Genomic DNA, 115,343 nt, shown 5'->3' with positions numbered 1-115,343 from the left:
CGGAGACCGGTGAAACACCATCGAGACCGACGTTGATGGACATCGGGGCGTTGAGGTCGACACCAGGAAACACCTGGTACCAGGTAGGGGTGAAGTTGACCGCGATGCCCCAGTTGTCCCGGGTCGGCTGGTCGATGCCGCGATAGGTATCCTTGCCCTTGTAGAGCGCCTCGTTGTTGCTATCGAGCTTGAGCAGGTTGCTGTAATACAGCTCGCCCAGCAGAGTGGCCGAATCGAACACAGGCGTTTTAGCAATGGTCATCAGGCCGTTGAGCGTCCAGTGCAAGGTGTCGCCGGTGGCGGCCATGCTGTCGCCCTTCTGCGGGGTGTCATAAACCACGCCGGTGGCAGCCGTGCGCGCAGGCAACAGGCCAAGACCTGCGCCCAGGCCCAGCGGACTGTTAGTGCTGACAACCGCCGGAATACTGGCCAACGGCATATTGTGACGAATGTTCAGGTCCGAACCGACGCTAATCCCGCCCACGTCCTTGGACAGGCTCAGGCCAACGATCTTGATGTTGTCGGCATAGGCCATTTGATAGGTGGCGGTGCTCAGCGAGTTGAGGGTGTTGACCACCGCAGGCACTTGCCCTGCCGGCCGGGTGCCGTTGGGATTGGCCGAACTCAGGCCTCTGGCATCCAGCCAGGCTTGCGGCAGGATTTCCGAGGTTTCGCGGTAGTAAACGCCGAGGGTCCCGTCCAGCCAGGCTGGCGACCACTTGGCCATAATCCCCCAGTCTCCGCGCTTGTCCGGCGTCAGGTCGTGACCGCGACGCACATTGGTCAAACCGTTGCAGGGTGCCAGACCACACCCCAGCGGACTGCCCGGCACCACGCCATTGGTGTTGCCCAGCAGGAAGGATTGCGCACCGAAACCGACCAGATCGGAACCGCCGTAATAAGTACCGGCTTCCGGCAGGCGCGCGGCGTCCCAATCCAGGAAATACTGAGCGCCTACGGTCAACTCGGGATTGACGGTGAACGACATCGACAACTGGTTACGCGGAACGAACAGTTCCTTGGCTTCGGTACCGGGCGAGGCAGCCAGTTTGGCCAGGTCCAGGCCCGATTGGCCGTAACTGTTCGAGTGCACCGGGTTGAGAATAGTCTCGCCCCAGAACACGTTATGCTGACCGGCCTTGACGCTTAACAGCGACTCCTCGCCCACTTCGGTGCTGTAGAACACGAAGGCGTCGAGGATTTCGCCGGAAGGACCGGTGTAGTAACGCTGGGCGTAGTTGCTCAGGTGCGGGCTGCCATTGCCGACGTTGTCACGGGTGACCGCGGCCAGACGTGGGTCGTTGGCGACCAGCCCCGACCTTGCGTCGTTGCCGTTGACGAACGGATTGGAATTGGAACCGGTGTTCTCGTAGGCCTTGTCGTACCAACTGGCAGCGCTCACACGGAAACCCATGTGGTTCTGGTAGACCACATCCATCTCGGTCAACAGGTCGACACGGTGGGTGATGTTGGTCCCGGCCTTGCGGAAGTTGTAGTCGCCGTCGTTGTTGTTCGGCGTTGCCAGCATGCGCTTGTCGGCGCTTTCGGTGCGTACGCCGTAGTTGTACTTCACAGTGTTATCAAAACGCACGGTCCAGTCCGGGTTCCCGGTGTCGAGCTCGATCGCCTGCGCGACCGGCACGCCTGCGGCCAGAATGGCCGAGGCCAACAAGGTGTAACGCGAGGGTGCGAACCCGTGACTCTTATTGTTGTGCATTGCGTTGTCTCCGCCTTTTTGTATTTGTTTTAAGCGCAGCCGCCCTCGCGCAACCCCTTGTTCCAGGGGTTTACGTTTTCAGGAGTGAGGGCAAATGCCGGATGGCGCGGGCCAACCGGCGCCTGAATCAGCGGTCCAGTTCGAGGATGAGTGCTTCGGCTTGTGGCCAGCGCCCATACCCGGCAGCAGGATTGAGATGACCGACTTCGCCGAGATTGAGCAGCTCGCTGCCCCAGCCTTCGGCCATGCGCGTGGCGGCGTCCAGACTGGCGAGGTGGTCGTTGGTACTGGCGGCCAGCAGACTGCGGAACGGCAACCGGCCTTTGGGTAGAGGGTCCCAACCCTGGGTACGCAGGGTTTCAGCGCAGGGGTAGCCCTGCGGCCATTGGGCATCAAGGTCCGGCGGAGCGGCCAGCAGCGCGCCCTTGATCGGACGACGGTGACGCGCAGCCCAGTGCGCAACCATCAGCACGCCGGCGCTGTGAGCGACCAGAATCACCGGCCCGTCGATCTGCGCAAGTGTGTGCTGAATGGCTTCGACCCGCTTGCTGCAATCAAGCTTGTCGGTTTCAAGCGGCGGCACACTGCGCACCTTGCACAGCCTGGATTCAAGCAACGTTTGCCAATGCTCGGCAACGTGCTCGCGCAGACCCGGTACGATCACAACGGTTGCGGCAGTTTGCAGTTTGTCCACGTCAACACCTTCGCTTTCTCGATGACTCGACTGGCTCTATTGGCCAGGGGCTTTTTGTAGGAGTGACATTAAAGAGCGCCCGACCGAGGCGCTTTTCATTGGACGTCAGGCACTTTTCTTTTCATGACAAAATTCCGCGTGTTGTCGCGCAGCGACCATTGGTCGAATATCCCCGCAGCTTCTCTCCAGCTCACTGTAATCAATGGGTGCGTGTCGATTTTTACACTGCAACGATGTGATTCCGGCCAGCACCGGGCGAGCGCCCTCGACGTTGTCACAACTGTTCAATTGCTGAAGTGCTGGATATAGTCGCCACGCTCATTTGAATCGCAACCGGCCCAGGAAAGACCTTCGCATGCCCAAGCTTGTTCGCGCCGCCGTCTTGACCAACTACCTGGAGGTCACCCAGTACCTGGGGTTCAACCCCCGAGACGTACTGGCCGGCGTCGGTTTGAGTAAAGCCATATTGCAAGCTCCTGAACATCGCATCCCCATCGACGCCGCCGTGCGGTTGCTGGAGGATTCAGCCGCCGCCAGCGGCTGCCAGAGCTTCGGCTTGAGCATGGCCGAGTCGCGCCAGCTCTCGGACTTCGGCGTGGTCAGCCTGTTGCTCTCTCATCAGCGAACGCTGCGTGATGCGTTGCAAGTGTTGGTGCACTACCGTCATCTGATGAACGATTCGCTGGCCCTCTTCATCGAGGAGGCAGGCAAGATGGTGATCATTCGCGAAGAGGTGGTCACCGAATCGCCGATGCCCTGCCGACAAGCCAATGAACTGGCCATCGGGGTGATGTTTCGCCTGTGCGCCGCCCTGCTCGGCGCACATTGGCATCCCTACAGCGTCAACTTCACGCACCAGCCTCCCGACAACCTGCAACTGCATCGCCGCCTGTTCGGCTGCAAACTGGAGTTCGGCAGCGAGTTCAATGGCATCGTCTGCCCCAATGCCAGCCTCGACATGACCAACCCCCATGCCGACCCGGCCATGGCGCGCTACGCCCAGAGCTACCTTGACTCGCTGCTCAGCCACGAAGGCCCTTCGATGCTGTTCGAGGTGCGCAAAGCCATCTACCTGTTGTTGCCGATGGGGCGCGCCACCATCGAGCAGATCGCCCAGACCCAGGGCATGAACGTTCGGACCCTGCAGCGCCGCCTCAAAGACGACGGCTGCGCCTTCAACGACCTGATCAACGACGTGCGCCGCGACCTGGTGTTGCGCTACCTGGAAAACCCGAATTACTCGTTGGGGCGCATTGCCGACATGCTCGGCTATTCGATGGCGAGTTCCTTCACCCGTTGGTTCATCACCCAGTTCGGCATGCCGCCCGCGGCATGGCGCAGTGCGCAAAAGCACACCGTCAAAGCACCGCCGGAGCTGACCACCCCGCCCGGCTCCAGCGAACCCTGAACCGAACGCAACAGACCCGGCGTTTTGCAAAAAAAGCGGCGACTGCTGGTACAGTCGCCGCAAAAGAACCGGTGTCTGTGACACCGGCCGAGGAGTCCTGTGGCGAGGGAGCTTGCTCCCGCTGGGGTGCGCAGCGGCCCCAAAAAAGACGCCGAGTAGTTTCTGAAAAAGCGCGGTGGTCTTTGTGGGGCGCTTCGCTCCCCAGCGGGAGCAAGCTCCCTCGCCACAAGTTTGTGTACCTACATTCCCCAGCGCAGCAACAACAGCACCAGCACGACGAGGAACACCGTCTCCCCCACCATCAACAAAATCGGCTTGATGCCCACCGCCGCCAGCTCCTTGAGTTGGGTTTTCATACCCAGGGCGCTGATGGAAACCACCAGGCACCAGCGCGACAACTCGTTGACCGACCCTTGCACCACCGGGGCCACCCAGCCGGTGCTGTTGATACAGGCCAACATCAGAAACCCGACGGCGAACCAAGGTAGCAGCGGAGGTCGTTTGCCGGTCGGGTCGGCGCCCTGCATGCGGGTGATCATGGCGGCACACACGATCACCGGCAGCAACATGGCAACCCGCATCAACTTGACCACCGTGGCCGTATCGCCGGTCTCGGTCGACATGCTGTAACCGGCACCGACGACCTGGGCGACATCGTGAATGGTCGCCCCCAGAAACACGCCCGCCACTTGTGGCGACAACGACAGCCAGTTGGCAATCATCGGATACACGATCATCGCCAGGGTCGACAGCGCCGACACCCCGATCACCGTGAATAACGTCACGCGTTCTTTCTGCGGATGATTGGGCAATGCCGCCGCCAGCGCCAACGCGGCCGATGCCCCACAAATTGCAGTGGCGCCGCCGGTGAGCATGCCAAACAAACGCTGAAAGCCCAGCGCCTTGGCTGCGATCACTGAAACGCCGATGGTCACTACCACCAGAATCACCACCAGCGCCACAGGCTTCCAGCCCAGCGCTGCCATCTGTTCGAGGGTGATGCGCATGCCCAGCAGCGCCACACCAATGCGCAACACGGTGCGTGCGGTGAACTCGATGCCCGGCTTGCAAACACCGTCACCGGCCAGGAAGTTCAGCGCCATGCCCAGCAACAAAGCGAACAGCATCACCGGCGCGCCGTAGTGCTCGGACAAAAAGGACGCAGCCGCTGCAACGATCAGACTGACGATAAAGCCCGGCGCCAGTTCGCGCGTTCGGCTGTGGATACGGGTGAGAGCAATGGCGCTCATGGCGCGGCCTCCTCGGGAACGATAACGATGAAAGCCTGGCCGTCGATGATCTCAACCGGGTAGTTGGCGACTTTGACTGCGGTGGAATTAAGCAAGTAACCGCTGCGCAAATCGAAGCGCAGGCCATGGGCGCAGCACTGAATCACCCACCCCTCAAGGCGCCCGCCACACAGCGAGGCGCCTTGATGGGGGCAACTGTCGTCGACGGCGAACACGTCACCTTCGACGTTGAATAACGCCAGGCTTTTGTCATCGAATTCGAACAGTGCACGACCGCCCGCCTGCGGGAGCTTTCCGGCAGGCACGGGGATACGTCGGTTCATGCAGGTTGCCGCTCGTGATCACTTTCTTTCAGTGCCTGGTTCATGGCCCCGAGCAGCGCCTGAGCAGGTTGTGCACCGACCATCGTCATGCGACGGTCGAACTGAAAGCCCGGCACCCCACTGGTCGCGCCGGGAAAGCCGTCAAATGGCGTGGCGTCGCCCTTCAGGCAATCGAGCACCACCTGCGCATCAGCGCCGCAGGAGCGGGCAATGGCGAGCAAGGTCTCGCGGCACCCCAGGTTTTCGCGTTTGCGGAAATAAGCGGCGAACAGCCGTTCGAGCAACATTTCACGCTGAGTAGCATTGCCCAGTACGCTGACGCGTTCGAACAAACGGTGCGCGTCTGCGGTGTTGGGCATTGTCTCGATGCGGCTGAAGTCGATGGTCAGTCCAACCGCCGCCGCAGCCTGCTGTACCTGGGCCTGGCGCATGGTCATAGCCTCGGCATTGCCCAGGCGTTTGCGGTAGAAATCGGCGAAGGGCTCCCCTTGTACCGGCAACTGAGGCAGCAACTGCACGCCATGCCACACCGTGGTGACCTGCACATCCGGGTGACGACTGCGAAACTGTACTTGCGCATGCTCCAATTGGCGTTTGCCGATCAGGCACCAGGGGCAGATGAAATCGAAGAACACATCAATACGTAAACGACGACTACTCACAACTTCACCTCTAACACTGCTTTGCTAACCGAATCGTGGACTTGCTCGCCCTTAAGCCGGGCAATGTCCTTGTGGTAATGACACTTGGCATAAAAGAACACGGCCGCAGCCGCGATGCTGACCAGCGGCACCCATTGAAAAGCAGCCTGCAAGCCAATGAGGTCGGAGACCCTGCCGGTAATGAACGGCCCAGGCGCCAGCCCCAGCATGTTGTTGGCCAGGGTCAGCGTGGCGAAGGCCGTGCCGTGGACCGAGTAATGGGTCAGGTTGGCAACCATCGCTCCGCAAGGGCCAGTCGTGCCGGCGGCAATCAACATGCCCAGGCAGATCAGCGCCAGTTGCACAGGCCCTGCCGGCAGGGCAAATGCCGCCGACAACAGCAGGCAACTGCCCAGGCAATAGGCGATGGCCAAAGTGACTTTGCGTTCCGGCGAATGGCGCGACAGTCGATCGCTGAGCATGCCGCACAGGATCATCCCGGCCCCGCTGCACAGCACGATAATGGCCGCGACGCCGCCCGCCTTGTCCGTGGCCATGTCGTAATAGCGATTGAGGTAACTGGGCATCCACACAATCACTGTGCCGCCGACGAACAGTTGCAAGCCACTGCCGATGTAAGCAGCGATCACCGAACGGCTGGAAAACAGCGTACGCAACGGACGCTTGACGGCTGCCGCCGCCTTGTTTGCCGCCTGGGCGGCACGTTGCGGCGCAATGCGCGCCTCCTTGACGATGACCGGGTAAAGCACGGCCAGCAGCAGGCCGAACAACGCCATGCCGGCAAACGACCAGCGCCAGCCAAGTTTGGCGGCGATTGCACCGCCCAGCGCCATCCCTAATACCGAACCGAACATGCCGCCCGCCATGAACGCACTGGCCAGCGTTGCACGCAGGTGCTTGGGAAACACCGAAATGACGACTGCGATGCCGACGCTGCCGTACGCCGCTTCGCCAACGCCGACCATGAATCGTGCAATGAACATCTGCTGATAGTCCTGCGCCACGGCGCAACCCAGCGTCGCCAGACTCCACAGCAAGGCCATCAGCGCCAGGCTCTTGACCCGGCCAAAGCGATCCGCCAGCAATGACAGGGGAAATGTCAGCAGCCCCACCATCAACGCGACAATGCCACTGAGCAAGCCAAGCTGGCTGTCGCTCAGTGCCCATTCGCCCTTGAGCATCGGGAACACCGCGTTCAAGACCTGGCGCGACATGTAATCGGATATCAACAGCCCGAACGTCAGTGCGAAGACGATCCAGGCATACGGTCGCGCAACACCGACAGCACTGTCGTCATCGTCTGCGGCGATTGGGTGAAAGGCCATGCAGCCTCCTCAAAGCTTTGTTTTATTGTTGTTATCAAGCGTGTTGCAGTGCAGCGAGCGGGAGGCCTGACCGCCCGCTGCGTCTGCCGATCAGCCGCGTTGCGGCACACCTTTCTGCCCAGCCTTGCGGTTGGGGGCCATGCCGTTGGCCAACAGCGTTTCTTCGATGCTCTGGTACTGCACACCGATGCGGTAGATCTCACGGGCTTCTTTGCCGGTGGCGATTTCGCGTCCCAGTTCATGGGCGATACGCACGGTCTGCCTGATCTGCGCAACTGAGCCGAAACGATCGCCCTTGTGATCAATGATAGTGTCTTCATTGCCCACTCGCGGGTGCAGCCCCATGGCCATCGACATGGTGTTGAACGGCATGACGTTCTTGAGCAGCGACTCAGAAGTCAGGGTGCAACCGTCCGGCGCGCGGTGGATGAAGTTGAAGAAGTTGAACGGATTGGGACCGTCGAAACCGCCGCCAATGCCGATCCAGGTCAGGTTCAACGGGCCCTTGTAGACGCCCCTGCGCACCAGACGCTCGAGGGTTTCCATCGCGTGCATGCCGGTCAGCTGGAAGTGCGGCTGGATGCCGTTGTCCATCAGACGCTTGAGGTGTTCGGCGACCCAGGCCGGACCTGCCGGAACGGTCATTTCGCTGTAGGCGGCCTGAAACAGGGGATTGGCCAGGGACGTGCCTTCCAGGTATTGCGGATACAGCAACTCCATGATGTTCATCTGGGTGGTGTTGATAGCCACCGTGACCTGATCCGGTTTTGGCGTCAGCTCGGCCAGCATGTGTCGCGTATCGTCAGACAGCCACTTGGCGGCTTCGCCATCGCTTTCCGGCGCGAAGGAAATCGAACCACCGACCTGGATGATCATGTCCGGCACGGCTTCACGCACACCGGCGATCAATTCGTTGAATTTGGACAGGCGCTTGGAACCCTTGCCGTCCAGCTCGCGCACGTGCAAGTGCAAGACGGTGGCCCCGGCCTCATAACATTCGACCGCTTTTTGCACCTGTTCATCCATGGTCAGCGGGATGTCTTCGGGGAAGTCTTCCGGCATCCATTCCGGGCCGTACGGGGCCACGGTGATGACCACCTTTTCCATGTTTTCCGGGTGCAGGGAATCGTCAAAAAATTGCATGAGTTACTCCTGTTCTTATGATTGTCGCGCCCACCCGGGATCGTGCCGGGCAGACGCGTTTACGAGTGCGAATGCAGAAGGGGTTGATCAGTAGGTCTTGTCGCCGATGATTCCGGCACGCTCCATCTTGCGATGGCACGGCGGATAATCCATGACGGCGTAGTGCTGGGTGCTCCGGTTGTCCCAGATGGCGATGCTGTTGGGCTTCCAGCGCCAGCGCACCTGATACTCGGGGATGTAGGCCTGGCTGATCAGGTAGCGCAGCAACTCGCTCGCGCCAGGGTTGGCGTCCTGGCCGAAGCGCACCCGCTCGGGGGTGTGGTAGTTGCTCAAGTGCGTCGTGAAGGCGTTGACGAACAGCACCTTTTCCCCGGTTTCCGGGTGGGTGCGAACCACCGGGTGTTCGGCATCGGGATACATCGCCTTGAGCGCCAGACGCTTTTCGATTGGCATGGCAGCACCGAAACTCGCTTCGATGCTGTGGCGGGCGCGCAGGTCGGCAATTTTCACCTTCACGTCCTCCGGCAAACGCGCGTAAGCCTCGACCATGTTGGCCCACATGGTGTCGCCGCCCACCGGCGGGCACTCTACGCAGCGCAACACGCAGCCCATCGGCGGCGCCTCGCGCCAGGTCGCGTCGGTGTGCCAGGCGTTTTCGTAGCGGTCCATCGGCTGGTCCGGATTCTTGTAGATGCGCACCAGCCCGGGATGATCCGGATCGCTGCCGGCCACCGGATGGTCCTCCAACTCACCGAAGCGGCGGGCGAAGGCCACGTGCTCGGCGCGAGTGATGTCCTGATCGCGCAGGAACACCACCCGATGCTTAAGCAACTGAGCACGAATCTCGCAAAAAAGACCGTCGTCATGGACCGCGTCGGCAAGATTTACGCCGATCAGTTCGGCGCCAATGCTGCAGGTCAATTGTTCGACTTTCATGGCAGATCGCTCCTTAGATGACGAAAATCGACGAGCCCGTCGTTTTGCGTGACTCAAGGTCGCGATGGGCCTGTACGGCGTCCTCCAACGCATAATGCTGGTTGATCTCGATCTTGATCCGACCACTGCCGACGTGGTCGAACAGCTCGCCAGCCAGGGCAGCTTTCTCTGCCGGATCGGCGATGTAGTCGGCCAGCGCCGGACGGGTCAGGAACAGTGAGCCCTTCATCGCCAGCATCACCGGGTCGAAAGCCGGAATCGGACCGGATGCGGTGCCAACGCAGACCATCAGGCCCCGACGCTTGAGCGAATCCAGTGATCCCATGAAGGTGTTTTTGCCAACGCTGTCGAACACCACGTTGACTCCCACGCCGGCAGTCAGCTCGCGCACGCGCTGGGCGACATTTTCGTGGCTGTAATTGATGACATGGTCGCAACCATGGGCCAGGGCAATTTCCCCCTTGACCTCGGTGGACACAGTGCCGATGACGGTCAGGCCGAGCAGCTTGGCCCACTGTGAAACGATCAGCCCCACGCCACCGGCAGCGGCGTGCAGCAGAATGCTGTCGCCGGCCTTGAAATCATAAATGCGCCGCATCAGGTACGACGACGTCAGGCCACGCATGGTCATGGCGGCGGCCGTCTCGAAACTGATGGTTTCCGGCAGCTTGATCAGCGGCGCGGCCGCAATCAGTCGCTCGGTACTGTAGGCGCCCAAGGTATTGAGAAATCCGGTGTAGGTGACGCGATCCCCCACCTGAACGTTAGTCACACCCTCGCCGATGGCCTGGACCACACCGGACGCTTCAACCCCCATGCCGTTGGGCATCGGGATCGGGTAAGTGCCATTACGAAAATAGGTGTCGGCATAGTTCAGGCCGACCGCCACATGACGAAGACGGACCTGGCCCGGACCGGGTTCGCCGACATCGACCTCTTCATAACAAAGAACGTCGGGACCACCGGTTTCGTAGAAGCGTACGGCTTTGGCCATTTTTTCTTATTCTCCAGTCTGTGCAGCGTCGATTTACGCTGATTGGACTGTAGGACGCCGCCTGGCCAGCTGCTTTTCATCAGACGACAATGGCTTTTCATTTCATGACAATTGGCCACTGGCGCCCCCTTCTTCGCAAACCCGGTCAGCGCCATAGCGCAATTCAATTGACGCGTCACGGCCGGCTGTATGGGCTCTCACACTCAAAACCCGGACACAAAAAACCCCGCACATTGGCGGGGTTCTCAAACAGCAGGTGACTTACCAGGTACCCGTGCCACAAGGATTTTCTTTTGAAGCATAAGGCTTGGTCAATTTGCTGAATCCCAACTTTCAATCGACTTAAGGCTTGGGATGCTCGCTCGATACTGAATTATTGGCATCCACATCGGCCATTTCTTCATCGACAGGCGCCTCGTCGCCCCCTGGCAGCGGAACCTCAGGTTCATTCTCCTTTGAACCATGGCCTGTTTCGTTATCAGTCCCGCCCGTGACACCCTGTTGGGATTTGTTTCCTGGGGCATTTTCATCAATGTCCATGCTGGCTCTCCGTTCTGATGCACGGGATGTCGGTGCATGAACATCAGAGAGAAGCCAGGCCTTGCTAGTGCCGGGCACTGGACGAACGGCAGTGTGAACTCGGATAAAAAAGCAGACCGCCGGCATAACAAGCCCGAAAAGTCATAACCCGACCTTTTCACCTGCGTCTCACGCTATAGAGGCAGAGGTCGACCTTGCACAACGGAGGCTATGCGCAGCGATTCCGGTTGATCGTGATAGCCACCCTGGAGGCGCCCCTGAATCGGTCTTTCAGCACCACATCCTTGAAAAATTTTTCTGCGTGCAACTGATCGAAGTCAAACCCGGTCAACGCACAGCGGATACCATAAAACCTGACCTTAACGCTAAGGATTGAGGGCTCTCCATGGACCTCGTACTTAAGCTATTCAATGGCGGAGCCGGCAGTCTGGCTTCCTACTTGGCAGCCCACGTCCTTCTTTGCCTGTTGCCGGCGTTTTTTATCGCCGGGGCCATGACAGCACTTATTCCTAAAGCCAGCATCACTCACTGGCTAGGTCGACATGCACCTGTTTACGTTTCCTACCCTGCGGCGGCATTAGCCGGGTCACTGATTGCCGTCTGCTCATGCACAATTGTTCCTTTGTTCGCGGGCGTTTACCGCAAAGGAGCAGGTATCGGCCCGGCGATCACCTTCCTGTTTTTTGCTCCCGCAGGAAACATCATGGCCTTGGCCTATACCGGCAATATTCTGGGAGCGGAGTTTGCAATCGCCCGTCTGATCCTCTGCCTGATCTTCGGCATCGGTATTGGCTTGCTGATGGCTACCCTATTCTGGAAAGACGACCTGACCCACGACGCACAGGCGGATGCCCTGTTCGCAGAGAAGGCCAGCGTTTCCGGGCCTGCACTGGGCGTACTGCTATCTTTGGTGGCCTTGCTGATTGCGGGCACCTTGAAACTGTGGCCCCTGACCGCAGATCTGATCAGTTTCAAAGTCCCGCTTTTCTGGCCCCAGGCGTGGCAGGACACCTTGTTTGACTGGGTTCCATACGACGCCAGTAAAGGAGAAGAAGGCGTGAGCTTCCAAGGGTCTGTTCTCATCGCCCTACTCCTGATGATTGCCGCCACGGCCAAACGTGGTCTGGATAACATCACTGAAGGTGCCAACAACTGGACATGGGTTGCGCTGGGTCTGACCGCTAGTACCTTGCTGATCGCGTCAATGCGACTGACGCCAGAACCTGGCACATTAGCCTTTACCTTCACGGGTCGTGTATTCGGTGTCGCATTGACCATGCTGTCTGTTGGGTACTTTGCCCGAAAACTGCCAGCCGAAGACTGGCAAGGCTGGCTGTGGGAAGCCTGGCGCTTCGTCAAGCAGATATTTGTTGTGCTGGTGGTGGGTGTATTCATTGTCGGCATGGTTCGCCAGGTGATTCAACCCGAGTGGATTGAAAGCCTTGCAGGCAGCAACACAGTGATCGCCAATGCCATAGCGGTAGGGTTCGGCGTGTTCATGTACTTCCCAACCCTGGTAGAAGTGCCCGTCGCCCGCATGTTCCTTGATCTCGGCATGCATCCTGGTCCGCTCTTGGCCTACTTGATGGCGGATCCTGAACTTAGCTTGCAGAGCATGCTCATGGTGGCGGCGGTGATTGGTCGCAAGAAGACCGCAGCCTATGTTGGGTTAGTCGCTTCGTTCAGCATCGTGGCAGGCCTGCTATTTGGTGCCTGGGTCGACGGCACCGGCTGGCTTACCCTTGGTGCAGGAATGGCGGCCTCACTGGCCATAACCGCTGCAATTTACCAGTTGATACGTTATCAGCGTAAACAAACAGCAAGCTGACTTACACACTAAGGAGCTTCCAATGCTGAACATCAAAATCCTCGGTTCAGGGTGCGCCAACTGCAAGAAGCTTGAGGCTGTAGCCCGTCAAGCCACGCAGAATCTAAATATCCAGGCCGAATTCGAAAAGATCACCGACATGGGCAAGATGATGACTTATGACATCCTCGCCACGCCGGCTCTGGTGATCAACGAGAAGGTTGTAAGCAGCGGGAAGATTCCGACTGTTGCGGATATCCAGGGCTGGATTTCGACTGCGCAATGATGCGCTGAAGGAGGATATCCCTCATCCCCCTGGTTATTGCGCCACTCACCTGTAAATCATGTCCCTTCAATCGTCTTGTCCATACCGGACGGACGCTTGGAGGGTGTCTCGCCTTTATCACAAGCGCTCAATGCGAACGCTGCAATCACCACGAAAGACAGTGCGGGGATGTGGATAAATTGCCCATGGCGTACCTCCGACAGCTGCTGATTCAGGCTCTACCCGCCCCCCAAACGCACATAGCGCGAAGAGGCTCATCGGCCTGACAGTTTCATATCGCCTCGGCATGCCTCGGCAGCCCGATAGAAATCAGTGCTGCGAGCAGAACGAATGCGCTCGATATCCACAAGCACGCTTGCAGCCCATACACCTGATAAACCCACCCGGACAGTACTGTACCTATCAGCCTTCCCATCGCATTCGACATGTAATAAAACCCCACATCCAGCGACACGCCATCTTCCTTGGCATAGGACACGATCAAGTAGCTGTGCAGCGACGAATTCACCGCGAACAGCGCACCAAAGACCATCAATCCGCCGAGTAGCATCATCTGCTGCGACAAGGCAGTGTTAAGCCCGAGAGCAATTGCCGCAGGCAAGCCTGCCAGTGCAAGGGCCCACAGAAATGCCGCACGACCATCCGGTACGTGGCCGCGTTTCTTGCCAGTGATGTTGGGCGCAAACGACTGCACGATGCCGTAGCCGATCACCCACGCCGCAAGGAAGCCACCCACCTTCCAGAAGTCCCAGCCGAACACGCTGCTCAGGTACACCGGCAAGGCCACCACAAACCAGACGTCACGGGCTCCGAACAAGAACATCCGCGCCGCCGAGAGGATATTGATCGCCCGACTCTTGGACAGGATGTCGCGAAACTTGGGTTTGGCTTTCGCTTTGCCCAAGTCCTTCTTCAGCAGTATCAAGCTGCTGATCCAGATCAGCGCCAGAACACCCGCCATGGCCAGCAATGCACCTTTGAAGCCGATCAATGCCAGCAAGGCTCCGCCGAGAAAGAAGCCGACCCCCTTGAGTGCGTTCTTCGAGCCGGTGAGGATTGCCACCCACTGGTAGAGCCTGCCCTGCTGCCCGTCAGGAACCAGAAGCTTGATGGAGCTTTTGGCACTCATCTTGTTCAGGTCTTTGGCGATCCCCGACAGCGCCTGTGCGCCCATCACCCACGGGATGGTTAGCCAAGCGACAGGAACCGTCAGCATCAACAGCGCCACGACTTGGATGCCCAGCCCGATGTTCATGGTTCGGTTCAGTCCCAGCCGGGCGCCGAGGTAGCCACCCACCAGGTTGGTGATCACGCCAAAGATTTCGTAGAACAGAAACAACGCCGCGATTTGCAGTGGGCTGTAGCCCAACGCGTGAAAGTGCAACACCACCAACATGCGCAAGGCACCGTCGGTGAGGGTGAAGGCCCAATAGTTGCCCGTGACGAGCAAGTACTGCCGCACTTCCGGAGCGAGGGCTGACAACGCTTTCATGACCGCTCCTTAGTCCGCCAGACTGACCAGTCTGGCCAGTTCGACGGCGCGATTGGCATAGCCCCATTCGTTGTCGTACCAGGCATAGATCTTCACTTGAGTACCATTGATCACCATCGTCGACAGGGCATCGATGATCGATGAACGCGGGTCGGTGCGGTAGTCGATGGACACCAACGGACGCTCCTCAAAACCGAGGATGTCTTTCAGCTCGTTCTCGGAGGCGTCCTTGAGGAGTTGATTCACCTCCTCAACAGTGGTGGCACGCTCGACTTCAAAGACGCAGTCGGTCAGCGACGCGTTGGCCAGCGGCACACGAACGGCATGACCATTCAGGCGTCCGCGCAGTTCCGGGAAGATTTCGGCAATCGCGGTGGCCGAGCCGGTGCTGGTTGGAATCAGGCTCATACCCGAAGCACGCGCACGACGCAGATCCTTGTGCGGTTGATCGAGGATGCTTTGGGTGTTGGTCAGGTCGTGGATGGTGGTGATCGAACCGTGGCGAATGCCCAGTTTCTCGTGGATGACTTTCACCACGGGCGCTAGACAGTTAGTGGTGCACGAAGCGGCGGTAACGATGCGATGTTCAGCCGGTTTGAACAACTGATGGTTGACGCCCATGACGACGTTCAACGCACCTTTTTCCTTCACGGGAGCGCTGACCACCACGCGCTTGACGCCCTGATCCAGGTAGGCTTGCAACACCGCCACGGTTTTCATCTTGCCGCTGGCCTCGATCACCAGATCGCAACCCGACCAGTCGGTGTCGGCAATCGCTTTGTTAGCTGTCACCTTGATGCGCTTGCCGCCAATCACCACCTGATCGCCTTCCGCGCTGGCTTCGTGGTGCCAACGACCATGCACCGAGTCGAAGTTCAGCAAGTGTGCATGCGTCGCCGCGTCACCCGCTGGATCGTTGATCTGCACGAATTCGAATTCTGGCCAGCCCCAGGCTGCTCGCAGCGCGAGGCGACCGATCCGACCGAAACCATTGATGCCAACTTTGATAGTCATGTTGTTGTGCTCTGTATCTGTTGTCAGTGGGAGTTCGACTGAGTGTCGAACTGGCCGATGTATTCGATATGGGCAGGATGTTGAATGGCGCGTGGACGCAACGACTGAACATCGCGGATGGCATCGCTGAATGGCACATCGCTCTCGATCAACCGTTGAGCGGCGACCAAACCGGTACGACCCGATCCGCCCTTGCAATGGATGGCGATGGTGTCCCCTTCGGTCAGCCGCTGCGGGGTGAAGATCAATTGGCCATTGAACTGTGCCAAGGGAAGTACCGAATAAGGGTGGTGTTGCACGGTGAAAAATCCTCAGATGGAGCGCTGATTGACACGTTTCATGAGTTCTTCCGCCGACTCTTTGCGCTCGGAATAACGATCAACCAGATAGTCCTGACGGTCGCGAAGCAGCAGCGTGAATTTCACCAACTCTTCCATCACATCCACGATGCGGTCGTAGAGCGGAGAAGGTTTCATCCGGCCGTTATCGTCGAACTCCATATAGGCCTTTGGCACGGAGGATTGGTTGGGGATGGTGAACATGCGCATCCAACGTCCCAGCACTCGCAGCTGATTGACCACGTTGAACGACTGCGAGCCACCACACAACTGCATGACGGCGAGGGTTTTGCCCTGGGTCGGGCGTACCGCACCCATTGCGAGTGGCACCCAGTCGATCTGCGCCTTGAAGACCGCGCTCATGGAACCGTGACGCTCCGGGGAACACCAGACCTGCCCTTCCGACCACAACATCAGCTCGCGTAACTCCTTCACGCGCGGATGGTTGTCGGGGGCGTCATCTGGCAGCGGCAAACCGGACGGATTGAAAATCCGCGCCTCGGCGCCGAAGTGCTCCAGCAGTCGAGCAGCCTCCTCTACCATCAGGCGACTGAAGGAGCGCTCACGGGTCGATCCGTACAGCAGCAAAATGCGCGGCTTGTGGATGGAGGTCTTCTCGATGCCCAGCTTGTCAGCCGATGGAAGATCAACCAGGTCGGTATCGAGTTGGGGGATGTCGTCTTCAAACATAGTCTTTGTCCTGCGCAACAGCGCTCTTGGAGTCATCGAACCAACGGCCCTTCAACCAGATATCGGCCCAGGAAGGAAAGGCGATTTTTACTCATGGTCATTGTTCCTGTGGTTACAGCATGCCAATCAGGGCCAGTTCTGCCTTGAGCTGTTCGGCACTCAGTCGGGCAAGCGGTAAAGCCAAGAAAGCTTCAATACGGGTTTTGATCTGCTCCAAGGTGGCTTCAAAAGCCGCATCGATCTCTTCTTGCGTCCCGTGGTATTCCGAAGGGTCAGCCAGCCCCCAGTGGGCTTTGGTGGCGGGTCCAAAAAATACCGGGCAAGCTTCACCAGCTGCCTTGTCGCACACCGTGATGACGAAATCAGGTGCCAAATTCACATGGACATCGCTGGACTTACTGAACAGCCCGAGCGTCGACATACCAGCGTTTTCCAAAGTTTTGAGACTCAGCGGATGCACGTCGCCTTTGGGTTGACTGCCCGCGCTGTAGGCTTTCATGCCTTGCGGTGCCAAGTGATTGAAAACCGCCTCACAAAGGATGCTGCGACAGCTATTGGCCGTGCAGAGGAACAGGATTTTCATCGAGTGATCTCATAGTCAAAGGCGGAATCAGGCGATTTTGCTTTCACAGCACACGGCTGCCCGTTCAGGACGGTCACCCATTTCATCAAGGCGTTTGGCATCAGGGCTCAACCAGTGCTTGTTGCTTTCCAGCACGGTGGTCAGCACTTGATGAACCCAATCAGGAAGATTCGGGTGAAGTCGGTAATACACCCATTGGCCTTGCCGACGGTCCGACAACAGGCCGCAAGTACGCAGTTGCGCCAGGTGCCTGGAGATTTTTGGCTGACTCTCGTTCAACGCGCAGGTCAGCTCGCAAACACAAAGCTCTCCTTCACGGGTGATGAGCATCATCGTGCGGACCCGAGTGTCGTCAGCAAGGCATTTGAAAACAGTGGTCGGTGTCAGATGGTCAGCCATATCGTTTTCTCAGTGCTTGTTTTTGACCAAGACGAACATCTTGATGCGCTCATGAATTTCGTGAAGGGTGTGACGGAAGGCATCGGGTTTGGTGCTGGTGACCGGGTCTTCAAAACTCCAGGCCAATGCCTCACCCGCTCCAGGTAAAGACCGGCATTGCGCAGCGGATTTATCACACAAGGTGATGACGTAATCGAAACGCTCACCACGGAACTCGTCTATCGACTTGCTACGTAATCCTTCGGTGCTCACACCGATGTGTGAAAGCACCTCGAAGGTGCGCGGATCTACCTGAGTTGGAGTTGTGCCGGCGCTGAACGCCTCGAAATGCTCCGAATCGGTATGCCTCAGCAACGCCTGGGCCAACTGGGAGCGTGCAGCGTTGGCAGTACAGACAAACAGAACACGGGCTTTGCTGGTCATTGTGAAGCCTCAGCTCATATGCGGTTTGACGAATATATGTTTTCCCGTATGTAAGGTAAAGAGCCAACGAACATTAATCCATCAAAACGATTGGACGCCGCCGAGCACCTTCAATGAAAGCTTTGTATCAACGCGCTAGCCAGCCTTCCGTGCCTCTTAAAATATCTGCGACGATGTATATATGGTTTCTGTAATAAACCTGTCACTCACGCAGAAATAGGTCGCCCTTGGTTCAAGGACTACCTGGATGTGCAAAAGAAAAAAAAGGTCGCCCCTATACCGCCCCGGTCATCGAGGGCGGGTCAGGTTGCTGCGCACTGGGCTTTGCAACAACCCGGCGAGGTACGCTTTGAGTTGCGGGATCAAGTGCGATACGCAACTCGGCGAGCAGGCTCCTGTCAGGTCGGAATCCAGTCGCCACAATGATTGGGTCCACAGGTGGAAGTATCTGGCCTCCCGCCTTCACAACCAACCCTTGGCCATTGCCTACAACCTGATCGATAGCGATGTTTTTAAACAGCTCGATCACGCCGCCATTCAGCAATTGGCGAGTCTTCAGGCCGAGCTTTCCGCGCTCTTCCAATTGATCATTCGCACCACCACCCAGAATGCGCTCAAGAGAATGTGAGTTAGCAGCGGATTTGGCACCGACCAGGACCTTGCAAGAGATTCCGAACTGACCGCTAGAAGCCGCGGCCGACGGATCTTTCGAGGGTTCAGCGGCACTCAATCGGTGCCAACTACCTGCAAAATGGTTTGTCACCAAACCAGCAAGAAATCGGGTCAATTTGAGGTCTGTTTGGCACTGCGGTTTGGGCCCAAAAACGTCGAATTTGGAGGTATGAGTCAGGCTCTCGGAAGCGATGGTTTGATTCCAAATCGGCCCCTGGGCCTTGTGATCAAAGGGCTCGGCCGGCGACTAGAGACCTTCCCACAGACCTGGCGATTGCCCAACCACCCTCCCCGCCCCCCCCGCGCTCTGTTCCGTTTCCCTAGCGCACAATCGAAAGTCCGGCTTTCGCTGCTTCCGCTTGTCTTCAAAGGCACGGCCCGCGTGACGTACGGCCGGTTTCGATGATTTGGGATGGTGACCTTTAAGAACGAAGAATCGGAACTGAGCTTCCAGGGTTTAGCGTCGCGGAGCGGGTGAGGGAAAACGCCCTAATTGCCCGGAAACAAGGCGTTAGGCAAGACCATCTGGCATGCGAAAAAGCTGAGAAAGGAAGAGAAATATCAAACAGTATTGGTGCCAAAGGCAGCGCGAAAAAGGGCCAAAAACGGCGTGAACTCACAGTATCCTGCTTCGAAATCCTCAGTGGGGCAAAAAGTGGGGCAAAAATCAGCTCCGTGAAAAAACGATGAAGCATAAAAAAATCCAGTCACCGCTAAGTGACTGGATTTCTTAAAAATAAATGGTCGGGACGGAGTGATTCGAACACTCTACCCCTAGCACCCCATAAAGGTGAAGCACGATCCAAGTCAGTCTAAATAAATCCAAGAACAAGACCTAAAGCACTGTATTCATTGGTAGTTGCAGTTTACACAGTCCAACCGCTTCCGATAGCATTCTACCAAAGCCAGCGAGAAACGGTGACCCAACGGTGACCATCTGGAGCCTGGCATTTCCGGGGAAGCGAAAGTGGCGACGATCACCGACAAACAGATGAACGCAAAACCAGCCAAACCTACCTGGCTGATCGAGGATGCTCCTCGCGGCTGCGGCCGATTCATGGCACGTCTTCGCCCAGATGGCGAGCGCCTGTTTTACTTCAGGTATACCGACACCAGCGGTGGAAGGGTGTTTCTGCCCATAGGTGCATATGACGCCACTGGCACTGATGGACTTACCCTTAAGGAAGCAAGAACTAAAGCAGGAGAGTGGTCACGCCTCTACCAAAGTGGAACTCGAAACTTACGAGAACATCTGGATGCCGAGGAAGCTGCCCGTATCGCAGCCCGAGATGGTGAATTGGCACGACTCACTGCCGAGAAAGCAGAAGCCGAAGCCGAGCAAGCTCGCCAAGCGGCACGCAAGACTGTTACCGACCTATTCGAGCACTGGGCTAGGGTTGATCTCATCAATCGCAAGGACAAGGGTGCAGAGGCTCGTCGGATGTTTGAAAAGGACGTTCTGCCCTTCTTGGGCGACTTGGCTGTCGCTAATGTGAAAAAGGGTCATATCACCGAGGTGACAGATGCCCTCCTCGCTCGCGGTGTAAACCGTATGGCCAAGATGGTTTTTTCGCTTATGCGTCAAATGTTCCGCTTTGCCGTAGACCGCGACCTTATTGAGCACGATCCAAGTGCCAGTATCCGCAAAGCTAAGATAGGCGGCAAAGACACCGAACGCGACCGAGTACTGAGTGATGACGAAATCAAGCTGCTTGCTAAGAAAGCCCCTGATGCAGGACTGCTAGTCACCACCGAAGCTGCAATCTGGATTGCCCTATCGACCTGCTGTCGAATTGGTGAGCTCCTGAGCGCCCGATGGGAGCATATCGATCTAGAGCAAAGCACTTGGCTGATTCCGTCCGAGAATAGTAAAAACGGCAAACCGCACAGCATCATTCTTTCAGATTTTGCCATTAGCCACTTCAAGCGCGTAAAGCAGATTAATGGCCTGTCACCTTGGTGTTACCCGAACACTTACATAACTGATCATGTATGTCCTAAAACGGTAACCAAGCAACTGGGAGATCGCCAGCGCCTCCCGGAACAAGGCTCCATGAGCCGACGTAGCGCCAAAGCCCAAGCACTGTTGCTACCAGGCGGCAAGTGGACGCCACACGACCTGCGACGCACAGGCGCGACGATTATGACTGCTATAGGCGTGCTTCCTGAGGTGGCTGAACGCTGCCTCAACCACACTGAGGAAAATAAGGTAAAACGCACTTATCAGCGTCACAGCTATGTTAAAGAAATGACTGCGGCGTGGCAATTACTCGGCGAATATCTAGAAAGTCTAACAAGCATAGATGCCAGCAAAAAAGCTACTACTATTTGCAACTAATCAAGTCAGAGTGCTGAGGTCAGATTAGATCAACTTCTCTCTTGGCTCTAGACGTAAATATCTTACGGCATCCAACGCAAACAACAATCAAGCAGCATGAGTCGACACTTCACATGAGAGCCATTGACGACAGCAACCGCATGATTCACCTCGCTACCCAAGTCATCAGCGAGCTTGGCATAACTGCTGATTCCCTTACTGATCTCGCATCGAAACTCAAATCTACCTTTCTGATTGAAGTCCCCGACAACACTGAGGTTTATCTGAAAGGCACCACCTTAAAACGCATCCAGACCACATTCGCAGAGGCCGCGAGAAGCTCTTCAGATTTTGATTATGATGCACCTATAAAAGTTGACCCCACAATAGGATTTTTGTGCCTCGACGCATCTGACTGCGAAGCAATTGTTCAGAGAGGAGCGCTTCGAAAAAAGCAATTCGAGTCTGTTGCGCTATTCAATAGTGAAACTGGCACAACCTGCTTATACCCCACAGATTATGCAAAACAATTTCTACCAAACCAAGAAAGAGTCATATACATAACTGGATCTTTTCAAACCTTCCAAAGGGGTGATGCGAGCATAGAAAAATCAATCATCATCCGATTTGAAAACATACTCATCAGCACCCAAGCTCTTCGAGCTATCAGGCAAGAACTGAAAAACAAAGAACCCGACTACGGGAAGTTTCAGAAAGGGGGCTGGACCTCACCGAAACTTGCACAACTGAACGAAGCGTCAACTTTATTTTTTTCACAAGATCATAATAGCCGTTCAGAATTATCCATTGAAAAAAAAGAGGAAATCAAGGTTTGGTTTCGCGCTCACTGGGGCGCAGAAACTGGGGTAGACCTGATAGAGCAAGCCATCAACGCAATACTGCCTGACCGTTTTTACCCCAAAGCACCTCCAAAGGAAACTATCAGCACACCATTAAGAAGCGAGTACAATGACTACGCATCTACGACACTAATTCTTATCAACGAAGCCGCGAAACACTTCTGGCAGGCGGCTCAAGAAAAAAAATCATAAAACTCAAGATAAAAGAATAGAAATAATACGAGTTCTTCAAAGTTCAGAGTGGGGGTTCACGGCAAGGCTGGCTACCGCAGCAGCTACCATCATCAGCCTAAAAACCAGATCCCAATAAGCCATGAACGTGTCTAGACGGCGGTGCAGGCTCGTGTACCCTGGGGCGCCCTCTCTTCACAGATTTCAGCTTAGGCATATTTCCCCTGAAAAATGATCTACCACTTTCAGGGGATAGCCGTATCCAATAGTCCACCTTGGTCAGGTAGGACGCCACCCTATTCTTCAAAGCACTTACCCTGTCCAACTGATTAAAACTGATCATACCTATTCCAAGATATCTATATTTATCCTTGACTGCATTACAATTGAAATAGCGTCCTGCTCCTGCCGTAATTGAGTCTCGCCAATACTCACCAACCATTCTAGCCAGAACCCCATCCTGACGATGATTCGATCCATTATAGAAAAGTAACAAATGAAAGTGAAACCCCTTTAGCTGACCATACTCCAGCTTACAAGCAAAGCCTAACAACCCATCAACCGGAATGCCCTTGTGTAGATCTTTCTGCATTTTTGCCCAATGTACCTTTACTTTTTTAACATCGTCATAAAAATCCTTACGACCACTTACAAAGCCTGACTGATAAGACAAATCAACACGCACAACAAGCATCCTAGAGTGCTTGGCAAAAAGAGCGTCTATATAACCTTCCAAGCTGTTAACTCGCTTAAAGGACGCTTTACGGAATCGTTTCAAAACGGCTTTAAAAGCATCACTAGTCAGCTCCAGCCGCACAAACTCTACGAGGTCATTCATTCTAACTAAAAAAGCCTCAGCGGCTCCATTGCGTAACTCAAGCCAGACTTTTAGCGAATAAAGATCATCGACTCGATCAATACATTTGAAAAATACCTCCACATAAGGATTAACTTCATGAGAGGGGAAGTACTGCTCAAGCATTCCCTTCCCCCTCTTTAGCTTGTCAACAAAATAGCGTCCAAGCCTCTCAGCTTTAACCTTTACCCCGTCGCGCTTACAAGCAAACGAAGAGAACAAAAAACCCTTACTACCAGTAAGCTCACACATTAACTTTTCAATAGAACGCAACTCCAACACCAAGCTTTCCTCTACCCTTAAAACAGGAAGCCCTCCGACCTCCTCAACCATTAGATCTAACGGCCCTCCATTATCGATCCAATCAACTTCATCTATCACTCACTGGCTCCTCAAGAAGCCAGCAACATGGCTTTGGGGAGCCATGCTGCTGACAAATGATCAGCTGACATCACAACCGTCAACTATTGCATCATCAACTTACCCATTTAATTAACTAGACACCAAACAACTGACTCAATAAAACTTAACAACCAAACCACAAACCTAACAACCTAATTAAATAGTAATACATAATCAAGCAACAACCAACTTGAACATGCCTCTTATAAAACCTAGACAAACAAACCAACACAACTCGCAAACACCTAACGCTAAATATCAAAAGCAACCCAAAAAGTTAGTACCCCCGAAAAGAGACTGGCATCACTTACAAACCACCCTGCCAAGGACAGAGATCAACATAAATAGTTTTGCCCCCAGGATAATTCAAAATCCGGATAGCACTGTTATTTACCAGCCGCAAAAGAACATGCTCAAGAGCCGCTTTCTTTCTAAACTTCCCAGGCCCGCATTGCAAAATATAATTTTTTTTAACAAAACGCTTACCCACCTTACGAAAACTATCCAGCCAGCAATTTAATTCCTGCTCTTCATCGTTCTCTTTAGAGCTCTCCCCAAACAACTTTATAAAATCATTGGAGTACCATTTAGCAAGATCCGTTGCCGCCTGTAAGGTTGACATCGAAATATCACCCTCAAACCCTTCAAAACAATGAAGCAATGCAGCCAACCTAGAAATAACCTCAACTAACTTTGAACCATGATCACCTAGCCCATACAGTATTCCACCTGCACACATCCTTGACTCAATATCATTCGCAATCTCCACCCAAAGCCGAGCCGCTTCGGAGTCGAATCCGATCACTTCTTTTTCTTTTTTATTTCCTCTGAAACAAATAAGACCCATCTCAAGAAAGTGCTCCAACCGCGAAGCAAATTGTGTTTGATGATACCAGGACGGTACCTGAGTGCTTACATATCTAGTCCCCTGTGTTGAAGCCGGGCGACAGATTAGAAAGCGCGCCCACAAACCAGATCCCCTAGACACCCCGCCTTTATGAGCCATATACTTCGAAAATACGCTCTCCTGGACCATAAGAGAGACTGTCAGCCGTGCGCCAACAAGTTTAAAGCTTTCCGCCGTCTTACGATCAATTGTGATTGAGTCACCACTCCAAATCGCATTTTGCTTTGAAAGGTCATTAAAGGCGCGCCCTTCTAAAACACCTCCACCTTCACTTGAAATCAAACCAGCCGCAGGTAAATTTTCGTACATCCCATGAAACAAAGCCTCAGAGGTTGAGTCCTCATACAAGATCTTAAATTCTTTTGGCTTAGCCGGAGCTTCTTTCTCTAAAGCCAATAGAACCTTCTCCTCTTCGTCAGCAGAAAGCCCTTTTGATGCTTTTTTCGTAATCGCTTTTAATACTCCGTTACGTCGAACCATCCAGGTATCGTACTTAACTTTCCACACCGACTGACTCTCCTTCACCTCCTCGCCCTGTTTAGCCTGAAAGGCCCTAATCGGCTTCAAAAAAACATTCTCAACCGTTGACTTCCTTTCACCCGAGTCAGCAATAGCCAGAAGCATCAGCGAGGTCGGAGCGACCTGGCCATTGGGTTTACGAACATCTACAAGGCCCTGCAAGACAACAGAGATTGCAGTTAGGGCCGCATTTTGAATTAATCCCCGCGGAGCCTGAATATTAGCTTGAGCCTCATTTATTGCTGCATCCAACAAGGGAAATTGCGACAAGCACGGATATGAACCATCTCCGAAATTAGACTTTTTTGCGTTTTGTTGTCTAAAAAAATCAAAATACATATACCACCTCAAATTTACAAAAAATCAATATTAAACAGCCATTGCAGATATAATGGCCGCCATTGAGCCATGACTCTGCCTAGACAGCTTCACACACTCTTCCACCCACGAATTTATTTCGCTCTCAATCCAACGCACAGATGTTTTCCCAACACGTACCTGCTTTGGGAATTTCGCATCATAATGACAAGAAGTCACGTTTAGTTTGTTATAAATAGTTGACCTAGAAAGACCCGTACGTTTTAAAACATCTCTCAAGCGAAGCATAACCAACGCTTCTGATTTTTCATTAAACATCATTGCACCCTTTAGGACTTGACGAGGCAATCCTATAAGCAGCAACTAAAATCTCAAAGAACGTGAGCGTAACGCGTGCTAACGTTACGCCTTAGAACATGCCACCTTGACAGCAATTCTGTCCCGCCCCTCAAAATAGAATGTCTCCCCCCTTAGCCAGTACTATTCCAGCTATTAATAGCAAAAATAGCTGCCCCTAACGCCAAACCTCACATTCAGATTCCGCCCACAACGCCCCTCCCGGGGACGTTGTTTTGGCAAGCCTCATTCAAAAAAATCTCAGACCTATATCACCCAGATGAGCGCTCAACGATGAGCGCGTCATTCAGCATTTCTGCGTGATACATGGACTCAGCAAACAGAGAGGAATCCCTTATGTACACCCCATGCCCTAGCTGCAATTCAGGACGAGTGGTTACTAAAAATGTGGGTAAGCAAGCAGGTGGTTTGATTGGTGCAGCGGGCGGTGCGGCCAGTGGGGCCGCTGGAGCACTAACGGGAGCAGAGGCCGGTGCCGTACTGGGCGTGATCGGTGGGCCGGTCGGGATCGCCATTGGCAGCATTGCCGGGGCGCTACTGGGCGGTCTGTTTGGCGGAGTGGCTGGCGGGATCGCGGGGGCCACGCTGGGCGAGCAGATCGATGAGAAAGTCCTTCACAACTATCAATGCCTGGCGTGCGGTTACAGCTTCAGCGTCAACCGTTAAGTCGTTGTGAACAGGCGTCGCTTGTCACTGACAACGACGCTCTTCTGCATTCATTCGCAAGGAATCATTCCCATGGCTCATCTCGTTGAACAAATGGCTTACGTCGGTGCTACGCCCTGGCATGGTCTGGGCAGTCGCCTTTCCCCGAAACAACCGCTCGAAGTCTGGCAGCGTGAAGCGGGTATGGACTGGAAGATCCAAGACAGCCCCGTTCATTTCAAATCCGAGAGCATCGGTGCACTGGGTTCAATTCACACCTTCCCAGAACAGAAGGTGCTGTACCGCTCCGACACCAAGGCCCCGTTGTCGGTGGTCTCCAACCGCTACCAGGTTGTGCAACCCCGTGAGGTACTGGAGTTCTACAGGGATCTCACTGAAGTTTCCGGCTACGAGCTGGAAACCGCTGGAGTGCTTAAAGGCGGTCGCAAGTTCTGGGCTCTGGCCCGCACAGGACAAGGCATGGCGCTGAAGGGCAGCGACCAGGTGAATGGCTACCTGCTGCTTGCCACCTCCTGTGATGGCACCTTGGCCACCACCGCCACTCCGACCACCGTGCGGGTAGTCTGCAACAACACATTGACCATTGCCCTGGACGGTACGACCAAGGCGATCAAGGTGCCACATAACACCCGCTTCGATCCGCAGGCAGTGAAAAAACAGTTGGGCATCGCCGTCTCGCAATGGGACGAGTTCATGTACCGCATGCGAGCACTGGCTGAACGCAAGGTGCAGTGGCATGAAGCGATGGGCTTCTTCATGAACGTTTTGTGTGACGTAACCCCCAATAGCAAACTGCCGGAAGTCCTGCCGAACGAACGCGCACTGCGCAAGGTTCAAAGCCTGTACGAAGGCGGAGGTCGCGGCGCCACGCTGGAATCGGCCCAAGGAACTGCGTGGGGCTTGCTCAATGCTGTGACCGAGTATGTCGATCACGAACGCAGAGCTCGTAGTAACGAATACCGCATGGACTCTGCCTGGTTCGGTCAAGGTGCACAGATCAAGCAAAGGGCGCTGGAGGCTGCGCTACAACTTGCAGCTTAGCCCCTGTTTTCGCTGTCTTCATCAACCTCACCCCCTTCTCATTCTTCTCACTCCTTAAAACGCCTGGTCAGCCTCGTGCTAGCCGGGCGTTTTTTATGCCTCAGGAAATGATCATGAGCACTCAATCGCTGCAAAAATTCAGTACTAAACCCCGTCCGGCGTTGCGCCTGGTGGGTACCAAACAACTGCCGCGTGAGGACTGGCTGGCCGTGCGCAAGCTAGGTATCGGCAGCTCGGATGCGGCCGCTGCCGTCGGGCTTAACCCGTACAAGTCCCAGTTGGAGCTGTGGATGGAGAAAACCGGGCGTGATGAATCACTGCCCAAGCTCGATCCACAAGACGAGGAAAGCCCGGCTTACTGGGGCAACATTTTGGAGCCTATCGTGGCTGCGCATTACACCAAGCGTAGCGGTCACCGGGTGCGACGGATCAATGCCGTGCTGCAACACCCGGCTCCGCAGTTGAACTGGATGCTGGCCAATATCGACCGTGAGGTGATCGGCGCATCAGAAGTGCAGATTCTCGAATGCAAAACCGCCGGCATAAACGGCGCACGCCTCTGGAAAGAGGGTGTGCCCGAGTATGTGCAGTTGCAAGTCATGCACCAGCTCGCCGTCACCGGCAAGCAGGCCGCTGATGTGGCGGTACTGCTCGGTGGTCAGCACCTGGAAATCCATCGCATTGAACGCGATGAACCACTGATTGCTCGGCTGATCGACCTGGAGCGGTTGTTCTGGGATTACGTCGTCAGTGATACCCCGCCGCCGGCAGACGGATCTGCCTCGGCGGAGCAGGCGTTGCGCTGCCTTTACCCGCAGGACAGTGGGCAAAGCCTGGACTTCAGCCATGACACGCCGCTCTGTACGACCTTTACCGAACTGCAGAGCCTGCGCGAGTCGATTGCTCTGCAGGAGAAGCAGGAAGCTCAGCTCAAGCAAACCTTGCAACAGGCCATGGGCGACGCCAGTCGGGCGACCTTCGCATCCGGCAGCATCACGTGGAAGAAAGCCAAAGACAGCGTGGCCCTGGATATCCCCCGTATGCTGAAAGAAAAGCCCTATCTGCAAGTGCGCTACTCGACCACCAAAACCGGCAGTCGGCGATTTCTGCTGGCCTGAACGTTCGTTCGCTCTTCCCTTATTCCCATGCCCTTTCTCTCCAGCGCCACCCTGGCCGTTTGCGCGGTTTCGGTGGCGTTTTATGTCAGATACAGGAGAACTCCCATGCTCAAAGGTTTAGCCATCACTCCCCCGATACTCGGGCGTATTTCCATCGGCAAGGTCGTCGAGAAAAACGGCAAACGTCTACCGGAGAAAGATGATCAGTTCACCATAACTTCGCAGGTCCAGAGCCGCGACGGCTGGCTGCTGCATCCACTCAATGAGGAGCTGCGCAACGGCCAGGACGGCAAGCTGCGCAGCATTCCGATCCGGCTGCTGTTCAACGAGCCTGACCTCAACTTTCGGGCTGACTACAGCCTGTTCGACCGCACTACAGGACGACCACTGTGCGTCGGCAATGGCGAGACCTGCAAGCGTTTGACCAAGGACGGCATCCAGTCGTTGCCCTGCCCGTCACCGGATGGCTGTTCACTGGCTCAAGGCAATGCCTGCAAGCCTTACGGCCGGCTGAACGTGGTGATTGGCGATGACGATCCGCTGGGCAGTTTTGTCTTTCGCACCACGGGCTACAACAGCATCCGCACCCTGGCAGCGCGTTTGCACTACCTGCAAGCCATATCAGGCAATCGCCTAGCCTGTTTGCCGCTGGAGTTGCGTCTGCGCGGTAAGTCCACCCGCCAGAGCCATGGCACGCCAATCTTCTACGTCGACATCACGGTACGCAGTGGGCTGAGCCTAGAAGACGCCTTACTAGCAGCCAAGCAGCTTGAGGAAACCCGGCAAGCCGCGGGCTTTGACCAGAGCGCCTTGGATCATGCGGCCCGCCAGGGCTTTAACAATGGGGCCTTTGAAGAGAGCGAGGAGGACACCGGTGCCATCGTCGAGGAGTTCTTCCCCGCCATAGAAGATCAACCCAGCCCTATAGAGCCCCAAGCCCAACTGGCAATACCTGCCAAACCCTCACTCGCCCAAAAGCTGGAGTCGCAAGCCACGCGGCACAACGGTAAGCCCACCGTCCAATAACCGGGTTGCTCAATCCCTTCCGTTCTCACGCATTCGTACAGGAATACCCGCATGAAATATCACAAACTCATCGCCGGTAAAGCGACCGGTACCTACATCATGGAATCCCCGGTCACCGAGGCCGACATCCTGCAGATGGCTCAACAATTGGCAATGAGTCGCCTGTCTAAAGGCCGGACACTGACTGAGCCGAAGCAGGTCTTCAGCCACCTGCAAACACTGCTGCAGTACCACGAGCACGAAGTCTTTGCGCTGCTGCTGCTCGATACCAAACACCGGGTAATAGGCTTCAGGGAGCTGTTTAGAGGCACGCTGGATGGAGCCAGTGTGTACCCGCGGGAAGTGGTCAAGATCGCCCTGGAGCACGACGCCGCGGCCGTAATTATGGTTCACAATCATCCTTCCGGTGACCCAGAACCCAGCCAAGCCGATCGCACGCTCACCGCAACCCTCAAGAACGCTTTGAACATGGTCGGTACCCGGATATTGGATCATGTCGTGGTGGGCCATGAAGGCTGCGTGTCGTTGGCTGAACGAGGTTACCTGTAACTCTTAGGCTCGCACTGTCCGATAGACTGCCCTTGGCTGATGCCAGGGCGGTCATCGGCACGGTCCCCAATCACTTATTTTTGTCGTGATCCAGCGGTTGTACTCGGCTCCTACTGCAGCCGAAACTATGACTTCCCCACGCCTAAGGGCGTCCACAGTTGGCCTAACTTCTTTTTTTAGCCGTACCGCGAACACCAATCAGAGTGCCTCTGCCTAATAGCCGTAAATCTACGAGCAAGCTGCCGGGTCAACCCGCACAAAGGTCACACTGAATTCTTTGCACTGCCGATGCTGCTGGAGCCGATTCGCAAAGCTGAAGGCATCATTCAGCTCAAAGCGCTGAAAAACATCCAAGCCACGTCCAAGCACTATCTTCCAACCCGTGTCGGTTGTGATGTCTCGATCATGCTTGGTGCCGCTGGTGTCGTAGGCCCAACTGAACTGGATGCCAACACCGGTACAAGCATCAGAGATCTTCTGCAGGCTTTCGGTCTGGCGATCACCATTTGTATCATCTTCAACGGTCACCACATGAACAACCACCTCATCTTCCGGACCTTGCAGCTTGCTAATGGTCTCCATCAGTTCCATCAAATTGCGCAACTGGTGGAACATACGAAGATAGGGGTCTGTGATGATGATGCGCTTGGCACCTACCAGATAAGGACTGAACAAATTGTCAAAACTCAGTCCTCGCTGATTTTCGTGGAAGACCAAATGCTGCTCTTTCAGCACAGGCTCCACAGGCACTGGATTGCTAGGGCGTGAAGTTGGCCTTTGCGTGGATGGCGCTGCCTCGATAAGCGCCAAATGGACAGTGCCGACGTGGGGTAAGTCTATAGCAGAAACTTCAGTCGCTCCCCGACGATGGTACTGGTTAGGATACTCATCCTCTTCCAGAGTGCGCACCAATCGCTCCTGAGCATCCGCACCCTGGTAGGCAAAGCGAACTGCCGGATAGGTCGCGTCAATGCGTAGCAACTGATCCTTCACCCGCTTCCGCCCTTCAATTGCAGTGCGCAATACGTCTTCCACTTCGGCGTCTGTCGCCTCGCCATGCGGGTACAGGATCTTCATCAAACCAGAAAAGGTCTTGTTGATGCCGTCGCGATCGCGCGTCGAAATATCGTCGGATAGCGTGAACTGTCCCTTGTAGCGATCTGAGTAATCATGGCTACGAAGCGAGCGCAGGATCTCGGCCAGGTAGTCCACCACGAAGCCGTAACCACTGGAGAACATCTCGCCACGGATGACATCCACTTCCCATCCGGGGATGTAGCTGTGAATGCGGTCGAGAAAGGCTGAATCGTGGAACTTTTCCGGCAGCGGGTCGAACAGGTCCGTGTGCTTAAGCATGTATGGCACGGTGTGATCGGTATTCCCCACAAACACCATGCTGGCCTCTGCTCCCAAGGTTTCCACTCCCCGTGAGAACGACTTGTTGGCCATGTAGTTCTTCATGATGTCCACCAGAGCTTTGTCCACTCGCTTTTGCTTGCCGGCGAATTCATCGAAAGCCACTACATCCCAGTAACCCACCAGGCCGAGCTTACCTGTGCCGTTATGGACGAACAGCTTGGGCACCGTCACTTCACCACCGGAGATCAGAATGCCGTGGGGCGAGAACTCTGAATAAACGTGCGACTTGCCGGTACCTTTCGGCCCCAGTTCGATCAGGTTGTAATTGCGCTCGCAGAACGGGATCAGGCGAATAAGCTGCGCGAGCTTATTACGCTTACCGAACATCTGCGGATTGAACCCGACGCTCTGGATCAGCAAGTCGATCCACTCATCTGTAGTGAACTGCTTGCGTGCTTCCAGGTAGCCATCGAAATCAAAGCGGGAGATTTGAATCGGCTTAAGCGAAGCCAAGATCCACGGCGAAGCTGACTTGTCCTCGGTGTACTCATACTCCACGTCCGCGATACACCAAACCCCCCCTACCAGCAGTTTCTGGTGAGCCTTGACGGTGCTGGAGTCGATCAGCACCTTCTTGATGCCCAGGTTGGCGAACTCGGCCTCGTACACGTCATCCTTGTCATTCAATGAGACACTAATGCGGTCGATGACCTTGTGCCTGCCCTTTTCCTTGATGGTCGAACGCACCAGCCCCGCCTCGTTGCGGTGGACATAGTGCTTGCGCAGGATCTCCTTGACCGTCTCGATACCGGTCTGGATCGTCGCCTCGTCATTGGTCGCGCAGTACTGGCCGAGCAAGTACTCCAGCACATACGACGGCACAATAGCGTTGCCCTTCACCGCCTTGACCAGGTCTTTGCGCACCACCAGGCCGGCAAAGTGCTGGTTGATCTTGTCGTCGAGCTGACTCATTGGAGCTCCTGCTTAAAAATCGAATTCACTGCTAAACGAGCGGCGGATGGTGTATCGCGCAGTCTTATACCGAGTGAAGTGTGAGGTACCCTCCACTGCCTCCTCAAGGAGCAGCTCCACCTGCTGATTGTTTGCCTCATCAGCCTTGCGGCTGAGGATAAAGCGCACCGGCAACTCCCTTTCACGCGGATTACTGGAGCTGAAATCGAACAACAACTCATGCTGATCGGACACTAACTCGCCATCCAGCGTGAACAGGCCTGCACGTAGCCGGCGCGACTGCAGTTTCTCGGTTACCGCTTCGATTTGATAGAGCACCACCGCCAACTGCCCAGTAGTGATGGTCTTGCCGCCGCCACCAATGAACTCGACCTCCACCCGGCCTACATCACTTTGGCGCTTCTTGTTAATGCGGATGACCGGAATCACCACCTCTTGCAAGGTAGCGCCACCGTGCACGAAGCGGCTGCCGGACCCCTTAAGCCGCAGACGGTTAATGGACTTGGGAATCTGCACCGTCAACGTACCCGCCAGCCCAAGCTGCACAGGGCTAAAGCTTTTAAAGCTGGCCCCCTCGCGCAAACCACGGCCCAGCACAAAACGCCGGTCGCGATAGAGAACCTCGTCGCCCTCCGGTTCACGGCTGAGGAAATCGCTCTCCTGCAGCGGATGGTTTTGGTAGATAAAACCATGATCGGCGGTGATCAGCAGGTTACTGGCATTGGCGTTGGTTAGCTTCTTCACCAGACGGATCAGCTCACTGAGGGTTTCCTCAGCCGCCGCAAATACTCGCTCCTCGGTGTCACGGGTGTCACCGGTTTTATCGATTAGGTTGTGATAGACGTAAACCACCTCATTGTCGCGCAGCAACGCACGAGAATCGGCCTGATTCATCGCCAGCAGATCCTTGGCCAATACCACCTGGGATGCCGGCACCGTGGCCGCCAGAATCTTGCCCCGATTGATCGAGCCTTGAGCGCTCTGGCCATCCACCAGGGCATCGCCACTGTCGTTGTCGGCCAGTTGCAAGCTGCTATTCGGCAGCAACGCTGCCATACCCAGCTGGGTGTAGCTCGGCAGCATCGACAGCATCGGCTCCAGCTCAGCCTCGAAGCGATCCTCCTGGCGAATTAGGCTTTGCAGCTCCTCACCTACTTCATAACGGAATGCATCGGAAATCAGCACGCACACCTTGGTTTTACGGTCTAGAAAAGGCTTCACATAGCGGCCGAAGAAATTGCGCTGCAGCACTACTGGCGCGGCTTCCCACTGCTGCGCTGCATCCACGTGCTGCTGCCAGCGGTCGTTAAGTCGGCTCAGGTAGTTATTGCCGTACAGATTCTCGACCTGCATGGCCAACTCACCCAACAGCGAAGCCTGGCCGGACTCGCGCAGGTGATAGACGAATTTGCGGTAGCGCTGATCCAGCCGGAACCAATGGCTGGCGTACTTTTGCACGCCATCGGTGAGCGACTCTATTTGCAGCTGGGTGATATCCAGTGTCTGGATGAACTGCGCCGCATGCTCCAGCGCCAGATACACATCCTTGAAGCGCTCAAACCAGTGGCTCTGACGGCGTTGACGGACCCACTGTTCCACTTCCTGCGCGGTCACGGTACAAGCCACCACGGCACGTACCAGCTCACTGAGAACCTTGCGGTCAATCAGCTCGAAATAATCCAGCTCCAGCAGGCTGCGCCAGTCCAGAGTTTGCAGCTTGTCGTCGATCTGCAACACCGCCGCGCACTGTTCAGACAATATCTCGAAGCTCTGCTCATGGGAGCGGCTGTCCTTCCAGCGTTTCAGAAACACCAATGCTTCGGCGGACAATTTCGCCTTGTACGCTGGATCGATGCCCAGCATGAAGCACGCCTTAAACAGCTCGATAACGAAATCGTGTAGCCCTGGCTGTTCGGAGCTATAACCATAGGCGCGCTTCACTTGCTCCCACAGATAGGGATTCAAGCCGCTGCTCTCGATCACTTTGAGCCGCACATCTTTACCCGCAGCCAGATCACTCAACAGGTTTTCCAGAATCACATCCAGGCGTGGCTCGTTACCGGCACACACGGCGAGCATCTTGCGTTGCAGCAGGTTCTGCGAATCTCCCGGCTCCAGCAATTTACTGAGCGCCTCGCGGCGTTTGGCAGATTCGAAAAACGCCACATGCGTTTCCAGCAGCGGATAGCAATCCGGCCCCAGTTCCAGTTCTGCCAGCCACAAGGCAACCTGATCGGTACGGAAGCAATTACCACTGGCCAGTTGCACATCCAGCAGCCAGTTATCCAGATGCGCGGGCTCCGTTCCTTCGCGGTAGAGCAGAAACTTCTGCTCTGGCTGCTCGCGCAACAGACGGTGCTTCACGCCAAATTCATTATTAGCTAGCTCGACCTTCTCGACGCCCGACAGCTCCAGCGTCTCGAAATCGGCGCGAAACTCCAACCGCGTGTCATACCAGAAGACGATGCGCTGCTTGTCGAATAGATTCGTTAGGGCCTGGGTGATCTTGGTATTGCTCATGAACGGATCAATCCTCACCCTTGGCGTCTAAACCGACGATCTTCTTTAGGGCTGCACCCAGCTTGAGATAGTTGACCTTCACGCCATCGTCCAGATCCAGTTCGACCTGTTTGGTCGCCAGCGGATAGAGCGTCTCGCGCTCGTAATCGTCCAGCTCCAGCAGTTGCTTCTTGATGGTCTCAGCTTCCTTGTCGGCCTTGGTCTTGTCGCCCTGGCTAGCGGAGGGGCTGATAGCCACCTGCTGCAGATAATCAAGACGCGAGGCGAGCTTTTTGCGGAAATCGCGCAGGTAGTTGAGCACCACGCTGACGGTATCTGGGCGGTAGCGGTGCAAGTAAACCAGTGCATTGAACGTGCCCTTCGGGCTGCTGAACAGCCAATAGATAGGGCGCTTCTTGTAGCGTTTCACATGGTCTGTATAGAACTCGCCTAGGAAGTAGTCGCGCAGGCCATAGTTACGCTTGCCTTTGACGTTGAGCGCCTGCTCGATAAAGGCCAGGTTGTCCTCGTAATGCGCATCGCCAAAGGCCACGCGCAGAAACTGACGGAAACGTAGAGTGATGTCGTCTGGGAACCAGTCACCACCGAGCAGTGGGATCACGTTGTCGTCATCGGCCGGGAAATTAGGCTGCGGCACCTGGACCAGATAATCCGCCAGAGTTTCGCCCTGATTGGCCAGAATTAGGCCCGGTTTGTCCAGGCTGTAGCGGCCGAACATACAGCCCACGGCATAGGACACCAGTTCCCGCATAGTGTCGGCCTGAAGCAAGGCTTCACGCTCCTCCTCGCTCCTCTCGCAGCCGTAGCGGTAGTGTGGGTTACAAGTGAGGGTGATCTCGTTCGGCGGCACTTCGGGTCTCAGTTCGTCCTGCAGGCCGTAGGCGTCGATGAAGAGAAGGTTGTTCTCCTGCTCTAAGCGCTGCATCTCCAACGTCATCCCTCGCCAGTGAGCACGCAGCTTCTGGTAACTAGCCTTGAGTGTCAGCTGACGGAAGTCGGGTTCAAGAAGCGGCAGCTTGGTGAAGTCTCTTGAATTTTCATACCCATCCCAATCCGCTTTTCCGATAGTAAATATATCTACCACCCCTTTTTTTGTTAGGGCTTTGAGCTTCTGAATATCTAAGAGTGGTATTGCGCCAATATCTTCAAGCTGGAAGTTTATCGTGGGGCTCAGAAACTGCAAAAAGTGAGATGAAATTTTAGAATTCAATAAGCCAAGTAAGAAACGAGCATCGTCCTCGTTTTTTTGTAGAACAGCGGTTTCTTGATACATCTCATCAGTTGATAAGAAACGGAAACTTGCTATGACGGAGCCAATTTTCCCCCAAGTAACACCTGGCAGCCCCCAAAACTCTTGACGAATTATCCTTCCTGCAGGGGTTTTCCTGTAGAAGTCACGCGCCTGCTCGGACCAATTAATTGTATGAATGATATTTCCATACCACTTTCTAAAATCCCCACCCATTGCACAAGGCAACCATTTTTTGTCGAAAGCGCCTATATTAAGATGACTAACCTCCCAAAAAAACCGAATAAACCTTGCGTTATCGGTCGTTACATTTTTCCCTTCAGACTTTGCAATATCTGAAACAAGTGACTCCCTATTATCGAATGTCCTTACAACATTCTTGCTAACCCAATAAGCAATGGGATTTCCTGGAATTTTCTTGAAGTCCTCCGCCGGAGCCCGGAAAAAGTACTTCTCCGAGGCCTGCTCTCGGTTGATATTCTGGCTCTCACTCATTCTTTATCTCCCGCCGGCAATACCTTGCGGCCAAAATCAATTTCAAATCCATCCGGCACCGGTTTGAACGGCATGGCCGGGGAGCGGTGGCTGGTCTGGAACTGGCGCAGCGCCTGCGCATCGATCTCACCGATTACGCAATAATCGGTCACACCGCCCTTGACCCGCAGTACATCACGCTCCCAACTGTCTTTTGCTGAAGCGCGGATGCGGCTGTCGCCGTATGGGCGATCATTGCACTGGATGATGTAGGCATGCATATCCAACGCTGCAGATTCCACCAGGGCGCTGAAGGAATCGGTGTCCTGGTTCCAATCGGGCACAAACAGCGCGTCCACCTTGGCTTTGCGGGAGGCCAGACCGAGGGCTTGGAGGGTGGTCACTGAACAGCCTCCTCAGCGGCAATGAGGGGAACGGGAGCTTCCCGGCGCAATGGCCACTCAGGAAACTTCTCATTCCATGAGTCAACCGAGAGCACAACACAGTCTGCAATGTGTTTGCGCTTCCAGGCCTCGAACGACTCCTCCCGGATATTTGCCAGTAGACGGTCCTTAAAACCGAACATGAGCGCCTTCTGGCGATCTGGGTCAAATGCATCTAGGCCGAGCAGCACAACGTATTTGAAGGGTTTGCTGTCCCGTTTCATCAAGTGAAGGTAGAGGTAGGAATCACGCGCCTTCGGCGTCAGCTCTTGCGTAAGCAATGAGTTATCCGCCAGCCGCTTAATATAGTCCTTGCGCTGCTTAGCTTGACTCCGTGAGTGCGATGGGTCCTTGATCTCTACCAGGAGGATGTCTTTTTCACGCTCGATAACTAAGTCCACAAACTTCATATTTACTGGCAGCTTCTTGCCCTGCTGATCCAATTCACTCCATTGCAAATGATCTGGAAAGTTGAATTCCAGCTCAGCAGTTTTTTCCGCGCGATATGCAGGCATCACTCGCCTCCCAATGCGCGCTTGACGTCTTCGTCGTAGAGCTCAGCGAAGGTATTGCTGATAGCGCTACGACCGACAATGCTGTAGTCCGCTTGGCTTTCCCGCTGAATGTCGTCACTGCCAGCTTCGCGATATAGCCGATGGAAGACAACGTGATCCCCATTGCCCTTGTCCATCAGCAGGTCAAACCACTTAAGCAGCACGTAATCGTGCGTGGCAAGGATGACTTGCTGACCGTTGCGGGCGAGTTCCAGCAGGGCCATCACAAGATCCTTCATCAGCTTGGGGTTGAGGTTGGACTCAGGCTCATCCCACAACAGCGGGCCGCTAGTGCCGGGGTTGAGACTGCCGTTGCTAAGTAGGCGCTGAAGCACGCCAATTTTGCGAAAGCCCTCGGCCGTCATACCGCTCGATAACAGCGGCGACTTCGTTGATTTGAAGCTGAGTTTCGAATCTTTGAAGCTTTGAGGTGCGAACTCCTCATCAGCAGTACTCTCGCCCTGCTGCTCGACGTAGATGCCCGCCTGGAAGCAGAATCCACCCTCTTTAAGTAAGTAGCGCCCACCTATCAGATTGGTCAATCTCGGAACAATACTAGAGAACCGGGGGTTGTTCTGAGTCTTCTTTTGCAGATTTCCGTCATCTTCCTTCTGCAGCGTGTTTGCCAAATCCAGATAGCCATCATCAAAGATGCGTTCAATAGTAGGCAGGTGGGGCTCCTCAGCTGTCAGGCCGCGTACCAGCGATAGCACCTCCTTGGTGGGGATGAAAATAGCTGGTGCAAGCTTAGCTCCCATGCCACCAGTGACCTTGGCTTCGGTGGCGGATCCGTTAAACTTGGCGGTGATGTGCTGTCCGGACGCATAAGTAGCGCTGAGCAAGGCTCCTGCGCGGTTGCCTGCACGGCGTAATTCGCCAAGTTGATTGCTGAGCGGGTGATAGAGCCGACACAGCTTACGCGCTAGTTGCTCACCAGCCAGCTCCCCATGAGCGGCATCCCCGCTAAGGGCCAGAATGGCCTTGAGCAGCTGAGTTTTACCCGTGCCATTCTCACCGAGCACGATGTTGATGCCTGGCGAGAAGTCGATGGTCAATTCGGTGAAGGCCGTAAAATTCTTTAGCTGCAGGTTGGTGATCATGCTGCGCAGCCTTGTGCAATGGCCTTGGCCATCATCTCCATCTTTTCCGCCTCCGAATTGCCATCTACCAAGCGCATATAAGTGCCCCGATAATCGGGTTTCAGAGCGTTTTCCAGCACAAAAGCCGTGGTCGAGACAACCTCACCACCAATACTGTCAAAGGCCCGCGCACCTAAGTGCGCCATAGAAAGAATCGTGTGCTGATTAAGGATTCGGCTGCGCAAAGACTCGAATGAGGAAAGGAACATCCAGCTCTGCATGGTGATCATGGCGACAGCTCCTCCCTTAAGCGCGAGATCCAGGTTGCGCTCGATGAACATCGCAAACAGGTCGGATTTACTGCTGGGGAAATTTTCCTTGGCCCAAGTGCTCAAGCGCGGATTCATGCCCTTACCGCCCATGTAAGGCGGATTTGCCACGACCACGGCGTAGCGAGGGCTCAAGGCTTCAGCCATGCGCAGGACTCTCAGTACTTTTTTATGCGTCTCGGCAAGGAACAGGTTACTGCTCAGGTCCTTGCTCTCCAGCGTAGCTAGCACATCGGCAACGTTGACTACCTTAGGCACGATTAGCGAGCCAAAGTTATCGGCCTCGCTGAACTGCTGCAGCGTTTCATGAAGCCCGTGGGTAAAGAGGTCACGGCCCACTGCGGCCATGTATTCGTCCAGTTCTTCAGGACTCAGACTCACCTTGTCTAGTACGCAGATGTTGGGTTTGACGCGCTTATTAAAGAAACGACGCTGGCGAGAGCGGGCCTTCATGGTGAGGGCAAAGGCAGTAAGCTCTCCTGCACGCTCATCCAATTCGATGCCAAAAAGATTGTGGGTGAGGATCTTTTCCGGAATTTCAGCCGGGTCATAACCCTCTTCTTCGTACATGGCAAAGAGCAGATCGAAGGCGTAGGTAAGCATGTGGCCGGAGCCGCACGCTGGGTCACACACTTTGATCTCCTCGGGGCTGTTAATCTTGAGGAAATCAGTATCTGGTTTCTCAGGCGGTATGTAGTACTCCATCTGCTCCGCCAACCGAGAGCCGGGACGGTTGAGTAGCCAGAGGCGGCCCAGAGAGTTATCTACTAGGTAGCGCACGATCCAGTGCGGGGTAAACAGCTGAGTCGCAGCCGGAATGTTCTCTGGAGTGATCTTCTGATTCTTCTTCAACCCCTCAAACACCGCGTCTTTCTTCTCGGAGATGTAGAACTGGTAGAGCCAGCCGATCACCTCGACATCCTTGCAGGCGTCTGGAGTCATGGCCTCACGCGTGTAGGCAAGGATGGAGTTACCCGAGAGCAAATCATCCGGCATCAGTAGCTCGGTGTAATCGTCGATGCGCTCAAACAGAAAGGGCATGGACTCGTGCCAAGCATTACACACTGCAACCAGCAGCAGGCGGTAGGCTTCGCCCTGCGAGTCGTTGCTTGGGCTGCGACCAGCGAGTAGATCTAGGACTTTCTGACGAACCTGGGCCGACACCATCTCTTCATCGATATGCCCCATCTTAGATTCGGCCAGGATTTCGGGCTGGAACTGGCCCTCAGCCGGTGACACCACGCCGATGCGGGTGTAGCGGTTGATGTCCATAAAGCGCAGTGCGCAGAAACGGTTAAACCAGATGTAGGCAACACGCTCCTCCACTTGCTCGCGACCAGAACTGTTAATCACCTTATCCAGCTCAGCCACGACCTGAGAACGCTCACGGCGTGCAGCACTCTGCGGAGCCAATACCACATCCAACTTGCTGCTAACCTGGTCCAGCAAAGTGCGACGGGCATATTGGGCAAATTTCTTGAGCTTGCTGGTATCCATCATTTTTCTCTTTCTATGGGCCCGCTCGATCATTTGCGTAACACCACGCGAATGATCGAGACGCTTGTCCGTTTTAGATTTGCACGCGGTTGCCGGCCTGAATTTCTTTCAGCCAGGCTTCACGCTGCTGCTGAAGATAGTCATCCAGCTCGGCCTCACTGGCCAGCCAAGGTTTGCTGTAGCCGACCTTGATAGTGCGTGCTGGCACCAGACGCGGTTCAGCAATTTTTGGCGGATGCTCGACTGGAGCGGGTGGGCTGTCGATACTCGATTTACCCGCTGCTGGTGGTGTCTGCACTGGCGACACGGGAGCCGGCATTGGTTGCGGACGCGCCATTCGCTCCAATTTGAGTAGCAGCTGCGCGTATTGATTTTCCTCAAAAGCACGCAATTGATCTCGGATCATGGCAATGCGTTTCTGCCCATGTATTGATTGCTGAGCTTCAACAAAAGGTGCTGCGAGCTGAACCTGCTGCTCGGGCTTAAGGCCACTGTACTCGTCACTACCCTGCAGCCGCAGTTCCAGCTCGGCAAGCCGACTAACTGCAGAAGCTTTTTCGCTAGCTAGCTGACTAGCGATAGCTTGTTGCAGGCCCTCCAGCTGCGGCTTGGCCTGTTGTAGGCGGTTGCCCTGCCAGGGCTTACTTTCAGTGAGTAACGTCTTGATGACTTCCACCTCACCTATGTCGACATAGGCGAAATTGTCTTCCTGCTCCTGCACCAGCTGACGAGCCTGGTCGTAAATAGCTTTTTGCGGGCTGCCCATAAAGCGGCGCAGTGGTTCAATGATCTGCTCTTTGCTGTCAAGCATGGCATCGGAGGCGCGGGACAGATCGGTGAGAAACCAGCTAGCGTTTTTGCTGGCGACCTCTTTGAGGGTAGCCATCACGCCATCCAGTACACTAAGAAACCCATAAAGGGCTTTTTGTCCGTGCAGGTCAGCCAGCTCGATTTCGAGCTCTTTAATTGCGTCAATAGTTTCACGTGCCAGGGAACGGGCTTCGTTGCTGCTTGCTGGCCGGTCAAAAAAGTCGGCAAAGAACTCTTTAAGATGGCGAACCTGGGAAGCGCTGAACTCGATTTGCGGCTCCAATACCAGACTGGAGTGGGCATTGGTGTTACGCAGGCTTCGCTCCAAGTTGTCGCCTTCTAGCGGGTTACTGTCTTGTCGCACTTCTACCTTCCCACGGGCGCAAAGCAAGGCGAGGTTGCAAAGAATAGCGGCGTAATACCAACCGTAGCTTTTACGTTCGAAGCGTTCCAGCAACGTTTTGACCGTGGTGCGCACGCCGCTGCGGGCGTTGCTCTGGATGTAAGCCAATAGTTCCTGTTCCGGTTCGGTCAGGCTGGTGACGTCGTTACCCAGCAAGCCATCCTGGGCCTGGCGCAGATGTTTCCCGATGTCGTTTTCACTGTACGGGACATCGCGCAGCATGCGCAGGTTCGGGTAGGTCGTTTCGATCAGCAGATAGAAACCCTTGAGAATGCGAGCCTGGCCGTCTGAGCTGGTAGCTTCCACGTCAGCGGCGTTAATTATCAAGTGTGCTTTGCCAAGCAGCTCCTTAGCACGATCCTGCAGATCGGCCAAACGCTCCGTATTCTGGAAGCCCTTGGCATCGATGATGCGTTTAACTGCTTCCTGCTGGGTACTACTGTTCTGGCGGATGTATATCTCGGTGCGTTTGTGCAGGGTGAGATCTTGCATAAAGCGGGCATCGGCCGGCAGCACTACACGCAATTCATCCCGGCCCATGCTCTGCATTCGCTGCAGGGTAAGGTTGTCGAAGTTGTCGCTTAACGGAGTGACAATTTGGATGGCCAACTCAGAATCGCGGCTCAGTGAGCGGTCGTCCATCTTGCGCGTGTAGGCGTAATCCTGGCCGTTTTCGTAACGGATTTTGCGTTGCTTGATCACTCCGTCGAACAGCAGGGTTTCCAGCTCCTTGATGACATCGGCGGATTCGATCTCGGTATTCTTGATCTCTTCCTCGATGTCCTTCTCTTCGTCGGTCAGGTACTCGTAAAGCTCACCATTGCGCTGGATATAGGTTTGCTGTTCTAGCAGGTTGAGTGCCGCTTCCAGTTTCTTGCGTTGGGCTGGAATGTCTTCTCCAAAACGCTCCAGCATCAGCACATTGAGGTTGCGCAGAGTGGCCTTGAACTCCTTGACGTACTTGACCAAGAACAGGGCCTTGAGCACGCGCACCGCGTATGCATCGCCAAGGTGCCGCTCGGCATTGTTGATGGCGCTTTGGATAGCGCTTTTCAGTGCGCCTCGAATGCCTTCAAACATGCGGTCGAAAGTAGCCAGCTGTCCGACTGGCTCGTTGTCTATGGCCATGGCCACCTCGCGGAATACGCCGAGCATCGAGCGCTCCCCCACCGAGTTAGCCTTGCCCTCAAAGCCGTTGTGCATGGAGATGCCACGAATAGCCGACTGAAACAGCGGGAACTGATACGGCACGAAGGGGTAGCAATAGGTGAAGTGCTCCAAATCGCGGAAGTTCTGGTAGTGCTGGCCACCCTCGGTAAAGTCGAACAGGGTTTTGAAGTTGTTGAACTGCTGGTCGTAGACGGTTTTTAGCAGGTCGGCACCGGTATCGTTTTTGGTCAGCAGGCGCTTCTGGATCACCTCCGCCACGTCGGCACTGGTGAGCTTGAGACGGTTGGCAAAGCGCGCCTGGATCTTGGTGAAGTCGTTGCTTTGCTGCTTGCTCATGTCACCCATCACAGAGTCCATGTCCTCCTGCGCGGTGACGATGATCCACGCCCGGCCCTGGCACTTGGTGGCCAAGCTCTCAGCCACGGTCTGCAGGTTGGTCATGAGCTTGGTGTTGTCAGCAATGTACTGACCAACCTCATCGACAAAGAAGTTCAAGCGGAAATTGGACGGCTGTTTATCCAGCCACTCCTTGACCTGGTTGCCGAAATCCTCAATGGAGACGCTGTGCTGGGCGCGGTATTTGTCGAGGATACCCTTGGCCAGCGCCAGGTCTTCACCAGTGATCTGAGCGTAGGTCTTGGCGATGTTGCCGGACTCCAGCAATGCCTGTTCGCGACCGCGCTCCCAGGGCTTGTTGGCGATGCTCTGGTAGGCTTCCTTGAACGGCTGGAACAGTTCACGACTGTCCAGATCGCGCTCAAACTGGGCGATATAGCCCTGTTTGCCGTAGTAACCGCACATCTCGTTAAAGACTTTGACGAACACCGAGAGTAAGGCGTCAATTTGAGTCTTGCTGATGATATCGGCCTTCTGGTCGATGTTAAACAGGATGCTTTTCGAGGGAATGGCTACGGCTTTCTTGAGCTGGGCACGCAGCAGCTCATCATCTTCCTTGATTTTGGGAAGGAAAATATCCAGCGCAGAACTGCCGTCGACCTGGCGATTTTCCAGCAGCAGGGCGAGCATTTTCAGCAGGTGCGACTTACCCGAGCCGAAGAATCCGGACACCCAGACGCCATTGGCGTGGTGGTAATCGGTATAGGCATCAAGGAAGTGTTCCAGACGTTTGGCGACTTCGTCAGTAAGGACGTATTCACTGAGTTCGTTGAGCAAGCTAGCTTCGTCGTCGGCCTTGATGACTCCCTCAATTGGGCGCCTGACTGGGCTCTTGAAAATTCCGTTGAGATTCATCGACTGCTTCCTTACACATGAGACTCGAAAATATTGAATGCGCGGTAGTACTTGTCATCGTGCAGCAAGCCAAACAGCTCCAGAGATGCGCCTTGCTCCAACGAATGTCGATACTCGCCGGGGAAGAACAGGACTGTGGGATGGTCCTTGGCCGTGCTTTGCAGATTGTTGAGTACGTTGTGCGAGCGGATATAGGGGAACACTTCACCGATGCCGGAAAGAAACAGCACGTCGTAATCAGCTTGAGCAATACGCTCGCCAATGGCCGGAATCAGGTGCTCCTTAATGTCGAGTACTCCCTGCAAAAGCTCCAGCAGAGCTTCTTTTTCATAGCCCTGCTCGTCTCTCTGTACTTGATCCCAAACACTCATGCCAGGCTCACTGCCTTCTCGGGCCTTGAGCAATTCGATGGTCAGGTCATACAGGTTGATCTCCAGCACCTTTACACCGCGCCCCTGTAGGCAATCGACACGTAAACCTGCCAGCGTGTTGATCAGCTGCCGCTGCATGCGTTGTATCTCAAAGGCTTCAGCCGCTTTGAATTCGCAGATGTAGAAGGGCAGATCATTATTCAGCCCCCTCATTTCCAGAAAGCGCTGACCGCTCATGACGCTCACCAGGTGCTCAAAGCGAGCTGCCAGCGGCTGCTGACTAATTTTTTGGCTCATTGCAGCCACCGTTTAATTTCATGGTCGGTTGCCGGGAATATCAGCAATTGCTCGTTACCGTGGTGGACCAGTAAATGGGCCAGCGCTGGAGTTATCAACACAGGCTGAATCTGGCGCTGCGCGCTGATCAAGTCGGCATCTCGCAACATGCGGAACAGATTTTGCCGCAACTTGCTTTGCGTGGACGCAGCCAGTTCATCCAGCTCGACATGCCACAAAGCTTTGGCATTGAAGAAGGCATCGTAATCGCTTGTCGTGAGTTGGCGGCGCATTAGCAGGTAATGCTCGCGCAGAACTTCGCGCGCAAAGTCTCGGATGAAAGCATAGCGCCGGCAAGTTGCAGCCCACAGGAGGTAGCCTTGCTCGCGCAGGCTTCCGTCCACCAAGAACTCCAGCTCCTCAGGATCCAACAGCTCCAGACGCGCGATCAACTCCTTACTGATACGTGTCGCAGCAGCTGATGTACGAACTTGCAACAGGTTCTCAGCACGCACCTGCACCCGTGTTTGCTTCCAATCACGCAGCGTTAGATAGCGCTCCACAACCAGCGGTGCTTCCTGCAAAAACAGGCCACCCGTGGTGAAAGAAAGACGATAAGGCTCAGCCATCTCTTCGCGCCTGCTGCGTTTCGTCACTGGCTCCGCCAGCCTTGACCCAGGTATCCACCTCAACCTTCTGGAACTTCCACAACCGGCCGACCTTGTGTGCTGGCATGTTGCGTTTGGCGATCCATGCATAAACGGTGTCCTTGCTGACGCCGAGGTGTTCGGCAATTTCATCAACACTGTGCCAACGATCAGTCATAGCTAAATCTGCCGATAAAAAAACGTGCTGATATTAGCCGTTTTTATCGGTTTTAATAAGGTTAAAGCTGCTTCTCAGGATTAATACCTGACAAATGCCTGTGCCACTTCAAGATGGCGTCAAAGGGCAGTCTAGCGAGTTTGCTTTGGTAAGCCTACGCAACGAATAGCTCAGTGGCGAAATGAAAATGCGTCGCCATCAGTTCCCTCACCCGCCGGGATACATCTGCTCGATCAGCTGATCGAACTCTCCGCCATACCCACAGTAATCACGCGGAACGCGCTCAATATCCTCGGCAATCTGCGCAATCACTTCGCGCAGTTCCAATTGTCCATACCACCGAGCAGGAATCGCCGCAGCGCCATACTGAACACCAAGTATGTGTCCAGTGATCAGCCCGGAGCCGTCGCTGTTGCCACCGTGATTCACCGCTGTTATGACGCCATCCTCGAACGAGCTCGCCGTCAGGGCACACCAGAGGCCAATTGCCAGCGCTTCTTCAGCGACCCAACCGCCACCGAGTTCGCCGATGCGTTGCGGGGTGGGCTTGTAGCCTTCATAGAAGAAAAACAGTACACGCTCGATAAGGCTGCGGGCTTCTTCTATGCCGGGCTTTTGCCCATATTTGGCCAGGCTTTCGCTAACTGCATGCTCGAGACTGCCCTCCCTGTCGACCATCCGCTGGAGGATGTCAGCGAACAGCCCTGCCGTCAGGTAGCCTGTAGGATGCCCGTGAGTAAGGCGCCCTGACTGGGCAGCGTAGTCAAAGGCGTTAGCAAAGAATGCAAAGGGAGCAACGCGCATCAAGGCGTCGCAGCCCTTGCTGTTGTTCTCGGCGACAGCACCAAGCCGCTGGGTGGCCTTGAGGGCCGTGAGACATGTGGTGCCAGGGGCGCGGCAAGACCAGAGTTCTCGCTGTTCGATCAACCACCCGTCCCTGCTGACAAGTATCGCAGTAGGGTAATCCTGGGTCATCAGCCAGCGCAGCAACGCATGGTGGATAATGCTGGGAACGTGGCAAATCCCTCGCGAACTACTTCGCACATAAGCCCGCAGCAAGCCTTCGGCCGTGAATAGCATCATCTGCGTGTTGTCGGTGATGACACCGGAGATACCGAAAGCAGGGGCAAAATCAACGATACCCTGCGAACCGAACTTAGCTTCGATTGCAGGCCATTCGAGGAACTCCACCGGGGCACCCAACGCATCGCCGACTGCACCGCCCAGTAGGCAACCTTTGATCCGTTCAAGTCTGTTCATATCCTTCGCCCTTATCCCTCTGCTGGAATCAATTCCTGCAAAATCACCAGCTTTCTTTGCAGCTGCTCGATGTGCGCTTTCTCTGCGCGCAGCGCCGAGCGCAGTTCCCGGTTTTCCATTTCCCAGATCCGTGCCCAACGCGCGCTCTTTTGATAGCCAAGAGCAATTTGCCAGAGTTCACGCAACCTCAGGTACTGCAGCAGAAGCACCAGCAGGATTGCCCCCATCATCAGCAAAGCACCTGTCGAAACCGCTTCCGACATACTCATGTCCACTTCCTTCCGTGAGTTCGATAAATCTCGAAGACAGACACAAGATATGTAGTGTTAAACGACAGGTCTAGAATGTAGACTTATACAGGTAAAGTATTCACGCACATGGAGCGGTCATGAAACGCAAGCAAGACATCAAGCAGGTTCGTTGGGATCTGGCACTTCGTTATCGCTTGATCGAGACCGTCGCCTGGTGGGAAGGCCGGCTGACCACGGTGCACCTGATCCAGAGCTTCGGGATCAGTCGTCAGCAGGCGTCCAAGGACATAAACACTTACATCACCGAACATGCGCCTAAAAACCTTACATATGACAAGCAGCTAAAGGGCTACGTCCCCAGCAAACAGTTCAAGCCACTGTTCATCGACGACAGCGCCAGCGCTTATCTGCATCTGCTGAACCAGACCCATTCCCGTGCGCCGCATGTGGAAGGGTTGGCCTTGGCGTATGCCCACACCATGGTGCTAGAGGTGCCGGACCGGACGATTCGACCTGAAGTATTGCGTCCATTGCTTAAGGCATGCCGCGACAGCGAGGTTATTGAAGTCGCATACGTTTCACTCGCTAACCCGGCTCCAGAAACTCGCTTGATTGCACCACACACACTGATTTACACCGGTATGCGTTGGCATGTGCGGGCGTATTGCGAGAAGAATCGTGAATACCGGGATTTTGTGCTGAGTCGTCTGCGCGGCCAACCGGAGTTCGAACGCAAGACCGAGAACCTCATCGACGAGGATGAAGATTGGAACACCAAGGTAGCCGTGATCATCGAACCCGACTCAAGGCTCAAGCCAGAACAGAAGGCAATCATCGAAGCCGATTTCGGCATGGAGGATGGTGTGCTGGTCATTCCGACACGCCGCGCCTTGGTCAAGTATGTGTTGCAGCGTTTTCAAATCGATCCGAAAAAGCTCGACCCCAAAGCGGCGGCGCAGCAGATCGTAGTGAGGAATCTGGATGAGTTGAAGCCTTGGCTTTATGAGTGACTCAACCCTGCATTTTAATTCGTGACGCACTGCATCACGAATTAATTGAACCTCCGAGATGGAAGAATAATAGGCGTGACTCTGGGCTCTCTGGAAGCATTCGCCCCGTCCTATGTCCGGAGCGAATGTTGAGATGAGATGCGTTAATGACCAGATCAGTCTTGCGGGCGCAGTTCAATCAGTGCCTGTTCGAACAGAATTCTATCGTTCTCTGCGGCCTTGTCTTGTTGCACCAGAGCCTGGCTTTGCGCGTCGATCCACTCATCCATAGGTTTGAACACCTGCTCAACCACCAGAGTTATTTGGAACTGGTAGGCCTGACGCAAATCGTGGACAAACGAACTAGCAGAGTCGTCGATGGCTTTGGTACGACGAGCTTGCGCTGCCTTCTCCGCATTCTCTGTACGAATAGCCTGGTAGATGTCGTACAACGCCACGCCGACCTGTACCAAAGGCCCCGCCCAGCGACCCGCTGTACTGGCCCAGCGTCCCATGGTCTTGGGACCAATACCTTTGAACAGTTTGGGCAGAAACTCTTTTCCTAGCTCCAGTGCCGCTTTCACTCCCTGTTCAGTCATGTCCTTGACATTACCCATGGGGACTTTCTTCAAGGCATCCTTGATGGCTGGCGACAGGATGCTTTCACCAGCATCCTGCGGCGCATCCAGATCCGCATTCAGCATGGCGTCAGCGTGTCGGAGAGTGGACTCGGCCAATTTCTCACCGATTTCACCCAGGCTCTGCTGAGTCTTGGGCAGCTCGTACTCCAGCGTGCGCATCAGTTTGTCGCCCAGAGACTGGACAACTTCTGCCGCCCCCTCTTCCATCGCCTGGTTGGTGTCACCCCTGACTTGTCCTTCTGCTACTGAAGTAATCAGATTGACAATTGCCTGCTTTGCGCTACGACAATCGCGATCCAAGTGATCGATCAGGCATGCAGTCAGACGGCTGCGCTCGTTTTCAATCTGCAGTTTGGCTTTCGTCAGCGCTTCAGCCTGACGGTCATTGCCGGCCTGTACCAACCGCAAATTGGCTTGTTCGATCGCAACCACCAGGTCTTTGCGACAAGCCGCGAAGATTGTCCCGGTGTCGCTTTGCTCCAGGAAGTCGCCCAGCGCCTCCTCCAGGTCAATAATGCCGCTGGCGCCTATCAGCGGCGCCTTGTCCTCGAGTCGTCCTTTGAGGGCGCTTCTGGCATTGACCCATTGCACCGGGACCTTGTCCAGAATGTTTTCAATACCGCGCTCACTCGCCGCACGTTGCAGATGAATGCGCAGGCGATCGGTGATGCCGACATAATCGCGATCGCCGACCGTAATGCCTGCCTTGTTGTTGACGATGAGCATTACCCGGCGCTCTGAGGCGACGATATCGACCAACCGCTCCCAGGTTTTCGCTTCGTCGGTGGCACCGCCTGCAGCGACCACGAACAACACCACTTCGCTATTGTGCAGTTGGTTCTCAGCCACCTCTTCATGCTCAATCGGTGCGTCGATGCCAGGTGTGTCGAGCAGCGTGTAATTGCCCCAGCGGTACTCAGTTATCGCGGCCGTTTCCGGTCGATCCGCCATCTTGGCTTCTGCCCGCCCCATCAAGGCATTGAGCAGGGTACTTTTGCCAGCGTTGTAGTTGCCGTAGACCATGATTCGAGGGTGTAACTGCTCAGCCTTGGTCTGCAACCGGGCTCCCAGCTCATCACGTTGTTGTTCGGACAGCCAACGGCCCAGCGGGGTGCTGACCCGTTCATAGGTGTGGATAACCCGTGCGAAGTCAGGCAATGCCATGGGACAGCTCCTTTTCGATTTCCTGAATTTGAGTAAGCGTGTGCTGGCGCATCTCTTTTAATGCGCTGTGGAAGTTTTTCAACCAGTCGGCAATGTCGATAAAGCACAATTGGTCCAGTTGCTCATACAGGACATTCAGCCGGTTCTCGGCAAGCTCAAGCAACTGTTCGCGGGTCCCCAGTGAAACTTCGTCGCGGTTGTCGCCCACAGCCACTTCGATTTCTTCAGTGGTATTGAAGTATTCGCCCGCTGCGCCCCCAGCCTTGTTTCCCGCCCAGGCTCCAAGTGCGCCACCGATCAGGCCACCGATGACCGTCCCCACACCTGGCATAATCAAAGTGCCTAGAGCTGCCCCACCTTCAGCGCCCCCCCAGGCACCGAATCCTGCCCCGCCGGCCCTGCCGAATGACTCATTGCGGCGGGAGTCGAATTTGATCTTTTCAACGCGCTCTGAAAACTGAGGGGCCTCTCGGGCGACAGGTCCAACCGCCTGGTCGTGAATTTCAATGTTTTCGAATTTCTGGCCAATCGAATCACACAGTTCGCTGGCGTAATGCTGGAAAGCATGATCGAGCAATTTACGGCAGGCTTCAGAAAAAGCCTGATCGTTCATCGCATATTGATCGGCATACTTTTCGATCTGACCCGGTAATTCTTTTCTGAGCTGGCTCAGAATATGATCGACGCTCAGTTTCAGGTCCTTACGCGCGGCGCTCAGCCCTGTTCTGATATCAACAAGCTCTTTTTCCAGCTGATCCGTCGATTCGGCCAGCTTGATGCAGAACGCCTGCAGATTCTTCAAGGGTGTCTGGCGCTTGAGGGCGAGCCCACTGGAACGGGCTATGTTGCCAATATCTGCGGCGAAGTCGGCCAGTCCACTGTCCTGCCAGCGTTGCGCCTGCTCCTGGGGGCCACCTTCCTCGGCATAACGCACCGAAATCGAGTGAATATTGATTTGATTCAGGAGCGATTGTGCTGATGGGTCAATCTTGGCCAGCTCCGACCCGACGTAACCAATCTGGTCATCACGATCGGATCGCGCCTTCATTACCCGTTGGTTAACCAAGTTACCCAAGTCATCAACATCCTCCTCAATCACATCGCTGCCAGTGATAAGCACCATGAGGTTTTTCTTTTTCTGGAGCAGCCCGACGACCTCATTCATATCGGAGTGCCGGCCAGGACTGCTGGAGTTGCTCAGGAATACGATCAGGTCGGCACACGCGACATAGTCGTCGGCCAACCGGCCGTTGACGCTGTTGACCGAGTGAACCCCCGGGGAATCGACCCAGGTCATGCCCGGCAACCTGAAACCCTGGATAGAGCTGGTCGCTTCCACCACGTCGACGCCAAAGCATCGCTGCTTGCTCATCAACTCTGCGGACATGGTTTCTGCAGTCCCGGTACTTTCGCGCCAGAAAAACTCGGGGCGAGGGGAAGCGCTGTCGATCAAGGCCGCGTCCGGAGCAGAGTTCCCGTAGGCGAGATAATTCCCCAGGGAGGATTTTCCAGCTTTGACCTTGCCGTAGACAAAGATCAGTAGCGAGTCATCGAAGTCCTTGCGAAACGAAGTATTGCGCTCATAGTTTTCGACATTCCTGATCCAGGCATCAAGCTGACTGTCGAGCCCCTGCTGACAGCGCTCAGCCATATCCTGCAACGGGTGACGCTGCTCAAGCGGGCTTTCACGCCAAGGCGAAGTCTTGCGCGCGTCGTCAAGCTTCTTCAGCTGAGCCTTGAGGACATTTTCCCGGCGATCGATCTGGCGTTTGACCTGATCGAACTCACCGGCAATCCCGGCGAAGACATTTAACAATTCATTTCTGTTGGCGTGGCGGTCTGTCATCGTGACTTATCCCAGCAATTCTTCTTTCAGGCGCTGAAGGCCCGTGATTTCTTTCTGAAGCGCGTGCGCCTGGACAGCTTGCTTGACCCAGATCGGGCTGAAGGTTACACCGGGGGCAATTGCCTCCAGGTGCTTCAACATGGTTTTTGGTTTGCTCGGCACCTTCTTGATTGCAAAGGCACGAAGGCTGTCAACGCTGACGTGCAACGCGCCCTGGTCGGCTCGATAGAGCACGGCGGGGTGCGTCGCAAACAAATCGTTCAGTTGGCCATCAACGTCGGCAACCAGTTGAGCCTTACGTTTTTCCAGGTCTGCCTGTTTGCGACGAGCAATGGCCTGTGCTTCGGCCTCACGGGCCTCACGGGCCTGAATGCGTGCCCGGCGTTCAGCCTCTTCTTTTTCTTCATCGTCGGAGCTAGTGAGGGCCGCAGCCACGGCGCCGATCACGGGTACCACCAAAAACCACCACATAGCAATGCTCTCTCAATCGGATTCAAGGGTTTCGTAGCGACTGATGCGTTCTCGGGTCGTGCTGACCAACTGATTCACACTCTGGCTCAACATTAGAAAAGCTTGTGATTGTTTGGCTTCGACGGCAGCCAGTGCGCGTTCACGCTTGGCGATGGCCTTATCGACAATGGCCTCCAACTTACCCAGACGCTGCTGATCTCGCGTACGGCGGACGGCGTGCAGTTCGCTTTCGGTGCGCTCGACAAATGCCTTCAAGTGCTGGTGCAGCAGGTTGATACCACTATGTTCGATAAGGGCGGGCTTTTGCTCCAACACGCCTTTGCGGTATGTCGTGAACGAGGTTGGGATCAACGTGCGAGGCGCCTTGAACAACGCCGAGAGGATGGCGCTGATTGCGTCCAGGCGATCCTGCCTTTGCTCCGACGCACTTTCGGCATGGGTCAGAACGACCAGTAAGCTGTCTTCGATATCAGGACGCCGCCGTTTCAATTCCTTAAGGAAGTTGATTTCTACGGTTTCCAGAGTGCCCGTGCCCAGGTTGTGGGCGAACAGGATAATGTCGGCAGTCGCCAAGCCACGCCAGGCGTGCTGGTCATCCTCGTTATTGGCGTCAATACCCGGAGTGTCTACGTAAGTAATCCCTCCATGGGTTAAGGTTTGCACCGTCTTAGTCGAGCGCACTGCTTTGGTTTCGAAGAATTCGTTTTCAAGATGGCCGGTCAATGCATTGAGCAGTGCGCTCTTGCCAGCGTTCATCAGACCACAGACCGCTATACGCAAAGTCCGGTCGACGGTCTTTCCCTCTTGACGCTCCTGATACAAACGCGCGAATTCAGCTGACTCGCGATTGAGCTGAATCAGCCAATTTTCAGCTGGCATGAAATGTCCTTATTGCAGTGTCGGAAGCGCTGGCGCATCCGGGATCAAACACAAGTTGCCCCCAAGTCATAACGTTCAGCGCGCACACTAGCGCCTGAACACCTGCAACCCGGATCATCCTTCAAGCGATATCACTTTGCCATGCCTTGGTAACCTGTCAATCAAACGCAGTTCTACAAGCAGCAATAAGGCGATGGGATGGACACTAAACCGGCCCCTGCCCCTTTCGCAAAAACTCGTTTTCCGCCTCCATTGACTTGTAAGACCGATACACCTCGTACCCTTTCTTGGCGATAACGACGAGGCCAACTGCGGCGAGAAAGTTTTTCAACATGATCCATACTCCTGATTATTGGCTGGTTTGAGCATGACCATGCCTCGCGACAAATTGCGTCGCCCCGAGAAAATCCATTTTAAATCGCCGAAACCGCTGTGACGGACAGGCTGATAACTTCATTGAAGGTTCAGTCGTTGGTCGCCTCAGCCTTTTGTTTTGTCGGCCTTCGCCTGGAAATCTTTAAGCGGCAAGCTCACTGGGGATTTACACTCTTCTGAGGACCACGATTCAAAGTGCTTCTCACATCTGTAATGCAAACTCAGTCCCAAGATGAATGATCACCCCCACCAGCCCTCCCACCAATGTTCCGTTGATACGAATAAACTGAAGGTCTTTGCCCACGTGTGACTCCAGTTGCTCCACCAGTTCCTTCTCGTTCCAGGCTTCGATGCGTTCAGCGATGTAGCGGCCGATCTCTGAGCGATAGCGCTCAACCAATGGGCCCGCCATTGCCAGAATCTGGTCGTTTATCCAGCCCTGCATCAAAGCGTCTTCGCTCAATGCTTCACCAAGCTTGCGAGTACCCTCCTCCAAGCGCTGGCGCGTTGTGGAATCGCTTCGAGTAATGTCTTCCTCGAACCAGTTCACTACATCGTCGACCATATCAGTCAGGTAACTGTGCAGTGCCGGGTGCTGAACGAGTTGAGCGCGCAGTTGTGCCGCACGCAAACGAAAAGCTGGCTCCTCCTTGAGCTTATGCACCAAGGCTCCCAACTGCTGGTCGAAATGTTTGCGCAACGGGTGTTCAGTGTCGTGGTTGACCTCGCTGATCACGTCAGAGATTCGCTCGACTAACTTTGCCGATGACCAGTTGCCAGCAACGTTGTGCAGAGGCAGTTCCTTGCCGAAAACGTTGAACCGCAAGAACTCGAACTCCGTGGCCAGAACGTCGGCGATGCGTTTTTTTGTCGCTTCGCCTTGCAGTGAAATATCGACTTGATTCAATACGGCGTCGAGTACCTCCTGTGCCCTCCCATCATCGGTGAGCACCTCCAGCAACTGACCACTCATTTTTGCCAAATCAACTTCTTCCAGGCGCGCCAGAGCAGTGCTGCGTACAAACTGGCGCACACGCTCGTCACGCAGGGCGCCAATACCATGCCCAGCCAGCTTGACGGCTAAACCCGACAAGACTGCGGCGTTTTCTTCCTTCGACAGCCATTGCGCCAACCGCCTGGCAGTATCAAATTCGCTGACCTTCTGAAGTACCTGCTCACGTGAAAGAAAGTGAGTACAAATAAAGTCCCCCAGGTTGGCGCCAATACGCGCTTTGTTGCGCGGGATGATGGCCGTGTGAGGAATAGGCAATCCCAAGGGGCGTCGGAACAGGGCAGTAACGGCAAACCAGTCGGCGATAGCGCCAACCATCGCGGCCTCGGAGAATGCTTTTATGTACCCCCCCAGCACTGGATGGGAGTGAACCAATATTAAGGCTGTGACATAGAGCGCTGCCGCCAACAAGAACAACCCGGAAGCTAATGCCTTCATCCGCGCTAACGGTGAATCGATTTTCAACATCAAAACGCCTTAAATGTAAGTAAGCAATGGAGGTCTTCGACACCCGCTTCCGCGACCATCGGCCTAAATTTTTTGTCTGGGGCCTAGATATGAGCCTGCGCTGGATGGACACGCAATGCGTCATCCAAAACACCTGCCCTATAACGTATCAGTGAATGGATACAGAACTTTATTACGTGATAGCTTATCGCCACATTGCGTCATAATGTGTCGCAGGGGGTCATTGAATGCTCAAACCCGCCCCTCATCCGCCGATAAAACCATGATCCTCAAGGTCCCGCGGATCCACTCAGCCAAAGGAAGCACCTGGAATGGATTACCAGTCACTCAAGACACGCCACCGTAACGAACGCGACGCGCACCACCCCAACCTTGCGCTACGGGTTCACCGAGCCCTGAGCTGGCTCAATCGTGCGGAACAGGCAGAGGACGTGGACGGTCGCTTCATCTTCCTATGGATCGCTTTCAACGCGGCCTATGCCACCGATATTGATGAGCACCATCGTTTGTCCGAGCAGGAGGCGTTCAAGGGCTTCCTGCAAAAACTCTGCATGTTGGACAGCGAGCACCTGATCGAGAAACTGGTGTGGTCAGAGTTCTCTGGGAGCATACGTGCGCTGCTGGATAATCCTTACGTGTTTCAAAGCTTCTGGGACTACCAGAACGGCAAAATCACTGAGGCTATGTGGGAAGAGCGTTTGCGCAGTGGCAAACGCAGCGCGCATGCAGCTCTCGCCGACCGCGATACGGCAAAGGTGCTCGGAGTGATGTTCAACCGCATCTATACCCTGCGCAACCAACTAATCCATGGCGGCGCCACCTGGGACGGCAGCGTCAATCGTACACAATTGCGTGACTGCTCCAACCTGCTGGCAAAGCTTGTGCCCCTAGTGATTCTGCTTATGCTCGACAACCCGAAAACACTTTGGGGCGATGCTTGTTATCCCGTGATCAAGTCATAACTCGCCTCTCGCCTGCACAAGGAAAATCGCGTGCCGTCAGCCAAATCGCACTCCACTATCAGCCGCCAGTGGGAACTGCTCAAACACCTACCCAAACGTGAATCAGGTATTACAGTCACCGAGTTGCTGGCACGACTGGAATCTTCCGGCTTCAAGATTAGCCGGCGCACCATTGAACGTGACTTGATTGATCTGTCGCTGGTTTTCCCGTTGCAGTGCAGCGAAAACATCACGCCACAAGCCTGGTACTGGACTCCTGGCGTAAATGTGGAATTGCAAGGCATAACGCTGACCGAAGCCTTGAGCCTTACACTGGTTGCAGACGCGATCCGCCCGTTGTTGCCCTCTAGCATGCTCAGCGTACTGGAGCCGCGCTTCGTGCATGCACGGCAGAAGCTCAAGGGATTGGAGGACGATAACCCGGCTGCCCGTTGGCTGGAGAAGGTCGCCAGTGTGCGACCGGACCTAAACCTGCAGGCGCCGGATATCGACCCACTGTTGCTGGAAACATTGCAGAAGGCGCTGATTAATGAACGTCAAGTGCAATGCCAGTATTACTCGGCACACACCGATAAACTCAGTGAACTGACACTCAATCCATTAGCCATGGTGCAGCGTGGGTTGGTGACCTATTTGATCGCCACAGCGCATCCATATACCGATGTGCGCCAGTTTGCGGTGCATCGTTTTCGCAATGTAGATCAGCTCGATAAACCCGTAGAGGGATTACAGGCATTTGACTTATGTGCGTACTTGGCCAGTGACGCCTTGCAGTTCGGCACCCCCGAAAAGATTCAGTTTCAAGCTTGGGTTAGTGAGCGTCAGGCGCGGCTGATTCGTGAGACACCATTGAGTGCGGATATGACGCTGGAGCCGTTGGAGGATGGCTTTCGAGTACGCTCGACACTGAGCAACACCTGGCAGTTGCACTGGTGGATTTTGTCCCAGGGCGACTCAATGGTGGTGGAGCAGCCGCCCGAGCTGCGGGCTCAGATTGGCAAAACACTGCATCGTGCGGCGGCAGCCTACCGGCCACTGGATTCAGTGACGGATGCAACAGATACCGTGGTTTCGCTACAAAACCTGGCAGGCGCGACACAAACCGTCGCACCAGGTTCGTAGGGTAGCGTCACGTCGCTGATCAGCAGTCTATTTTTCCCCATTGCAACAACGCGCCAATCACGGTGCGTTGAACCATCAGCGTTCACAAGGAGCGTCAACGTGTCAGAAATGCTTATCACGTTCGGCATGCAACTCGATGGTCAGCGGGCAACCCGAGCCAGTAATCGATTAGGGGTGTTGACCGTCGGGCCGCAGGGACTGCTGGATATTCTGGAGACCCAGCTTGGCCTAGTGGCACGTCAGCCTTGTGCGGCACAACGTACAGCTACGTACCGCGATTGCCTGGCGCACTGCAATAACCCACTGCGCTTCTATCATGCCAGTTTTTCCGCCGATGAATTGGGGGTGGCTGCTGCATTGCTGGCCTGGCGGGATGATTTGTATTTGCACGGTTGGGATGGGCGCGTCGATGCCGACGCCAGCCAACGTCTGAAGGACCTTGCCGAGATCGAGACACAAGCTCGCGCGCAGGTCGCCCCTTCCATGGGACAGCGCTTGGAGAATGTTGCCAAGGCGTTGGACTCTCGTCGCCCCCCGATCAAGACCGTGCTTTTGGCTGACGCTTTCGAGTTTTATCCACTGGCCTGGCAAATGGTGCTGAATCACCTGCCTAACGAGCGCCTGGAGATACCGGAGGGTACGGCGCAAGGTTTTCTGGGGCAGTTGCAAATGCAATTGCGCCAGAGCATTGCCGGTGTAGAGGTCACGCCCATTCAATGGCAAGAAGATGGCACAGTGCAAGTTGTTCAAGCGCAAACTCGAGCATTGGCCGCCAGCTGGCTGAGCCGCTCACTGGGCCAGGACACCCCCACCTTGCTGGTGACGGGTGGCGAGGGTGGTTGTCTTGATGGTCATTTTATCGGTGCCGGCCAGGCTCGCCATGGCCTCAATGGCAGCAGCAATCTGCGCCCTGCCCTGCAGGTATTGCCACTGGCCATGGAGCTGCTTTGGGCACCAGCCAACTACCCGGCACTCCTGCAGTTTTTGACCCACTCGATATGCCCGATTCGTTTGTTTGCACGTCGGCGCTTGGCAACCAAAATAGCAAGCTCACCCGGCCTCGTCGGGAGCAAGTGGGAGGATGCACTGGAGGAAATCGCAGCGCATTACGCTGCAGATGCGCCCGACGTACTTGCCTCGATTGACGTGTGGCTGAATATGCCCACTTTTACGACTGACGACGGTGTGGCGCCCAGTGAGGTGCTGGTACGTGTCGAACGGTTGCTGAAGTTTTTTAAAGCACGCCTGGGGCACCAAGAGCCCGCGCATAGATTCGCGGCTCAGGCAGGTTATGCTCAGTGTGAAGCGGCACTAGACTCCCTCAAGACCTTGCATCTTCAAGGTGTGGAGCGGTTAAAACCGCGGCAGTTGCAGCAGGTCATCGAGCAAGCCACAGCCAGCGGCGTGGATAATCCATTGCTGGCCGCACAAGTCGGCGCCTACTTGAGCGTCTCGCGTCCAGGTGCGGCCATTGAGCAAGCCGACACAGTGATCTGGTGGCACCTGAGCATGCCGGTGTTACCGCCCCTGTCGCCCTGGTCTAAGGCCGAACGCATTCAATTGGCCGATGCCGGGGTGGCGCTACCGGACGGTGCCACACTGCTGACTCAAGCAGCCCGTGACTGGCTGCGACCAGTCCTGGCAGCAAACTGCCGGCTGATACTGGTACTCGCGCCACCACGGGAGGAAAGCCACCCGCTCTGGCAAATGATCGAAGCCGTTGCGCAGCAGCCAAAGGTGCATATTCTAGAGGAGCTTCTGCATACCCCCGGCCCGCTTTGCCAAGCCCAAGTATCGGCGCCACTACCACTGCGCAAACGCTGGTGGCGCCTTCCACCCGACATCCCGATCGAGACGCCTGAGAATGCGTCTTTCTCGAGCCTCAACCTGTTGCTGTTCAACCCTTATCAATGGTTGCTGCAATACGGAGCCAAGATTCAGGCGTCCAAAAGCCAGAGCCTGAGCGACGGTTTTTTGCTCTATGGTTCGTTGACCCATCGCCTGGCTGAGCATTTTTTCACTCGGCCGGACGCGCTGAGCATGAGCACCACAGACTTTAACAGCTGGTTCTCGACCCACTTCCCCCGCGTGGTACGTGAAGAAGGCGCGGTGTTGCTGATGGAAGGACGCGGTGCCGACCTGGCAACACTGCGCCATCGTGCGCTGCGTGCTTTGACTCGACTGCGATCGCACTTACTCAATGCTGGCATCATGGTCATAACGTCTGAACAGGAGCTGGCCGGTTGTTTCGCGGGTGGCACATTGGGCGGCTCAGCTGACCTCGTATTGACCACTGCGTCAGGACATCGTGGCATCGTCGACATGAAGTGGTCGGGGGGCAAGAAGTACCCGGAGCAGCTCAAGGCAAACCGCCACCTGCAATTGGTGATTTATGCCGAGCTGCTTCGTCAGGACAACGGTTCATGGCCATCCGTAGCCTATTTCATCCTTGAGTCCGCGCGCCTGCTGACCCCGGATGACCATATCTTCAGAGATTCAGAGCAAGTGCCGGCCAATCCGCCAAGCACAATGCCTCAGCTGTGGCTCAGCTTTACCGAGGCCTGGAAGTGGCGGAAGGCGCAACAGGCAGAGGGGCGGTTTGAAGTTGCGCTGCAAGGTATTGAAGAGGATGAGGACTCGATCCCTCCCGATCAGGCGATGCTGATGGAATACCTTAACGAAGCCTACAACGACTACCTGGCCTTGGCCGGATGGGAGCAATGACAATGTCGACCACCGCACACATCACATTTATCAGTGCTGGCGCCGGCAGCGGCAAAACCCACCGGCTTACTGAAATACTGCACCAGGAGTTGCTTGATCAGCAGGTCCAGCCTTCGGGTGTGATTGCCACGACCTTTACCCGAAAAGCCGCTGCCGAGCTGCGCGAGCGGGTCCGTAGCCACCTTCTCAAGCAGGGCCAAATCAACCTAGCCACAGCCATGGGCCAAGCCCGTATCGGGACCATCAACAGTATTTGCGGGCAATTGCTTGAGCGTTTTGCATTCGAAGCAGGCATGCCACCCGAGCAACGTGTGTTGGAAGAAAACCAGGCAGCCCTGCTACTGAACAAAGCGGTTGACCGGGTCCTTGATGGTGAACGCCTGGATAATCTACTTGCCGTCGCCCGACGTCTGGGCCTTGAAGACACCAATCAACAAGGCGACTTTGCTAATACCAACTGGCGCGATGAGTTGCGCAAGCTTCTGAGTCAGTTGCGCACCAACGACATTGATCTTGAACTGTCTCGTGGTTTTGCTGCCCGAAATGCCGACGACATGCTGAAGCATTTCCCCAAACCGACCACAGCCGACTTGAACGGCGAGTTGTTGCACAGCATTCCCAAGGTATTGGATCTGTTACAGGCAGCTGGCAGCGATAAAAAGAACACTGAAGCCTACATAACGTTGCTTACCCGCTTCCACTATGAACTGCAGCATGGCAACGCGCGCTGGAGTGATTGGGCGAAACTGGCGAAGGAAGCTCCTGAGGCAAAGCTCAAGCCATTGGTAACAACCCTCTCTGAAACCATAGGCCGCTACGCCGAACACCCGGATCTACATGGCGACATCCGCGCCTACCTCGAACAGGTTTTCGGCCTGGCCATAGATGTATTGAAAGTGTACGAACACAGTAAACGTGAGTTTGGCGTGCTGGACTTTGCCGACCAGGAACACGCCTTGCTCAAGTTGCTGGACAACACAGCCGTGGCGCAAGTGCTTGAGGATGAGCTTGATCTGATCATGGTCGACGAGTTCCAAGACACCAGCCCTATGCAGTTGGCGATTTTTCTCAAGCTTTCACGCTTTGCAAAAAAGGTTTACTGGGTCGGGGATATCAAGCAGGCAATCTATGGTTTTAGGGGCAGCGACTGTGCGCTGATGCAAGCCATCCTCAAGGCTTTGCCCGATATGGGTGGCAAGAAAGAGGTATTGCCTAACTCTTGGCGGTCACGAAGCGAACTGGTCGAACTAACGAACGATGTGTTCAACAAAGCCTTCTCCAATAGCCTGGAAACAAAGGACATTGAGCTGATACCGACCCGTACGGATCTTCTACCTGGCCCAGCCTTCGCCAATTGGGTACTGGATGGCAAAAATGCCGAATTGCAAGTCAACGCATTGGCCGAGGGGATTAGCCAACTGCTGGCCAGCCGTTATCAGGTATTCGATAAAACCCGCCAGGAAGCCCGTGCGGTGCGTTTGGCCGATATTACGGTGCTTTGCTACTCCCACAGTAACGTCGCGAAAGTAACCGCCGCCCTCGCGACTCTGGGCATTCCCTGCTCCACAACCCAACCCGGGTTGCTGGCAACCGCTGAGGCAACTCTGGCACTGGCGTGTTTGCGCCGATTGAACGACCCGACCGACACCCTGGCAACGGCACAGATTATCTCGTTAACCGAAACCGAAGGGCCGGAAAGCTGGGTTGCCGAGCGCCTGCGTTACCTCAATGCCGGACACCCCAAAGCCCAGTGGCGTGAACTGAGCCTCGGCGAGTATTCGCAACACCCGCTTGTGGCGGCCGTTGCACAACTGCGCACAGATCTGCCGGTGCTGTCACCGGTAGAGGCATTGCAACGGCTGATCGCAGAGTGTGATTTACCAACGCGTGTCACCGGCTGGTCAACCTCGACAGCGCTGGCGCAAAAGCGTTTGGCCAACCTGGATGCTTTGATCGATCTGGCGCAGCAATATGAGGATCTCTGCCAAAATGGATTAGGAGCGGCATCCATCTCTGGGTTGTTGTTGTCGCTGGACGACGTCGCCAACGCCAAAAGCGATGCACTGGCCACTCCTGCGCTGGATGCCGTTCAAGTGATGACTCATCACGCCAGTAAAGGTCTGGAATGGCCGGTCGTGATTTTGATGGATCTGGCACGCGATATCAGCGACCGGTTATGGTCAGTCTCGGCTCAGTCCAATAGCGCATTCGATCCACATAAACCGTTGCATGACCGCTTTATCCGCTATTGGCCATGGCCACTGGGCAAACAGAAAGCGGTTCCGTTGAGCGAAACCTTCGAGCAGACTGCCATGGGCCAGGCGTGTCGGGCTGAAGCTGCTGAAGAAGCAAAACGCCTGCTCTACGTGAGCATGACCCGCGCCCGAGACCTGCTGGTCATTGCCCGTTCTAGTAGAAAGATCACAGGAGAGTGGCTCGACACTGTCCAGGCACCCTGGTTGATGACGCCTCCCGGGCTGTCGACTTTGAAGCTGCCGAATGGAAAAGAGTTGCGCGCCGATTGCCAAACGCTCACTGCCAGTGACTCACCTGTGCCCGTGGCGGTGATTGAGCAGCGTCTGCACTGGTTTGCCCCGGCACAAGCGATCCAGCCTCGTTTGCCACTGGGCTTCCAACCGTCCAGCAGTGGCGCTCGCACCAGCACCACAACCCGTAATACATACCGAATCGGCACTCGCATAGCCTTCCAAGGCAGCCCGGAAATGAGTGCATTGGGAACGGCCATTCATGCCAGTTTGTGCCTTTCATTCACTGACCCCAACTGCCCCCTCACCTTAGACGAAGTGCAGGACCTGTTGCAGAGCCACGCAGTGCACGAGCATGTGAATGCGAGTCAGGTCATCGCACAGCAATTGGCCTTGCACGCCTGGATCGAATCCCGCTGGCCAGAGGCCAAAGCCATGGCTGAATATCCGGTGCAACAGTTGCTGCGCTCGGGTCAGGTGCTCAATGGTCGGATCGATCTTCTGCTGGACACAAACGATGGCTGGGTGCTCATTGACCACAAATCCAACCCGGCGCCCGAAGCCCAATGGGAACGATTGGCCGAGGAACATGCGGGTCAGCTCGATGCTTACGCCCAAGCGATTGAGGCGGCATCGGGTCGGACTGTCATCGCCGCATGGCTCTTTCTGCCGGTGGCCGCGGGAGCGATTCAGGTTTTTTAGCCGCCGACGTGATTCCACATTTGCATAAACGACCAATCACGGCGGTCGGGTTGATCTCGGCCGCCGACATCACAAGGAAAAAAGCATGACGCTGTATGAATCAATCCTGCTGGAAGTGCGCAACGGTGCGCTGAGCGAACCCTTTGAAGTGCAGGAACTGACTAGCGAACGTCGTCGGGTCATGTGCTCTATAGAGCAGAAGCTGGTTGAAAAATATCGTATCGGATTCGAGTTCTTTATGGAATCGACGATCGGGACGACCATCGCCAACTACGCGCAGGACGAGCAGACGGGAGCCGGCGGCTACAATGTCGAACAGGGTGCTGAAGCAAAGTACCTGCGAGTCAAGCCTGGCGTATACAAAGTAAAAGAACTGAATGGTCCGCTATAGCCGCCAGGCAAAGTTTCAGGCTCAGGACTAACCAAATAATCGCTTTACTTTCGCCACGGCCACTTCCAGGGCCGTGGCTTGTTCCATATTTACATCCCGACTTTTACAACGCGGGCAAACTTCAGGACAGTCTTCGAATCGCAAGACGTCACTGAGCGGGATAACCGTTTGGCTCCAGCCACAATCTTTGCAACGCATGGTGAAAGGACGCACTGGCCTGACCATAGAAACTCCTCAATCTGTTGGCACTTATTCCAGACTACAGCGTGGTGCGACAAGATGAGTCGTTAGCCGAAATCAGATCCGAGCCTAGCGATGCCGTTCATTGACAGGATGTCTTAAAAACCTCGAGCAATATGGCTTCGCGTCCATAGATGCCGGCAGTCCTTGCACTCGAAATCCTGACTCACCTCATGGTCCGTCACGGTCACCTGCCGCGACTTGCGCTGCCCTGTCAATCTGTCGATGACAAGACGCTCCACGGATCGGACTTGATAAACCGCCTCATGAGAGCGGACCATCTTTATCGCTCTATGGTGACAACTGGGGCACTCTTTGTTTTTCTGGTGTTCGATCCAAAGGATCTGAAGATGGGGAATTAGCCAGCTTGAGGCGCTGAGCACTCCAGCGATGATCAACTGGTCCGCCGACTTGGCCGAGAACATGATGATCTCGAACGCGCCAAGCACGCACAGCCCACCAAAAAAACTGCCCCAGAGTACAGCCCAGCACAGTCGATACCTGCACAATTGCCGATAGTGCGACTCGCGGCTGGCAATCTGTTCAGCGAACGTTGTGTCTTCTGTCCGTAAGGCTACGCCACTGACGGCTGACAAATACTCGTCACCATCGAAAGCGTTGTTATAGAACTGCTGAGCCTGCAACTGAAGCTGGGCACAAAACTCGTCCGGAAGAACCGTGTGCTCATTTTTCTCGTCAGATTGAAGCTTGAGCTTCAGTACTTTGGCATCACACAGGCAGCGAAGAACCTTTTGAGATGGCTCGATGAAAAACATACCGATTTCGAAGAAGCTACTCCCTCGAAATTCGCTGCTTCTGCCTGTCAGGTACTTCAACTCGATCCGTCGACCATCGACCAACAAGGTCAATTGAGAGGGCAGCCAGCCGCCCGAGCGCGAGGTCTTGATCTCAACATCAAGAATCATGCGGTCTGAAGCAGGACGAATATTGCGGCGCCACGAGAAGGTGATTTCATTCTTGCCAGAACGATACCGGCAGTGACGCAGGTGCTGAATCGTGGTGAGACCATCGAACTCATCTCGTTCGACGGACACAAAATCGGACTTGATGTCCATCAAGACACCCCTTGCTGACTGATACACTGTTGATGTTCGTTAAACACCGCATCCGTATTGAATACTGGGCTGCCGGGTGTTTTACGGTCCTGTGTCCGGTTTCTTGGCGCGTGCCTTTGCCAGCATCTCGTCCAGTTGAGCCAGCAAATCATCTGCGCTGATCTCTACAAATTCCCCGCATGATGCGGCCAAGATCTTCTCGGCAAATTCAGCGCTGTACTCCGGGTGAGGGTAGTCCGGGTCAGTTTTATCGATTGCGGTGAAGCACCACTCGCCGCCCACTTCCTGGCCCATAAGGCTATCGGCCTCCTGAAGGCCAAATAGCGTGGATTGATACTTCGCATCACAAAGATTTGGGTATGCCTGCATCACGGCCTTTCTCAAGTCACCAGCACTGATGCCGTCAGCGGCGAGCTGCATAATCAAAGCCTGCAACGGATTCATGTCACGCATCCTGCACCTCACTCATTCAGAATGACCTCCCCGTCAAGCAACTGGAGGAAGTTGTCGATCAGGCCTTAAGCCGCTAAAGCTAGACGCTGATCACCCAGGTCGTAGCCAATCATGAAGAGTGCAGCCTCCAGGGCACGCAGCGGGTCATTCGGAGTGGGCACCAAATGGAAGCGGCTGCCGGCGGCGCTTGGATGCGCCAGGACCGCACTCAGTACCCAACTGGCGCGCATATTCCACATTGCGTGATGATGGCCTGAGCGCAAGACCTTGAACTTGAGCCCGCCGGTACCAGGGTCGCGGCGCTTGGGAGCGAGCGTATTCTCTCCTTCCTTGGCAGCGGCCCAAGGGAAGCACAGCCCTTCAGGAACCTTGGACAATCCGTATGCAAGGCAATACTTTACGACCATCCAGCCCAGACCTGCGGCAACGCGGCTGTCGTAGATGATGAAGTCTTTGCAGAGCAAGGAGTACACCTTGGTCATCCCAGAGTTGAAACGAAGGTTTTTCGAACGCAAGACAGGTGCCTGGCTGTCGCCGGCGACTATCGCAGCTCGTACGTCTTGCAACATGCGGCCAAGCCCGACCTCATTCTTCTTCAGCCAATCCACATTGTGGGCAGTCACACCGCCCCAGCGCATCACGTCGGCGGTTGCATCAAGAGTGCGTGAGTCGCTCCCGCAAGCATTCACCAAGTCCTGACGCAGGGCAGATAAAGCGATACCGTTGCTGCTGGAGCAAACCCCTGGATTGAAGCCTAAGCGGGAATTACCCGGATGGTTCCAATGGTAGTTTTCGAAGGCGTTGTACAGGCTGCTGCACGACCATTTCTCATTAGTCTTGCGATTGACGTATTGATGATTAAAGTGCGCTTGCGAATCGAGATCAGAGGCCAGCCAGCTGATGAACTCAGAAACACCAGGAAGGGCTAGATAGGTTTGGTTGTTCATGAAATGCTCCTGTGGGCTGACACATGTAGTCGCAGGATTGCTTGTCAGCCAGTACATAGTCCCAGCAGATAAACCCACTTTTTGTCCCTGAGCTTCAGCAATGATAAATCATCACCGACGCCGGACCGCTTTGCGCAAAATTCTTCAACGCGAAGGCAAGTCCCTGTCGACGGCGGATATCCACACTGAACTATGTCGGTGGTTCAATGATTTCAGCCTCCATGTAAAAACCACACTGCGCGACCTCGAGGCTCTGACCGAAGCCGAGTTGGTAACTCAGGGTGAAACCGGCTCAGATAAGAAATCAAAATATTGGAAAACCGGTCGGGGCAGCTTCGACTTGACGCTCTCTCCCACAGAGGCAATGACGCTGGCCGCTATTTTCGACCACGCAGAGCGCTTCGGCTTCCCACCACATACGGAACAACTGACCAAGCTACGCGAATACGCAACCACGGAAATAACCAAGCACTCCAAGCGGACTATCGCCTGGACGCAGCGAATCACTTCGGGGACCCGTTTTACGCTGCTCAAACCCGGTAAATATGACCCTGCGCATCTCGACCTTATCCAAGGGGCGATTCTGGACGATGCTTCGCTTGAGGTGACCTACCTTCCAAGAGACGCCGGCGGCGTTGAGTGCATTTACCTACTTAAACCCTTGGCACTTTCCTATCAGGATTCAAACGTCTATCTGTCTGCCTACGTGCTCGAGGAGCAGTGGCCGCAGTCGGATACACCCCCGCCAGACACCTCCCGCGGCAAGTACAGCAGTAACGGCCCCAAGTCGATGTGCGCCCTCATGCTGCATCGAATGGTAGAGGTCAAGACGAGTTGGCAGAAAATACCTGGCCCGGCCTGCTACGACGTCAACTCCTTTGAGGCCCAAAAGCACCTCATGACGATACACGGCGAAAGTCCCATCCAACTCAAACTACGTCTTAGCCCCAACCTGCAAAATCGGCTTACCGAGAACCCGCTGGCTGAAGACCAGGTTGTAGTGCAATACGCCGACGACCGATGGGACTTGAGCTGCACCCTCCACGACACCCAAGGCTTGCGCCTGTTCCTGCTCAGTAATGCTGGCGACATTGAAGTGCTCGCCCCTCCAGTAATACGAGCACACGTGCGCGAAACGCTTCGTCGAGCAGCGAGTGTATACGCAAGCGATTAATTGCTCCGACCGCAGATCCAATGCAATTGCGTAAGTGCATTGGACATGACTACCCCAACGTGCGGCCACTGACCAGACATAGGCATTCGCGATGTCGGGTGGACGCCTGGAAGGCTGAGTTTCATGGATTTTGCCCATCCGCCAGTCAAAATGATGGCAATGAGCCTCATTGGGTGATTGAATCCACGCGAAGCGCCAAACATCCCATGCCTACCCAGCACCCGATTCGAGATCGTAAATCATGGAAGAACTTTGCTTGGACTCACACAGTGTCGATTTGACCGCAGCAACGCTGGCTAGCAAATTCGTAGGCGATATTTCTGGTGTTTTCAGGGTGCCTGGATACCAACGTGGCTACCGTTGGGACACAACGGATGTGGACCGCCTGCTGAACGACATCTGGCAGGCGTTGAAAACCGCAGAACTGGACCAGCCCTATAACCTACAGCCCATTGTGGTCAAACAGCACTCACGAGGCTCTACGGCGCAGACATGTCAATGGGAATTGGTCGATGGGCAGCAGCGCTTGACCACGATCTACCTGATACTGCTCTACATGCATAAAACGGGTTTGAACAAGGCCCCGCTGCCCTATTCACTGCACTACGAAACCCGCCCAGGGAGCGCAACATTTCTAGAAAGGCTCGGCGATGAGGAGCTGGACGACTACGACAGCAACATCGATTACTTCCACTTGCACAGGGCGTACCGCTGTATTGGCAAGTGGTTCGATGCCCACGGCGCTCGTATTCAATTCGCGGCTAACAAATTCTATGAAGCGCTGTTCGAGAAAGTAGCGGTGATCTGGTACCAAGCCCCTCAGGACATGGATGCCACGGCCCTGTTCACTCGATTGAACGTCGGCAGGATACCGCTGACGGACGCGGAGTTGGTCAAAGCGTTGCTACTGTCCAGGATCAAGGTCAAGCATGCCCATCGAGCCGCCGAGGTCGCCAGCCAATGGGACATCATCGAGCGCGATCTCCATGCTCCCGAGCTGTGGGGTTTCATCTGTGGCAATTCGCCGAAGGTTGCCGACCGCTACCCGACCAGGATCAGCCTTTTGCTCGATTCCCTGGTACCCGGCAGCCAGTCACGCAATTCAACGCGCTACCATACCTTCGAGTCTCTGCGGCAGGATATCGAAGCCGACCCTCTAGCATTCTGGCTGCAGGTTCTCAACCTTCATGACCTGATGCTTGGCTGGTTCAACAACCGCAACCTGTTTCATAAGGTGGGTTATCTGGTACTCACAGGGATGGACTTCGGAGAACTGGCTCGCTTGTCCGCAAATCAAAGCAAGCGTCAATTCGAACAGGACCTGGATCACCGCATCAGAAAGTCGTTGGACCTCAAGGCTTCGGACGTGGAAGCGCTCAGCTATGACGACCGAAAGGACTACGACAAGTTGCTGCACCTGCTGTTACTGGTAAATGTCGAAACCATGCGCCGGGTCCCACACGCCAACCAACGCTTCCCCTTCCACATGCACACCGATACTGCATGGTCGCTGGAGCACATCCATGCGCAGGATGCCGAGAACCTGACCAAGGCCGAACAATGGCAAACCTGGTTAAGGCTGCATTTGACCGCGCTCAATGAGCTGGCTCCCAATACCGTCCCGCAACAGTCGCAGCTGCTGGAGGATCTAAAGATAGCGCTTGAGCAGGTCGGCACTGCGCAGAACTTCGGCAATACCTTTCAAGACTTGGCCAGTCGTGTCGTCGCCGCTTTCAATGCGCCCGACGAGCAGACTGCCTCCGCTCATGGCCTGCATTCCATCGCCAACCTAGCCCTGCTGTCGAGGTCGGACAACAGCCTGTTGAGCAACGCGGTGTTCGAGGCCAAGCGGCAAATGCTACTGGATGTAGACCGCAAGGGAGGCTACATACCGGTCTGCACGCGCAATGTCTTCCTCAAGTACTACACCCCGGCGAACGCGCACCAGAACCATTTCTGGGGCCCACAGGATCGCAATCATTATCTCGATACAATCCTCGAGATCGCAAAGCCCTATTTCCTGAACGAAGAGAAAATGGCATGAACCACACGCTCACGTCGTACATTTCACTCTTCGACAATAACTTGCATGCAACTCATGGAATCCGAAGAATCGAAATTCCGCTGATCCAGCGCGATTATGCACAAGGCCGCCATGGTGCATCGGTGGAGCGAATCCGCAAGGACTTCGTCGATGCCTTACATGATGCCGTCATGCATGACGACCGCCCTATTAGCCTGGATTTCATCTATGGCGATGTCGTGGACGGCACCCTCTACCCCTTGGATGGCCAACAGCGCCTGACCACGCTGTTCCTGCTGCACTGGTACCTGAGCTGGCAGGCCGGCGAACCCATCGAAGGGCAAGCATGGCGCAACTTTACCTACGCCACCCGCGCCAGTGCCCGTCAGTTCTGCGAGGCATTGGCCAACTATCGACCACCCGCCAGCGAAACCGACCTGAAGGGTTGGGTTGTCGATCAGCCCTGGTACTTTCACGGCTGGCAACATGACTCCAGTATCCGCGCCATGCTAGTCATGCTGCAGGCGCTGGAACAGCGCTTTGCCGGCGCCAGCAGCGAAGCATTCGCTGCTGCCTGGGAACGTCTTGCCGCGACCGACCATCCGGCAATTAGCTTCCACCTACTGCCGGTGGTGAAGAACAAGCTCAATGACGACCTCTATATCAAGATGAACTCTCGCGGCAAGCCGCTGACACCGTTCGAAAACTTCAAAGCGCATTTCGAGACGCTGCTCAAAAGCGCTTGCCCTGCACAAGCCGACGATTTCGCACACAGGGTTGATACCGTGTGGACGGATGTCATCTGGGATTACAAGGACGCTGATCAGCTTATTGATGATCAATTCATGCGCTACTTCCGTTTTGTGTTTGACCTTTGCGCCTGGCGCGAGGGCAATCGCACCGACAGCAAGGCTAGCCTCGATCAGTTGGCACAAAGCCTGTTTGCCAGCGACCAAGCGAAGGCGGTCGAGCACCTGAACTTCCTGTTCGCAGCCTTCGATGTCTGGGTCAAACTGGACACGAGGAATGCCTTTAACAGCTGGCTGCGTACAGCCGACGCTCGATCCTCATCTGCCCTGCTGCTGTTCAATCCTCTGCGCTCCCAGCCCGACCAGAGCCGCATCGACCTCTTCGGTGGTTGCTGCCGGCATTACGGGGATGCCGAGTGGAGTCAATCTCATAGCCTTCTGCTCTACGCAGTGCTATTGCATCGCATGCACAAAACCGCTGATTTCCCTGAACAGTTACGTGTCGTGCGCAACCTGATCGAAGCGTCCGGTGGCGGTGAAATGCGCGCACAGAACATGCCCGCCTTATTGGAAGATGTGCGCCGTGTCATCGTAGACGGAACCCTGGACGGCGTATCGACCTTCAATCAGAAGCAGATAGCGAACGAAAAGGACAAGATCAGCTTCCTTGCCGCCCACCCGTCGCTGCGCGAAGTGGTCTACCGACTGGAAGACAACATCGTGCTGCACGGCGCACTGGCCGTGTTTGACCTCGACCCAGCCCAGGACCCTGCAATTTTTGCCCAACGTGCCTTAGCGTTTCTCACCTTGTTCGAAGATGTGCACTGTTGGCCACAGTTGACCGGCGCACTTCTCTCGCTGGGCGATTATTCGCGCAAGCAGGATCGTTATGGCGGCTACCGTTTTTTCGATTTCGGCTCGCCGCGCAGCGAAGCAGTCTGGCGAGATCTGCTTGCGAACAGAAAAAGTCCCGAGTTGGTACAACCCCTTACCCAACTACTCGATCAGGTCGCGCAAAGCGGTAACGATCTCGCCGTGCTCAAAGAGATTCAGCAGGCGTTCCTCGCCGCGTGCGAACGCGACCATGTGCTGGACTGGCGTTATTACCTGGTCAAGTACCCGCGCATGCGTGAAGGTAACTCGGGCCGCTATGCCATCAGCCAACGTGGCTACAGCATCTGCATGCTGAACTTGACAGTCATGCGCAGTTACTACCGCGACCCCTATCTCTCGGCGGTGGCGACCACGAGCGGCTTGAAGATTCCAGACAACAACCTCTGGTTTATTGGATACGAAACCCTGCGTCGCTGGCTGGAACGAACGGGTGGTACTGTCGCCATCGAAAGTGTCGACGATGGCTGGAAACTCGAAAACTTACCTGACGACCCTGAACTCGTACGGAATATGGAGGACTTACGTGCAAGCTTCGACATCGGCAGTGACCAGATATATCGAGTGCCACAGGAAAACGGCATAGATGCTACTGACCGGATCATGCTGGGTGCCAAGTTGCTCCTTGCACTGGATGAGCTCGGTCTCTAGCGGCAGGATCGGCTCAAGGGTTAGCCGGTTTCTGATTAGTAAGATTGTTGACGATGGTTGTCCAAATGTCTGCTTTGCCAAAAGCAGACATCTGCCCCCGACTGATCAGGGACAGAGCAAGTGGACTTTCCGCACCGGAGATTCATTGGTCACGTTGGTGCTATAACGCAGCAATGTTACTAGGGGCCTCCCGCCCCATTACTAATGAGGATAGATTGATGACCTGGCCCACGAGGCAACGTCCGCTCCGCGGTAGAGCAGCCCTGACTCAATCAGGGGTTTGAAATGTAGGTAACGTCATTGCACAGCTCGCCGTTGCAGCCCTCAGCCAATGGAATTCCAAACAGTATTCCAGCATATAAAATATTAAATTTCCCTTTTAAATCAACAATATAAAACACAAGATCAAATTACCCCGGCCCATCAATTCAACGGTGGTTTGGCGCCAGCTCAGCCCGAGAAAAACTTAACGTCATGTCCTGAATTAGCTGACCACTACAAACCGGCTTGAGTACCAGTTTTCGAAATACTGGCTTGACCCATTGATTCACCATTACAATTCCACTCTAACCAAGGAGTGAAATCGGATGGCGTTTTACATCGAAGGTATGGGTGAGGCTGTAATAAGCCTTCAAAATGAGGAGTTTCGAGTTGACTCCGACACCTTGAAGCAAGGTGATACTGTTCAGACAAGTCAACAAGCCTATGATGAGGACGACGTCGACTTCGAAACTTCGTTCTTCGCTATATCGCAGGGTGAAAACACCGAAGCAAAGCAGCTCTTCACATGGAGGGTGGAGTACACCCAACACTTCAGCACTGGCAAGCTATTTATTAACGCCACTGAATGTGTAACTCCAGGCGCGCTAATAATAAAAGACCTCGGCTTCAGTGTAGCCGTAGATGAAAATGAGTAATTCAAAGGAAGTTTGCACCGGGCGCTTTACTTTAAGCGCCCATAGCCTCAGCCATTACATGCACTTACGATGGATGGGCGCACAGCTATATCGAGTCTATTCAATGTGACGAGCTTCGAGAAAGCTTACTTTGCCAGTCGCTTCGAGCTTTGCCTGACTACCCAGTTCGGGCCTGCCTCCGAACACCAGAAAAATCGACCTCCCACAACGCTCATCATGCGACGATCTCCGCTCAAGCAATGCAACGTGATGGGTTCGCGCTTGCGCCGCCTCCTGAGATCATCTGACTGGTTCCACCCACCCTCACTGCTGCGACAGGTACGGGAACTCTGCCAGATGCAGGACGAAAACACCCACCGTAAGCAGTTGGTGATCGGCCTCGCCCTAATTTGTCATATCCTTCTGGTGGTGATCAGAAAAAATCTGAAGACAGCTAGTCGTGTCGATGTCAGCTAGCGCCCCCCCAAGAGAAAATTCGCGAAAAGGAAAAGATCGCAGCCAATACAATCAGAACTGATCAGCCTTGACAGGTTTCAACGCGACGAAGCCCCGAATGGCACTTTAAGAGCTTTTTGCTAACGGTGACCCAACGGTGACCAAAATGACCAAAGCCCAGAAACAACAAAACCCGATCGTCTCCGAACCGGGCTAAGTCATTGAAAAATATGGTCGGGACGGAGTGATTCGAACACTCGACCCCTAGCACCCCATGCTAGTGCGCTACCGGACTGCGCTACGCCCCGACTAGGCGTGAAACTCGTTCCTCTTCTCGAAGAACGCTCAAGAATATATCGCAAGCTTTTGAAAACTGGAAGTATTCAAATGCAGGAAATTATTTCTTGAGGACAACCAACACATCTTCCAACTCAGCAATCATCTGCCGAATCATCTGTTTGTATTGGGTGGTGTCGTCTTTGGCTTCATCGCCGGACAAACGCAAGCGCGCGCCGCCGATGGTGAATCCTTGATCATAAAGAAGCGCGCGGATCTGCCGGATCATCAGCACGTCTTGTCGCTGATAATACCGGCGGTTTCCGCGGCGTTTGACGGGGTTGAGTTGAGGAAACTCCTGCTCCCAATAGCGCAGCACGTGCGGTTTTACCGCACACAGCTCGCTGACTTCACCAATGGTGAAGTAGCGTTTGCCTGGGATGACGGGTAGCTCGTCGTTATGACTTGGTTCCAGCATAAGCCTCAACTCGGGCCTTCAACTTCTGCCCTGGACGAAAGGTGACCACACGGCGAGCCGTGATCGGGATTTCTTCACCCGTTTTCGGATTGCGGCCAGGCCGCTGGCGTTTGTCCCGAAGGTCGAAATTGCCGAAACCGGACAATTTGACTTGTTCGTTGTCTTCAAGAGCGTGCCTGATTTCTTCAAAAAACAGTTCGACCAATTCCTTGGCCTCCCGTTTATTCAGGCCCAGCTCTTCATACAGACGTTCCGCCATCTCAGCTTTCGTCAGAGCCCCCATACGTCACTTCCTTAACGTGGCGTTCAACCTTTGTTCGAGCGAGGTGAGGATGTTTTGCGTCGTGGTATTCACCTCATCGTCATTAAGAGTGCGCGATGGATGCTGCCAGGTCAAGCCGACTGCAAGGCTTTTTCTATCAGGATCAATGCCTTTACCCTGATACACGTCAAATAGCCTGAGGTCTGTGAGCCATTCGCCTGCATTTTCACGGATTACATCCAGTACGGCACTGGCCGCAACGTCTGTGGACGCAATCAGTGCCAGGTCACGACGCACTTCAGGAAAGCGTGATAACTCCTGGAATTTTGGCATTTTTCCCAATGCCACTTCGGCCAGAACCAGCTCGAAGACGAAAACCGGACGGTCGAGACCGAGGGTTTTTGACAATTCAGGGTGGATAGCGCCGACGAACCCAACCAGGCGACCTTCTCGTTCGATGCGCGCGGTTTGACCCGGGTGCAACGCAGGGTGTTTGCCCGGCACGAAAGTGAACGAATCCAGCGCACCGGCAAAGCCCAGCACCGCTTCCACGTCGGCTTTGACGTCGAAGAAATCCACGACATCGCGACCCTGAGCCCAGCCTTCCGGCAGACGGCTACCGCAAACAACACCCGCAATCATCGGCTCTTGCTTCAGGCCTTCCAGCTGACCGACAAAACGCAGGCCGCTTTCGAACAGACGGACGCGATCCTGTTGACGGTTCAGGTTGTGCTGAAGCGCCTTGACCAGACCGGGCCACAAGGACGAACGCATGGCAGCCATGTCATTCGAGATCGGGTTGGCCAGCAGCAGCGGCTCGACACCCGGATTAAACAACTCGAATTGTTTCGGATCGATGAAACTGTAGGTGATCGCTTCCTGATAACCACGCGCCACCAGCAGGCGACGCAGCTCAGGCAGGTCGCTACGCGCTTCGGCTTTGGCTTGCGGTGCCAGGCGAGCTTGCGGGTAGCGAACCGGCAGACGGTTGTAGCCGTACAGACGGGCCAGCTCTTCGATCAGATCGACTTCCAGGCTGATGTCGAAGCGGTGGCTTGGCACTTCAACGCGCCACTGCCCTGCTCCATCTGCAGCAATCTTCAGGCCCAGCCCGCTGAGCAGACGCTCGACTTCGGCCGACTCCATTTCCATGCCCAGCATCTGAGTGATGCGCTGCGCACGCAGGGTGACCGGAGCAATCTTCGGCAGGTGCTGTTCGCTGACGGTTTCGATGATCGGGCCAGCTTCGCCGCCAGTGATTTCCAACAGCAGGCCAGTGGCGCGCTCCATGGCTTCACGGGCCAATTGCCAATCCACGCCACGCTCGTAGCGGTGCGAAGCATCAGTGTGCAGGCCGTAAGAACGAGCCTTGCCAGCGACGGCAATCTGATCGAAGAACGCACTTTCCAGGAATACATCACGCGTGGTCGCGGTGTTGACGCCACTGTGCTCGCCCCCCATGACGCCGGCGATGGCCAAGGCGCGTGTATGGTCGGCAATCACCAGCGTATCGCTACGCAGGCTGACTTCCTGGCCGTCGAGCAGTACCAGCTTCTCGCCTTCTTCGGCCATGCGCACGCGGATGCCGCCATTGATTTCAGCGAGATCGAACGCGTGCAGCGGCTGACCCAGTTCAAGCATCACGTAGTTGGTGATGTCCACGGCAGCGTCGATGCTGCGCACGTCGCCACGACGCAAGCGCTCGACCATCCACAGCGGCGTAGGCTTGGACAGATCGACGTTACGGATCACACGACCCAGGTAACGCGGGCAAGCGGCTGGCGCCAGTACTTCGATCGAGCGCACTTCGTCATGCACGGCGGGCACAACAGCCACCACCGGACGGGTGACTTCAGCGTCATACAGCGCGCCGACTTCACGGGCCAGACCGGCCAGGGACAGGCAATCGCCGCGGTTCGGGGTCAGGTCAACCTCGATGCTGGCATCGTCCAGGCTCAGGTACTCGCGAATATCCAGACCGACCGGCGCATCCGCCGGCAATTCCATCAGGCCATCGTTGCCTTCGCCGACTTGCAGCTCGGCTTGCGAGCACAGCATGCCGTTGGACTCAACGCCACGCAGCTTGGCTTTCTTGATTTTGAAGTCGCCTGGCAGTTCGGCACCGATCATGGCGAACGGGATCTTCAGGCCAGGGCGCACGTTTGGCGCTCCGCACACAACCTGGAAGGTTTCCGAGCCATTGCTGACCTGGCAAACGCGCAACTTGTCGGCGTCCGGGTGCTGCTCGGTGCTCAGCACCTCACCCACGACCACGCCACTGAATTCACCGGCGGCCGGCGTAACGCTATCGACCTCAAGACCGGCCATCGACAGACGAGCAACCAGCTCGTCGCGACTTACCTGCGGGCTTACCCAGCCACGCAGCCATTGTTCACTGAATTTCATCCTGCTCTCCTAAGAATTCGTTACGACTAGCGAAATTGCGCGAGGAACCGCAAGTCGTTGTCGAAGAACAGACGCAAGTCATTCACGCCGTAACGCAGCATGGCCAGACGCTCAACGCCCATGCCGAAGGCAAAGCCCGAAAACTCTTCCGGGTCGATTCCGGACATGCGCAGCACGTTCGGGTGAACCATCCCGCAGCCCATGACTTCCAGCCAGCCCGTCTGTTTGCAGACGCGGCAGCCTTTGCCGCTGCACATCACGCATTCCATGTCGACTTCAGCGGACGGCTCGGTGAACGGGAAGTACGAAGGACGGAAACGCACGGCCAGCTCTTTTTCGAAGAACACGCGCAGGAACTCTTCGATGGTCCCTTTGAGGTCGGCGAAGTTGATGTCGCGGTCGACCAGCAGGCCTTCGACCTGGTGGAACATCGGCGAGTGGGTGATATCGGAGTCGCTACGGTACACACGGCCTGGGCAGACGATGCGGATCGGTGGTTGTTTCGATTCCATGGTGCGGACCTGTACCGGCGAGGTATGGGTGCGCAGCAACATGTTGGCATTGAAATAGAAAGTGTCATGCATCGACCGGGCCGGGTGATGGCCTGGGATGTTGAGCGCTTCGAAGTTGTGGTAGTCGTCTTCGACCTCAGGACCTTCGGCGATACCGTAGCCGATGTGGGTGAAGAACTGTTCGATACGTTCCAGAGTACGAGTAACCGGATGCAGACCACCCGAGGTCTGGCCGCGGCCAGGCAGGGTCACGTCAATGGACTCGGCAGACAGTTTGGCGGCCAGATCGGCCTCTTCAAACAGCGCCTTGCGGGCATTGAGAACCTCTGTGACACGCTCCTTGGCAACGTTGATCAGGGCGCCGACTTGCGGACGCTCTTCTGCCGGCAAATTCCCCAGGGTCTTCATCACCTGAGTCAATTCACCCTTCTTGCCAAGGTAGTGAACCCGGATTTGCTCCAGGGCATTGATATCTTCAGCGCTTTGCACAGCCTCTAGTGCTTGAGAGACGAGCGCGTCCAGGTTTTCCATGTACAGACTCCAGATACAAAATAGGGGAAGAGCTTGAAGGCTCTTCCCCTATTTATGACGTTTAACACCTGGTCCCACAGAGGTGAGACCGGGTGACTGTCGGGGGTACTTAAGCCAAGGTGGCTTTAGCTTTCTCGACAATCGCAGCAAACGCCGCTTTTTCGTTCACTGCCAGATCAGCCAGAACCTTACGGTCGATCTCGATGGACGCTTTTTTCAGGCCGGCGATGAAACGGCTGTAGGACAGACCGTTGATACGTGCACCAGCGTTGATACGAGCGATCCACAGAGCGCGGAACTGACGTTTTTTCTGACGACGGTCACGGTAGGCGTATTGGCCTGCCTTGATTACCGCTTGCTTGGCAACACGGAATACGCGCGAGCGAGCGCCGTAGTAGCCTTTAGCAAGTTTCAGAATTTTTTTGTGACGTTTACGGGCAATGACGCCACGCTTTACACGAGCCATGAGTTACTTCCTCTATTCTTGACTAAAATTAACGAAGGCGCAGCATGCGCTCGACTTTTGCCACGTCAGACGGATGCAGCAAGCTGCTACCGCGCAGTTGACGCTTACGCTTGGTCGACATTTTAGTCAGGATGTGGCTCTTGAAAGCGTGCTTGTGCTTGATACCATTAGCAGTTTTCAGAAACCGCTTAGCAGCACCACTTTTCGTTTTCATTTTTGGCATGTTCGGATACTCCGCATTCAGTTGATAAACATAATCAGAAGGCCTGCCGTGCCCTGATGATTACTTCTTCTTTTTCGGGGCGATGACCATGATCAGCTGGCGTCCTTCCATCTTAGGATGCTGTTCGACCGAACCGTACTCGAGCAAGTCACCTTCAACTCGCTTGAGGAGTTCCATCCCCAGCTCCTGGTGGGCCATCTCACGGCCGCGGAATCGCAAGGATACCTTGGCCCTGTCCCCATCACTCAGGAAACGTACCAGGTTGCGCAGTTTTACCTGGTAATCCCCTTCCTCCGTCCCTGGACGAAACTTGATTTCTTTAACCTGAATCTGCTTCTGGTTTTTCTTGGCCGCGGCAATCTGCTTCTTCTTCTCGAAGATCGATTTGCCGTAGTCCATCAGTTTGCAAACAGGGGGTACTGCATCGGCGGAAATTTCCACCAAATCCAGTTTGGCCTCTTCAGCCTTAAGAAGCGCGTCTTCAATTGACACAATCCCAAGCTGTTCACCTTCAGCCCCAATTAACCGAACCTCGCGTGCCGAGATATTCTCGTTGATCGGGGCTTTCGGTGCAGCTCGTTTATCTTGTCTCATTTCACGCTTAATAGTAATTACTCCGAATCTGGGCGACCACGCCGGGAAACCGCTTGCGCGAGAAACTCAGCGAACTGGGCGACGGGCATCGAGCCCAGGTCAGCACCTTCACGAGTACGCACAGCGACAGTCTGCATCTCGACTTCCCGATCTCCGATAACCAAGAGATAAGGAACCTTGAGCAAAGTATGCTCGCGGATTTTAAAGCCGATCTTTTCATTTCTCAAGTCAGACTTGGCACGAAATCCGCTTTCGTTGAGGGTTTTTTCGACCTCGGCGGCAAAATCGGCCTGTTTGTCAGTGATATTCATGATCACTGCCTGGGTCGGAGCCAGCCACGCAGGGAATGCACCCTCGTAGTGCTCGATCAGGATTCCGACGAAACGTTCGAAGGATCCGAGGATCGCCCGGTGCAACATCACCGGGTGCTTTCGACTGTTGTCTTCGGAGACGTATTCGGCTCCCAGACGGACAGGCAGGTTAAAATCGAGCTGAAGGGTACCACACTGCCAGACACGGCCGAGGCAATCTTTCAGCGAGAACTCGATTTTCGGACCGTAGAACGCACCCTCGCCCGGCTGCAGATCGTACGGCAAGCCAGCGCTATCAAGGGCTGCAGCCAATGCGGCTTCGGCGCGATCCCACAGTTCGTCGGAACCAACACGTTTTTCCGGACGAGTGGACAGCTTCATTTCGACGTCTTTAAAGCCGAAGTCGGCATAAACGTCCATGGTCAGCTTGATGAAAGCGGCGGATTCGGCCTGCATCTGCTCTTCAGTGCAGAAGATATGGGCGTCGTCCTGAGTGAACGCACGCACACGCATGATGCCGTGCAGCGCACCCGATGGCTCGTTACGGTGGCAAGCACCGAATTCGGCCAGACGCATCGGCAACTCGCGGTAGCTCTTCAGGCCTTGATTGAACACCTGCACGTGGCACGGGCAGTTCATCGGCTTGATCGCGTAGTCGCGGTTTTCCGACTGCGTGGTGAACATGTTGTCGGCGTAGTTGGCCCAGTGCCCGGATTTCTCCCAGAGACTGCGGTCAACAACCTGCGGAGTCTTGATCTCCAGATAGCCGTTGTCGCGCTGAACCTTGCGCATGTACTGCTCGAGCACTTGATACAAAGTCCAGCCGTTCGGGTGCCAGAACACCATGCCCGGCGACTCTTCCTGGGTATGAAACAGGCCCAGGCGCTTGCCGATCTTGCGGTGATCGCGCTTCTCGGCTTCTTCGATGCGCTGGATGTAAGCCGCCAGCTGCTTCTTGTCCGCCCAAGCGGTGCCGTAAACGCGCTGCAACTGCTCGTTCTTGGCATCGCCACGCCAGTAGGCGCCGGACAACTTGGTCAGCTTGAAGGATTTCAGGAAGCGCGTATTCGGCACGTGCGGGCCGCGGCACATGTCGACGTATTCTTCGTGATAGTACAGGCCCATGGCCTGTTCGTTCGGCATGTCCTCGACCAGGCGCAGCTTGTAGTCTTCGCCACGGGCCTTGAACACTTCGATCACTTCGGCGCGCGGAGTGACTTTCTTGATCACGTCGTAATCTTTCTCGATCAGCTGCTGCATGCGCTGTTCGATGGCTGCCAGGTCGTCCGGAGTGAAAGGACGTTCGAAGGCGATGTCGTAATAGAAGCCTTCGTCGATGACCGGACCGATGACCATCTTGGCGGTCGGGTACAGCTGCTTGACCGCGTGGCCAACCAGGTGGGCGCAAGAGTGGCGAATGATCTCCAGCCCCTCTTCATCCTTTGGCGTAATGATTTGCAGCGTGGAATCGCTGTCGATGATGTCGCTGGCGTCGACCAGCTTGCCATTGACCTTGCCGGCCACGGTGGCCTTGGCCAGACCTGCACCAATGGATGCGGCGACCTCGGCTACGGAAACCGGGTGATCGAATGAACGTTGACTGCCGTCGGGAAGAGTAATAGTTGGCATGGCGCCTCCTCTCCTAGTGGTGACCCCTACCAAAGGTCACGTGGGTTGGGATGAGCCAGTACAAGATCCGATCCAGGCCATTCAATGACGAACGCCTGCCTTACAGCGGCAGGAGCCTTGCGGCCAACCGGAAAACCGAACCAGAGTGACTGGGATTCAAATCAGGGTTATTCGCGCCGTTGCCGCCACCGGGACTGAAGGTCATCCGGAGCCCGCAAAAGCCCGAGCGAGGCATGCTAGCACAGATGAACGGTCATCGATGCAACGAGGCTTATGCCGGGGCAAATCTCGCAATTTATGCCAGAGTGCTGAACTTGAACCCCGCTTTACCCCTCAGATAACAAGACATTGACCCACAAGGAGCATCCCAGCATGCGTCTGAATCGTTTGTTCGCAGTAGTCGCCCCCCTTGTTCTGCTGCTGCCATTGGCCGCCCATGCCGATTGGCCAAAGGGCGAGCGCGAAAAATACATGGCTCAGTGCACAGATGCGGCCACTCCGCAGATTGGTGCGGCAGCAGCGAAGGCCCACTGCGCTTGCGGTGCTGATGCGATCAAATCGTATCCGGCGGCTGACATCCAGTCATTGATGGACAATAAGGCCAGCCCGGAATTGCAGCAGAAAGCTCTGGGTCAGATAGCCAAATGCAAGGCCAATACACCGGCGAAAAAGTGACAAAAAAGTCCTTTTGACTCGGCTTATCGCTGATAAAAACCGCTGCATTTGAGCTTTTTCGTACAATTTATGCAGGTTTTACAGGTTTTTTTATCGTCTTTACTTTCGGCTGAAAGCCTTGTAAAACGGGGCTTTCAGCTACATCAAGCAGCAAACGGAACGCGACTGCACGGCAAACAGCACGTCCGGGGGCTCCCAAAGCGAACATTTCGACTATGATACCCCGGTGTGCCCAGTTGGCCTGAGCAGCACAGCACTACTGAAAATATATGTTTCTTGGAGATACACCATGTCTAATCGCCAAACCGGCACCGTTAAATGGTTCAACGATGAAAAAGGCTTCGGCTTCATCACTCCTCAAGGTGGCGGTGACGACCTGTTCGTACACTTCAAAGCTATCGAAAGCGACGGTTTCAAAAGCCTGAAAGAAGGCCAAACCGTTTCCTTCGTGGCTGAGAAAGGCCAAAAGGGTATGCAAGCTGCACAAGTCCGCGCTGAGTAATATTCAGCCGCACTAAAAAAACCCCGTCCATGTGACGGGGTTTTTTATGGGTGAAGCAAAAGCCTGAAGCGATCAGCCGCAGTTGACGCGGGTGACCACCCGGCTGGCATCGGTGTTGAGGTTCAGACGATCGGAGCGGTATTCCAGCGTCACCATATCGCTAGGCGACAGGAACCGTGCGTTCTGTGCGCCTGCGCGGGTACGTGCCTGCTCCAACAGTGCGGGCGAAGCCGGTTTGCCGATGGCGAATTCGGCTGCCTTTGCCTCACAACGGCTGTGACCTGTGTCAGACGTCGCTACAGGGTCTGCCGCCGACTCGGAGGACGTGCTGCTGCAACCAGCCAGCAAAGTGACGGCGAACAATGTACCCAATGACGCGAGCTTCCAAGGCATGAAGCCTCCTTTTTTCCAATAGTTAAGCTGAGATCTTGCGACCGCCAATCCGGCATTTGGTTTCAAGGTGAGTGCCATCACTCTGCCCTGGAACCGCACGAGCGGCGAGTTTGCCTGAGCATCGCCGCGCCGTTCATCACTCAATCGTGACTGAATATGAACAGCCCTCAATAGACGTCGATGTAATCATACGGCGGGTTCGGCCAGTTCTCTTTCAGCGCATTGAAGATCTGCATGACCCAGACCTCATCGCTTGCTGCGACCAAGCCTACGTAACCGGAGCCCTTGGCCCACGTCTCCAGCCGAAACAATAGTCCGTTGATATCGGTGCCGCCCACAACACCCGATGAAATATAGGCAACGCCAGCCTTGGTCACCCGCAGTTGCGTATGCTCGTCATCACTGGCAGAAGCCAGTAACTGGTGCACCGCCTTGAGGGTCAAGCCGTCGGGCGTGTTCAAATCGATCTGCACAGCACGGTCCTTGAAAATTCGTCAAAGACCAAGTGTCGCATAGCCCTCCTCTCATGCCTAAGTCGGAGTGCCAAACGCCGCGCAAAATGGTTAACTCGACACTCAGACTTTCCCGACTTCACGAGCGCCATCATGTCCACCATAAGCATCGACGCCAACATCACCGTCAAGTGGCCGCAGGGTCACAGCTCTTACAGCCCGGGCAGCCCGGAAGAGTTCGCAATCATTGGCATCGATCTATTGGTCAAGGAACTGGGAACTGAAGCGGCCAGGAAATTCATCGCGCAGATATTCGAAAAATACCCCGCCGGCTATATGGGCTTGACAGAGAACGAGCGGGCGTAAAACCCGCAGGCTGGCACCTGCGGGTGTGAAACTTACTTCAGACGAGCCAGACGCTGGGTCAGCAAGTCGAAGAATCCCTGGGCGTCGCCGCTTTCTACCCAGAATGCATTCTTCGGCGCTTTCAGGCCGTCATACCAGTCGACGATGGTTTGGCCGAAGGTCGGGCCTTCGCGGCTATCAACGACCACATTGACCGAGCGACCGGTGAACAATTCAGGCTTGAGCAGGTAGGCGATGACGGTGGCGTCATGCACCGGGCCACCCGGAATGCCGTAGTGTTCCATGTCGCCTTTGACGTACTCATTGAGAATATCGCCCACCAGCTTGCTGGCGTTGTTGTTGATCGCTGCGATCTGCTTCAGGCGCGCCTCACTGGTGAGGATCTTGTGGGTCACGTCCAGCGGCAGATAGGTCAGCTTCACGCCGCTCTTGAGCACCACTTCCGCAGCCTGCGGGTCGGCGAACAGGTTGAACTCGGCCACCGGGGTGATGTTGCCGCCGTTGAAATGCGCTCCCCCCATGATCACCACTTCCTTGATGCCCTGAACGATTTCAGGTTCCTGGATCAGCGCCAGGGCCAGGTTGGTCTGTGGACCGAGCATGGCGATGGTGATGCTGTGAGGCTTGGCGGCCTTCAAAGTGTCGATCAGGTACTCGACCGCATTGCCTTCGGCCAGGCCTTTCTTCGGCTCGTGCACGGTGACGCCCGACAAGCCTTCCTTGCCATGGATGTTCTCGGCATAAATCGGTGTGCGCATCAACGGTTTCGGTGCGCCTGCGTAGACCGGCACCTCCTCGCGCCCCGCCCACTCACGGGCCAGTCGCGCATTTCGTGAAGTCTTGTCCAGTCGCACGTTGCCCGCGACGGTGGTCAGCGCACGGATATTCAATTCTTCCGGCGACGCCAACGCAAACAGCAAAGCGACGACGTCGTCGGCACCCGGATCGGTGTCGATGATCAAATCGATCTTTTCCGCAGCCTGGGCGCTTGTTGCAGTAATCAGGGACAAAAGCAGCAAACTCCGGAGCAGGTGGTGCAGTTTCTGAGCATAGCGGTGCATATCGCACTCCTTGTGCGTGGGGAAACAGATTGTGTACAGCGGGTCAGAAGGTCACCCCCGAGACCAGCACGATGTTGCAGTACGGCGCACATTCGCCGGTACGAACAATCGCTCGCGCCTGTCGACTGAGGACTTTGAATTGTTCATGGCTGAGCAGCTCACGCTGGCCCAGCGCGCCTTTGGCATTCAGCTCATCCAGAGAGCGCAAGGCGGGTGGTTGTTTGTCCAGAATTTCCTGGGCCAGCACATGGCGCTCAACCTGCATTTCGCTGAGCACGACGTTCAAGGTGCTGACGAAATCCGGAATACCTTGGGTCAGGGCCAGGTCGATCAGTTCGACGCCCGGCGGTACGGGCAGGCCGGCATCGCCGATCACGACCATGTCGCCGTGCCCCAGGGAAGCGATCAGCCGAGACAGCGCGACGTTGAGCAAAGGTGTCTTTTTCATGGTGCTTTGTACGCCTGTACTTCGGACAAGGTGGGAATCGAGGGTTGTGCGCCGGCACGGGTGACTGAAAGCGCCGCGGCTACCTGGCCGAAACGGATCGCTTCAGCTTCGGTTTTGCCGGACGCCAGCGCGGCAGCAAAACCGCCGACGAAGGTATCGCCGGCCGCCGTGGTATCGACAGCCTTCACCGTCGGTGCCGGGAAATGTTCGAAGCCTGTACCGTTGGCGAACATTGACCCTTGAGCACCCAGGGTGATGATGACCTTACCGGCACCCAGTGCGATCAATCGGGTTGCGGCGGTTTCGGCGGACGCAAGGGAGTCAACCGGCAAACCGCTCAGCGCCGAGGCCTCGCTTTCATTGGGAATCAGGTAATCGATGGACGCATACCAATCTGCTGGCAGCGGACGACTGGCCGGCGCCGGGTTGAGGATCACGATTTTGCACAGCTCACGGCCGCGCTTGAGGGCGTGACCCACCGTGGCATCCGGCACTTCCAGCTGACAAATAATCACGTCCGCCGCCTGCAACACGGCATCGAACCGGTCGATCACCTGTGGCGTCAGCGCACCATTGGCACCGGCGACGATCACGATTGCGTTCTGGCTGTTGTCATCGACCACAATCAATGCCACGCCGCTGGAACCCTCGACAGTGCTGACGGCCTGGCAGTCGATCTGCTCGACCATCAGAGCCCCGCGCAGTTCTTCACCGTAAGCATCGCTGCCGACACAACCGACCATCGACACCTGCGCCCCCAGCCGCGCCGCGGCGACCGCCTGGTTCGCGCCCTTGCCGCCGGAAACCGTGGCAAACGACTGCCCGATCAGCGTCTCACCGCCACGGGGCAGCCGTGGAGCCCGGGTCACCAGGTCCATGTTCAGGCTGCCTATCACCACTACTTTTGCTGGCATACATCACTACTCGTCAATTCGGTTTCAGCGGTATTCGTCGAACACACCGGCAAGCGGCGCAGTCGATTCTCGCAGGACAATACTGGGCGTCACGATCCGCTGATCGGTGGCCATGTCGGGTGTTGCGATTCGTCGTAACAGAACCTCGGCCGCCATCTCACCGAGTTGCAGGATCGACTGGCCCACGGTGGTCAGCGCCGGGTAGACATAACGGCTCATCTGGATATCGTCGAAGCCGATCACCGACAGTTCTGTCGGCACACGCACATTGCGCTCGGCAGCCGCTCGCAACACGCCAATGCCAATCATGTCGTTGCCGGCGAAGATCGCGCTGGGCGGGTTCTTTTCCAGCAGAATCGCGGCGGCGTTGTAACCGCCAGTGCTGGTGAAGTCACTTTCCAGCATGCGCTCGCGATGCACTTCCACCCCCGCCTCTTTCAAGGCTCGGCAATAACCGGCCAGACGCATCTGCGCCACGCTGGTACCTGCCGGGCCACCGATGGTGGCGATGTCCCGGTGGCCCAGCTCCAGCAGATGCCGGGTAGCCAGGTAGGCACCGTATTCGTGATCGATACGCACCAGGTCGGCATTTACACCTTCCAGCCCGCGGTCGACGATGACCATCGGTGTGCGCACGCCGGCGAGACCTTCTGCCAGCCCCGCGTCGCCACCGGCCGAGGCCACGATCAACCCGTCGATGCGTTTTTCCAGCAGCACGCGCAGGTAGCTGCGCTGTTTGTCCGGGTTGTCGTCGGAGTTGCAGAGGATCACGCAATAGCCGTTACGCTCGCAGTAATCCTCAATGCCACGGGCCAGTTCAGCGAAGTACGGGTTGAGGCTGTTAGGCACCAGCAAACCGATGGTCGCCGTGGTCTTGGCTTTCAATGAACGGGCCACGGCGCTCGGCACGTAGTCCAGGGTCTTGATCGCCGCCTCGACTTTGATCCGTACCTCTTCGCTGACCGGCCGGGTCTTGTTCACCACATGGGACACCGTGGTGTAGGAAATCCCCGCGAGTGCCGCTACATCCTTGATCGTTGCCATGACTCAGGTCCGCCGGCTTGCGCGCTGACTGCGATAAGTATCAAGCACCACCGCCACCACGATCACTGCGCCGGTGATGATGCGTTTGGTCGGCTCGGTCGCGCCGATCTGCGCCAGGCCCGCCGCCAGTACGGAAATGATCAGAACCCCGAAGAAGGTGCTGATCACCGAACCACGGCCGCCCATCAGACTGGTGCCACCGATCACCACCGCGGCGATCACTTGCAGCTCCAAACCGGAGCCGGCATTCGGGTCCGCCGCTTCCAGACGGGAAATCTGAAACAGCGCGGCTATACCGGCCAACAGCCCCATCAGACTGAATACCAGGATCTTGTAGGGTTTTGGATTGATCCCGGCCAGACGCACCGCTTCTTCGTTGGTGCCGATGCCGATCAGGTAGCGGCCGAACACGGTACGGGTCAGCACGGCCTGGGCGATGATGATGATCAGCAAGGCAATGATGAACGACGGCGAGATGCCAAAGGCAATCGGGTTGGACAGCCAGGCAAAGGCGTCACCGATGTAAGCCGTGCGCGAGCCGGTCATCTGATACGCCACGCCACGGGCCATTTCCAGCACGCCAAGGGACACGATGAACGACGGAATTCGCCACGCCACGGTGATCGATCCGGTGATGGTCCCGGCCAATGCCGCGATCGCCATGCCGAGCAGCGCTGCAGGCAGGACGCTCCAGCCCCAGCCAAGAATCGCCACGCTGACGGCCGACGCTGCGAGCGCCAACACCGAGCCGACCGACAGGTCGATACCGCCGATGATCAGCACGAACGTCATGCCGACCGCCAGCACCATCAGATCGGGAATCTGGTTGGCCAGGGTGCTGAAGGTGTCGTAGGACAGGAAGTGGCTGCTCAATACCGAGAACAGCGCAACCATCGCCAGCAAGGCACCGGCCAGGCCCAGATAGGTGCCCAGGCCGTAGAAATTGCCACTACGTTTGCCGGCAGGAGATGCAGTTTTCATGGAAGATCCCTAGGCGCTGCTTCGTTGAGCAACGCATCACGTTTTTGGTAGCCGGCGAACGCGGCAGCAAGCAAATCATCCTGGGTCCAGCTGTCGCGCTCGAAAGTGTCGATCAGGCGCCCCGCAGACAACACGCCGATCCGGTCGCAGATCAGCATCAGTTCACGCAGGTCGCTGGACACCACCACCAGCGCCTTGCCCTGCCGGGTCAGTTCACCGAGCAGCGCATAGATGTCGAACTTGGCGCCCACATCGATGCCACGGGTCGGTTCATCGAACAGCATTACCGAACAGTCACGCTCCAGCCAACGGCCGATCACGACCTTCTGCTGGTTGCCACCCGACAGCTCGGAAACCAGTTGCGTCGGGCTCGAACTGCGGATGCGCATGGCGTCGATCTGACGTTGGGCCAGTGACATTTCGTCAGCGTTGTTGACGATGCCGCCACTGGAAATCACCGGCATGTTGCCCAGCGCGATGTTGGCGCTGATCGACTGGGTCAGCAGCAGGCCTTCGCCTTTGCGGTCCTCGGTGATCAGGGCGATGCCGTGACCGACCGCATCGGCCGGCGAGCCGATGCTCACTACCTGAGCCGGTGACCCCAGCGCAACGGTGCCACTGTCCGCGGTGTCGGCACCGAAGATCAGACGCAGCAACTCGGTGCGCCCTGCCCCGATCAATCCGGAAATCCCGTAGATCTCACCGGCGCGGACTTCGAAGGACACGTCGCGAACTTTGTCCGAGCGAGTCAGCCCTCTGACCGTCAAGGCGGGAGCGCCAATGTTGCGCGGCCCCAGGTCGATGTGTTCGCCGAGTTCACGGCCGACCATCAACGTGACCAGTTGCTCGCTGTTGTAATTGGCCATCGGCTCGACGCAGACCAGGTTGCCGTCACGCAACACCGCAATGCGCTGGGCGACCCGCGCCAGCTCTTCGAGCCGGTGGGAGATGTAGATGATCGACACGCCCCGAGCTTGCAGGCGGGTGATCTGCTCGAACAGCATCTCGACTTCACGGGCGGTCAGCATCGCCGTCGGTTCGTCGAGAATCAGCACGTGGCAATCGCCGATCAGATTGCGCGCGATCTCGACCATTTGTTGGTGGCCGATGCCGAGTTCGCCGACCAGGGTGTCCGGGTCGATCGCGTCGAGCCCAACCTGGGCCATGGCCTCGATCGCGGCTTTGCGCAGTTGTTTGCGGCTGATCCAGCCCCCATTGCTGGGAAGGTTGTCGAGAAACAGATTTTCCGCCACTGACAGGGTCGGCAACAGATTGAGTTCTTGCATGACCATGCGGATGCCCAGGTCTTCGGCCTGGGTGCGGCTGCCAGGGCGGTATTCCTGCCCCTGGAATTGCATGTGGCCGGTGGTCGGCGTGACCAGCCCGCCAATGATTTTCGACAGCGTGCTTTTGCCGGCACCGTTCTCGCCGGTCAGCGCCAGCACTTCACCGCGCATCAGCGTCAGGTCAATGCCGGTCAGGACGGGTTGGGCGTAGGTCTTGCCGATGCCGCTGACCGAGAGGACAGCGTTCGGGGCGGAAACTGACATAAAACTCTCCATGCGCTCGCCCGATCGGGCGAGCACCGTTGTGCCGCCAGAAGGGTTACTTGGTGACCAGCTCTACCGGCGTTTCGATCACGCCGTTGGCGCCGCTGTCGACCTTTTCGCCCTTGATGATTTTCAGCGCAGTCTCGATACCGAACACGGCTTGCCTGGCGGCAAACTGGTCAGCGGTAGCCAGGACGCGGCCGTCTTTCAACATTGGCTTGATGGCGTTGATGTTGTCGTAACCGACCACTTGCACCTTGCCGGCCTTGCCTGCCGCACGCACAGCGGAAACGGCACCGACGGCCATGCTGTCGTTGCCGGCCAGCAGGGCTTTGACGTCCGGGTATTCGCTGAGGATCGAGGCGGCAACCTTGTTGCCCTTGTCGATCTCCCAGTCACCGGACTGCAACGAGACGACCTTGATCTGCGCCGCTTCCATAGCGTCCTTGAAGCCTGCGGTGCGAGCCTGGGCGTTGGTGGTGGTGGACACACCTTCAATGATGCCGACTTCGTCACCGGCCTTCAGCTGCTTGGCCAGATACTCGCCGACCAGACGAGCGCCTTTGCGGTTATCCGGGCCTACGAACGGGACGGTGATGTTCTTGCTTTTGACCACGGCCGGGTCGAGCTGGTTATCGATGTTGATCACGGTGATACCGGCATCGATGGCTTTCTTGATCACGGGAACCATGGCCTTGGAGTCAGCCGGCGCGATGACCAGCGCATTGACCTTGGCCAGAATCATTTGCTCGACGATGCGCGTCTGGCCCGCAGTATCCGTTTCGTCCTTGATGCCGTTGGAGATCAGCTCGAAATCGCCGGAATGGTCTTTCTGATAAGCCTTGGCACCGTCTTCCATGGTCAGGAAGAACTCGTTGGCCAGGGACTTCATGACCAGTGCGACTTTGGGTTTTTCAGGAGTCTCGGCGAAAGCCGAAGAGACAGGCAGCGCGGCAGATGCGGCGGCCAGCATAGCGACAGCAAGAAGACGTCCAGCGAATGGCAGCTTCATGGGTTCACTCCGATCTTATGATTATTGTGAGCAACGCTTGCGCTGGCGTAAGCTTCATGGCGTCCGACTATGGACCGAGCCATCAAGAACAACGCGCAAACGTTTGCGTAGACCGAACTATGCGAACCCTGCCGGGATTTGTCAACGACCTGTTTGGTGTCTCGGTTGGCAAAAACCAACCCCGGACATCACGCGGTCGTGCTGACCAGCGCCCCAGTGCTGGAGTCTTTGGCCAGTTCTTTCACCAGATTCCCGGTGACTTGCGCCAGCGCACCATTGGTCTCGGCGATCTGCCCCTGGATCGACATGACAGCGGTGACTTTGGCTTCCTCGGTTGGATAAGACGCTGCCTGAGCAGCGGCCAATTGCTGCTGTTGTTCGCGCAACTGCTGTTGCAGTTCCTGCATGCGTTTGAGCAGCACTTGCACCGCAATACTTTGAGTGCTTTTGCTCTCGGATTTGCTCCCTGATTTGCTTTCGCCTTGAACAGCACCACCGGTTCTGACCTGATTTTCTTCTTTTCCAGTCAGTTGAGTCGACGCTTCTTCCGTCGCTTCGCTCAAGGCATTGATCGTCGACGGTGTCTTGCCACCAATGGTGATTGCGCCCGCATTTGGAAAACCGACAGAAAAAGACATGTGCACTCCCGAAAAAAAATCCCTTGAAGGGACATCGACCTGTGCGCGGGTTTCTTTAGCACTGATTTTCTATCTGGCAAGGCGAAGAGTTCACCAGAGGTCGTAGGCCTTTTCGGAGAGCCGAACGCGAAACCTCAACTAATTCGGAAACCCGGACACGAAGCTGTTTAAGGCCGGTAACCCACTGGGTAAATATTGATATAAATCATCCAGTTAAAAGTTTTTCTCATTCAACGTAGGGCTGGTACAGATCCTGCTCTTCACCTAGACCCCAAGCGTTCAGATCTGCCTGGGGCGTATCTAGATGAACTTGCATCAGCACCGTCTCACTACTAGAGAGAAAATAATGAAATCTGCCTTCAACACCTTTATTCCGGGCGCTTTGGCCCTCCTGCTGCTCCTGCCTACCGCTCTTCAGGCAAAAGAAGTCGAAACCCAACAGAAACTGGCCAACGTGGTGATCCTCGCCACCGGCGGCACCATTGCCGGTGCCGGCGCCAGCGCTGCTAACAGCGCCACCTACCAGGCAGCGAAAGTCGGCATCGAGCAACTGATCGCCGGGGTTCCGGAGCTCAGCCAGCTGGCCAACGTTCGCGGCGAGCAGGTCATGCAGATCGCCTCGGAAAGCATCACCAACGACAACCTGCTGCAACTGGGTCGCCGCGTCGCCGAACTGGCCGACAGCAAAGACGTCGACGGGATCGTGATCACCCACGGCACCGACACCCTGGAAGAAACCGCGTACTTCCTGAACCTGGTGGAAAAAACCGACAAGCCAATCATCGTCGTCGGCTCCATGCGCCCAGGCACCGCAATGTCGGCTGACGGCATGCTGAACCTGTACAACGCCGTCGCCGTCGCCAGCAGCAAAGACGCCCGCGGCAAAGGCGTGCTGGTGACCATGAATGATGAGATCCAGTCGGGGCGCGACGTCAGCAAAATGATCAACATCAAAACCGAGGCATTCAAAAGTGCCTGGGGCCCGCTCGGCATGGTAGTTGAGGGCAAATCCTACTGGTTCCGTCTGCCGGCCAAGCGTCACACCATGGATTCGGAATTCGACATCAAAACCATCAAGAGCCTGCCTGACGTCGAAATCGCCTATTCCTACGGCAACGTCAGCGACACGGCCTACAAGGCACTGGCTCAATCCGGTGCCAAAGCGATCATCCATGCCGGCACCGGCAACGGTTCGGTCTCCTCGCGTGTGGTCCCTGCCCTGCAAGCCCTGCGCAAGGACGGCGTGCAAATCATTCGTTCGTCCCACGTCAACGCCGGCGGTTTCGTCCTGCGTAATGCCGAACAGCCTGACGACAAGTACGACTGGGTCGTGGCGCATGACCTGAACCCGCAAAAAGCCCGCATCCTGGCCATGGTCGCGCTGACCAAGACCAACGACAGCAAAGAGCTGCAACGGATGTTCTGGGAATACTGATTCGCCCTCGCCCGACCGACTCCGGTCGGGCACTGCATTCACCACTCGCCAGCCTGGGCGAGTGGTTCATACCCCGCCTGATACTCCTATAAAAATTTTCCCTTCTTCCTACACCAAATGGAAAAAACTGCTGTCAGAGGATTTTCTTGAATTTTAAGCAGTTGCGAAAATGCCTACAGTTAAATACTGTATGCACGTACAGCTTAATAAGGATAATTCCGTGGCCTCCACCTCTGCTTCTCCTGATGCCTATCAACGCATGGGCATACGCGTTCAGAAAATCATCAACTCCCCCACCGCTCAGAAAGCCAAAGCCGCACTGATCTTCCGTTTACCGGACGAGCCTGTGGATGAGTGGGAGCAATTGCTCGAAGAAATTGATGAGAACGACAACGTCACCCTCGCCTATCGCGACGATGGCGGTGTGCAGATTTTCTGGGTTGTGCCGAAGGAAGATTGAGTCAATGAGTGTCCGCTGGTTTGCTTTGCTGTTTCTGTTCATCACCCTTGGCGCCCAGGCTGGCGCCCCCCGCACTTTCAACGAAGCCAAGAAAGTCGCCTGGAAGCTGTACGCGCCGCAATCCACCGAGTTCTATTGCGGCTGTAAATACACCGGCAACAAGGTCAACCTCGCAGCCTGTGGGTATGTGCCGCGCAAGAACGCCAAGCGCGCCGCCCGCATTGAGTGGGAGCACATTGTTCCCGCTTGGCAAATCGGCCATCAGCGTCAGTGCTGGCAAGAGGGCGGACGCAAGAACTGCACGCGGTACGATCCGGTCTATCAAAAGGCCGAGGCTGATCTGCACAACCTGGTGCCGAGCATCGGCGAAGTGAACGGCGATCGCAGTAACTTCAGTTTCGGTTGGCTGCCGGTGCAATCGGGTCAGTACGGTTCGTGCCTGACCCAGGTCGATTTCAAGGCAAAGAAGGTCATGCCCCGCCCCTCCATTCGCGGCATGATCGCCCGGACGTATTTCTACATGAGCAAACAGTACGGTTTGCGCCTGTCGAAACAGGACCGGCAACTGTACGACGCGTGGAACAAGACCTATCCGGTTGAAGCCTGGGAACGTCAGCGCAACCAGAGCGTGGCCTGCGTGATGGGTCGGGGCAACGAGTTTGTCGGGCCCGTGGACATGAAAGCCTGCGGCTGATCGACCGCATAAAACCAAAAAGGCCTCGGGTATTCATGCCCGAGGCCTTTTTACGTTTCTATCCGCCGCTTTTGTTGTAGCGCCAGTAACCCATCAGATTGAGTGACTCCCGAGCGATGCCGCGCTCCTTGATCAAGTACTTGCGCAGGCTCATCACGGCCATCGTTTCCCCGGCGATCCAACCGTAGAAACCCTGACCGGTCGAATCGGAGGTTTCCCAGAGAATCTCTTGGTCGACATCGACCTTGGCCAGCTCCACTGTTGCGTGAGTCTGCGGGGAAGTAACCGGCAGCTCCGCCCAACGGACCGCTTCAACCATCAGCGAACCTGCTGCCCTACCGGCGGAATGATCCCGGACCAGCCACCGCACTGACAACCCAGGCCATTCAGGAACCGGCAATGCGTCTTCTGCGCTGGCCACCTCGAAAAATGCCTGAGTCGTCGGCGGCTCGGCCAAGGCAGCCATCTCGTCCAGAATGCCGAGAGCGGCGGGCAATGCCGTGGCATCAGCCACCAGCAACAGATGCTTGAGCGTGTGAGGCGGCTTCCATTCGAAACCTCCCGCGTCTTGCGCTGAAAACTGACGATCAGGCGCAACAATCTGGATTGGCTCGCCCACTCCCGACCGGATTGCCCAACGGGAGGCCGGACCGGTTTCACCGTGCAATACGAAGTCGATGTCCACTTCGCCTTGCTCGGCCCGCAGATGCCGGATGGTGTAAGTGCGCATTGCCGGACGCTGGTTGGCCGGCATTGAACGGTAGCGCGCATACCAATGCTGGTCATGAGCCAGTCTGGCAGGCGACCCGTCTTCGGCTGGAAAGAATAGTTTGACGCGCTGATCCGGTGCCCAGGTGGCCATTTCGGTGACCATCGGACCGGCCAGGGTCACGCGCATTAAATGTGGGCTGAGGGTCTTTTTGTGCGCCAGGACCGCGTCGAATATTTTGTAAGGGGTGGCGGAGGCCATGGAGAGCTCCTTCTGGGAATCGACAGTGACTACGCTTAGAGACGAGTCAATGTGGATCCCCTTTAAGGGGCTTCGACGGAAGGCCTGCGTGAAAAGGGCTGTTACTGGGCTACGGGACGCTCAAGCACCAGCACTTCGATGTTCTGTTTCTTGGCCCGGGTAAGCGCCGCAGCCACTTCGGCCTGCTTGGCTTCGGCCTCGGCTTTCGAATTGAATGGTCCGAGCAGAATGCGGGTCTTGCCGTTTTCCTTGACGATGCTGGATACAAAGCTGTGCTCGATCAGCCAGCCGCTCAGGTCGCTGACAGCCTGGGGCGTTTCGCCTCGCACTTCGACATCCCATTGCGGCCCGGTGACTGCCGCGGGCGCGGAAACGACTGCCGGCTTCGGCTTTTGAGCGTCAACGCCCTTACCTTGATCGCACCCAACCAGCGCCAGTACTGCGATTACCAAGACCATTTTGCGCACAACGTGTCCCTCTGAATGCTGAAAGCGGCGATTTTAGCATTCATGAATACTTCCCGAGTGCCGCAAAATGGGCGCAAAACAACGAGAATGATGGTTGCGGCCTCTGTATAGTTACGCCTTGGGAATTAATGCAGCATCTGCGCGTCAGAAAGAGGCACCCAAACCGTGAGACTTCGCACTAATCTATACATACCACCGACCTCTGCACTGTTCGAATCAGGTGCCCTACAAAGCAATCAAGGAGAAGACCATGCTGATACTCACCCGCAAAGTCGGTGAAAGCATAAATATCGGTGACGACATTACGATCACCATACTGGGCGTGAGCGGCCAGCAAGTCCGGATCGGGATCAACGCGCCGAAAGACGTCGCAGTGCATCGCGAAGAAATCTATCAACGCATTCAGGCTGGCCTGACCGCTCCAGACAAGCCGCAAACTCCCTGAATCCTGTTGCAGTCAGTAGCCAGCCCGTTCAGTCCCGGACAACGGCTGGCTAAAGATTCAAGCGTAGTATTGCCATCCGTTCGCCCCTGCCCGCCAAAACGTGAAGCCGATATTAACGACACGTCCCCTGCCCTGACTGTCAGACGTTTCTGATTATCCCCCAGGAAGAACGTGATCCGACTCGGCTAACCAAACGTTACGCCGCGCGCCATGCCCGTGGCCGCCACCACCATCAGCAACACCAGCAGCCCTTCGACATGACTGATCCGCGCAAACAGCTTCGCGCGCCCGGTATCGATCGCCGCGCCACGACTCAGTGCTACCCGCCATTTGATCAGCGTGATCATCGGCGCCACTTCAAGCAGCAAGATCAGCACGAACAGCGTCATCTTGAGATGGAACAATGGCTGGTGTAGGTAGTAATCCGTACCTTTTTCGTACCCACCGAAGGCCCGCATCCCACCGGAGATCAAGAGGATGACGGCAGAGATCCCCCACAGATTATCGGCCATCAACACTCGGCGGGCCTCCCCCGACCCGGTCGCCAGACGGCTGAATGCGGTTCCCCGCGTCAGTACAGCCCAGAACCCCAAGGCGAAAGCCAGCAAGTGAATTGCCGCAAGCGACCAATGAACCAGCATCGATTGACTCCTATCAGACTGAGTTTGAGTTTGGCCAGTCAGTAGTAGTCCAAAAAACCGTGATTCGCCCGGGTTTGCACAGGAGGCGTTTCGCGCTTCTCCATAGAAGCGGCACGGCATACAGGCAACTTTTTCAGAGCGAAGCAGGCGGCTGAGGTGTCCTTGCGATGTTCGAGCGAACCAGGACAAACCTCAGGGAAAAAAAATCCCAAGCAGCTGATGGACGCTTGGGACTTAAAAATGCATAAACCGTGGTGGTGAACGCGAAGCAATCTTACCTAAAACCGACACTTGTAACAATATATTTTGAGGACCGTTCGGTTAATTAATTTTATAAGTGCTTAAATATCCACACTATTTTTGTGGAGCTTGAACAATCCTATAACGACCAGTGTCGTAACTGAGCATCTATTAGAGCGCCAAACAGAGAGCCCAGCACGATGGCTGGGCCCTGGTTATTTTCTGTTTTCCATCATCTTATCGGCGAGCGCTTTGGCCCTTTCAATCAACAGATTCTGCCTGTCTTCGTGAGTAGCCCCTCCGACAACGGGTGCCGTCAGATTACTTTCCGCAATCAACGCAGCGCAGAAGTATTGATCCCAAACAGCCTTGCCCTCAGACGCCTGTTTGTTCATTTGGTCGGCGATCATATGCGGCTCCTTTTGGTGGGATAGCACCGCTATCTTACGCCTGAACCGCAAACAACCTCAGCCGCTGAAGACCAACGCAAACGCGCCGCCCCATAAACTTTCCGACACAAGACAGTTTCATTTCCAAGAACTCGTTAACCTTTTGCAAATTCTTGCCGATGTCTCAAGCTTAGGGCATAGGAGCAACACAGATGAGAAACAATCAACCCGTTACACAACGTGAGGTTGCCCTTGGACCTCAACAGAAACTCATCTCGACAACGGACTCACGAGGGGTCATCACTTACTGCAACGACGCCTTCGTAGACATCAGCGGTTTCAACAAGTCAGATCTGATAGGTGCCCCGCAAAACATCGTTCGTCATCCTGACGTGCCATCCGCCATATTCGCCCATATGTGGAGCGCCCTCAAACAAGGCAACCCGTGGATGGGCATCGTCAAGAACCGCTCCAGGAACGGCGACCACTACTGGGTCAATGCCTACGTCACGCCCATATTTGAAGGGAGCCAAGTCGTTGGTTATGAGTCGGTCCGGGTAAAACCGAGCATCGAACAAATCCGCCGGGCCGAAGCTCTCTATAAACGAATCAACCGGGGCAAGTCGGCAGTCCCCGGCAGCGACAAATGGCAACCCGTCTTGATGGACTGGCTGCCGTTCCTGGCCATGGGCTTAGCGGGGACTTTGGGCGGTGTTTTCCTCAGTCCTCCCTTGGCAGCATTGGTAGCCGTAGGTGTATCGGCTCCGATGGGCCTGATTGCTTCGCGCCGGCAGAAGCGCGGTGCGCTGCATCTGCTGGAAATGGCAGAGGCTTCCACTTCCGACCAACTGATCGCGCAAATGTATAGCGACGAGCGAGGTCATCAGGCGCGTCTTGAAACGGCCTTCGTGAGCCAGGCATCACGCCTCAAGACTTGCCTGACACGCTTACAAGACACCGCAGAGCAGCTCACCGGGCTGGCAGGGAGATCTGATGCTCTCGCCTCCGACAGCTCACGTGGACTTGATCGCCAACGAATCGAAACCGAGCAGGTATCGGCCGCCGTCAATCAGATGGCAGCGACCACGCAAGAGGTCGCAAGCCACGTCCAGCGCACTGCCGACGCCACCCAGGCAGCCAACGTGCTGACAGGCCGCGGACGTGACGTAGCCCGGGACACCCGCGACGCCATTCAGCGGCTCTCCAATGTGGTAGGCGAGACAGGCCAGACCGTCGCGCAACTGGCCAAAGACAGTAACGAAATAGGGACGGTCGTCGATGTGATCAAAGGCATTGCCGATCAAACCAACTTATTGGCGCTCAATGCCGCAATCGAAGCTGCACGCGCGGGAGAAATGGGCCGAGGTTTCGCGGTCGTCGCGGACGAAGTGCGCCAATTGGCACAGCGAACAACCGAGTCGACAACCCAGATTCACGGCCTGATTTCCAAGCTACAGGTCTCTTCAAACAACGCCGTGAAGACTATGGAAAGCGGCCAGCGCCAGGCCGAAGAAGGAGTTGCGTGGGTGCTGGAGGCCGATAAAGCCCTGATCGGCATCAGTGAAGCCGTCGCCAACATCACCGATATGACCACCCAGATCGCGGCCGCGACTGAAGAGCAGTCGGCCGTCGCAGAGGAAATCAGCCGCAACATCACCACCATCGCAACCCTCGCCGATCAGACGTCTGAGCAAGCCAGGCATTCCGCCGAGGTAACCAAGGAACTAACACAGACAGCTAAAACTCAGTATTCGCTGGTTGAGCGCTTTAACCGATAGCCCCTGCTCTTACTGATCAGGGATCTAAATAGAAAAAGCAGGATGATCAATCCTGCTGTTTACGTCATTTCTCTGCTCGACGCTCAAGATTAGCTACGGCGTAAGCACATGGGCACACGTTCTACGGCCGAGAAGCTCACTTGTTCCTCTGCATCCAGCCGATCAACATAAAGGCGAGCCCTGGAATGAGCAGCCCGGGCGCCATGCCACTGAACGTTGCTTCGTTCAACAAGCCGGTCAAGCCAAAGCTGGATCCGCAAATGGCCAGCGGGATGCCGGTTAGAAACATGGGATTTCGAAATGCCTTATCCATAGCAAGATCTCCTTAACAATTTAGCTGACTGAACTATACCGTCTGTAGGTGAGCGGCGGGAATTGCTAAACACAGACAACAAAAAAGGGCCCACCTTTCGGTGAGCCCTTCTAGACCGCCCAGCAGAGCGGATTTTTGTCAGACACAGCAACTGCTCGGTCGAAACTTAATTCAGCCCTATGCCAACTGCTTTAGTGAATTAACTCCCGAACATATGCTTGGCACGCGCCAGCGCGATCAGTCCCTGGTCCCCGGCATCGGTGATGGCGACAATTCGTTGAGCATACGCTGGGTCAAGTCGGGCGCGCGCTCCTCCATGAACCACGCCGCTGGCTGAATCCGCAGCGTCGACGAGGACTGACAGCCGCAGATCAGAAGTGGCAAGGCGATCGCGCAGGCGAGCCTGGTTGGTTTGAGCATCGGTCAGTTCCTTGTGGTGAGTTTGGTCGTTGGCCGCCAACCGCTGCTCGAGCGCCAGGCGCTTGTCCTGATCGGTGCGCACCTACGCGGCGGCCGCGTTGCTGATGGCGCTCAGGTCATCCTGGTGAAGGCCGGCCTGCTCGGCGAGCTGCTTGCCTTAGCGCCAGTCTTGAACCTGCCAGGGACTGCTGCGCTGCCGGCCATCAGCATCACGGCCAGCGCCAGCACACCGATCATCTGCTGCGCCAGTGTCATCACGGCACATCCTTGAAGAAGACGTGACCACCAATAACTACGGTCTGCTTGGCCTTAGTCGCCCAGGCCGGCGTCTTCTTCATGGCGGTCGCGTAGTAGTGTGTCGCGCCAACGGTCGGATCCTGCACCTTGCCGTCAATCACCTGGTCAGCGGCGATCCATGCTTGGGCCAGTTCGCGGAACGGGATCTGCTTCGCGCCGCTCAAAATAGGCGAAGTTCGGGTCGTTCTTGTTCCAGCAACTGAACTGATACGGCTTCTGGCACACGCCGGCATAGCCCTCGCCCCACCATGACTTGGCCTTGCCGTCGTTCACACGGTTGCGGATTGTCCAGGCCACTGCGATTTGCCCAGCCAAGGTTTCGCCACGAGCCTCACCCCACAGTGTCGTGCGAGGAGGTCACGGTCTTTTTCGTTTGCAGTCATTCATTTTTCTCCAGGCAAAAAAATACCCGCTCAATGGCGGGCGCCGTCTGACTTTTGGTGTAAAAATGCAAATCCCAGCCACGAATTTAGGAATGCTCACGGATGACCTCGACACGCGCACCATTTCCCTCCGACTCCTTCAGGCTTCTCGCTGCCGAGGAAGCCAAACACTGGTGGTTCCGCGCTAGAAATCGAGTTCTTCTATGGGCTTTAAAAAACAAGATAGGCAACTTCAACAATTTTCTTGAAATAGGCTGTGGTACGGCTTTCGTTCTTGAGGGGGTTAGAAACAGCTATCCAAATGCAGACCTGTATGGATCTGAGTATTTTGAAGAAGGTTTGATCCATGCTAAAGAGCGAATTCCATCGGCGACTTTCGTTAAACTTGATGCAACTGCAATGTCAGATGAAGCTCGCTATGACGTCATTGGGGCATTCGACGTTATCGAGCATATTGAGCAAGACCAATTAGTTTTAGACAACTTGGCACGAGCCTTAAAGCAAGGTGGTTCTCTTATTATTTCAGTGCCTCAACATCGTTGGCTGTGGTCACATGTTGACGAATTCGCTTGTCACGTCCGTCGTTACACGCGAACAGAACTTATACAAAAAGTGAAAGCAGCAGGCCTTGAAGTGAAATACACCACTTCGTTCGTGAGCCTGCTTGTTCCTCTAATGTGGCTCTCTCGGGCGAAACCACAGGACGGCGAATATGATCCCATGACGGAATACAAAATCCCGCGCTGGCTCAATAAAATACTTGAACTGGTTATGAGTCTGGAATTGATCCTATTGAAGACAGGTATAAGGCTTCCTGTTGGCGGCTCTCTTCTCATGGTTGCTACGAAAAGCTAACGCAGCAGCGAAGACTTCCAAGCGGTTTAGTTGTGATTTCCTATTGTTAGTAGGTCCATTCAGATTTAAGCGACTCTTGAAATTTCAAATACCTAGAGTCGCTATCCTCTACCTCACAGTGATTGGCCCATACTGCCTGATCTTGAGGTGATCCAAACACGGCTATCACGTTCACTTTTTCGGCGCTATCGAATTGCGACGCTTTCGCCGCATTCAACGCTGAGAACGATCCACACGGGATAAAGTTTGCGGGCCACATATTTGGATGTGAGGACGACCAGGCTGTCATTCAGGAGGCAGACCTAATCAGCCAAGCAAACTTGATCGCCTGCATCGCAATGCATGGCGGAGCATGGAGACGGTAACCGTGCCCAGCGCCGCAGTGATTTCGGACATCACTTCCACTTACATGCCAGCTGCAAGGGGGCAATGGCTTGCCGCAGGCCAGAAATAGGGAAGGTCACCATTACCGGTGATTCGTTGTAGGGCGTGATACGGACAACTACCTGCTGAGCGTCGAATAGGTGCTTAACAACGGGAATAGCGTATTGACCGCCCCATTGACCAAGAGCCTTGTTGTCCGTGGAGGACGAAAAACTGTACGTCCGGGCTTTTTGATTATCAACTCGGTAGGTCACTTGTCCGTACTCCTCTGAATCAGCTAGAAAATTCCCGGCCAAGACGAAATACAACGACGTTGCCCCTTCGGCACAGCGAATATAAAGGTCAGCTGTATCGCGACCGCCGTACTGCTTCTCCACTACTTCTTTGGAGGTCGCGTGCAATACGATAGTTTTACTATCATCAATTTTTGAGACTGTCTCGCTAACTTCCCAGCTAGAAGCTTGCTCCACAGTGGAGACCGGGCGGTATTTCATGTCGTAGCATGCAAGACGTTTGCTATCTTCATTAATACCGGTGCAATCATCAGCGGCGTAACCGGTCGACCAGATTGAAGCTAGTAAGATTGACGATAGGATTCTCATTGATATCCCTTTCAAAATTTCCGATCTAGCATAGCGCCAAGATCATCCCTTACCCACTAGTGTTGCATACTTTGCGAGCCCTTCCCCGAGAGAAGCATGTGGCCGGAGCTCCCTCCCCAAGTCCTGAGACGTACTTCGCCACTAAAATGCCAACCAGCGGCGAGATGAACTGGGGTTCCGGCGTTCACATTGCCCTGTGTGAACGAACCCGATATTTTGTGAACGTCCTGAAAAAATCCAAGACAACAAAAAAAGGCCCACCTTTCGGTGAGCCCTTCTAGACCGCCCAGCAGAGCGGATTTTGTTTGGTAGGCGCGATTGGACTCGAACCAACGACCCCCACCATGTCAAGGTGGTGCTCTAACCAACTGAGCTACGTGCCTGCTGTGAGGCGGCATTCTACGGAATTTCGGAGGGGTGTCAACACCTTTTTTCGAGCTAACCCTATGAATATGCAAAATATTTAATTTAGCGGCGGTTAAGAAGATTTTCCGGTGGCTGGCGGTCGATTTTTAACTCGGGTAGGATCGAGGCACTCGTAAAATATATTAAACAGAGGCAGCCGGATGGCGAACACCCCCTACCCCGAATCCTATTACGCCGCGTCGGCCAATGCGGTTCCGCCGCGCCCGGCCTTGCAGGATGACGTAGAGACTGATGTCTGTGTGATCGGTGCCGGTTACACCGGTCTGTCCTCAGCCCTGTTTTTGCTGGAGAACGGTTTCAAGGTCACGGTGCTGGAAGCCGCCAAGGTGGGTTTTGGTGCGTCGGGCCGTAACGGTGGGCAGATCGTTAACAGTTATAGCCGTGACATCGATGTGATCGAACGCAGCGTCGGTCCCAAGCAGGCTCAGTTGCTGGGGCAAATGGCGTTTGAAGGCGGGCGGATCATTCGTGAGCGGGTCGCCAAATATAATATCCAGTGCGACTTGAAGGACGGTGGCGTGTTCGCTGCCATCACTGCCAAGCAGATGGGCCATCTGGAATCGCAGAAACGCCTGTGGGAACGTTTTGGTCATACGCAGCTTGAGTTGCTGGATCAAAAGCGCATACGTGAAGTGGTGGCCTGCGAGCAATACGTCGGCGGCATGCTCGACATGAGCGGCGGGCACATTCACCCACTCAACCTGGCGTTGGGCGAAGCGGCGGCGGTCGAGTCGCTGGGCGGTACTATTTATGAGCAGTCGCCAGCGGTCCGCATTGAGCGCGGCGCAAATCCGGTGGTGCATACGCCGCAGGGCAAGGTCAGGGCCAAGTTCATTATCGTGGCCGGCAATGCCTATCTCGGCAATCTGGTGCCGGAACTCGCGGCCAAGTCGATGCCTTGCGGCACTCAGGTCATCACCACCGAGCCTTTGGGCGATGAATTGGCCAAGCGTCTGCTGCCGCAGGATTACTGCGTCGAGGACTGCAATTACCTGCTCGATTACTACCGCCTGACCGGCGACAAGCGCCTGGTCTTCGGGGGTGGTGTTGTCTATGGCGCGCGGGATCCGGCGAACATCGAAGCGATCATCCGGCCGAAGATGCTCAAGGCGTTCCCGCAACTCAAGGACGTGAAGATTGATTACGCCTGGACCGGCAATTTCCTGCTGACCCTCTCGCGCCTTCCCCAGGTCGGGCGGATCGGCGACAACATCTACTATTCCCAGGGCTGCAGCGGCCACGGCGTCACGTACACGCACCTGGCGGGCAAGGTGCTGGCCGAAGCGCTGCGTGGCCAGGCTGAGCGTTTCGACGCGTTTGCCGATCTGCCCCACTACCCGTTCCCCGGCGGGCAATTGCTGCGCACACCGTTTGCCGCGCTGGGTGCTTGGTATTACGGGCTGCGGGACAAGTTCGGGTACTAAGAACGACTGAAATCCTTTGTAGGAGCGAGCCTGCTCGCGAAGGCGGCGAAACAGTCAACATGGATGTTGGATGTGCCGGCCTCTTCGCGAGCAGGCTCGCTCCCACAAGGGGAATGGTGTCTAAAGTCGATCCCGTGCGATGCCGCTGCGGATTCGCAGGATGTCGGCGAGTACGGCGAGGGCAATTTCCGCAGGGGTTTTACTGCCCAGATTCAGGCCGATGGGCGCATGAATCCGCGCCAGCTCTGCGTCTCCCAACCCACCAATCCTGCGCAACCGCTCGAAGCGCTTCTGCGAGGTCTGCAGGGAGCCCATCACACCGATGTAAAACGCCTCGGTGCGCACGGCTTCCATCATCGCCAAATCGTCGATGCGCGGATCGTGAGTCAAGGCCACCACCGCGGTGTCGCTGTGGCAGCCGCCATCAGCAATGAACACGGACGGCAATTGACGACGAATCTCAACGTTTTCCAGCACGACACCTTCCAGCACCTCGTCGCGCGGATCACAGAGAATCACCTCGAACCCGAGGCCAACCGCAAACTCCGCGCACGCCTGGGCGACGCTGGAATACCCCGCCAACAGCAAACGCTGAGCCGCGCCGATCCGCACGCGCACCCGATCAATCTCCCGTTCGATGCGCACGCCCTGCTCACGATCAGTGAATAGGCTGCGTGCACCGCTGGCCAGATCAATCTCGCGGATCAGCCGCCGCTGGCCCAGCAACGCCGACTCCAGCTCCCGCAGATGAGCCTGAACTTCACACCCGGATTCGAGCTTCTCCACCAGTACATCGAGCACACCACCGCAGGGCAGACTCACACGAGAATGCGGATCGTCGCCGTCGCCATAACGGACCACGCTGACCGCATCAACAAACGCGCCCTCGGCGACGCGTTCGAGAAAGTCTTCCTCGACGCAGCCGCCGGACAGCGAGCCGATCCATTGTCCGTCGGTGTTCACCGCCAGCAACGAGCCCGGCGCGCGCGGCGCCGAGCCATAGGTGGCGAGCACCGTGCACAGCCAGATGCGCTGGCCGGCCATCGACCATTCCAGCGCCCGGCGCACGACTTGCAGATCGAGATGCTGCATGTCAGTGCGCCTTGTGCTCGAGTGGCGGTGCATCGGCGCGCAACGTCTGCACGTCGCTCACGGCCAGATCACCTGTCTGACCACCCCACCCTTGACGCAGGTAGTTGAGCAGATCGGTGAGTTGCTCGTGACTGAGCTTCTCCGCGAACCCCGGCATCGGTTGCATGTGTTCGAACCCGGTGAATTTCTGCTCACCAATGCCGTCGTCGATCACCCGCACCAGGTTGCGCGGATCTTCCAGGCGCAGCGTGGTGTTGCCGCGCATGGCCACGGCGATGTGCGGCTTGCCCTCGCCGCCGACCGCGTGGCAACCGGCGCAGACGTTCAGGTAATCCTGACGACCGCGCTGGGCGCTGGCACCGAGCTTGTCCAGCGGCACGTCGGTCAGAACCTTCGCGGTCGGCGGTTGATCGCCGAGCAGGAAGGTCGCCATCGCTGCCAGGTCCGGGTCATTGAGGCCTTGGGTGCTGTTGTGAAACACCGGGAACATCTCGTTGAACATCGTGCCCTGGGCGCTCATGCCATGTTTGAGGAACGTGCTCAGGTCCTGATGACTCCAGCCGCGAGCGGCCAGGTCGTTGGCCAGCAGGCTAGGCGCCAGATAGCCGTTGAGCACGCCGCCGGTCATGCGTTTGTCCTGCTGCATCGCGCCCGGCAAGCCGCGCGGGGTGTGGCATTCGCCGCAGTGACCGAGCACATCGACCATGTACTGGCCGCGCTTGAAGGCTTCGCTTTTGCCGTCGGCCGGCGCCAGCTTCACTTCCTTGCCGTAGAGCATGTTCCAGCCCGTCAAGCCCAGGCGCACGTTGAACGGAAAGCTCAGGCTCGTGACCGGCGCTGCCCGTTCGATCGGCTCGACGGTTTTCAGGTACGCGTGAATCGCATCGGAATCTGCGCGCGGCATCAAGTGATAGGAGGTGTACGGCATCGCCGGATACAGGTTCGCGCCATCGCGACGCTTGCCCTCGGTGAGCGCGGCGAAGAATTCGTCATCGTTGTACAAACCGATGCCGTGCTCTTTGCTCGGGGTGATATTGGTGCCGTAGATCGTGCCGAACGGCGAGACGATCGGCAGCCCACCGGCATACGGCGCGCCACCCGGCGCGGTGTGGCAGGCCATGCAATCGGCGGCGCGGGCGAGATAGGCACCACGAACGACTTGATCATCCGCATGAGCCAGCAACACAGACGCAGCAAGACTCACCGCCAACGCCAGACGGGACAGTAAATGCTTCATGCTCAACCCTCCTTGACCAGGCCGAGATCGGTCAGCACGTTGCGCGTCGCGCTGTAATACCGCACGTAGCCGGTGCAGCGGCAGATATGGTGACCGAGGCTGTCCTCGATGACTTTTTCCAGCTGGCTTTTGACGATGGGCTGACGTTGCAGCTTCTCCACCAACACCGTCGCGGCATTTACAAAACCCGGTGCGCAGTAGCTGCACTGGAAGGCAAATTCATCGACGAAGCGCTGCTGGATCGGATTGAGTTCGGTGACCTGGCCCTGTTCATCGCGGGTCGCGTGGCCTTCAATGGTGCGCACTTTTTGGCCTTCGAAATAGTGCGCACCGGTGATGCAGGTGCGCACTTCTTCGCTGGTGCCGTCCGGGTTGTCGACGATCACTACGCAGGCGTGGCAGATGCCCTGGCCGCAACCCAGGCGCGAGCCGGTGAGGTTTTTGTATTCGTGCAGGTAATCGATCATCGGCAGGTCATCAGGGATGTCCACCGGGCCGACGGATTGACCGTTGAGGGTCAGTTGAAGCGGACGGTTAGCCATTGAGGGCCTCCTTGATGCGGGCAGAAGTGATAGGCAGGTCGCGGACCCGTTTGCCGATGGCATGCGCCACAGCGTTACCGATGGCGCCGACCACCGGGATCATCACCACTTCGGCGATGCCCTTGGATGGATCGCTCGGCGACAGCGGCGGCAGGATTTCGGCCGTCTGCGTCCACACCGCTACGTGGCGCGCCATCGGCAAGCGGTAGCGGTTAAAATTCCAGTCACCCTCCCCCGGCCCGCCTTCGTACAGCGGCATCTCCTCCATCAACGCATGGCCGATGCCCATGGCGATCCCGCCTTCGAGCTGGCCCTTGACCAGTTCTTCCACCAGCACCCGACCGCACTCGACCCACGAGTGGTGGTTGAGCACCTGCACTTCGGCGGAGCCCTTGTTCACTTTCAGTTCCACCAGCGTCGCCACCGGGCTGTAATACGTGACCGCCGCGTTGTTCAACTGCGTGTCCGGGTAATGCACGTTCTGGCGATCCAGCAAGTGAAAACCGGCGCTGTTCATCTGCGCCTTTTTCACGCTCGGCGCGCCATCGCCGTACTTGACCGCCAAGCCGTCCAGCGGCAGACGTTCACGCACGCCGTCGATGCTGAACTCGGCCTCGGCCCAGCTCCAGCGGTTGAAACCGTGCACGGTCGCGCCGGTCACCAGGCCTTTTTCGTGGGCGTGCCTGGCCAGTTGCTCAAAGCTCAGCGGCTGCATGCCGTTGGCGGTGAGTCGGCCGTCGACCCAATGCGCATCTTCACGGCGCACCACATACGGGTTGGCCTGGCCGCCGTAAGGGCCCTGGCCCCAGATCTGCAACGCCGCCGGCCACAAACCGTGGTTGAACAACACGCGCGCAGCTTCACGGGTGGCGTGGCTGAAGTAATAGGCGGAGTTGGTCGCCGATGAGGCCGAGGCGAGTTTGCCGACCCAGCGCGGATTGCGCAGCACAGTGTCCTGCTCGGCCTGGCTCATGAGGTACGGGTTGCCGCCGGTGATCAGCTGCAACTCTTTCCATTCGGTCTCGCCGGTCTTCACTTCAGTCGCCGGGACGCCAAGGAAATCCGCCACGACCAAGGCTTGCGAGGTGGACATGCCGGTGCCGATTTCGATACCGATGTGGCGCAGGGTGATGTGCCCATCAGCGGTGAATTCGATGCTGGCCATCGGCGCTTCGGAACCGGTGCCGAAGTCTTTCTGGCAGATGGCAAAACCGACGCCGTACCAGTTGTCCGGGTCCCGGGCTTCGCGCTGCTTTTTGATCGCATCGCGGTTTTTCCAGACTTCGTGAACAGCGGCTTTATCGAGAATTTCGTGCAGGCGCAACGCGCCTGCCGGCACCGCGCCCTGGGTGTTTTTCATGCCCGAGACCATGGCGTTTTTCTTGCGCAGATCAATGGCGTCAATGCCGAGGCGATCGGCAATCTCATCGACCATCATCTCGGTCGAGGCCATGCTTTGCAGGGTGCCGTATCCACGCATTGACCCGGCTTCAACGGCGCGGGAATGGTAGGCGGTGACCTGCAAATCGTTCTGCGGCATGTAGTAGATCGACTGCGCCGCCGTGGCGCCAACCGCCGCGACAGAGGGGCTGTAGTTGATCCGTCCACCGCCGTCGACGTTCATCTCGGCGCGGAAAATCTTGAAGCTGTGATCGGTCTTGTCGACCGCCAGTTGGTAGCGGATATCGAACGGGTGACGCTTGATGCCGCTCTGGAACTGCTCGTAGCGATCGTTGGCCAGACGCACCGGCACACCGGCGCCGTACAACGCCGCAAGCGCCGCGTAGTACACGAAAATGTTGTGATCTTTGGAGCCATAACCGACGGTGTAGCCCGGGTGCATGTTCAGGTTGGCCAGGCCGAAACGCGACGGTGCGATCATCTTCGCGGTTTCGGTCGCGGTCTCCAGCGGGCACTGGGTGGCGACGACAAAATGCAGGGTTTTGGTCGCCGGGTCGTACCAGCCGTTGCCGTTGTCTGGCTCCATCGCGGCCGGTTCGATTGACGGGGTTTTGTAGCGCTCGTCGAACACCAGCCAGTTGTCTGGCGGCGTGTCGATTTGCTGCTTCATGCGCTCGGCGTAGAACAAGCCGCGCTCGGTCAGGTTGCCGTGCAGGTTCGGTTGGGAATTCCACACCGGACGACGGTTGCGCAGCATCGGGAACAGGATCGAATCCTTCAGGCTGGCGAATTCGTCTTCATCCGCCGAGGTCGCCCCACCGACGCGCACGTAGCGGAAACTGCCGTAGGGATCGCCTTCGTAGAACGGCACTTTGTCGCCGTAACGAATCGCTTTGTCATTGAATTTGAGTTTGGCCTTGGCCTGGCGGAAGCGTTCGAAGTCGTTCCAGATCAGGATCGCCACGGGATGGCCGATGAACATCGGCACCTTGCCCTCCGGCAGCAGCGGATCCGGCGCGTGCTCTTCCGGGAAGGCGATGCCGTCCTTGTCCAGGTCGGCGGCGGTGACGATGCGGTCCGGCTGCAAGTCGGCGCCGAGCCACGTCAGGTCGTAACCGGCATAAATGCGATCGGCCTTGGTGGTCTTCAGCAGCATGGCGTGGCCTTGTTGCTGCGGCCAGCCCGGCATGTCCTTGGCGCGGATGTCGCGGGCAAACACTTTGCTGCCGCAGACCTTGGACAAGGCATCGTTACGCGAGCGCGCCTTGCCGTTGTTGCCGAGCCATTGCTCGGAAGGCACGGTCACGCTGTTTTCCATCAAGGCCGCCAGCGCCTGACTGCTGAGCGGCGTGAGCGTCACGCTCACACCCGCCACCAGCCCGCCCTGAAGGAACGAGCGCCGGGATATTTCACGGTTGGACATGGATCATCCTCTGGGCGGTTATGGGTCCGCCCTTCTGGTTATGTTCTGGGGATCTCGAGTCTTGCAGAAGCCCTTTTTGACGAGGCAAAGGGCTGTGTTGACAGTGCAAAGCTGACCGAAAGGTTAACTTTATAGGTATATCGGCTTGTAGAAAACAACTGGCAACAAAAATCTGACCAAAGAATCAGAAAACCGCCGCTTTCCGGCGAAGCAAATCGATGAACAAACCCAACTCCCGGCTGATGTGTTCACCCTTGCGCAGCAACAATCCGAACGGTGCCAGTTGCACATCCAGCTCCACCGGCAGCGCCACCACCAGACCCATTTTCAGGTAGTCGCGCAACGCGGTTTCCGAGAGCACCATGATGGCGTCGGTCAGTTGAATCAGTTGCTGCATCGAGTACACCGAGCTGCATTCGATGATGTCGGCGGGTGTCGGCAAGGCCAGGCGCTGCAAGGCCTGATCCAGCCCGATGCGCGCCGGGCTGGTTTCCGGCTGCAGGATCCACGGCCAGCCGCTGACCAGTTCCGAGAGTTCGAGCGTTTCCCGTTGCACCAAGGGATGACCGGCGTGAACGACAACCAGCAACCGTTCGTTGCCCAGTTGTTCGAACTCGTAATGTTCGCTGTCGGTGGCAGCGTTGCGACGGGCAATGGCGAGGTCGATGCGGCCCTGCTCCAGCAACTGGATCACCTGATCGCTGGTGTCGCCCATGATGCGAATGCGCAATTGCGGATTGAGCGCCTTGATTTCGGCAATCGAATCCATCACCAGGTCCGGTGCGGCGCCCATGATGGTGCCGATGGACAGATAACCGTAACCGCCCTGCTGCCGCGCGATCAGGTCTTCGGCGCAGCGGTCGAGGCCGCTGAGGGCGGATTCGGCGAAACGAATCAACTCGCTGCCCAGCGCTGTTGGCCGCATTCCGCGCGGCAGGCGCTCGAACAGATCGCAGCCGAACATGTCTTCAATCTCATGCAGCATCCGGGTCGCCGCCGGTTGCGACATGTTCAGGCTTTGCGAGGCGCGGTGCAGGTTCTGGCTGCTGCTGAGCGTCACCAGCATGTGCAAATGCTTGTAGCGCAGGCGGTTGAGCAGGCTGCGGGAGATGATCGGCGTGGTCATGGCGGGCCTTTGTTATCGATACCCTCAAGGTATCAGTTGTGAGCTAGATTCGATTTGTAACGCATCGATCCGCGGCCGTACAGTCTTTCCCATAAGAACAAATGCCCTACCAAAGGAAAACTGCGATGAAGACTCTACCTGCGCCTCTGCTCGCCAAAATTTCCTGGCGGCTACTCCCCTTCCTGCTACTGATGTACATCATGGCCTTCCTCGACCGCGCCAACGTCGGGTTCGCCAAGCAAGCCTTTCAAGCCGACACCAATATCAGCGACGCTGCCTTCGCCTTCGGCGCCGGGGTGTTTTTCGTGGGTTACGCGCTGCTTGAAGTGCCGAGCAATCTGATCCTGCACCGTGTCGGCGCCCGCCTGTGGATGTGCCGGATCATGGTGACCTGGGGCCTGGTCTCCGCCGCCATGGTCTTTGCTCACACCGAAACCAGTTTCTACGTCCTGCGCTTCTTGCTGGGCGTGGCCGAGGCCGGCTTCTTCCCCGGCGTGATCCTTTACCTCACCTACTGGTTCCCCAGCGCCGCGCGCGGCAAAGCCATGGGCTTTTTCTACTTCGGTGCACCGCTGGCGTTCATCTTTGGCAGTCCGTTGTCTGGCTTGCTGCTGGAGCTGGACGGATTTGCCGGCGTCCACGGCTGGCAATGGCTGTTCGCGGTTGAAGGCTTGATGGCCACGGCGGTGGGCGTCTGGGCCTATTGGTATCTGGACAATCGCCCGGCCGACGCGAAGTGGCTGACGGTTGAAGAACGCCAGCAAGTGCAAGGCATCCTGGATCAAGAAGACAGCCACAAACAGAATCATGGCCGCAGCCTGCTCAATGTTCTGTGCCAACCCTCAGTTCTGTACTTGTGCCTGATTTATCTGCTGATTCAGGCCAGCGTCTACGGCGTGGTGTTCTATCTGCCGACCCAGGTCGGCGGGCTGCTGGGCACCAAGGTCGGGCTGATGGTCGGACTGGTCACGGCGATCCCATGGATCTGCGCGATAGTCGCGGCGTACCTGATCCCCGGCTACAGCGACCGCACCGGCGAACGTCGCCGCACCGCCTGCCTGACGTTGCTGATGTCCGCGGCTGGAATCGCCTGCTCGGTGACCTTCGCCAGCCCGTTCCTCGGCATCGTCGCCCTGTGTTTCGCCGCTTCGGGTTTCATCGCGGTGCAACCGGTGTTCTGGACCTTCCCTTCCAGCTACCTCGCCGGCAGCGCCGCTGCAGCCGGGATTGCCCTGATCAACTCGTTCGGCGCCCTCGGCGGCTTCATCGCCCCGGTCCTGAAGAACTGGGCCGAAGGCGCCTTCCATTCACCGGCCGCAGGCTTGTACGTGCTGGCCGGCACCACCGTCATCGCCGCGTTGCTGGTCCTGGGCATCCGTTCACCCGTCCACAAGCCTTCCAACACACCGGCCACCGTTTAACCTGAGGAGTCACACCATGGGCATTCCAACCATCAAACACGTCCGCGCCTTCACGTTGAGAGGCGGCGGCGCGGATTATCACGATCAGGCGGACGGTCACTGGATCGACGATCACATTGCCACGCCGATGAGCAAATACCCCGAGTATCGCCAGAGCCGCCGCACCTTCGGCATCAACGTACTCGGCACGCTGGTGGTCGAGATCGAAGCCAGCGACGGCACGATCGGTTTCGCCGTCACCACCGGTGGCGAGCCTGCCGCGTACATTGTCGAAAAACACTTGGCGCGTTTCCTCGAAGGCGCACGGGTCACCGACATCGAAAAAATCTGGGACCAGATGTACCAATCGACCCTGTATTACGGTCGCAAAGGCATCGTCATCAACACGATCTCCGGGGTTGATCTGGCGTTGTGGGACTTGCTCGGCAAGATACGCAAAGAGCCGGTGCATCAGTTGCTCGGCGGTGCGGTGCGCGACGAATTGCAGTTCTACGCCACCGGCGCCCGTCCGGACCTGGCGCAGAAAATGGGCTTCATTGGCGGCAAGATGCCGTTGCACCACGGCCCGGCCGAAGGCGAGGATGGCCTGCGCAAGAACCTCGAAGAACTGGCGACCATGCGCGAGCGGGTGGGCCCGGACTTCTGGCTGATGCTCGATTGCTGGATGAGCCTGGACCTCAACTACGCCACCAAGCTGGCGGTCGGCGCCCACGAGTACGGCTTGAAGTGGATCGAAGAGGCTCTGCCGCCGGACGATTACTGGGGCTACGCGGCCCTGCGCAACAACGTGCCCAAAGGCATGCTGGTGACCACCGGCGAACACGAAGCCACCCGCTGGGGTTTCCGCATGCTCCTGGAAATGGGCTGCTGCGACATCATCCAGCCGGACGTCGGCTGGTGCGGCGGGATCACCGAACTGGTGAAGATTTCCGCCCTGGCCGATGCCCACAACGCGCTGGTGATTCCTCACGGCTCTTCGGTTTACAGCTACCACTTCGTCGCCACCCGGCATAACAGCCCGTTCGCCGAGTTTCTGATGATGGCGCCGAAGGCTGACGAAGTGGTGCCGATGTTCCACCCGCAATTGCTCGGCGAACCGGTTCCGGTGAACGGCCGCATGCGCCTCTCGGCACTCGACCAGCCAGGTTTCGGCGTGACCCTGAACCCGGAATGCCAACTGCATCGGCCGTACAACCGCTGAGAAAGGACCCCGCTATGAACATGCCTCACAACGCTTTCAAGGCCGCGCTGAAAAATCCGGCGACCCAGTACGGAATCTGGGCCGGTTTCGCCACCGGCTACGCCGCCGAAATCGTCGCCACCACCGGTTACGACTGGATGCTGATCGACGGTGAACACGCGCCGAACACCGTGCCCGGCGTACTCGCGCAATTGCAGGCGGTGGCGCCCTACTCCACGGCGCCCGTGGTGCGTGCGGTGACGGGCGATGCCAACCTGATCAAGCAACTGCTGGATATCGGTGCGCAGACGCTGATGATTCCGATGGTCGAAACCGCCGAGCAAGCGGCCGCCCTGGTGCGCGCCATGCGTTACCCGCCCCACGGTGTTCGCGGCGTCGGCGGCGGTTTGACTCGCGCCACGCGCTGGGACGGCGTGCCGGATTATTTGAACACCGCCCATGAGCAGTTGTGCCTGATCGTTCAGGTGGAATCGCGGATTGGCGTGGAAAACGTCGAAGCGATCGCCGCCGTCGAAGGCGTCGACGCGGTGTTTATCGGCCCGGCGGATTTGTCCATCGGCCTCGGCCATGCAGGCAACCCTGGCCATCCTGACGTTCAGGAACGCATCCAGCACGCAGTGAAAGCAACGCTCGCAGCCGGCAAGGCTTGCGGCATCCTCGCGCCGAACGAAGAAGACGCGCGCCGCTATCAAAGCTGGGGGTGTCAGTTCATTGCCGTGGCCATCGACATCAGCCTGCTGCGCCAAAGCGCCACGGCCACCCTCGCCCGTTACCGCGCACCGGCCACCGAACACGCGCCGTCGCGCACTTACTGATCAGCCAAGGAGTCGCCCCAATGTCGTCCGTGCCCGTGTACGAAAACTTCATCAACGGCCAGTTCGTGGCCAGCACTGCCCATCTCGATGTGATCAACCCGGCCACGGGTGTCGTGCTGTCGAAAGTCCCGGCCTCGACGGCCGAAGACGTCGACCACGCCCTTGCCGCCGCGCGCGCCGCGCAAAAAGATTGGTCGCGCAAACCGGCCATCGAACGCGCCGGGCATCTACGCCGGATCGCGGCCAAGCTGCGGAAAAACGTCGCCCACCTGGCCCGCACCATCACCCTCGAACAAGGCAAGGTCAGCGGCCTGGCGGAAGTGGAAGTCAATTTCACCGCCGACTACCTCGACTACATGGCCGAGTGGGCCCGGCGCATCGAAGGCGAAATCATCACCAGCGACCGGCAGAACGAAAACATCTTTCTGTTTCGCAAACCACTGGGCGTGGTCGCCGGGATTCTGCCGTGGAATTTCCCGTTTTTCCTGATCGCCCGCAAGATGGCGCCGGCCCTGCTGACCGGCAATACCATCGTGATCAAACCCAGTGAAGAAACCCCGAACAACTGCTTCGAATTCGCCCGGCTGGTGGCCGAAACCGATCTGCCGGCGGGCGTGTTCAACGTGGTTTGCGGCGATGGTCGAGTGGGCGCGGCGCTCAGTGCGCACAAGGGCGTGGACATGATCAGCTTCACCGGCAGCGTCGACACCGGTTCGCGAATCATGGCCGCCGCCGCGCCGAACATCACCAAACTCAACCTGGAACTGGGCGGCAAGGCGCCGGCCATTGTGCTGGCGGATGCCGACCTTGATCTGGCAGTAAAAGCCATTCGCGATTCGCGGATCATCAACAGCGGTCAGGTGTGCAATTGCGCCGAGCGGGTGTACGTCGAACGCAAGGTCGCCGACTCGTTTATCGAACGCATCGCAGCGGCGATGAGCGCCACCCGTTATGGCGATCCGATTGCCCGGCCAGAGGTGGAAATGGGCCCGCTGATCAACCGTCAGGGCCTGGACAGCGTCAACCGCAAAGTGCGCACGGCCTTGAGCCAGGGCGCGAGTCTGATCAGCGGTGGGCAGATTGCCGATTTGCCGAACGGCTTTCACTTCCAGCCCACGGTATTGGCCGGGTGCAGCGCCGACATGGAGATCATGCGCGAAGAGATTTTCGGCCCGGTGCTGCCGATCCAGATTATCGACGACCTCGACGAAGCCATCGCCCTGGCCAACGACTGCGACTATGGCCTGACTTCGTCGATCTACACCCGCGACCTCAGTAAAACCATGCACGCAATGCGCGAGCTGGATTTTGGTGAGACTTACGTCAACCGCGAGAACTTCGAGGCCATGCAGGGCTTCCATGCCGGGGTGCGTAAATCCGGGATTGGCGGCGCGGATGGCAAGCATGGGCTTTACGAGTACACCCATACGCATGCGGTGTATTTGCAGGGCTGAGTCTTGCGGCGTTGCTGATGCCGCTATCGCGAGCAGGCTCGCTCCCACAGGGAATTGGTGTTGTTGATTAAATCTATGCAACAACACAAAACCAGTGTGGGAGCGAGCCTGCTCGCGATGGCGTCGGGTCAGTCAACGCGATGCCGTCAGAAGTCGACGGTCGCCGAAAGCAGATAGGTCCGCGGTGTCGACAGCGTCAACCCTGGCTCACTGTCATCCGACGCCCCGGCCGAACTCCAGTAGCGCTTGTCGGCCACGTTCTCGATGTTGGCGCGCAATGTGATGTTCTTTTCCTCGACCTTGAACGCGTAGCGTGCGCCCACGTCGAAACGCTCCCACGAGTCGATCTCCTTGTTGTTGGACTGGTCCAGATACTGCGAACTGGAATAGATGCCCCGGCTGGTGAGGGTCAGGCCCTGCACGGTCGGCACGTCCCACTCGGCGCCCAGGTTGACGTTGTATTTCGGAGTGGCCGGCGCCCGGTTGCCGTCGAAGGTGCCATTGGCGGTGTTGGTCAACTCGCTGTCGATATACATGACGCCGCCGAGCAGGCGGAAACCCTCGAGCGGCTCACCGAACACACTCAGTTCCACACCCGTG

At 56.4% G+C, this 115,343-nt stretch carries 106 protein-coding genes, 2 tRNA genes and 2 pseudogenes (2 of these 110 cut by a window edge); 34 read left to right on the top strand and 76 right to left on the bottom strand.

What is annotated here, in order from left to right:
* Positions 1-1,717: the 5' portion of a DUF1302 domain-containing protein gene (locus tag AB4N91_RS07840; RefSeq protein ID WP_010455827.1), read on the bottom strand. It extends 287 nt beyond the left edge of the window; 1,717 of the gene's 2,004 nt are visible here — the first part of the coding sequence; the start codon lies at positions 1,715-1,717; the stop codon falls past the left edge of the window.
* A 127-nt stretch (positions 1,718-1,844) separates the two neighbouring features.
* Positions 1,845-2,411 carry an RBBP9/YdeN family alpha/beta hydrolase gene (locus AB4N91_RS07835; protein WP_460112269.1) on the bottom strand — a complete coding sequence of 189 codons (567 nt, stop codon included), beginning with the start codon at positions 2,409-2,411 and terminating at the stop codon, positions 1,845-1,847.
* A 355-nt stretch (positions 2,412-2,766) separates the two neighbouring features.
* Here AB4N91_RS07835 and AB4N91_RS07830 point away from each other — a divergent pair, with 355 nt between their 5' ends.
* The gene (locus tag AB4N91_RS07830; protein WP_282410151.1) at positions 2,767-3,819 is read left to right on the top strand and encodes an AraC family transcriptional regulator; all 1,053 of its coding nucleotides are present in this window, start codon (positions 2,767-2,769) and stop codon (positions 3,817-3,819) included.
* 239 nt (positions 3,820-4,058) lie between these two features.
* Here AB4N91_RS07830 and AB4N91_RS07825 read toward each other — a convergent pair whose 3' ends face one another.
* From AB4N91_RS07825 to AB4N91_RS07790, 8 genes are all read right to left on the bottom strand, one after another.
* Positions 4,059-5,069, bottom strand: coding sequence for a YeiH family protein (locus tag AB4N91_RS07825; protein WP_460112268.1), 1,011 nt, complete (start codon positions 5,067-5,069; stop codon positions 4,059-4,061).
* Positions 5,066-5,392, bottom strand: coding sequence for a Rieske (2Fe-2S) protein (locus AB4N91_RS07820; protein WP_010455834.1), 327 nt, complete (start codon positions 5,390-5,392; stop codon positions 5,066-5,068). The genes AB4N91_RS07825 and AB4N91_RS07820 overlap by 4 nt, the downstream gene beginning before the upstream one ends.
* Positions 5,389-6,054 (bottom strand): DsbA family oxidoreductase, encoded by a 666-nt coding sequence (locus AB4N91_RS07815; RefSeq protein ID WP_010455836.1) that lies wholly within the window; start codon positions 6,052-6,054, stop codon positions 5,389-5,391. The genes AB4N91_RS07820 and AB4N91_RS07815 overlap by 4 nt, the downstream gene beginning before the upstream one ends.
* Entirely contained in the window at positions 6,051-7,379 is a 1,329-nt protein-coding gene (locus AB4N91_RS07810; RefSeq protein ID WP_154501250.1) for an MFS transporter, read from the bottom strand. The genes AB4N91_RS07815 and AB4N91_RS07810 overlap by 4 nt, the downstream gene beginning before the upstream one ends.
* A 90-nt stretch (positions 7,380-7,469) precedes the next feature.
* On the bottom strand, positions 7,470-8,522 hold the full coding sequence (locus AB4N91_RS07805; protein WP_077748120.1) for a beta-keto acid cleavage family enzyme: 1,053 nt from the start codon (positions 8,520-8,522) through the stop codon (positions 7,470-7,472).
* Between the two features lie 87 nt (positions 8,523-8,609).
* Positions 8,610-9,458, bottom strand: coding sequence for a TauD/TfdA dioxygenase family protein (locus tag AB4N91_RS07800; RefSeq protein ID WP_083376320.1), 849 nt, complete (start codon positions 9,456-9,458; stop codon positions 8,610-8,612).
* Positions 9,459-9,471: 13 nt separating this feature from the next.
* The gene (locus AB4N91_RS07795) at positions 9,472-10,452 is read right to left on the bottom strand and encodes a quinone oxidoreductase family protein (protein WP_010455841.1); all 981 of its coding nucleotides are present in this window, start codon (positions 10,450-10,452) and stop codon (positions 9,472-9,474) included.
* Between the two features lie 342 nt (positions 10,453-10,794).
* Entirely contained in the window at positions 10,795-10,992 is a 198-nt protein-coding gene (locus tag AB4N91_RS07790) for a hypothetical protein (protein WP_200666615.1), read from the bottom strand.
* 385 nt (positions 10,993-11,377) lie between these two features.
* Between AB4N91_RS07790 and AB4N91_RS07785 the strand changes: the two genes are divergently transcribed.
* Complete coding sequence (locus AB4N91_RS07785) at positions 11,378-12,820, top strand: permease (RefSeq protein WP_042932728.1); 1,443 nt, start codon at positions 11,378-11,380, stop codon at positions 12,818-12,820.
* Between the two features lie 22 nt (positions 12,821-12,842).
* Positions 12,843-13,085, top strand: a complete 243-nt coding sequence (locus tag AB4N91_RS07780; RefSeq protein WP_010455847.1) for a thioredoxin family protein — start codon at positions 12,843-12,845, stop codon at positions 13,083-13,085.
* Positions 13,086-13,356: 271 nt separating this feature from the next.
* On the opposite strand, the gene arsJ is transcribed toward AB4N91_RS07780, so the two are convergent.
* The 8 genes from arsJ to AB4N91_RS07740 all read right to left on the bottom strand — a co-directional run bounded on the left by arsJ (position 13,357) and on the right by AB4N91_RS07740 (position 18,811).
* Positions 13,357-14,577 (bottom strand): organoarsenical effux MFS transporter ArsJ, encoded by a 1,221-nt coding sequence (gene arsJ / locus AB4N91_RS07775; RefSeq protein WP_010455849.1) that lies wholly within the window; start codon positions 14,575-14,577, stop codon positions 13,357-13,359.
* Positions 14,578-14,586: 9 nt separating this feature from the next.
* Positions 14,587-15,591 carry an ArsJ-associated glyceraldehyde-3-phosphate dehydrogenase gene (locus AB4N91_RS07770; RefSeq protein WP_010455851.1) on the bottom strand — a complete coding sequence of 335 codons (1,005 nt, stop codon included), beginning with the start codon at positions 15,589-15,591 and terminating at the stop codon, positions 14,587-14,589.
* Between the two features lie 23 nt (positions 15,592-15,614).
* Positions 15,615-15,890, bottom strand: coding sequence for a protein-tyrosine phosphatase family protein (locus tag AB4N91_RS07765; protein ID WP_460112267.1), 276 nt, complete (start codon positions 15,888-15,890; stop codon positions 15,615-15,617).
* 12 nt (positions 15,891-15,902) lie between these two features.
* Positions 15,903-16,619, bottom strand: a complete 717-nt coding sequence (arsH, locus tag AB4N91_RS07760) for an arsenical resistance protein ArsH (RefSeq protein WP_460112266.1) — start codon at positions 16,617-16,619, stop codon at positions 15,903-15,905.
* A 112-nt stretch (positions 16,620-16,731) separates the two neighbouring features.
* The gene (locus tag AB4N91_RS07755; RefSeq protein ID WP_010455861.1) at positions 16,732-17,202 is read right to left on the bottom strand and encodes an arsenate reductase ArsC; all 471 of its coding nucleotides are present in this window, start codon (positions 17,200-17,202) and stop codon (positions 16,732-16,734) included.
* A gap of 27 nt (positions 17,203-17,229) precedes the next feature.
* Positions 17,230-17,601, bottom strand: coding sequence for a metalloregulator ArsR/SmtB family transcription factor (locus AB4N91_RS07750; RefSeq protein ID WP_010455862.1), 372 nt, complete (start codon positions 17,599-17,601; stop codon positions 17,230-17,232).
* Between the two features lie 9 nt (positions 17,602-17,610).
* On the bottom strand, positions 17,611-18,024 hold the full coding sequence (locus AB4N91_RS07745; protein ID WP_010455863.1) for an arsenate reductase ArsC: 414 nt from the start codon (positions 18,022-18,024) through the stop codon (positions 17,611-17,613).
* A gap of 274 nt (positions 18,025-18,298) precedes the next feature.
* Complete coding sequence (locus tag AB4N91_RS07740) at positions 18,299-18,811, bottom strand: hypothetical protein (protein WP_460112265.1); 513 nt, start codon at positions 18,809-18,811, stop codon at positions 18,299-18,301.
* Between the two features lie 852 nt (positions 18,812-19,663).
* Between AB4N91_RS07740 and AB4N91_RS07735 the strand changes: the two genes are divergently transcribed.
* Positions 19,664-21,034, top strand: a complete 1,371-nt coding sequence (locus AB4N91_RS07735) for a tyrosine-type recombinase/integrase (RefSeq protein WP_460112264.1) — start codon at positions 19,664-19,666, stop codon at positions 21,032-21,034.
* Between the two features lie 113 nt (positions 21,035-21,147).
* Positions 21,148-22,065: a hypothetical protein gene (locus tag AB4N91_RS07730; RefSeq protein WP_460112263.1), complete on the top strand. Its 918-nt coding sequence runs from the start codon at positions 21,148-21,150 to the stop codon at positions 22,063-22,065.
* Positions 22,066-22,162: 97 nt separating this feature from the next.
* Here the strand turns inward: AB4N91_RS07730 and AB4N91_RS07725 are convergent, their stop codons facing one another.
* The 3 genes from AB4N91_RS07725 to AB4N91_RS07715 all read right to left on the bottom strand — a co-directional run bounded on the left by AB4N91_RS07725 (position 22,163) and on the right by AB4N91_RS07715 (position 25,364).
* A complete protein-coding gene (locus AB4N91_RS07725) occupies positions 22,163-23,281 on the bottom strand; it encodes a YagK/YfjJ domain-containing protein (protein WP_460112261.1) in 1,119 nt (372 codons plus the stop codon).
* A 328-nt stretch (positions 23,282-23,609) separates the two neighbouring features.
* Positions 23,610-25,067: a YfjI family protein gene (locus AB4N91_RS07720; RefSeq protein WP_460112260.1), complete on the bottom strand. Its 1,458-nt coding sequence runs from the start codon at positions 25,065-25,067 to the stop codon at positions 23,610-23,612.
* A gap of 30 nt (positions 25,068-25,097) precedes the next feature.
* The gene (locus AB4N91_RS07715) at positions 25,098-25,364 is read right to left on the bottom strand and encodes a helix-turn-helix transcriptional regulator (protein ID WP_460112259.1); all 267 of its coding nucleotides are present in this window, start codon (positions 25,362-25,364) and stop codon (positions 25,098-25,100) included.
* A gap of 375 nt (positions 25,365-25,739) precedes the next feature.
* On the opposite strand from AB4N91_RS07715, the gene AB4N91_RS07710 reads away from it, so the two are divergent.
* From AB4N91_RS07710 to radC, 5 genes are all read left to right on the top strand, one after another.
* A complete protein-coding gene (locus tag AB4N91_RS07710) occupies positions 25,740-26,069 on the top strand; it encodes a hypothetical protein (RefSeq protein ID WP_153330411.1) in 330 nt (109 codons plus the stop codon).
* A 72-nt stretch (positions 26,070-26,141) separates the two neighbouring features.
* The gene (locus AB4N91_RS07705; protein WP_278450270.1) at positions 26,142-27,110 is read left to right on the top strand and encodes a DUF932 domain-containing protein; all 969 of its coding nucleotides are present in this window, start codon (positions 26,142-26,144) and stop codon (positions 27,108-27,110) included.
* Between the two features lie 113 nt (positions 27,111-27,223).
* Positions 27,224-28,228 (top strand): YqaJ viral recombinase family nuclease, encoded by a 1,005-nt coding sequence (locus tag AB4N91_RS07700; protein WP_460112258.1) that lies wholly within the window; start codon positions 27,224-27,226, stop codon positions 28,226-28,228.
* Positions 28,229-28,333: 105 nt separating this feature from the next.
* Positions 28,334-29,254 carry a recombination directionality factor gene (locus AB4N91_RS07695; RefSeq protein ID WP_460112257.1) on the top strand — a complete coding sequence of 307 codons (921 nt, stop codon included), beginning with the start codon at positions 28,334-28,336 and terminating at the stop codon, positions 29,252-29,254.
* 51 nt (positions 29,255-29,305) lie between these two features.
* On the top strand, positions 29,306-29,803 hold the full coding sequence (gene radC / locus AB4N91_RS07690; RefSeq protein WP_460112256.1) for a RadC family protein: 498 nt from the start codon (positions 29,306-29,308) through the stop codon (positions 29,801-29,803).
* 228 nt (positions 29,804-30,031) lie between these two features.
* On the opposite strand, the gene brxL is transcribed toward radC, so the two are convergent.
* The 13 genes from brxL to AB4N91_RS07625 form a co-directional block, all read right to left on the bottom strand.
* Positions 30,032-32,134, bottom strand: coding sequence for a BREX system Lon protease-like protein BrxL (gene brxL, locus AB4N91_RS07685; protein ID WP_460112255.1), 2,103 nt, complete (start codon positions 32,132-32,134; stop codon positions 30,032-30,034).
* Positions 32,135-32,146: 12 nt separating this feature from the next.
* Entirely contained in the window at positions 32,147-34,654 is a 2,508-nt protein-coding gene (gene pglZ, locus AB4N91_RS07680) for a BREX-1 system phosphatase PglZ type A (protein WP_460112254.1), read from the bottom strand.
* 7 nt (positions 34,655-34,661) lie between these two features.
* Positions 34,662-36,398 (bottom strand): BREX-1 system adenine-specific DNA-methyltransferase PglX, encoded by a 1,737-nt coding sequence (gene pglX / locus AB4N91_RS07675; protein ID WP_460112253.1) that lies wholly within the window; start codon positions 36,396-36,398, stop codon positions 34,662-34,664.
* A complete protein-coding gene (locus AB4N91_RS07670; RefSeq protein WP_460112252.1) occupies positions 36,395-36,781 on the bottom strand; it encodes a hypothetical protein in 387 nt (128 codons plus the stop codon). The genes pglX (AB4N91_RS07675) and AB4N91_RS07670 overlap by 4 nt, the downstream gene beginning before the upstream one ends.
* Positions 36,778-37,335, bottom strand: a complete 558-nt coding sequence (locus tag AB4N91_RS07665) for a hypothetical protein (RefSeq protein WP_460112250.1) — start codon at positions 37,333-37,335, stop codon at positions 36,778-36,780. Before AB4N91_RS07665 ends, AB4N91_RS07670 begins: the two co-directional genes overlap by 4 nt.
* Complete coding sequence (locus AB4N91_RS07660) at positions 37,335-38,474, bottom strand: AAA family ATPase (protein ID WP_460112249.1); 1,140 nt, start codon at positions 38,472-38,474, stop codon at positions 37,335-37,337. The genes AB4N91_RS07665 and AB4N91_RS07660 overlap by 1 nt, the downstream gene beginning before the upstream one ends.
* Entirely contained in the window at positions 38,471-40,279 is a 1,809-nt protein-coding gene (gene pglX / locus AB4N91_RS07655) for a BREX-1 system adenine-specific DNA-methyltransferase PglX (protein ID WP_460112248.1), read from the bottom strand. The genes AB4N91_RS07660 and pglX (AB4N91_RS07655) overlap by 4 nt, the downstream gene beginning before the upstream one ends.
* A gap of 73 nt (positions 40,280-40,352) precedes the next feature.
* Positions 40,353-43,913 (bottom strand): BREX system P-loop protein BrxC, encoded by a 3,561-nt coding sequence (gene brxC, locus AB4N91_RS07650; protein WP_460112246.1) that lies wholly within the window; start codon positions 43,911-43,913, stop codon positions 40,353-40,355.
* Between the two features lie 11 nt (positions 43,914-43,924).
* Positions 43,925-44,581 carry a DUF1788 domain-containing protein gene (locus AB4N91_RS07645; protein ID WP_460112244.1) on the bottom strand — a complete coding sequence of 219 codons (657 nt, stop codon included), beginning with the start codon at positions 44,579-44,581 and terminating at the stop codon, positions 43,925-43,927.
* Positions 44,578-45,189 (bottom strand): DUF1819 family protein, encoded by a 612-nt coding sequence (locus tag AB4N91_RS07640; protein WP_460112243.1) that lies wholly within the window; start codon positions 45,187-45,189, stop codon positions 44,578-44,580. Before AB4N91_RS07640 ends, AB4N91_RS07645 begins: the two co-directional genes overlap by 4 nt.
* Complete coding sequence (locus AB4N91_RS07635; RefSeq protein ID WP_460112242.1) at positions 45,182-45,385, bottom strand: helix-turn-helix domain-containing protein; 204 nt, start codon at positions 45,383-45,385, stop codon at positions 45,182-45,184. Before AB4N91_RS07635 ends, AB4N91_RS07640 begins: the two co-directional genes overlap by 8 nt.
* A gap of 207 nt (positions 45,386-45,592) precedes the next feature.
* Positions 45,593-46,645 carry an ADP-ribosylglycohydrolase family protein gene (locus AB4N91_RS07630; RefSeq protein ID WP_460112241.1) on the bottom strand — a complete coding sequence of 351 codons (1,053 nt, stop codon included), beginning with the start codon at positions 46,643-46,645 and terminating at the stop codon, positions 45,593-45,595.
* 11 nt (positions 46,646-46,656) lie between these two features.
* The gene (locus AB4N91_RS07625) at positions 46,657-46,914 is read right to left on the bottom strand and encodes a hypothetical protein (RefSeq protein ID WP_460112240.1); all 258 of its coding nucleotides are present in this window, start codon (positions 46,912-46,914) and stop codon (positions 46,657-46,659) included.
* A gap of 119 nt (positions 46,915-47,033) precedes the next feature.
* Here AB4N91_RS07625 and AB4N91_RS07620 point away from each other — a divergent pair, with 119 nt between their 5' ends.
* Entirely contained in the window at positions 47,034-47,906 is an 873-nt protein-coding gene (locus tag AB4N91_RS07620; protein WP_010463608.1) for a WYL domain-containing protein, read from the top strand.
* Positions 47,907-48,061: 155 nt separating this feature from the next.
* On the opposite strand, the gene AB4N91_RS07615 is transcribed toward AB4N91_RS07620, so the two are convergent.
* The 5 genes from AB4N91_RS07615 to AB4N91_RS07595 form a co-directional block, all read right to left on the bottom strand.
* Positions 48,062-49,690 carry a GTPase gene (locus AB4N91_RS07615; protein WP_460112238.1) on the bottom strand — a complete coding sequence of 543 codons (1,629 nt, stop codon included), beginning with the start codon at positions 49,688-49,690 and terminating at the stop codon, positions 48,062-48,064.
* Positions 49,677-51,536, bottom strand: a complete 1,860-nt coding sequence (locus AB4N91_RS07610; protein ID WP_460112237.1) for a P-loop NTPase family protein — start codon at positions 51,534-51,536, stop codon at positions 49,677-49,679. Before AB4N91_RS07610 ends, AB4N91_RS07615 begins: the two co-directional genes overlap by 14 nt.
* Positions 51,537-51,542: 6 nt before the next feature.
* On the bottom strand, positions 51,543-52,007 hold the full coding sequence (locus tag AB4N91_RS07605) for a hypothetical protein (protein ID WP_460112236.1): 465 nt from the start codon (positions 52,005-52,007) through the stop codon (positions 51,543-51,545).
* A gap of 12 nt (positions 52,008-52,019) precedes the next feature.
* Positions 52,020-52,886, bottom strand: coding sequence for a GTPase (locus AB4N91_RS07600; RefSeq protein ID WP_460112235.1), 867 nt, complete (start codon positions 52,884-52,886; stop codon positions 52,020-52,022).
* Positions 52,887-53,463: 577 nt separating this feature from the next.
* The gene (locus AB4N91_RS07595; protein WP_460112234.1) at positions 53,464-54,741 is read right to left on the bottom strand and encodes a DUF445 domain-containing protein; all 1,278 of its coding nucleotides are present in this window, start codon (positions 54,739-54,741) and stop codon (positions 53,464-53,466) included.
* A 311-nt stretch (positions 54,742-55,052) separates the two neighbouring features.
* Here AB4N91_RS07595 and AB4N91_RS07590 point away from each other — a divergent pair, with 311 nt between their 5' ends.
* The 5 genes from AB4N91_RS07590 to AB4N91_RS07570 all read left to right on the top strand — a co-directional run bounded on the left by AB4N91_RS07590 (position 55,053) and on the right by AB4N91_RS07570 (position 63,128).
* Positions 55,053-55,703, top strand: a complete 651-nt coding sequence (locus tag AB4N91_RS07590; RefSeq protein WP_047227870.1) for a HEPN domain-containing protein — start codon at positions 55,053-55,055, stop codon at positions 55,701-55,703.
* A gap of 30 nt (positions 55,704-55,733) precedes the next feature.
* Positions 55,734-56,825 (top strand): helix-turn-helix transcriptional regulator, encoded by a 1,092-nt coding sequence (locus AB4N91_RS07585; RefSeq protein ID WP_460112233.1) that lies wholly within the window; start codon positions 55,734-55,736, stop codon positions 56,823-56,825.
* Between the two features lie 108 nt (positions 56,826-56,933).
* The gene (locus AB4N91_RS07580) at positions 56,934-59,549 is read left to right on the top strand and encodes a PD-(D/E)XK nuclease family protein (RefSeq protein ID WP_460112649.1); all 2,616 of its coding nucleotides are present in this window, start codon (positions 56,934-56,936) and stop codon (positions 59,547-59,549) included.
* Positions 59,550-59,551: 2 nt separating this feature from the next.
* On the top strand, positions 59,552-62,737 hold the full coding sequence (locus tag AB4N91_RS07575) for a UvrD-helicase domain-containing protein (RefSeq protein ID WP_460112232.1): 3,186 nt from the start codon (positions 59,552-59,554) through the stop codon (positions 62,735-62,737).
* Between the two features lie 85 nt (positions 62,738-62,822).
* Positions 62,823-63,128, top strand: a complete 306-nt coding sequence (locus AB4N91_RS07570) for a hypothetical protein (protein ID WP_047227866.1) — start codon at positions 62,823-62,825, stop codon at positions 63,126-63,128.
* 338 nt (positions 63,129-63,466) lie between these two features.
* On the opposite strand, the gene AB4N91_RS07565 is transcribed toward AB4N91_RS07570, so the two are convergent.
* From AB4N91_RS07565 to AB4N91_RS07555, 3 genes are all read right to left on the bottom strand, one after another.
* Positions 63,467-64,444 (bottom strand): hypothetical protein, encoded by a 978-nt coding sequence (locus AB4N91_RS07565; protein WP_460112231.1) that lies wholly within the window; start codon positions 64,442-64,444, stop codon positions 63,467-63,469.
* An 81-nt stretch (positions 64,445-64,525) separates the two neighbouring features.
* Positions 64,526-64,888: a hypothetical protein gene (locus tag AB4N91_RS07560; RefSeq protein WP_230682624.1), complete on the bottom strand. Its 363-nt coding sequence runs from the start codon at positions 64,886-64,888 to the stop codon at positions 64,526-64,528.
* 74 nt (positions 64,889-64,962) lie between these two features.
* Complete coding sequence (locus tag AB4N91_RS07555) at positions 64,963-65,844, bottom strand: hypothetical protein (protein ID WP_460112230.1); 882 nt, start codon at positions 65,842-65,844, stop codon at positions 64,963-64,965.
* 100 nt (positions 65,845-65,944) lie between these two features.
* On the opposite strand from AB4N91_RS07555, the gene AB4N91_RS07550 reads away from it, so the two are divergent.
* The 4 genes from AB4N91_RS07550 to AB4N91_RS07535 all read left to right on the top strand — a co-directional run bounded on the left by AB4N91_RS07550 (position 65,945) and on the right by AB4N91_RS07535 (position 72,249).
* Positions 65,945-67,018, top strand: coding sequence for a helix-turn-helix transcriptional regulator (locus AB4N91_RS07550; RefSeq protein WP_460112229.1), 1,074 nt, complete (start codon positions 65,945-65,947; stop codon positions 67,016-67,018).
* A gap of 256 nt (positions 67,019-67,274) precedes the next feature.
* The gene (locus AB4N91_RS07545) at positions 67,275-69,062 is read left to right on the top strand and encodes a DUF262 domain-containing protein (protein ID WP_460112227.1); all 1,788 of its coding nucleotides are present in this window, start codon (positions 67,275-67,277) and stop codon (positions 69,060-69,062) included.
* Positions 69,059-71,332: a DUF262 domain-containing protein gene (locus AB4N91_RS07540; RefSeq protein ID WP_047227861.1), complete on the top strand. Its 2,274-nt coding sequence runs from the start codon at positions 69,059-69,061 to the stop codon at positions 71,330-71,332. The genes AB4N91_RS07545 and AB4N91_RS07540 overlap by 4 nt, the downstream gene beginning before the upstream one ends.
* Before the next feature lie 587 nt (positions 71,333-71,919).
* Positions 71,920-72,249 carry a hypothetical protein gene (locus AB4N91_RS07535; RefSeq protein WP_460112226.1) on the top strand — a complete coding sequence of 110 codons (330 nt, stop codon included), beginning with the start codon at positions 71,920-71,922 and terminating at the stop codon, positions 72,247-72,249.
* Between the two features lie 666 nt (positions 72,250-72,915).
* On the opposite strand, the gene AB4N91_RS07530 is transcribed toward AB4N91_RS07535, so the two are convergent.
* From AB4N91_RS07530 to thrS, 9 genes are all read right to left on the bottom strand, one after another.
* Positions 72,916-72,992: transfer RNA gene (locus AB4N91_RS07530), tRNA-Pro, on the bottom strand.
* Between the two features lie 89 nt (positions 72,993-73,081).
* Positions 73,082-73,438 carry a MerR family transcriptional regulator gene (locus AB4N91_RS07525; RefSeq protein ID WP_003179985.1) on the bottom strand — a complete coding sequence of 119 codons (357 nt, stop codon included), beginning with the start codon at positions 73,436-73,438 and terminating at the stop codon, positions 73,082-73,084.
* The gene (gene ihfA, locus AB4N91_RS07520) at positions 73,419-73,721 is read right to left on the bottom strand and encodes an integration host factor subunit alpha (RefSeq protein ID WP_002553164.1); all 303 of its coding nucleotides are present in this window, start codon (positions 73,719-73,721) and stop codon (positions 73,419-73,421) included. Before ihfA ends, AB4N91_RS07525 begins: the two co-directional genes overlap by 20 nt.
* A 3-nt stretch (positions 73,722-73,724) precedes the next feature.
* Positions 73,725-76,106: a phenylalanine--tRNA ligase subunit beta gene (gene pheT, locus AB4N91_RS07515; protein ID WP_077748046.1), complete on the bottom strand. Its 2,382-nt coding sequence runs from the start codon at positions 76,104-76,106 to the stop codon at positions 73,725-73,727.
* A 26-nt stretch (positions 76,107-76,132) separates the two neighbouring features.
* Positions 76,133-77,149: a phenylalanine--tRNA ligase subunit alpha gene (gene pheS / locus AB4N91_RS07510; protein WP_007905876.1), complete on the bottom strand. Its 1,017-nt coding sequence runs from the start codon at positions 77,147-77,149 to the stop codon at positions 76,133-76,135.
* 109 nt (positions 77,150-77,258) lie between these two features.
* Positions 77,259-77,615 (bottom strand): 50S ribosomal protein L20, encoded by a 357-nt coding sequence (gene rplT / locus AB4N91_RS07505; protein ID WP_007905879.1) that lies wholly within the window; start codon positions 77,613-77,615, stop codon positions 77,259-77,261.
* Between the two features lie 28 nt (positions 77,616-77,643).
* Positions 77,644-77,838 (bottom strand): 50S ribosomal protein L35, encoded by a 195-nt coding sequence (gene rpmI, locus AB4N91_RS07500; protein ID WP_002553160.1) that lies wholly within the window; start codon positions 77,836-77,838, stop codon positions 77,644-77,646.
* A gap of 60 nt (positions 77,839-77,898) precedes the next feature.
* Complete coding sequence (gene infC / locus AB4N91_RS07495; RefSeq protein WP_169857083.1) at positions 77,899-78,450, bottom strand: translation initiation factor IF-3; 552 nt, start codon at positions 78,448-78,450, stop codon at positions 77,899-77,901.
* Positions 78,450-80,372: a threonine--tRNA ligase gene (gene thrS / locus AB4N91_RS07490; protein WP_010455934.1), complete on the bottom strand. Its 1,923-nt coding sequence runs from the start codon at positions 80,370-80,372 to the stop codon at positions 78,450-78,452. The genes infC and thrS overlap by 1 nt, the downstream gene beginning before the upstream one ends.
* Before the next feature lie 372 nt (positions 80,373-80,744).
* Between thrS and AB4N91_RS07485 the strand changes: the two genes are divergently transcribed.
* Entirely contained in the window at positions 80,745-81,047 is a 303-nt protein-coding gene (locus AB4N91_RS07485; RefSeq protein WP_154501261.1) for a hypothetical protein, read from the top strand.
* Positions 81,048-81,336: 289 nt separating this feature from the next.
* A complete protein-coding gene (locus tag AB4N91_RS07480) occupies positions 81,337-81,549 on the top strand; it encodes a cold-shock protein (protein WP_007905882.1) in 213 nt (70 codons plus the stop codon).
* A gap of 72 nt (positions 81,550-81,621) precedes the next feature.
* On the opposite strand, the gene AB4N91_RS07475 is transcribed toward AB4N91_RS07480, so the two are convergent.
* Together AB4N91_RS07475 and AB4N91_RS07470 are read right to left on the bottom strand one after the other, a co-directional pair.
* Entirely contained in the window at positions 81,622-81,942 is a 321-nt protein-coding gene (locus AB4N91_RS07475; RefSeq protein ID WP_010455938.1) for an I78 family peptidase inhibitor, read from the bottom strand.
* 167 nt (positions 81,943-82,109) lie between these two features.
* Positions 82,110-82,415, bottom strand: coding sequence for a hypothetical protein (locus AB4N91_RS07470; RefSeq protein WP_010455941.1), 306 nt, complete (start codon positions 82,413-82,415; stop codon positions 82,110-82,112).
* A 132-nt stretch (positions 82,416-82,547) separates the two neighbouring features.
* Here AB4N91_RS07470 and AB4N91_RS07465 point away from each other — a divergent pair, with 132 nt between their 5' ends.
* On the top strand, positions 82,548-82,760 hold the full coding sequence (locus tag AB4N91_RS07465; protein WP_010455943.1) for a hypothetical protein: 213 nt from the start codon (positions 82,548-82,550) through the stop codon (positions 82,758-82,760).
* Between the two features lie 32 nt (positions 82,761-82,792).
* On the opposite strand, the gene AB4N91_RS07460 is transcribed toward AB4N91_RS07465, so the two are convergent.
* The 8 genes from AB4N91_RS07460 to AB4N91_RS07425 form a co-directional block, all read right to left on the bottom strand.
* Positions 82,793-83,821, bottom strand: a complete 1,029-nt coding sequence (locus AB4N91_RS07460; protein ID WP_010455945.1) for a nucleoside hydrolase — start codon at positions 83,819-83,821, stop codon at positions 82,793-82,795.
* A gap of 43 nt (positions 83,822-83,864) precedes the next feature.
* Positions 83,865-84,269, bottom strand: a complete 405-nt coding sequence (rbsD, locus tag AB4N91_RS07455) for a D-ribose pyranase (RefSeq protein WP_010455947.1) — start codon at positions 84,267-84,269, stop codon at positions 83,865-83,867.
* Positions 84,266-85,183: a ribokinase gene (gene rbsK / locus AB4N91_RS07450; protein WP_154912762.1), complete on the bottom strand. Its 918-nt coding sequence runs from the start codon at positions 85,181-85,183 to the stop codon at positions 84,266-84,268. Before rbsK ends, rbsD begins: the two co-directional genes overlap by 4 nt.
* A 24-nt stretch (positions 85,184-85,207) precedes the next feature.
* A complete protein-coding gene (locus AB4N91_RS07445; protein WP_010455951.1) occupies positions 85,208-86,227 on the bottom strand; it encodes a LacI family DNA-binding transcriptional regulator in 1,020 nt (339 codons plus the stop codon).
* A 3-nt stretch (positions 86,228-86,230) separates the two neighbouring features.
* Positions 86,231-87,208, bottom strand: coding sequence for an ABC transporter permease (locus tag AB4N91_RS07440; protein ID WP_102595445.1), 978 nt, complete (start codon positions 87,206-87,208; stop codon positions 86,231-86,233).
* Positions 87,205-88,758 (bottom strand): sugar ABC transporter ATP-binding protein, encoded by a 1,554-nt coding sequence (locus AB4N91_RS07435; protein WP_154912763.1) that lies wholly within the window; start codon positions 88,756-88,758, stop codon positions 87,205-87,207. The genes AB4N91_RS07440 and AB4N91_RS07435 overlap by 4 nt, the downstream gene beginning before the upstream one ends.
* 55 nt (positions 88,759-88,813) lie before the next feature.
* Positions 88,814-89,770, bottom strand: a complete 957-nt coding sequence (locus AB4N91_RS07430; protein WP_010455958.1) for a sugar ABC transporter substrate-binding protein — start codon at positions 89,768-89,770, stop codon at positions 88,814-88,816.
* Between the two features lie 188 nt (positions 89,771-89,958).
* On the bottom strand, positions 89,959-90,408 hold the full coding sequence (locus tag AB4N91_RS07425; protein WP_102595442.1) for a hypothetical protein: 450 nt from the start codon (positions 90,406-90,408) through the stop codon (positions 89,959-89,961).
* A gap of 346 nt (positions 90,409-90,754) precedes the next feature.
* Between AB4N91_RS07425 and AB4N91_RS07420 the strand changes: the two genes are divergently transcribed.
* From AB4N91_RS07420 to AB4N91_RS07410, 3 genes are all read left to right on the top strand, one after another.
* A complete protein-coding gene (locus tag AB4N91_RS07420) occupies positions 90,755-91,843 on the top strand; it encodes an asparaginase (RefSeq protein ID WP_010455963.1) in 1,089 nt (362 codons plus the stop codon).
* A gap of 169 nt (positions 91,844-92,012) precedes the next feature.
* Positions 92,013-92,303: a DUF1654 domain-containing protein gene (locus AB4N91_RS07415; protein ID WP_042932723.1), complete on the top strand. Its 291-nt coding sequence runs from the start codon at positions 92,013-92,015 to the stop codon at positions 92,301-92,303.
* A gap of 4 nt (positions 92,304-92,307) precedes the next feature.
* Positions 92,308-92,997 (top strand): endonuclease, encoded by a 690-nt coding sequence (locus AB4N91_RS07410; protein WP_010455967.1) that lies wholly within the window; start codon positions 92,308-92,310, stop codon positions 92,995-92,997.
* Positions 92,998-93,055: 58 nt separating this feature from the next.
* Here the strand turns inward: AB4N91_RS07410 and AB4N91_RS07405 are convergent, their stop codons facing one another.
* Positions 93,056-93,967 (bottom strand): siderophore-interacting protein, encoded by a 912-nt coding sequence (locus AB4N91_RS07405; RefSeq protein WP_460112222.1) that lies wholly within the window; start codon positions 93,965-93,967, stop codon positions 93,056-93,058.
* Between the two features lie 101 nt (positions 93,968-94,068).
* The gene (locus AB4N91_RS07400; RefSeq protein ID WP_010455972.1) at positions 94,069-94,434 is read right to left on the bottom strand and encodes an SPOR domain-containing protein; all 366 of its coding nucleotides are present in this window, start codon (positions 94,432-94,434) and stop codon (positions 94,069-94,071) included.
* Between the two features lie 250 nt (positions 94,435-94,684).
* Between AB4N91_RS07400 and csrA the strand changes: the two genes are divergently transcribed.
* Positions 94,685-94,879, top strand: coding sequence for a carbon storage regulator CsrA (csrA, locus tag AB4N91_RS07395; protein WP_007938114.1), 195 nt, complete (start codon positions 94,685-94,687; stop codon positions 94,877-94,879).
* A gap of 185 nt (positions 94,880-95,064) precedes the next feature.
* Here the strand turns inward: csrA and AB4N91_RS07390 are convergent, their stop codons facing one another.
* Both AB4N91_RS07390 and AB4N91_RS07385 read right to left on the bottom strand, forming a co-directional pair.
* Positions 95,065-95,520 carry a DUF2214 family protein gene (locus tag AB4N91_RS07390; protein ID WP_154912764.1) on the bottom strand — a complete coding sequence of 152 codons (456 nt, stop codon included), beginning with the start codon at positions 95,518-95,520 and terminating at the stop codon, positions 95,065-95,067.
* Between the two features lie 455 nt (positions 95,521-95,975).
* A complete protein-coding gene (locus tag AB4N91_RS07385; RefSeq protein ID WP_010455982.1) occupies positions 95,976-96,170 on the bottom strand; it encodes a hypothetical protein in 195 nt (64 codons plus the stop codon).
* Between the two features lie 191 nt (positions 96,171-96,361).
* On the opposite strand from AB4N91_RS07385, the gene AB4N91_RS07380 reads away from it, so the two are divergent.
* Complete coding sequence (locus AB4N91_RS07380) at positions 96,362-97,927, top strand: methyl-accepting chemotaxis protein (protein ID WP_083376297.1); 1,566 nt, start codon at positions 96,362-96,364, stop codon at positions 97,925-97,927.
* Positions 97,928-98,063: 136 nt separating this feature from the next.
* On the opposite strand, the gene AB4N91_RS07375 is transcribed toward AB4N91_RS07380, so the two are convergent.
* The 3 genes and pseudogenes from AB4N91_RS07375 to AB4N91_RS07365 all read right to left on the bottom strand — a co-directional run bounded on the left by AB4N91_RS07375 (position 98,064) and on the right by AB4N91_RS07365 (position 99,340).
* Positions 98,064-98,240: a hypothetical protein gene (locus AB4N91_RS07375; protein ID WP_169856879.1), complete on the bottom strand. Its 177-nt coding sequence runs from the start codon at positions 98,238-98,240 to the stop codon at positions 98,064-98,066.
* A 191-nt stretch (positions 98,241-98,431) separates the two neighbouring features.
* Positions 98,432-98,897, bottom strand: a pseudogene (locus tag AB4N91_RS07370) (lysis protein).
* A gap of 17 nt (positions 98,898-98,914) precedes the next feature.
* Positions 98,915-99,340 (bottom strand): annotated as a pseudogene (locus AB4N91_RS07365) (cell wall hydrolase).
* A 102-nt stretch (positions 99,341-99,442) separates the two neighbouring features.
* On the opposite strand from AB4N91_RS07365, the gene AB4N91_RS07360 reads away from it, so the two are divergent.
* Entirely contained in the window at positions 99,443-100,195 is a 753-nt protein-coding gene (locus AB4N91_RS07360; protein ID WP_010455988.1) for a class I SAM-dependent methyltransferase, read from the top strand.
* 395 nt (positions 100,196-100,590) lie between these two features.
* Here AB4N91_RS07360 and AB4N91_RS07355 read toward each other — a convergent pair whose 3' ends face one another.
* On the bottom strand, positions 100,591-101,181 hold the full coding sequence (locus AB4N91_RS07355) for a type VI secretion system-associated protein TagO (protein ID WP_010455991.1): 591 nt from the start codon (positions 101,179-101,181) through the stop codon (positions 100,591-100,593).
* 306 nt (positions 101,182-101,487) lie between these two features.
* A tRNA-Val gene (locus tag AB4N91_RS07350) sits at positions 101,488-101,564 on the bottom strand.
* Between the two features lie 183 nt (positions 101,565-101,747).
* On the opposite strand from AB4N91_RS07350, the gene AB4N91_RS07345 reads away from it, so the two are divergent.
* The gene (locus AB4N91_RS07345; protein ID WP_010455992.1) at positions 101,748-103,031 is read left to right on the top strand and encodes an NAD(P)/FAD-dependent oxidoreductase; all 1,284 of its coding nucleotides are present in this window, start codon (positions 101,748-101,750) and stop codon (positions 103,029-103,031) included.
* 120 nt (positions 103,032-103,151) lie between these two features.
* On the opposite strand, the gene AB4N91_RS07340 is transcribed toward AB4N91_RS07345, so the two are convergent.
* The 5 genes from AB4N91_RS07340 to AB4N91_RS07320 form a co-directional block, all read right to left on the bottom strand.
* Complete coding sequence (locus AB4N91_RS07340; protein ID WP_102594072.1) at positions 103,152-104,123, bottom strand: XdhC family protein; 972 nt, start codon at positions 104,121-104,123, stop codon at positions 103,152-103,154.
* Position 104,124: 1 nt separating this feature from the next.
* A complete protein-coding gene (locus AB4N91_RS07335; protein ID WP_154912765.1) occupies positions 104,125-105,360 on the bottom strand; it encodes a c-type cytochrome in 1,236 nt (411 codons plus the stop codon).
* Positions 105,361-105,362: 2 nt separating this feature from the next.
* Positions 105,363-105,902 carry a (2Fe-2S)-binding protein gene (locus tag AB4N91_RS07330; protein WP_154912766.1) on the bottom strand — a complete coding sequence of 180 codons (540 nt, stop codon included), beginning with the start codon at positions 105,900-105,902 and terminating at the stop codon, positions 105,363-105,365.
* Positions 105,895-108,726 carry a xanthine dehydrogenase family protein molybdopterin-binding subunit gene (locus tag AB4N91_RS07325; RefSeq protein ID WP_154912767.1) on the bottom strand — a complete coding sequence of 944 codons (2,832 nt, stop codon included), beginning with the start codon at positions 108,724-108,726 and terminating at the stop codon, positions 105,895-105,897. The genes AB4N91_RS07330 and AB4N91_RS07325 overlap by 8 nt, the downstream gene beginning before the upstream one ends.
* 184 nt (positions 108,727-108,910) lie before the next feature.
* The gene (locus AB4N91_RS07320; RefSeq protein ID WP_010456001.1) at positions 108,911-109,852 is read right to left on the bottom strand and encodes a LysR family transcriptional regulator; all 942 of its coding nucleotides are present in this window, start codon (positions 109,850-109,852) and stop codon (positions 108,911-108,913) included.
* Between the two features lie 125 nt (positions 109,853-109,977).
* Here AB4N91_RS07320 and AB4N91_RS07315 point away from each other — a divergent pair, with 125 nt between their 5' ends.
* Genes AB4N91_RS07315 through aldA form a run of 4 tightly spaced genes read left to right on the top strand, consistent with a single transcriptional unit; the run spans position 109,978 to position 114,743 of the window.
* The gene (locus tag AB4N91_RS07315) at positions 109,978-111,273 is read left to right on the top strand and encodes an MFS transporter (RefSeq protein WP_010456004.1); all 1,296 of its coding nucleotides are present in this window, start codon (positions 109,978-109,980) and stop codon (positions 111,271-111,273) included.
* A gap of 16 nt (positions 111,274-111,289) precedes the next feature.
* Positions 111,290-112,474 (top strand): L-rhamnonate dehydratase, encoded by a 1,185-nt coding sequence (gene rhmD, locus AB4N91_RS07310; RefSeq protein ID WP_154912768.1) that lies wholly within the window; start codon positions 111,290-111,292, stop codon positions 112,472-112,474.
* A 14-nt stretch (positions 112,475-112,488) separates the two neighbouring features.
* Positions 112,489-113,289, top strand: coding sequence for an aldolase/citrate lyase family protein (locus AB4N91_RS07305; protein WP_077750337.1), 801 nt, complete (start codon positions 112,489-112,491; stop codon positions 113,287-113,289).
* A 20-nt stretch (positions 113,290-113,309) separates the two neighbouring features.
* The gene (gene aldA / locus AB4N91_RS07300) at positions 113,310-114,743 is read left to right on the top strand and encodes an aldehyde dehydrogenase (RefSeq protein WP_077750336.1); all 1,434 of its coding nucleotides are present in this window, start codon (positions 113,310-113,312) and stop codon (positions 114,741-114,743) included.
* Between the two features lie 146 nt (positions 114,744-114,889).
* On the opposite strand, the gene AB4N91_RS07295 is transcribed toward aldA, so the two are convergent.
* Positions 114,890-115,343, bottom strand: the 3' portion of a protein-coding gene (locus tag AB4N91_RS07295) for a TonB-dependent siderophore receptor (protein ID WP_460112219.1). Its footprint extends 1,970 nt past the window's final position; 454 of the gene's 2,424 nt are visible here — the last part of the coding sequence; the start codon falls outside the window, past its right edge; the stop codon is at positions 114,890-114,892.

It is taken from the genome of Pseudomonas sp. H3_D04, from assembly GCF_054669175.1.
Note: the sequence above shows the minus strand (reverse complement) of the source record. Positions and strands in the feature narration are given on the sequence as shown.

Coding starts and splice junctions, on each gene's coding strand:
- AB4N91_RS07535 (WP_460112226.1), top strand. CDS start 71,920: ATGGCGTTTTACATCGAAGGTATGGGTGAGGCTGTAATAAGCCTTCAA.
- AB4N91_RS07340 (WP_102594072.1), bottom strand. CDS start 104,123: ATGCAGCATCTCGATCTGCAAGTCGTGCGCCGGGCGCTGGAATGGTCG.
- pheS (WP_007905876.1), bottom strand. CDS start 77,149: ATGGAAAACCTGGACGCGCTCGTCTCTCAAGCACTAGAGGCTGTGCAA.
- AB4N91_RS07405 (WP_460112222.1), bottom strand. CDS start 93,967: ATGGCCTCCGCCACCCCTTACAAAATATTCGACGCGGTCCTGGCGCAC.
- rbsD (WP_010455947.1), bottom strand. CDS start 84,269: ATGAAAAAGACACCTTTGCTCAACGTCGCGCTGTCTCGGCTGATCGCT.
- AB4N91_RS07605 (WP_460112236.1), bottom strand. CDS start 52,007: ATGTGGTGGTTTTTGGTGGTACCCGTGATCGGCGCCGTGGCTGCGGCC.
- AB4N91_RS07385 (WP_010455982.1), bottom strand. CDS start 96,170: ATGATCGCCGACCAAATGAACAAACAGGCGTCTGAGGGCAAGGCTGTT.
- ihfA (WP_002553164.1), bottom strand. CDS start 73,721: ATGGGGGCTCTGACGAAAGCTGAGATGGCGGAACGTCTGTATGAAGAG.
- AB4N91_RS07335 (WP_154912765.1), bottom strand. CDS start 105,360: ATGAAGCATTTACTGTCCCGTCTGGCGTTGGCGGTGAGTCTTGCTGCG.
- AB4N91_RS07710 (WP_153330411.1), top strand. CDS start 25,740: ATGTACACCCCATGCCCTAGCTGCAATTCAGGACGAGTGGTTACTAAA.
- AB4N91_RS07540 (WP_047227861.1), top strand. CDS start 69,059: ATGAACCACACGCTCACGTCGTACATTTCACTCTTCGACAATAACTTG.
- AB4N91_RS07610 (WP_460112237.1), bottom strand. CDS start 51,536: ATGACAGACCGCCACGCCAACAGAAATGAATTGTTAAATGTCTTCGCC.
- AB4N91_RS07430 (WP_010455958.1), bottom strand. CDS start 89,770: ATGAAGCTGCCATTCGCTGGACGTCTTCTTGCTGTCGCTATGCTGGCC.
- thrS (WP_010455934.1), bottom strand. CDS start 80,372: ATGCCAACTATTACTCTTCCCGACGGCAGTCAACGTTCATTCGATCAC.
- AB4N91_RS07660 (WP_460112249.1), bottom strand. CDS start 38,474: ATGATCACCAACCTGCAGCTAAAGAATTTTACGGCCTTCACCGAATTG.
- AB4N91_RS07465 (WP_010455943.1), top strand. CDS start 82,548: ATGTCCACCATAAGCATCGACGCCAACATCACCGTCAAGTGGCCGCAG.
- radC (WP_460112256.1), top strand. CDS start 29,306: ATGAAATATCACAAACTCATCGCCGGTAAAGCGACCGGTACCTACATC.
- AB4N91_RS07445 (WP_010455951.1), bottom strand. CDS start 86,227: ATGGCAACGATCAAGGATGTAGCGGCACTCGCGGGGATTTCCTACACC.
- brxC (WP_460112246.1), bottom strand. CDS start 43,913: ATGAATCTCAACGGAATTTTCAAGAGCCCAGTCAGGCGCCCAATTGAG.
- AB4N91_RS07480 (WP_007905882.1), top strand. CDS start 81,337: ATGTCTAATCGCCAAACCGGCACCGTTAAATGGTTCAACGATGAAAAA.
- pheT (WP_077748046.1), bottom strand. CDS start 76,106: ATGAAATTCAGTGAACAATGGCTGCGTGGCTGGGTAAGCCCGCAGGTA.
- AB4N91_RS07555 (WP_460112230.1), bottom strand. CDS start 65,844: ATGAACAACCAAACCTATCTAGCCCTTCCTGGTGTTTCTGAGTTCATC.
- rbsK (WP_154912762.1), bottom strand. CDS start 85,183: ATGCCAGCAAAAGTAGTGGTGATAGGCAGCCTGAACATGGACCTGGTG.
- AB4N91_RS07475 (WP_010455938.1), bottom strand. CDS start 81,942: ATGCCTTGGAAGCTCGCGTCATTGGGTACATTGTTCGCCGTCACTTTG.
- AB4N91_RS07485 (WP_154501261.1), top strand. CDS start 80,745: ATGCGTCTGAATCGTTTGTTCGCAGTAGTCGCCCCCCTTGTTCTGCTG.
- AB4N91_RS07590 (WP_047227870.1), top strand. CDS start 55,053: ATGGATTACCAGTCACTCAAGACACGCCACCGTAACGAACGCGACGCG.
- rplT (WP_007905879.1), bottom strand. CDS start 77,615: ATGGCTCGTGTAAAGCGTGGCGTCATTGCCCGTAAACGTCACAAAAAA.
- AB4N91_RS07315 (WP_010456004.1), top strand. CDS start 109,978: ATGAAGACTCTACCTGCGCCTCTGCTCGCCAAAATTTCCTGGCGGCTA.
- AB4N91_RS07550 (WP_460112229.1), top strand. CDS start 65,945: ATGATAAATCATCACCGACGCCGGACCGCTTTGCGCAAAATTCTTCAA.
- AB4N91_RS07620 (WP_010463608.1), top strand. CDS start 47,034: ATGAAACGCAAGCAAGACATCAAGCAGGTTCGTTGGGATCTGGCACTT.
- csrA (WP_007938114.1), top strand. CDS start 94,685: ATGCTGATACTCACCCGCAAAGTCGGTGAAAGCATAAATATCGGTGAC.
- AB4N91_RS07640 (WP_460112243.1), bottom strand. CDS start 45,189: ATGGCTGAGCCTTATCGTCTTTCTTTCACCACGGGTGGCCTGTTTTTG.
- AB4N91_RS07715 (WP_460112259.1), bottom strand. CDS start 25,364: ATGTTTAATGAAAAATCAGAAGCGTTGGTTATGCTTCGCTTGAGAGAT.
- AB4N91_RS07700 (WP_460112258.1), top strand. CDS start 27,224: ATGAGCACTCAATCGCTGCAAAAATTCAGTACTAAACCCCGTCCGGCG.
- AB4N91_RS07600 (WP_460112235.1), bottom strand. CDS start 52,886: ATGCCAGCTGAAAATTGGCTGATTCAGCTCAATCGCGAGTCAGCTGAA.
- AB4N91_RS07355 (WP_010455991.1), bottom strand. CDS start 101,181: ATGAGAATCCTATCGTCAATCTTACTAGCTTCAATCTGGTCGACCGGT.
- AB4N91_RS07785 (WP_042932728.1), top strand. CDS start 11,378: ATGGACCTCGTACTTAAGCTATTCAATGGCGGAGCCGGCAGTCTGGCT.
- AB4N91_RS07825 (WP_460112268.1), bottom strand. CDS start 5,069: ATGAGCGCCATTGCTCTCACCCGTATCCACAGCCGAACGCGCGAACTG.
- AB4N91_RS07625 (WP_460112240.1), bottom strand. CDS start 46,914: ATGAGTATGTCGGAAGCGGTTTCGACAGGTGCTTTGCTGATGATGGGG.
- AB4N91_RS07615 (WP_460112238.1), bottom strand. CDS start 49,690: ATGGCATTGCCTGACTTCGCACGGGTTATCCACACCTATGAACGGGTC.
- AB4N91_RS07745 (WP_010455863.1), bottom strand. CDS start 18,024: ATGACCAGCAAAGCCCGTGTTCTGTTTGTCTGTACTGCCAACGCTGCA.
- AB4N91_RS07830 (WP_282410151.1), top strand. CDS start 2,767: ATGCCCAAGCTTGTTCGCGCCGCCGTCTTGACCAACTACCTGGAGGTC.
- AB4N91_RS07770 (WP_010455851.1), bottom strand. CDS start 15,591: ATGACTATCAAAGTTGGCATCAATGGTTTCGGTCGGATCGGTCGCCTC.
- AB4N91_RS07415 (WP_042932723.1), top strand. CDS start 92,013: ATGCCTACAGTTAAATACTGTATGCACGTACAGCTTAATAAGGATAAT.
- arsH (WP_460112266.1), bottom strand. CDS start 16,619: ATGTTTGAAGACGACATCCCCCAACTCGATACCGACCTGGTTGATCTT.
- AB4N91_RS07795 (WP_010455841.1), bottom strand. CDS start 10,452: ATGGCCAAAGCCGTACGCTTCTACGAAACCGGTGGTCCCGACGTTCTT.
- rhmD (WP_154912768.1), top strand. CDS start 111,290: ATGGGCATTCCAACCATCAAACACGTCCGCGCCTTCACGTTGAGAGGC.
- AB4N91_RS07440 (WP_102595445.1), bottom strand. CDS start 87,208: ATGAAAACTGCATCTCCTGCCGGCAAACGTAGTGGCAATTTCTACGGC.
- AB4N91_RS07750 (WP_010455862.1), bottom strand. CDS start 17,601: ATGGCTGACCATCTGACACCGACCACTGTTTTCAAATGCCTTGCTGAC.
- AB4N91_RS07420 (WP_010455963.1), top strand. CDS start 90,755: ATGAAATCTGCCTTCAACACCTTTATTCCGGGCGCTTTGGCCCTCCTG.
- AB4N91_RS07630 (WP_460112241.1), bottom strand. CDS start 46,645: ATGAACAGACTTGAACGGATCAAAGGTTGCCTACTGGGCGGTGCAGTC.
- AB4N91_RS07820 (WP_010455834.1), bottom strand. CDS start 5,392: ATGAACCGACGTATCCCCGTGCCTGCCGGAAAGCTCCCGCAGGCGGGC.
- AB4N91_RS07730 (WP_460112263.1), top strand. CDS start 21,148: ATGAGAGCCATTGACGACAGCAACCGCATGATTCACCTCGCTACCCAA.
- AB4N91_RS07570 (WP_047227866.1), top strand. CDS start 62,823: ATGACGCTGTATGAATCAATCCTGCTGGAAGTGCGCAACGGTGCGCTG.
- AB4N91_RS07580 (WP_460112649.1), top strand. CDS start 56,934: ATGCTTATCACGTTCGGCATGCAACTCGATGGTCAGCGGGCAACCCGA.
- AB4N91_RS07390 (WP_154912764.1), bottom strand. CDS start 95,520: ATGCTGGTTCATTGGTCGCTTGCGGCAATTCACTTGCTGGCTTTCGCC.
- AB4N91_RS07780 (WP_010455847.1), top strand. CDS start 12,843: ATGCTGAACATCAAAATCCTCGGTTCAGGGTGCGCCAACTGCAAGAAG.
- AB4N91_RS07705 (WP_278450270.1), top strand. CDS start 26,142: ATGGCTCATCTCGTTGAACAAATGGCTTACGTCGGTGCTACGCCCTGG.
- AB4N91_RS07460 (WP_010455945.1), bottom strand. CDS start 83,821: ATGCACCGCTATGCTCAGAAACTGCACCACCTGCTCCGGAGTTTGCTG.
- rpmI (WP_002553160.1), bottom strand. CDS start 77,838: ATGCCAAAAATGAAAACGAAAAGTGGTGCTGCTAAGCGGTTTCTGAAA.
- AB4N91_RS07305 (WP_077750337.1), top strand. CDS start 112,489: ATGAACATGCCTCACAACGCTTTCAAGGCCGCGCTGAAAAATCCGGCG.
- AB4N91_RS07565 (WP_460112231.1), bottom strand. CDS start 64,444: ATGGACATCAAGTCCGATTTTGTGTCCGTCGAACGAGATGAGTTCGAT.
- AB4N91_RS07575 (WP_460112232.1), top strand. CDS start 59,552: ATGTCGACCACCGCACACATCACATTTATCAGTGCTGGCGCCGGCAGC.
- AB4N91_RS07800 (WP_083376320.1), bottom strand. CDS start 9,458: ATGAAAGTCGAACAATTGACCTGCAGCATTGGCGCCGAACTGATCGGC.
- AB4N91_RS07720 (WP_460112260.1), bottom strand. CDS start 25,067: ATGTATTTTGATTTTTTTAGACAACAAAACGCAAAAAAGTCTAATTTC.
- AB4N91_RS07790 (WP_200666615.1), bottom strand. CDS start 10,992: ATGGACATTGATGAAAATGCCCCAGGAAACAAATCCCAACAGGGTGTC.
- AB4N91_RS07665 (WP_460112250.1), bottom strand. CDS start 37,335: ATGCCTGCATATCGCGCGGAAAAAACTGCTGAGCTGGAATTCAACTTT.
- AB4N91_RS07325 (WP_154912767.1), bottom strand. CDS start 108,726: ATGTCCAACCGTGAAATATCCCGGCGCTCGTTCCTTCAGGGCGGGCTG.
- AB4N91_RS07375 (WP_169856879.1), bottom strand. CDS start 98,240: ATGGATAAGGCATTTCGAAATCCCATGTTTCTAACCGGCATCCCGCTG.
- AB4N91_RS07435 (WP_154912763.1), bottom strand. CDS start 88,758: ATGTCAGTTTCCGCCCCGAACGCTGTCCTCTCGGTCAGCGGCATCGGC.
- pglX (WP_460112253.1), bottom strand. CDS start 36,398: ATGAGTGAGAGCCAGAATATCAACCGAGAGCAGGCCTCGGAGAAGTAC.
- brxL (WP_460112255.1), bottom strand. CDS start 32,134: ATGAGTCAGCTCGACGACAAGATCAACCAGCACTTTGCCGGCCTGGTG.
- AB4N91_RS07560 (WP_230682624.1), bottom strand. CDS start 64,888: ATGAATCCGTTGCAGGCTTTGATTATGCAGCTCGCCGCTGACGGCATC.
- AB4N91_RS07320 (WP_010456001.1), bottom strand. CDS start 109,852: ATGACCACGCCGATCATCTCCCGCAGCCTGCTCAACCGCCTGCGCTAC.
- AB4N91_RS07755 (WP_010455861.1), bottom strand. CDS start 17,202: ATGAAAATCCTGTTCCTCTGCACGGCCAATAGCTGTCGCAGCATCCTT.
- AB4N91_RS07810 (WP_154501250.1), bottom strand. CDS start 7,379: ATGGCCTTTCACCCAATCGCCGCAGACGATGACGACAGTGCTGTCGGT.
- AB4N91_RS07635 (WP_460112242.1), bottom strand. CDS start 45,385: ATGACTGATCGTTGGCACAGTGTTGATGAAATTGCCGAACACCTCGGC.
- AB4N91_RS07330 (WP_154912766.1), bottom strand. CDS start 105,902: ATGGCTAACCGTCCGCTTCAACTGACCCTCAACGGTCAATCCGTCGGC.
- AB4N91_RS07345 (WP_010455992.1), top strand. CDS start 101,748: ATGGCGAACACCCCCTACCCCGAATCCTATTACGCCGCGTCGGCCAAT.
- AB4N91_RS07380 (WP_083376297.1), top strand. CDS start 96,362: ATGAGAAACAATCAACCCGTTACACAACGTGAGGTTGCCCTTGGACCT.
- AB4N91_RS07425 (WP_102595442.1), bottom strand. CDS start 90,408: ATGTCTTTTTCTGTCGGTTTTCCAAATGCGGGCGCAATCACCATTGGT.
- aldA (WP_077750336.1), top strand. CDS start 113,310: ATGTCGTCCGTGCCCGTGTACGAAAACTTCATCAACGGCCAGTTCGTG.
- pglX (WP_460112248.1), bottom strand. CDS start 40,279: ATGGATACCAGCAAGCTCAAGAAATTTGCCCAATATGCCCGTCGCACT.
- AB4N91_RS07595 (WP_460112234.1), bottom strand. CDS start 54,741: ATGTTGAAAATCGATTCACCGTTAGCGCGGATGAAGGCATTAGCTTCC.
- AB4N91_RS07525 (WP_003179985.1), bottom strand. CDS start 73,438: ATGCTGGAACCAAGTCATAACGACGAGCTACCCGTCATCCCAGGCAAA.
- pglZ (WP_460112254.1), bottom strand. CDS start 34,654: ATGAGCAATACCAAGATCACCCAGGCCCTAACGAATCTATTCGACAAG.
- arsJ (WP_010455849.1), bottom strand. CDS start 14,577: ATGAAAGCGTTGTCAGCCCTCGCTCCGGAAGTGCGGCAGTACTTGCTC.
- AB4N91_RS07360 (WP_010455988.1), top strand. CDS start 99,443: ATGACCTCGACACGCGCACCATTTCCCTCCGACTCCTTCAGGCTTCTC.
- AB4N91_RS07645 (WP_460112244.1), bottom strand. CDS start 44,581: ATGAGCCAAAAAATTAGTCAGCAGCCGCTGGCAGCTCGCTTTGAGCAC.
- AB4N91_RS07695 (WP_460112257.1), top strand. CDS start 28,334: ATGCTCAAAGGTTTAGCCATCACTCCCCCGATACTCGGGCGTATTTCC.
- AB4N91_RS07410 (WP_010455967.1), top strand. CDS start 92,308: ATGAGTGTCCGCTGGTTTGCTTTGCTGTTTCTGTTCATCACCCTTGGC.
- AB4N91_RS07805 (WP_077748120.1), bottom strand. CDS start 8,522: ATGCAATTTTTTGACGATTCCCTGCACCCGGAAAACATGGAAAAGGTG.